The following is a 110487-nucleotide window of genomic DNA, read 5'->3' as shown; positions in this document are numbered from 1 at the left end:
TCGGCCATGCCGCAGCCCATGGCGGCGAGGATGGGGGCGAGGGCCCGCCATTCGGCATCGGTCATGGGTGCCCAGGGCCGGGGCGGGGTGAGGCGGGTCAGCGGGTCGAGGTAGAGCCTGCGGAAGAGGTCATGCCGCGCCACGAGGTCGGCGGGGAAGATGCCGCCGGGGATGGGGTCGGGCTGGATGCGGCGCCTGCGGCGACGGAGAGGCATGGGGGCGGCTCCGCAAGGGGAGACGCGAACATAGCAAAAACGATATGAGAACGCAATGAGCTATGGGCCAGCCAGCGCATGCCGGATCGGCAACGGCATTCAGGACAGGCTGTTCACCCCATGTCGCGCAAGTGCAGCTTCGGGATGCTGTCGTCGGTCCGTCCTGCGTCCTGGCGGAACCCGGAATTCGCATAGGAGACCTGGTGGAGACCGGTACTGAGGATGTTCAGCAACTCGGCGGTCGTGTGTGTCTCCCTTGGGGAGGCACCGCGGCTGCCGTTCCTGGCCATCCAGTCGCACAGGACTTCAATGACGGGCCGGAAACGAACCGCGTCGCGCAGGATCGACCCGCTGTGGCCAAGCTCGAACCGGGCGCTCAGGCCCAGCCAGGTAATCATCAGGGTGTCGTTGTTTTTGGTCAGTATCAGATCATTCATGGCATAGCTGCCGCCCGAGGCCTTGATGGCCAGGATTACTACGCCCGTGCGATCACGCCGTTTGTTGCAGGCGCGGTGGAAGCGGAACATGAACAATCATAAGGCGGCGATCTCGATGCCGATCCGGGTTTGCGGGTCGTGCTGGCTTAAGGAGGGCTGCACTGGCAGGCCTCAACCCTCCACCAGGCCCAGCCCGTTCAGCCCCGGCAACATCTCCGGCCAGCGCCGCGCCTCGGCGGATTGCAGGAGGATGCGGGCCCAGGCGACCCAGCCGGACCAGGCGATGCGCTTGTCCCAGGCGGTGCCCCAGTCCGACAGCAGGGCAAGGCCGGCAGCGGCGTGGCGGGCAGCTTCCTCCCACTGCCCGGCGCCCAGCGCCAGCTGGGCCAGCATCAACCGAGGCTCGGCGACATAGGGGTTATGCGTGGCGGCGGCCTCGAGGGCGCGGCGGCTCGCATCGGGGCTGGCGACGGGCAGGGCGCGCGTCACCACCTGCCAGTAGAGCGACACGGCGGCGAGCTCATCGGCCGGCTCCAGCAGGGCGGTGCAGCGGGCGAAGATGGGCGGCACCGGGATGCCCCAGTCCGGCGGCATGTCGCCCAGCGGCAGGGCGAGGCGGGAGAGGGTGGAGAGCGCCTGGCTGGTCGGCTTGAGCGGGCCGGGCCAGAGGGCGGCGGCCCAGTGGTCCTGCACGCGGCGGGGCTTCGAGGGGCCCGGGAAGCCGGGGAAGATCTCGTCCTGCCAGGAATGCCATTGCTCAGCGAGGTCGGCGATGGTGGCGATGGCGAAGACGGCCACGTCGCGCATGGAGAGCAGGATGGCCGGGGCGCCCTCGCGCTCCAGCGCCATGCCCCTCTCCGGCAGCTCGCCCGCCTCGAGCAGGCGGCGGGTGAAGAGGGTGCGGGGCATGGTGCAGAAGAGGTGGACCAGCCGCTCCGCCTCCTCGCCAAGGGCCTGGCGCAGCGGGTCCCGCTCGGCGAAGAGCTTCAGGTCCACGTATTCGTTGGAATAGACGCTGTGGAAGAGGCCGAGCAGGCGGATCTCGCGCGGCATGTCCCAGAGCGCGAGGGTGCGGTAGAGGCCGAGCAGGTGGTCCTTGAAGGTGCCGGCCTTGTGCCAGTCCTCGCCGGCGGCGCGGGCGAAGAGCATCTCCAGCAGGCGGGGCAGCTCCGGGTCGACGGCGGCCCAGTCATCGGCCAGCAGCGGGCGGACGAGGGGGTGCATCATGGCTCGACCTCGTAGCGGAAGTCGCAATGGGTGGCGCCGCCCATGAGGGTCTGGGTGCGGGTGAGCTTCAGCCTGGGGTCGTAGCCCTCGCAGAAGGCGCCGTCGCGGTTGCAGGACAGCACGGCGCCGAGCTCGGCGAGGCCCATCTGCCGGTACATCTCGGAATACCTGCAGCGGGTGACGTTGAAGCCGTAGCTGGTCTCGGTCCGGTCCACGACCTCGATCCGCAGGGCGTCGTCGCGGGTCCAGCGTTCCTGCAGGGCGATGAAGTGGTCGAGGCTCGGGCCCTCGGGCGATTCGGCGGCCATGGCGGCGGCGCTCTCCTTCGCCAGCCTGACGATGGCGCGGGAGAGGATGGCGCGGGCCCGTTCGGCGCCCAGCTCGGCCGCCATCTCCTCGTAGAGGCCCCGGGCGAAGGCCGCCTCGATGCGGCGCTGTTCGAGGATACCGATGCTCATCGCGGGGGCGCTCCGTTGCGGTCGGCGGGAGGGTAGAGGCTGAAGGGGCTGGACCGGAAGGCCGGGCGGGGCCAGATGAGCCCGGACTGGAGCGGGAACGCCATGGGGCTCGAGACCGACCTGCTGATCGATCGCCGCCGGCTGAAGCGGCGGCTGGCGCTGTGGCGCGGCTTCGCCGTGCTGCTGGTGCTGGGGGCGGTGCTGGCCTGGATCGGGCGGGAGGGCGCGATCCCTGGGCTCGGCGCCGGGCATGTGACGCGGCTGACCGTCGAGGGCTTCATCAGCGACGACCGCAAGCTGCATGAGGCGCTCGACAAGCTCGGCAAGGATGCCGGCGTGCGGGCGGTGATCGTCGCCATCGACAGCCCGGGCGGGACGGTCGGCGGCGGGGAGGCGCTGCATGCGGCGCTGGTGCGGCTGCGGGCGGCGAAGCCGGTGGTCGCGGTGATGCGCGGCACGGCGGCCTCGGCCGGCTACATGACGGCGGTGGCCGCGGAGCGCATCTTCGCCCGCGAATCGACGCTGACCGGCTCGATCGGCGTGATCCTGCAGACCTTCGACACCTCGGAGCTGCTGGCGCGGCTCGGCGTGCGGGGGGAGGCGCTGGTCTCCGGCCCGCTGAAGGACCAGCCGAACCCCTTCCACCCGCTCTCGCCCGAGGGGCGGGCGGCGTTGCAGGGGGTGGTCGGCGACATGTATGCGCAATTCGTCGACAAGGTGGCGGCGGGGCGGCGGATGCCGGTGGAGCAGGTGCGGGCGCTGGCGGATGGCCGGGTCTTCACCGGGCGGCAGGCGCTGGGGGCCGGCCTGGTTGATGCGATCGGCGGCGAGGCGGAGGCGCGGGCCTGGCTGGCGGCCGAGAAGGGCGTTCCGGAGGCGTTGCCGGTGGAGGACCTCGACCTGCGCAGCGCTGCCGAGAGGCTGGTCGGCGCCACCTTCCGTGGCCTGGTAAAAACCGTGGTTTCAGAATGGCTTGGCGTTGACGGCCTGGGGCTGGTCTGGCAGCCTGCCCGGTGACGGCGGCAGGATGGGGCGGCGATGACGAAGAGCGAGCTGATCGCGCATCTGGCGGCGGAGAACCCGCATCTGCGGCAGCCGGATATCGAGCTGATCGTGGCCACCATCTTCGAGGAGATCACCACCGCGCTGACCCGGGGCGACCGGGTGGAGCTGCGCGGCTTCGGCGCCTTCTCGGCCAAGAAGCGGGACCCGCGGACGGGGCGCAACCCGCGCACCGGGGCCGCCGTTCCGGTCGAGGGCAAGGCCGTGCCCTATTTCAAGCCGGGCAAGGAGCTCCGGGAGCGGGTGAATGGCGGGCAGGTGCCCGCAGCGCCGCGCCCGGCCCGGGCCACGGCCACCTCGTGAAGGTTTCCATTCCATGCTGCGCTTGATCCTGCTGCTGCCCGTCCTCGTTCTGCTCGTGCTGTTCGGGCTGTCGAACCGGGAAGAGGTGCTGCTGCATCTCTGGCCCTTCGACCTGGCCTGGGCGGTGCCGCTCTCGGTTGCGATGCTGGTCTTCGGCGCGGTGCTCTTCCTCTGTGGCGCGCTGGTCGCCTCCACGGCGGGGCTGCGGCACCGGGCGCGGGCGCGGCGGGCGGAGCGGGCGGCGCAGGTGCTGGAGGCGGAGCTGCACGAGTACCGCGCCGCCGCCGCGCGGCAGGTCGGCCCGGTGCCCCAGCCGGCGGGCACCAGCCTGGCACGCATCCACCGCCCGGCGGCCTGAGCATGCTGGCGCGTCCCCGCAGGGGGGCCGAGCGGGTCATTCCGGCGATCGATACCGCCGAGCTGGGCCGGGCCGAGGCGCTGGCGGCGGCGCTGGCGCCGGGCTGCGGGGCGCTGAAGCTCGGGCTCGAGCTGTTCACCGCCGCCGGGCCGGAGGCGGTGCGGCGGATCACCCCGCTGGCGCCGGTCTTCCTCGACCTCAAGCTGCATGACATCCCGAATACGGTGGCGGGTGCCGTGCGCTCGCTGCTGCCGCTGCGGCCGGCGATGCTCACGCTGCATGGCGCGGGCGGGGCGGCGATGATCGCGGCGGCGCGCGAGGCGGCCGAAGGCGCCGGGGAGGCGCGGCCGGTCCTCCTTGCCGTGACGGTGCTGACGAGCCTTGATGCCGGGGCGTTGTCGGAGACGGGCGTGTCGGGCGGGCCGGTGCAGCAGGTGCTGCGGCTGGCGCGGCTGGCGCTCGGCGCCGGGGCGGATGGGCTGGTCTGCTCGCCGCGCGAGGTCGGGCCGATCCGCGATGCCTTCGGCGAGACGCCGCTGCTGGTGGTGCCGGGGGTGCGGCCGGCCGGCAGCGCCGCGGGCGACCAGGCGCGGACGGCGACGCCCGAGGAGGCGGTGGCGGCGGGGGCCGACTGGATCGTCGTCGGGCGGCCGATCACCGGCGCGGCGGACCCGGTGGCGGCGCTCAGGGCGATCGGCGCGGGGCTGCCCGCATGACCGCGGTGAAGATCTGCGGCATCCGCGACGCGGCGGGGTTCGACGCGGCGGCGGAGGCGGGGGCCGAGATGGTCGGCTTCGTCTTCTACCCGCCCTCGCCCCGGGCGGTGACGCCGGCGGAGGCCGCGGCGCTCTCGGCGCGGCTGGAGGGTGGGCCGCTGCGGGTCGGGCTGTTCGTCGACCCGACGGATGCGGAGCTGGAGGCGGTGCTGGCGGTGGTGCCGCTCGGGCTGATCCAGCTGCATGGGGCGGAGAGCGTGGCGCGCTGCGCCGAGATCCGCGCCCGCTTCGGGGTGCCGGTGATGAAGGCGGTGGGCATCGCCGCGCCGGAGGACCTGGAGGCGCTCGCGGCCTATGCGCCGGTGGTGGACCGCTTCCTGCTGGATGCCAAGCCGCCGGCGGGGGCGAGCCTGCCGGGGGGCAATGCCGCGGCCTTCGACTGGCGGCTGACGGCGGGGCGGGTGATCCCGCGCCCCTGGCTGCTGGCCGGCGGCCTGACGCCGGAGACGGTGGCGGAGGCGATCCGCCAGAGCGGGGCGGCGGGGGTGGATGTCTCCTCCGGCGTCGAGCGGGCACGGGGGGTGAAGGACCCGGGGCGGATCAGGGAATTCGTGGGCGCGGCGCGTCATATAATATGTAGACAGTAAAAGCATATTGGGACGTTAGTTCGCTGCGTTCCTTTATTCTGTAATTTCAGGCAAAAATACGTTATCAATTAAAAACATTTTCTTGAGTTGCCTGTGGAATTCTAGTACAAGTCTGCACTTCGTAGTGGAGCTTGCAAATGTGCTTTGATGACCCCAGTAGTTTGAAGTATTTCGAAGTTCGCCGCATCAAAAATGATGGTAATCGGCACAATGACGTGAGGTCTCCTTTTCAAAGAGACCGTGCTCGAATCGTTCATTCTTCAGCATTTCGTAGATTGCAAGGAAAAACCCAAGTAATGGGTGTTGGGGAAGGCGATTACCATCGGACAAGGTTAACACACTCGATTGAATGTGCGCAGATTGGTCAGGGCATACTTGATGTTCTGGTGCGGAAGAAGATGGAGTTGATGGGTGAGGATTTTGTGTGGCTGCCAGACAGGGACTTAGTTGAGGCGGCCTGCTTCGCGCACGATTTAGGACACCCCCCTTTTGGTCATGGTGGAGAGCGTGCTTTGCACGCGCAAATGGTAGCGGCTGGTGGATTTGAGGGAAACGGACAAACACTAAGGATCATTTCAAAGCTCGAAAAATACGGAGAAAGAAACTCAGGGATAAACCCAACTCGAAGGCTTATTTTATCGATTCTGAAATATCCTATAATCTACAATGATTTCCCTCTAGATAACGTGCATCCGCCGAAGTGTTATTTTAATGAAGAAAAAGACGTCGTAGATTGGGCGCTTGCTGGTTTTGATAAGGAAGAAGTAAAAAGATTTGTTGAGAAGGACGAGCAAGGAAAGGCGAAGCACAAGACCCTTGATTGCTCTATTATGGACTGCGCAGATGACATTGCTTACGGTATTCACGACATTGAAGATATAATTGCACGTAATTTAGTGCAGAGAAATGAAATATCGCAAGCACTCTACAATGCGTTTAAAGAAGTAAATTATTCTCTTGAAGTGGGTGCCGAAAAAATCACTGCGGATTCAATAGAAAGTGGCTTATACAAAGATAGTTATTCTCGCAAGCAAACTATATCTAAGCTTGTCAATATAATGATAACAAGTGCAAGAATTGAACCCGTTAAAGGTTTTCAGCATCCTTTATTGAAATACAAAGTAAAGTTAGGTGATTGTGAAACCAAGCTTCTTAAAAAGCTGAAAAAGATTTCTTTTGAGCTTGTCGTAGAGAAAGCTAAAGTCCAACAACTTGAGAGGCGCGGACAGAAAATTGTACAAGACGTTTATTGTACTTTGCTCAGTGATCCAGAAAAGCTAATTCCATCAAGTTCGTGGGCAAATGGAGAGATTGATTGCTCAGTTAGCCGCAGGGTTTGCGATTATGTTGCGGGAATGACCGATGGATATGCTGAGAAAGTTTATAGAAGGCTATTTCTTCCAGGATTTGGTAGCAGCAGCGACGAACTCTGACTTCTTGGGAAGGTGACGCAACTCGCTTCAGTGTGTCTTGCTGCATCGAACCTGAGACCAGGGGCGGGGGCCGCCTTCCCCCCCTCGCCACCCTGCTCTATGACGGCGGCCAGAAAAGGGGAAAGCCTGTGAACAAGCCGCTGCCCAACACCTATCGCCAGGGCCCGGACAGCCAGGGCCGCTTCGGCCAATTCGGCGGGCGCTTCGTCGCCGAGACGCTGATGCCGCTCATCCTCGAGGTCGAGCAGGCCTATGAGGCGGCGAAGCGGGACCCGGCCTTCGATGCCGAATGGCGCAGGCTCCTCACCCACTATGTCGGGCGGCCGAGCCCGCTCTGGTTCGCGGAGCGGCTGACGGCCCATCTCGGCGGCGCCAAGGTCTACTTCAAGCGCGACGAGCTGAACCATACCGGCGCGCACAAGATCAACGCGGTGCTCGGGCAGATCCTGCTCGCCAAGCGCATGGGCAAGACGCGCATCATCGCCGAGACGGGGGCGGGGCAGCATGGCGTGGCGACGGCCACCGTCTGCGCGCTGTTCGACCTGCCCTGCACCGTCTTCATGGGCGCGACCGATGTGGAGCGGCAGCAGCCCAACGTCTTCCGCATGAAGCTGCTCGGCGCCGAGGTGGTGCCGGTGACCTCCGGCGCGGCGACGCTGAAGGATGCGATGAACGAGGCGCTGCGCTACTGGGTCGCCAATGTGCAGGACACCTACTACTGCATCGGCACCGTCGCCGGCCCGCACCCCTACCCCGTGATGGTGCGCGACTTCCAGAGCGTGATCGGCGAGGAGGCCAAGCAGCAGATGCAGGCCGCCGAGGGCCGGCTGCCGGATGCGCTGGTCGCGGCCATCGGCGGCGGCTCCAACGCCATGGGGCTGTTCTATCCCTTCCTCGATGATTCCTCCGTCCGCATGTACGGCGTCGAGGCGGCAGGGCATGGCGTGGAGACGGAGCAGCATGCGGCCTCGTTGACCAAGGGGCGGCCGGGCGTGCTGCACGGCAACCGCACCTACCTGCTGCAGGATGCGCATGGGCAGATCACCGAGGCGCATTCGATCAGCGCCGGGCTCGACTATCCGGGCGTCGGGCCGGAGCATTCCTGGCTGCATGAGCTTGGGCGCGTGCAGTATGTGAGTGCTACGGATGACGAGGCGCTGGCCGCCTTCCAGCTCTGCTCGAAGCTCGAGGGCATCATCCCGGCGCTGGAGCCGGCGCATGCGCTGGCCCATGTCATCCGCATGGCGCCGACCCTGCCGAAGGAGGAGATCATCCTGATGAATCTCTGCGGGCGCGGGGACAAGGACATCTTCACCGTGGCGCGGCATCTGGGAGTCGAGATGTGACTGGGTCCGATCGCGAAGCACCGCAGCGCAGCGTGGATCGGCCCCATCCGGCATCGCGCATCGCTGCCAAATTCGCCGCGCTGAAGGCGGAGGGGCGCGGGGCGCTCGTCACCTACCTGCAAGGCTACGACCCGGACCGGGAGACCTCGCTGGCGCTGCTGCGCGGGCTGCCGGGGGCGGGGGCGGACCTGATCGAGGTGGGCGTGCCCTTCACCGACCCGATGGCCGATGGGCCGGCGATCCAGCGGGCGGCGCAGCGGGCGCTGAAGGTGGGCGCGACGCTGGAGGGCGTGCTCGGGCTGGTGCGGGACTTCCGCCAGGGCGATGACGGCACGCCGATCATCCTGATGGGCTACTACAACCCGATCCTCGCCTATGGCGTCGACCGCTTCTGCGTCGATGCGGCCGCGGCGGGCGTCGATGGGCTCATCGTCGTCGATGTGCCGCCGGAGGAGGCGGGGGAGATCGAGCCGCAGGCGCGGGCGGCGGGGCTCGACCTGATCCGCCTCGTGGCGCCGACGACGGATGACGCCCGGCTGCCGCGCGTGCTCGCGGCGACCAGCGGCTTCGTCTACTACGTCTCGATCACCGGCATCACCGGCACGCGCAGCGCCACGGCGGCCTCGCTGGAGGAGGCGATCCCGCGCATCCGCAAGCATACCAGCCTGCCGATCGCCATCGGCTTCGGCATCCGCACGCCGCAGCAGGCGGGCGAGGCGGCCAGGCTGGCGGATGGCGCGGTGGTCGGCACGGCGCTGGTGGATACTCTGGCGGCCTCGCTGGAGGAGGATGGCACGGCGCGGCCGGAGACGGTGGGGCTGGTGCTGGACCAGGTCGGGGCGCTGGCGGCGGCGGTGCGGGGGCGATGAACTGGATCAGCGAATGGGCGCTGCCCAAGATCAAGACGCTGTTCGGCGCGCCGCGGGAGGTGCCGGAGAATCTCTGGCACAAATGCCCGGCCTGCGAGCAGATGATCTTCCACCGCGACCTCGAGCGGAACCTGCATGTCTGCACCCATTGCGGGCACCATATGCGGGTCGGGGCACGGCAGCGGCTGGACTATACGCTGGATGAGGGGTGGCAGCGGATCGAGCTGCCGAAGGCGCCGCAGGACCCGCTGCGCTTCCGTGACCAGCGGCGCTATGTCGAGCGGCTGCGCGAGGCGCAGGCCAAGGTCGGGCAGGAGGATGCCGTCGTCGTCGCCCATGGGGCGATCGAGGGCAACCGGGTGGTCGCGGCGGCCTTCGAATTCAGCTTTCTCGGCGGCTCGATGGGCGCGGGGGTGGGCGAGGCGCTGGTGACGGCGGCGCGGCTCGCCGTGCTGCAGGATGCGCCGCTGATCGTCTTCACCGCCTCGGGCGGGGCGCGCATGCAGGAGGGCGCGATCAGCCTGATGCAGATGCCGCGCACCGTCATCGCCACGCGGATGGTGAAGGAGGCGGGGCTGCCCTTCATCGTCGTGCTCTGCGATCCGACGACGGGCGGCGTGACGGCGAGCTTCGCCATGCTGGGCGACATCCAGATCGCCGAGCCCGGGGCGATGATCGGCTTTGCCGGTGCCCGTGTCATCGAGCAGACGGTGCGGGAGAAGCTGCCGGAGGGGTTCCAGCGGGCGGAATACCTGCTGGAGCATGGCATCCTCGACATGGTGGTGCCGCGGCCGGAGATGCGCGCGACGCTGGCGCGGCTGATCGGCCTGCTGCGGCTGCCCGAGCGCGTGGCGCCGCCGCCCCCAATGGATGAGGTGGCCGAGCCGGTGCCGGCCCTGGCCGCGCCGGAAGGGCCCGCCGTCCCGGCATGAGCCGCCCCAGGTGAGCCGCAGCGAGGCCATCCTGGAGCGGTTGCATGCGCTCCACCCGGTGGTGATCGACCTGAGCCTCGGTCGGCTGCAGGCGCTGCTCGGGAAGCTCGGGCATCCCGAGCGGCACCTGCCGCCCGTCATCCATGTGGCGGGGACCAACGGCAAGGGCTCGACCTGCGCCTTCCTCCGCGCCATCGGCGAGGCGGCGCGGCAGCGGGTGCATGTCTTCACCTCGCCGCATCTGGTGCGCTTCCACGAGCGCATCCGTCTGGCCGGGCGGCTGGTGGAGGAGGCGGCGCTCGGCGCCGCGCTGGAGGAGGTGGAGGCGGTGAATGCCGGGGCGGCGATCACCGTCTTCGAGGTCATCACCGCGGTTGCCCTGCTGCTGTTCAGCCGGGTACCGGCGGACCTGCTGGTGCTGGAGGTCGGGCTCGGCGGGCGGTTCGACGCGACCAATGTGGTGGACCGGCCGGTGGCGACCGCCATCACCTCCATCTCCATGGACCATATGGAATTCCTCGGCGACCGGCTGGAGCGGATCGCCTTCGAGAAGGCGGGGATCATCAAGCCGGGCGTGCCCTGCGCGACGGGGGTGCAGGACCCGGTGGCGCTCGGCGTGCTGGAGCGCGTCGCGGCCGAGATGGGGGCGCCCTTGCTGGCGCGGGGGAATGCCTGGCGCATCGCGCCGCGCGCGGGCGGGCTGCGCTACGAGGACGCGGCCGGCGCCATCGACCTGCCGCCGCCAGGGCTGCTGGGGGCGCACCAGGCGGATAATGCCGGGATCGCGGTCGCGGCGCTGCGGGCCTGGGGGCCGGGCTGGCTGACGGATGCGGCGATCGCCGAGGGTGTTGCGCGGGCGGAGTGGCCGGGCCGGATGCAGCGCCTCACCGGGCGGCTGGCGGCGATGCTGCCGGATGGCTGGGAGCTATGGCTGGATGGCGGGCACAATGCCGGCGGCGGGCTGGCGATCGCGGCCCAGGCACGGGATTGGGGCGACCGGCCGCTGCACCTTCTCGTCGGAATGAAGGGGACGAAGGTCGTCGAGGATTTCCTCCGGCCGCTGCTGCCGCTGGCCGACAGCCTCTGGGCGGTGGCGGAGCCGGGGCAGCACCTGGCGACGCCGGTGGAGCGCATCATCGCCGCGAGCGGCGGCCTCGCGCGGCCGGGGCCGACGGTGGAGGCGGCGCTGGCCGCCCTGCCGCGCGGGGGCGGGTCGGCGCGGGTGCTGGTCTGCGGCAGCCTCTATTTGGCGGGTGAGGTGCTCAAGCTGGATGGCAGCCCGTAGGTCCGGGTGGCGGTGCCGCTGAACAGCGCCGTCCGTTCCTCCGCGCTCGCTCCGGCGGCGAGGCGCTTGAAGGCGTTCCAGAGCACGGCGTAGCTGCACATGCCCTTGTCGACGGGGAAGTTGCTCTCGAACATGCAGCGGCCGGGGCCGAAGGCCTCGATGCAGGTCTCGATATAGGGCCGCCAGGCCTCGGCCAGCGCTTCGGAGCCGGGTGGCCGGTCCTGCAGGTGGAAGTCGAAGCCGTTCACCTGCATGGCGAGGCCGCCGAGCTTCACCACCGTATTGGGCAGGGCGGCGATGGCCCGGACCGATTGCCGCCAGACGGGGAAGACCTCCGCCCGGCGGCCGGCGAAGGGGCCGGTGCCGAGCGGGCCGCCGACATGGTCGAGGATGATGGTGAGGTCCGGCAGGGCGCGCGCCACCTCAAGCACGCGCGGCAGCTGGGTGTGGTAGGACCAGATATCGAGGGTGAGGCCGCGCTGCGCCAGTTGCCGCGCGCCCTCGATGAAGCCCGGATGCTCCAGCGGGCCGGGCGGCGGCGTGGTGAGGTTGGAGCGGATCTCGGGCGAGGGGTGCCAGGCGGTGCGGTTGCGCACGCCGCGGAACCGCGCGCCGGCGATGGCGCGATGCGCGTCGAGCAGGGCGCCGGCACGCTCGCCGAGGGTCAGGTCCACCATGCCGATGATGCCGGCGCAGGCGCGGGTCGGGCCATACTGGCCCGTGGCGCTCTGGGCGGCGGCGCCGGTGACGAATTCGGTCTCGCCGAGCGGGCGCTCCTCCTCCAGCCCCTCGGCACGGTACATGGCGCCGCACTGGACGAAGATGGTGGCGCGGATGTCGTGGCCGCTGGCGGTGTCGCGCAGCAGGTCGTCGAGGAAGTAGCGCTCCCCGGGATGGTCCCAGAGATGGTGGTGCGGGTCGATGATCGGCAGGGCGGGGTCGAGGATCTCCTCCCGCGTCAAGGCCAGCCAGTCCTCCCGCACCGCCACCTGGCGGGAGGGGGTGAGGAGCGCGGCGCTCATTCCACCTCGTCCGCCAGCCGGTCGAGATGGTAGGCGGTGTCGCCGAACAGGTGCTCGATCACCATGACGCGGCGGAAGAAGTGGCCGATGGCGTATTCCTCCGTCATGCCGATGCCGCCATGCAGCTGCACCGCGTTCTGCGAGACGAAGCGGCCGGCCTGGCCGACGCCGACCTTGGCGCGGGCGATGTTGCGGGCGCGCTCCCCGGCATCCGGCTCCTCCACCATCATCGCGGCCAGCATGGCCATGGAGCGGCCCTGCTCCATGGCCACCAGCATCTCGGCGGCGCGGTGCTGGAGGGCCTGGTTGTCGCCGATCGGCCGGCCGAATTGCTGGCGCGTCTTCAGGTAGTCGAGCGTCATCGCCTGCATGGCCTCCATCGCGCCGATCACCTCGGCGGCGGTGGCGGCGATGCCGGCCTCGACCACGCGCTCGATCACCGGCAGGGCGGCGTCGCGCTCGCCGAGCAGCGTCGCCGGGACGTTGGAGAGGGAGAGCTCGGCGGCGCGCGTGCCGTCGCGCAGCGCGTAGCCGCGGCGGGCGAGGCCGGGCGCTTCGGCATCGACGAGGAAGAGCGAGATGCCCTCGGCCTCGTCGCGGCCGCCGGCGGTGCGGGCGCTGACCACCAGCCGGTCGGCGCAATCGCCATGCAGCACGACGCTCTTGGCGCCTTCCAGGCGGTAGGCGCCGCCATCCGGGGTGGCGGTGGTCAGCACATCGGTGAGGTCGTAGCGGGATTGCCGCTCGCCATGGGCGAAGGCGAGCTTCGTCTCACCGGCGGCGAGGCCGGAGAGGATCTCCTCGCGCTGGGCATCGTCGCCGGCCAGCCGCACCGCGGTGCCGCCGAGCACCACGCTCGCCAGATAGGGCTCCAGCACCAGGTGGCGGCCGAAGGCCTGCATCAGCAGCATGACATCGACGGGGCCGCCGCCGAAGCCGCCATACTCCTCCGGGACGGGCAGGCCGAGCAGGCCGAGCTCGGCATATTGCGACCAGAGCCGCTCGCTCCAGCCCATCGGCGTCTTCAGCAGGGACTTGCGCTGCTCGAAGCCGTACTGGTCCGCCAGCAGCCGGGTGACGCTGTCGGTCAGCAGGCGCTGGTCGTCGGTGAGATCGAAATCCATCAGAGCCCCAGCACCGCTTTGTTCAGGATGTTCTTCTGGATCTCGTTGGTGCCGCCATAGATCGAGGCGGCGCGCAGCATGAGATAGGCGGGCGCCATGGCCGGGGCCCAGTCGGGGACGGGGGCCGGCTCGTTGGCGAGCGCCGCCAGCTCCTGCTGCCAGGCCGGCATGGCGAGCGGGCCGCCGACATCCATCACCAGCTCGGAGCTGGCCTGCAGCAGCTCCGTCCCCTTGATCTTGAGGACGGAGGAGAGCGGGTCGGGCTTCTTGCCGCCCGACTTGGCGAAGGCGGAGACGACGCGGAGCTGGGTGATCTCCAGCGCCTTCATGTCCACCTCCAGCTGGGCGACGCGGGTGCGGAAGCCGCGATCCTCGATCAACGGGCGGCCGCGCGTGCGGACCTCGCGTGCCACCTCCTTGGCGCGGCGCACCGCGGCCTTGCTGGTGCCGAGGCGGGCGATGCCGGTGCGCTCGTTGCCGAGCAGGTATTTGGCGACCGACCAGCCCCGGTTCTCCTCGCCGACCAGGTTCTCGGCCGGCACCCGCACATCGGTGAAGAAGACCTCGTTCAGGTGGTGGCTGCCGTCGATGGAGATGATCGGCCGCACCTCGATCCCCGGCGTGCGGAGGTCGATCAGCAGGAAGGAGATGCCCTCCTGGCGCTTGGCGGCCCTGGGGTCGGTGCGGACCAGGCAGAAGCACCAGTCGGCGTTATGCGCGGTCGAGGTCCAGATCTTCTGGCCGTTGACGACGTAGTGGTCGCCCTCGCGGACCGCCGCCGTGCGCAGGCTGGCGAGGTCGGAGCCGGCGCCGGGCTCGGAGAAGCCCTGGCACCACCAGTCGTCGAGATTGGCGGCGCGGGGGAGGAAGTGGCGCTTCTGCGCCTCGGTGCCGAACTCCACCAGCACCGGGCCGAGCATGGTGATGTTGAAGGAGAGCAGCTCCGGCGCCGGGGCCATGAGGTTCTCCTCGAGGAAGATCATGCGCTGGATCGCGCTCCAGCCCGGGCCGCCATGCTCCTTCGGCCAGGAATAGGCGGCCCAGCCCTTGGCATTCAGGATGCGCTGCCAGGTGATGGTGTCCTGCTTGGTCGGCTTGTGGCCGAGGCGCATCCGCTCGCGCGTGTCGGCGGGCAGCTTGTCGCGGATGAAGGCGCGGACCTCCTCGCGGAAGGCGACCTCCTCGGGTGTGAATCGCAGCTCCATGGCCCGTCTCTCCCCTTATCGTTGGGGAGAGACTGGCGCCTGCCGGGGCGGCAGGCAAGCGGGGCCGGCCAGAGCAAACTCCGGTCAGGTGGAATCACCGGAGGGGAGGTATTTGCCCGATCAAGCAACAGGCTAGGGCGGGTTCCGTGAGCTAAGGCGAACGGAAGCCGCTCAGCGATGGCTGCTTCCGACCCGGAGCGGACCTTCGCATTGGTAATGCAAACGGCTGTGCTTGGCAGGCTTCTGACTGACGGGATCGAGGCGACCTGTTCCAGATAGCTGCCGTGCCCAGGGGAAGGTTCGCTCACAAAATAATCAACCGTGGGTCACAGCTCGTAGGGATCAAGTCCCATTGCTGTGCCAATCGGGTACCAGACATCTTGCCAGAGGACCCTCGCAAGATCCGTTCCAACAAATGCGGTCTCGTCATTTCCCCTTCGCAGGAGTTTGCCCCCCGCCAGAAACTCGAAGTTCTGCCCGCCGAGAACACGATCGCTGAGCTTAGCGGGCAGCACCGACCGCAAAGGAAGAACGTAGATGGGATCGTCCGCCACCAGAAAAAACTCGTCAAACAGGTGCGCGTAGCTCTCCATGTGGACCCCAAGTTCGGCAGAATAAAGGTCATGCGCCATGACATTGATCCGCACCTCGCCCTTTTCATACTCAGTCGTCTGCCCGTCCAATGGCTTAATATAGTATTCTTCCTCCGGCGGCACGAATATAAACGCCGTTATGAAGGACTTTTCGTGCAGCCAGCCTACGGCATGGGTAATAAATTTATCCAGGCTAGGGTTCTGTAGACTTTTACTAGGATGAAGATTCTGATAAAATCGCTTCGCCTTCGTCATCTGACGGAACAGAAATCGGTAGTCGATGTACAGGACGCGATACTTTGCCGGCGCACGTTGCATGCGCTCCTTGTACATCTCCCGAACCTCACGCACGCAAGCAGCGGGGTCGCGATTGATCTCCGATCCAGCAAATCGGATGACCGAATAGCCAGCCCGCGTTAGATATCTCTGTCGAATCGCGTCTTTCTTGAGCTGCTCTTTGGTTGAATGATGTTCGTGACCATCGAGCTCGATGATTAACCGGGCATCCTTCAGGATGAAATCGACCAGGATGAAATCGACGCGGTAGCGCGCGTGCTTTTCAGCGTCTCCGAACCAATGCTCGCTCTCGATCATGTCAGCCAAGTCGCCGAGCGCAGCTGAAAACTGATGCTCGATGTAGGATGGACCTCGGGCTCGATACCAAGCTGGTGCTGATTTGGGTTGTCCGGGATGGCGCATAGATATCCTGAAGATGACTGGCTGGTCGGATTGAGCCTAGAGCGCAGATTGAGGCGGTTTCAGGCGTCTGTCTTCGGGCAATCGGCGGCGGGACTTCAAAAGCCGAAACAGGCGCGGAGCAGTCCTCAACGGGTTGCGTTAGCCATGTCCGCTTCCCGCCCATCTCTGCCATTCCTGAATGAGTTTGAAGCCTACCCGCCCCCCATGGGGTCGAGGCCGGTGCGGCGCAGCGTGTCGCGGGCCTCGGGCGAGGCGAGGAAGCGGATGAGGGCGTGGGCGGCCTCCGGCTCCCGCGCCCCGGCGGCAAGGCCGGCGGAGAAGACCGTCACCTGCTGCAACTCGGCGGGGATGGGGCCGAGGAAGTCGATGCCCTGGATCGGCAGCAGCTCGCTGATCTGCTGGAAGCCGATCTCCGCCTCGCCGCGGGCGACGACGCTGCCGACGCGCTCGCTGAGGATCTTGCGGCTCTTGGGCATGAGCTCGTCGGCGAGGCCCATGCGGCGGTACATCTCGGTCTCGATATAGACGCCGCTGGCGCTGGCCGAATAGGCGATCGACCTCGCCGCCAGCAGGGCGCGGCGGAAGCCCTCCATGCTGGCGATGTCCGGGCGGGGCGCCCCGGCACGAACGGCCATGCCGATGCGGGACTCGGCGATGTCGGTGCGGCTGCCGGGCATGGCGCGGCCCTCGGCGATCAGGCGGTCGAGCGCGCTGCCGGCGAGCAGCAGCACATCGGCCGGCTCGCCGCGGGCGAGGCGCTGGGGGATGGCATCCGGCGCGCTGCCCATGGAGGCGCCCTGGGCGGTGACCAGCCGGTGGCCGGTCGCACGCTCGAATTCCGGGGCGAGGGCGCGATAGGCGGCGGTGAGGCCGCCGGAGGTGAGCACATGGATCTCGGCCGCCGCCGCGGTGCCGGCGAGGGCCAGCAGGGCCACCGCGCCGAGCAGCAGGCGGCGGCCCATGGATGGCATGCGCATGGCGATGTGTCCTCCCCTGGTCGGGGAGGGAGCCTAGCCCTTGGCCGGGGCGGCCGACACCAGCGCCAGGGCCTTGGCCGGGTCGATGCGGCCGTCATAGAGGGCACGGCCGATGATGACGCCCTCGATGCCCTCGCCGGTGACGGCGGTGAGCGAGGCGAGGTCGTTCAGCGAGGCGACGCCGCCCGAGGCGATGACCGGCACCCGGACCGAGCGGGCCAGGGCCAGCGTCGCCTCCAGGTTGACGCCGCCCAGCATCCCGTCGCGGTCGATATCGGTGTAGATGATGGCGGCCGCGCCGGCATCCTCGAAGCGGCGGGCAAGGTCGCCGGCCGTCATGGTGCTGATATCGGCCCAGCCCTCGGTCGCCACCATGCCGCCGCGGGCATCGATGCCGACGGCGATCTGGCCCGGCCAGGCGCGGCAGGCGGCGAGGGCGAATTGCGGGTCCTTCAGCGCGGCGGAGCCGAGGATGACGCGCTTCACCCCCTGGTCAAGCCAGCCCTCGACCGCGCCCATGCTGCGGATCCCGCCGCCGAGCTGCACCGGCAGGCCGGGCGTGGCGGCGAGGATGGCCTGCACCGCCGAGGCATTGGCCGGGCGGCCGGCGAAGGCGCCGTCGAGATCGACCACATGCAGCCAGCGGAAGCCGGCACCGGCGAAGAGCCGGGCCTGGGCCGCGGGGTCGGCGGAATAGACCGTCGCCTCGCGCATGTCGCCGCGCTTGAGGCGGACCACCTGGCCGGCCTTGAGGTCGATGGCGGGGTAGAGGGTGAGACCCATCGGTTATGGCACCATCTGTCCTGTGCGGCGGCCGCGCCCCGGCTCCAGCAGCTTGTAGTAGTATTGCCCTGCGACCGTCTGGCCACGCACCCGGGCATAGACCGGATGGGTACCCCAGCGCACATAACCGAGCGCCTGGAACAACGAGATGGCGGTGAGCTGAGTTTCCCGCACATCGAGGTTCAGCACGCGATGGCCGAGCGAGGCGGCATACTCCTCGACCCGCTGGATCATCAGCCGCGCCAGCCCATGGCCACGGCCATAGGGCGCGATATAGGCATGGGTGAGCTGGGCGGCGAAGGCCTGGGCCTCGTTGTTGCGGTGCGGGCGGACGAGCTGGGCGCTGCCGACCACCATGCCATCGAGGCGCGCCACGAACAGCTCCCGCTCCGGCACCAGGAGGACGCCGCGGAAGTGGCGCTCCAGCGCGGCGCGGCCCTGCGGCTCGATCCAGCCGAAGCCGCCGCCCTCGATGATGGCGGCATCGGTCGCCTCGCAGAGCTCGGCGATGTCGTGGTCATCGAGCTCGGTGACGCGGTCCACCCAGAGATGCGGGGTGGTGCTGCCCGCGGCCGCGATCTCGCTCATGGTTCCCACCGGAGGAAATTGGCCAGGATGCGCAGGCCCACGGTCGCGCTCTTCTCGACATGGAATTGGGTGCCGGCGACATTGCCGCGGGCAACGATGGCGACGACCTCGCCGCCATAGTCGGTGGTGGCCGCCACCTCCTCCCCCCGCGCGCCGCTGAGCGCATAGGAATGGACGAAATAGGCGTGCTCGCCGGGGCGGATGCCGTCCAGCAGCGGGTGCCCATCCTCCGGGAAGTCGAGGGTGTTCCAGCCCATCTGCGGCAGGGGCAGGGATGTGCCGTCCGGCGCCCGCGGCGTCATCGGCGCCATCTCGCCGGCAATCCAGCCGAGGCCCGGCGTCACGCCATGCTCGAGCCCGCGCTCGGCCATGATCTGCATGCCGACGCAGATGCCGAGCAGGGGCACGCCCTGGCCGCGCACCCGGCGCTCCAGCACCTCCACCATGCCGGGGAGGGATTGCAGCCCGCGCATGCAGGCGGCGAAGGCGCCCTGGCCGGGCAGGATGAGGCGGTCGGCGGCCTCGGCCTCGGCCGCATCGCGGGTGATGGCGGCCTCGACGGGCCGGCCGGCCAACTCCGAGGCGCGGTCGAGGGCGCGGAGGACGGAGGCGAGGTTGCCCGAGCCGGGATCGATGACGGCGATCCTCATGCGGCGCGTGCCCCCCGCACATGGGCGTCAGGGCGCACTTCCAGCACGCGGGCAAGGGCCAGGTCGGCATCCCGTTCGGCGACGAGATGGGCCTCCCGCCAGCCGCGCCGGGCCAGTGCCCCGCGCAGCAGGTCGCGGGCCTGGAAGCCGAGCAGCAGATGGAGGGCGAGTCCGGCGGGCGGCACGGCCCAGGCCGGGGCGAGGGCGAGCAGCAGGGCCACCAGCCCGGCATAGATCACCGATTCGAGCCATAGCCGGTGCGCCAGCAGCCAGGGCAGGCCGAGGAGGAAGGCGAGCCAGGCGAAGCCTTCCGGCAGGAGGCGTGGCAGCCCGCCCTCTGGGCCCGGTCTGGGGGAGGGGGGGAGGTGGACGGTCCAGACGCGCATCAGGCCTCCAGGACCCCCTTGGTGGAGGGGATGGCATCGGGCGAACGCGGGTCGGTCTCGACGGCCATCCGTAGCGACCGGGCCAGCGCCTTGAAGCAGGCCTCGGCGACATGGTGCGCATTGGTGCCGGCCTTCAAGGTGACATGCAGGGTGATGCCCGCATTGAAGGCGAAGGCCCGGAAGAATTCCTCGAACAATTCGGTGTCCATCTCTCCGATCTTGTCACGAGCGAAGGAGACGCCCCAGGCGAGGAAGGGGCGGCCGGAGATATCCACCGCCGCCTCGGCCAGCGCCTCGTCCATCGGCAGCAGGGCATGGCCGTAGCGGCGGATGCCACGCTTGTCGCCCAGCGCCGCGCGCAGCGCCTGGCCCAGCACGATGCCGACATCCTCCGTCGTGTGGTGGAAATCGATATGCAGGTCGCCCTTGGCCTCCACCTCGAGGTCGAACAGCGCATGCCGGCCGAGGGCGGTCAGCATGTGGTCGAGGAAGCCGATGCCGGTCTCGGCGCGGACCTGGCCGGTGCCGTCCAGCGCGAGGCGGGCGGTGATGGCGGTCTCGGCCGTTGTCCGGCTGATGGTGGCGGTGCGGACGCTCATGGGGCGGGGGCATAGCGGATGCGCGGCCGGGGGGAAATGGGGTTGCGCCGGCCGGGCGGGTTTCGCTGCAGCGCAGCACCGAATGGCCGTGGCGGCCGCATCCGCCATTCGGCCAGCGCTTGCCTCGGCGCCCCCGGCGGGCCATGTGCGACCATCATGACCACGCAACACGACCCACTCGGCTGGCACGGCACCACCATCCTCTCGGTCCGCAAGGGCGGCCTCGTCGCCATGGCGGGCGACGGGCAGGTCTCGCTCGGCCAGACCGTCGTCAAGGGCAATGCCAGGAAGGTCCGCCGCATCGCCGGCGGCCGGGTGCTGGCGGGCTTCGCCGGCGCCACGGCGGATGCCTTCACCCTGCTCGAGCGGCTGGAGGCCAAGCTCGAGCGCTTCCCCGACCAGCTGGAGCGCGCCTGCGTCGAGCTGGCCAAGGACTGGCGGAGCGACCGCTACCTGCGACGGCTGGAGGCGCTGCTCTCGGTCGCGGACGCCAAGCGCAGCCTGCTGCTGACCGGCCAGGGCGATGTGCTGGAGCCGGAGGATGCGGTGATCGGCATCGGCTCGGGCGGCAATTTCGCGCTGGCCGCGGCGCGGGCGCTGCTGCCGGTGGAGGGCCTCTCGGCCGAGGAGATCGTCCGCCGGGCGATGAAGATCGCGGGCGATATCTGCGTCTACACCAACGGCAACATCGTCGTCGAAACCCTGGAAGCGGCCTGACCATGGAAGCTGTCAACCTCTCGCCGCGCGAGATCGTCTCCGAGCTCGACCGCTATATCGTCGGGCAGAACGACGCCAAGCGCGCGGTCGCCATCGCGCTCCGCAACCGCTGGCGCCGGCAGCAGCTGCCCGATGCCATGCGGGAGGAGGTGGTGCCGAAGAACATCCTGATGATCGGCCCGACCGGCTGCGGCAAGACCGAGATCGCGCGGCGGCTGGCCAAGCTCGCCAACGCACCCTTCCTCAAGGTCGAGGCGACGAAATTCACCGAGGTCGGCTATGTCGGCCGCGACGTGGACAGCATCATCCGCGACCTCGTCGAGGTGAGCATCACCCAGACCCGCGAGGCGTCCCGGAAGGGCGTGCAGGCCAAGGCCGAGCTGGCGGCGGAGGAGCGGCTGGTGACGGCCCTCGTCGGCGAGGGCGCCTCGGGCGAGACGCGGATGAAATTCCGCCGGATGCTGCGCGAGGGCGCGCTCGAGACGCGCGAGGTCGAGGTGCAGGTCGCCGACCAGGGCGGCGGCATGCCGATCGGCATGATGGACCTGCCGGGCGCGCAGGGCATCCAGATGCAGAACATGCAGGACATGCTCGGCAAGATGTTCGGCGGCAGGACCAAGCCGCGCAAGATGACGGTGGCCGAGGCGCGCGCCGCGCTGATCAAGGACGAGGCGGACAAGCTGGTCGACCAGGAGGTGCTGACCCGCGAGGCCATCGCCAATGCCGAGAACAACGGCATCGTCTTCCTCGACGAGATCGACAAGGTGGCCCGCGCCAGCGAGGGCGGGGTGCGCGGCGGCGATGTCTCGCGCGAGGGCGTGCAGCGCGACCTGCTGCCGCTGATCGAGGGCACCACCGTCACGACGAAGCATGGGCCGGTGAAGACCGACCACATCCTCTTCATCGCCTCGGGCGCCTTCCACCTGGCGAAGCCCTCCGACCTGCTGCCGGAGCTGCAGGGGCGGCTGCCGATCCGCGTCGAGCTGGGCGCGCTGACGCGGGACGACATGCGGCGCATCCTGACCGAGCCGGAGCACTCGCTCATCAAGCAGTACACCGCGCTGCTCGGGACGGAGGGGCTGACGCTCGGCATCACGCCGGATGCGGTGGAGGCGATCGCCGACCTCGCCACCGACATCAATGCCAAGGTTGAGAATATCGGCGCGCGGCGGCTGGCGACGGTGATGGAGCGGCTGCTGGAGGAGATCTCCTTCACTGCCAGCGACCGGCCTGGCGAGCAGGTGCCGGTGGATGCGGCCTATGTGCGGGAGAAGGTGGCGCCGCTGGCCGGCAGCACCGATCTCAGCCGCTACATCCTTTGACCGCCGCGGCCGGGCGGGCGGGCGGCGCCCCGGCGGCGAAGCCGGCCCGCGCCAGGCTCGCCTCGCTCGGCCTGCTGCTGCCCTATCTGCGGCCCTATCGGGGGCGGGTGGCGCTGGCCGGGCTGGCGCTGGTGCTGGCGGCGGGGATGCTGCTCGGCCTCGGCCAAGGGCTGCGGCACCTCGTCGATGAGGGATTCGCGGCCGGCAGCGGGGCGGCGCTCGACCGCACGGCGCTGGCGCTGTTCGGCCTGGTCGCGGCGCTGGCGGCGGCCACCTGCGGGCGCTTCTTCCTCATGTCCTGGCTCGGCGAGCGTGTCGCGGCGGACCTGCGGCGCGAGGTCTTCGACCATCTGCTGACGCTCTCGCCGGCCTATTACGAGCGGGCGCGGACGGGCGACATCCTCTCCCGCCTCACCGCCGACATCGCGCTGCTGCAGGCGCTGACCGGCTCGGCCATCTCGCAGGGCATCCGCAATATCCTGACCGGGGCGGGCGCCTTCGTCATGCTGCTGGTGACGAGCCCGAAGCTGGCCGGCATCGTCGCCATCGTCGTGCCGCTGGTGGTGGTGCCGATGATCGGCTTCGGGCGGCGGGAGCGGCGGCTCTCCCGCGCGGCGCAGGAGCGCATCGCCGATCTCGGCGACACGGCGGAGGAGGTGCTGAACGGGCTGCGCACGGTGCAGGCCTTCACCCATGAGCCGCTGGACCGCGCGCGCTATGCGGCGCAGGTCGAGCAATCGGTCGGCGCGGCGCTCAGGCGGATCGGGACGCGGGCGCTGCTCATCCTGCTGGTCATCCTGCTCGGCTTCGGCGCCGTCACCTTCGCGCTCTGGGTCGGCGGGCAGGATGTGATCGCGGGGCGGATGACGGGGGGCGAGCTTTCGGCCTTCGTCCTCTACGCGGTGATGCTGGCGAGTTCCGGGGCGAGCCTCAGCGAGGTCTGGGGCGAGATCCAGCGCGCGGCGGGCGCGGCGGAGCGGCTGCTGGAATTGCTGGCGGAGCGGCCGGCGGTGGCGCCGCCGGCCTCGCCCCTGCCGCTGCCGGCGCCCGGCGGCGGACCCTTGGGGCGCATCGCCTTCGAGGAGGTGGTCTTCCACTACCCGACGCGGCCGGAGCGGCCGGCGCTCGACCGCTTCTCCCTCGCCGTGGAGCCGGGGGAGACGGTGGCGCTGGTCGGGCCCTCCGGCGCCGGCAAGACGACCGTGCTGCAATTGCTGCTGCGCTTCTACGACCCGCAATCGGGGCGCATCCGGCTGGACGGCGTCGACATCGCCCGCGCCGAGCCGGCGGCGCTGCGCGGGCGGCTCGGCCTGGTGCCGCAGGACCCGGTGATCTTCAGCACCACGGCGCGGGAGAATATCCGCTTCGGACGGCCCGATGCGAGCGATGCGGAGATCGCGGCGGCGATGCGGGCCGCGGCGGCGGACTTCCTCGAGGACCTGCCGGAGGGGCTCGACACCCATCTCGGCACGCGCGGCGTGACGCTCTCGGGCGGGCAGCGGCAGCGGGTGGCGATCGCGCGCGCCATCCTGCGCGACCCGGCGGTGCTGCTGCTGGACGAGGCGACGAGCGCGCTCGACGCGGAGTCCGAGCGGGCGGTGCAGCAGGCGCTCGAGAGGCTGGCGCGGGGGCGGACGACGCTGGTCGTCGCGCACCGGCTGGCGACGGTGCGGCGGGCGGACCGGATCATCGTTCTGGAGGCGGGGCGGATCGTCGCCAGCGGGACGCATGAGGCGCTGGTGCGCGAGGGCGGGCTGTACGGGCGGCTGGCGGCGCTGCAATTCGGGTGAGAGCCTCTTCGGCCGCGAAGGCTTCGAGGACCTCCCCGAGGATTCCCACGCCTCGTCGGATGGCCGACTCCTCGAGGCTCGCATACCCCATCACCAGCCCCGCCGCGTCGGGGCGGAGTGTTGCTGCGGCGGGCGCATAGAGGGGGGTGACGGGGTAGAGGCCGAGGCCCGCCGCATGCGCCCGGTTTATGAACGCCTCCTCCCGTGCCCTCGGCACCCCGTTCAGCCAGGCGACGACATGCAGCCCGGCATCGGCCCCGACCACCGTCACCGCATCGCCCAATCTGGCCGACAGGGCAGCCAGCAGGGCGGCGCGCCGCTCGCCATTCCGGCGGCGGACGCGCCGCACATGCCGCTCATAGGCGCCGCTCTCGATCAGGTCGGCCAGGGCTTCCTGTTCCAGCAGGGGCGCATGCCTGTCCGTCAGCCTCTTCGCCCTGGCGAAGGCGGCAGCCAGCGGCGGCGGGACGACGAGATAGCCGAGGCGCAGGGTCGGCGAGAGCGTCTTGGAGATCGTCCCGAGGTAGATGACCCTTCCGGCCTCGTCCATGGCCTGGAGGGGCGGGATCGGGGCGATGTCGAAGCGGTACTCGCTGTCGTAGTCGTCCTCGACGACATGGGCGCCGCAGCGCTGCGCCCAGGCGAGCAGCTCCCGCCGTCGTCCGGCCGACATGACGCCGCCGAGCGGAAACTGGTGGGACGGCGTGGCATAGGCCAGCCGTGCCGCGGGCAGGCCTTCCGTCCGCATGCCCTCGCGATCGACCGCGACGGGGACCACCTCCGCGCCGGCCGCGAGGAAGACCTGGCGGGCGAGGTTGTAGCCGGGATCCTCCATCACGGCCCGGTCGCCCGGATCGAGCAGCAGCCGCGCGCAGAGATCGAGGCCCTGCTGTGAGCCGTTGACCACGATGATCTGCTCCGGTTCGCAGCGCAGGCCGCGGGCCCGCCACAGATAGCCCTGCATGGCCGCCCGGAGGCCAGGCAGGCCGCAGGGATCGCCGTACCGGAGGCGTGGCTGCCGGCGCAGGAGCGCGCCGGTGACAGCCTTTCTCCAGGCGGGCATGGGGAAGTCGGCGGCGGCCAGGTCGCCGTAGCGGAAGTCCGCCACCAGCCGCTGCGTGCCGGCGACGGGGGGAAGCGGGAAGCCCGCCAGCCGCTGCCCGAAGGCCGACAGCCGGCCAGGGCTCGCCGGGGGGGCGGGCTGCCCCGGCTGAGGGGGCGATTGGCCAAGGCCCTGTGCCACCTGCGCCCGGGTGCCTTGCCGGGTCTCCAGATATCCCTCCGCGATCAGCTGCTCATAGGCAGCCGTCACCGTCGTCCGCGAGACGCCCCATTCCGCCGCGAGCGACCGGGTGGAGGGCAGCCGGGAGCCGGGGCCGAGCAGGCCCAAGGCGATCTGGTCCTTGATCGCCTCGCAGATCCTCCGGGTGATCCGCTCAGGCTCGCGTGCTGCCGGTGGCATGGCCATGGACTGGACCAGTGGTTTTTAAGGAAACTGGACGTTCTTTGTGGGCCAATCCTGGGGCAGGGTCCAGGTCGCGGTGGGCGACAGGGCCTCCGACCACGCCATGGCGGCCTTGATCCAGGCTGACGGGGCAGGTTCGCCCGGATCTCCTTCCAACCGCCCAGAGGACCCAAGCCATGTCCGTGGCGCCCGCGATGTTCCGTGGCCTCTCCGCCTTTCCCATCACGCCCGCTGATCCGCATGGCCGGGTGGACACCGGGGCCCTCGTGCCGCTCGTGCAGCGTCTTGCCGCGGCGGAGGTGGATTCGGTCGGTCTGCTCGGAAGCACCGGCACCTATGCCTATCTGGCCCGGGCCGAGCGGCGACGCGCGGTCGAGGCCGCGGCGGGCTGCCTGGGCGGGCGGGTGCCACTCATCGTGGGTATCGGCGCGCTCAGGACCGGCGACGCGCAGGATCTGGCCCGCGATGCGGAGGCCGCGGGGGCGGACGGCCTCCTCCTTGCCCCGGTCTCCTACACCCCGCTGACCGAGGAGGAGGTCTTCGAGCATTTCGCCGCGGTCGCGGGAGCGACAGGCCTGCCTCTCTGCATCTACAACAACCCCGGCACGACCCACTTCACCTTCAGCGATGCCCTGCTGGAGCGGCTGGCGCGGGTCCCCGGCATCGCCGCCGTGAAGAACCCGGCGCCCCCGCCCGCGGAGGCGCGGGCCCGGCATGGGGCGCTGCGCGCGAGGGTCCCCGGCACTTTCGCCATCGGCTATAGCGGCGACTGGAACGCCGCGGATGCCGTGCTGGCGGGTGGGGACGCCTGGTACAGCGTCGTCGGCGGGTTGTTGCCCGTGCCGGCGTTGCAGCTCCTGCGCGCCGCCCAGGCGGGGCGGGAGGACGAGGTGGCGCGCTGGAACGCCCGGTTCCAGCCGCTATGGGACCTCTTCCAGGAGCTGGGCAGCCTGCGCGTGGTCTACGCCGCCGCCGGCATCCTGGGCCTCTGCCATGCGGAGCCGCCACGGCCGATCCTCCCGCTGCCTCCGGCCGCCCGCCAGCGCGTGGCCGCCGCGCTGGAGATGCTCGATGCCGGTGACCGGTAGCCGGGCCCGGCGCCGCAGGGCCGAAACCTCGCACGTCCACGGAGAGCCATTGCCATGCCTGACCTGACCCAACTTGCCCTGTATCTCGCCGCGGCCCTCCTGCTCGCCGTGACACCCGGTCCTGGCATCTTCTATGTCGCGGCACGCACGCTTGCTGGCGGCCGTGCGGAAGGCGTGGCCTCCAGCTTCGGCACCGGGCTGGGGGGCATGGTCCATGTCCTCGCGGGCAGCCTCGGCGTGTCCGCCATCGTGCTCGCCAGCGCGGAGCTGTTCACCGCGCTGAAGATGGTCGGGGCCGCCTATCTGATCTGGCTCGGCGTCCGCACCTTCCTGTCGGCCCGCCGGGATGCGTCGGCAGGTCCGGGTGGCGGGCCCGCGGCACCATCGATCGGCCCAGGGCGGGCGTTCCGCGAGGGCGTGCTGGTCGAGGCGCTGAACCCGAAGACGGCGGCCTTCTTCCTGGCCTTCGTCCCGCAATTCGTGGATCCGGGCGCCGGCCATGTCGCCCTGCAATTCGTGGTGCTCGGCTTCCTGTCGGTGGCGCTGAACACCCTCGCCGACATCGTGGTCGCCTTCGCGGCGAGCGGCATCCGGGACGGCGCGGCGACACGTCCCGCCCTGGTCTGCCGCCTGCGGCAGGCCTCGGGGGGCGCGATGATCGCGCTAGGCCTCGGCCTCGCTCTGGCGAGGCGCCCGGCCAGCTGATGGCCGGGCCATGGGGCTCTCGCGGCCGGGCGGGGGCGGCACCAGCCTCTCGCGCTCCAGCACCACCTGCGGCACGTCATAGGCCAGCAGGTCCTCGTAGAGCCGTGGCAGGTCGGCCTCGAACAGCCCCCGCGTCACCCCCGCCGCGACGCGTGGCGCGGCGATGCTCATGGCGTTGATCGAGCTGCCGGCGGGGCCGAAGGAGAGGCTGGTGCCGATGGCGAAGAGGTGGATGTCGCGCAGCCAGGGCGTCTCGCCCGGCTGCGCCTCGAGGAAGCTGCTGTCGGTGGCGAGGTAGGGGAAGCCGCCGAGGCGCTCGGCGAGCTCCGGCGGCGTCTCGCCGGGCGGCGGGGTGTAGCGGTCGCGCCAGCGGGCGATGTTGTGGGCGCAGGCGGCGAGCTCCGGCGCGAGGCCCGGGTCCATCCGCGCGCCGGTGCCGCAGATGAGGAAGTCGGCGGCGAAGTCGCCCTGCCCGGTCGAGACCACGGCGCGGCCGGCCTCGGCGCGGGCATCGTGCCAGCTCCGGCCGACATGCATGGTGAAATTCGGGAAGGCAAGGACGCGGCTGTAGGTATCCTGCGGGAAGCCTTCGCGCAGGCCGAGGATGTAGCTCATGAAGCGCCAGCGCCACTCGTCCGGCATCTGGTGCATGTGGCGGAGGAAGCCGGCGAAGGTGAGCCAGCGATAGGGCTGGATGATCATCGGCTCCACCCGCCGGCAGAACAGGTGGACCTCGGCGGCGCCCGCCTCCAGTGCCGTGGCGGCGTTGTCGAAGGCGGAGGCGCCGGCGCCGAGCACGGCGACGACCTTGCCGCGGAGGGCGGCGAAGTCGATCGCCTCGCTGGCATGGGCGCGCAGCGCGCGCGGCAGGGCCGTGACGAATTCCGGCATCCACCAGGCGCCGACGCCCTCCTGCCCGGTGGCGATGACGACCTTGCGGGCCAGCAGCGGGCCGTCCGAGCTGTCGATGCGGAGGCAGGGCAGGCCGTCATCGGTGCGGGCGGGGGTGATGGCGCCGGCGGTGACGCCGTTGCGGACGGGGATGCCGGTGACGCGGCGGAACCAGAGCAGGTAGTCGTGCCAGGCCTCCTTCGGGATCCAGCCCATCGCCTCGAAATGCGCGGCGCCGAACTGCGCCTCGTGCCAGGCCTGGTAGGTGAGGGAGGGCAGCCGCAGGTCGGGCCCGATCTGGGTTTTCCAGCTCCGCAGCGTCCGCATCCGGGCATAGGTGACCCAGGGGCCCTCGCGGCCTTCCGGTGCCCGGTCCACGACCAAGATGTTCTCCACCTTGTCGCGGCGCAGGGCATGGGCGATGGCGAGGCCGCCCTGGCCGGCGCCGATGATCAGGCAGTCCAGCACCGGGGCGCCGCCACAGGCCTTCGGCACCAGCCAGGGGGCGCGGGGATGGGCGGTCAGCTCGAGGTCGCGGGCGACATCCTGTTCCAATTCGAGAAGATTGCGCGGTGCGGGCATCCGGTGGGCTCCTGATGCAACGAGCCTAGCAAGGGCCGCGCCACGATAGCCTGCTATCATTGACAGGGGCCGCCCACCGGCCAAGGCTGGGGAAAACCTCCGGAGGGAACAGCCCATGGCCACCGAGCCGAGCCTCGTCATCCGTCGCGGCACCATCGTGGACGGCAGCGGCGGGGAACCCTATGAGGCCGATATCGCGCTTGGCGGCGGGCGCATCCTGGCGATCGGGGATGTGCCGCAGCGCGGTGCCGAGGAGATCGACGCCAAGGGCCGGATCGTCACCCCGGGCTTCGTCGACATCCACACCCATTACGATGCGCAGGCGACCTGGAGCAGCCGGCTCGACAGCTCCTCGCTCAATGGCGTGACGACGGCGCTGATCGGCAATTGCGGCGTTGGCTTCGCTCCCTGCCGGCCGGCGGCGCGCGAGGCGCTGGTGAAGCTGATGGAGGGCGTCGAGGACCTGCCGGAGGTGGTGCTGACCGAGGGCCTGCCGTGGAACTGGGAAAGCTTCCCGCAATTCCTCGATGTGCTCGGGGCGCGGCGCTACGACATGGATGTGGCGACACAGGTGTGCCATGCGCCGCTCAGGGTGCATGTGATGGGCGACCGCGCCGCGGCCTATGCCGAGGCGACGCCGGACGACATCGCCGAGATGGCGCGGCTGGCCGCCGAGGGCATCCGCGCCGGGGCACTCGGCTTCTCCACCTCGCGGGCCATCGCCCACAAGACGCTGGACGGGACCCACACGCCGACCCTCGGCACGCCCGAGCCGGAGCTGGAGGCGATCGCCCGCGCGGTCGGCCAGGCGGGGGCGAGCTGGCTGCAGGTGATCTCCGATTTCGACGAGCCGGAGGACGAGTTCGCCCGGCTGCAGCGGATCGCCGCCGCCTCCGGCCGGCCGATGACCTTCTCGCTGCTGCAGCGCGAGAGCCGGCCCTGGCTCTGGCGCTTCCTGCTCGAGAAGATCGAGGCGGCGAATGCGGCGGGCGTGCCGATGACCGGGCAGGTGATGGCGCGGCCGGTCGGGCTGATGTTCGGCTTCGAGCTGTCGCAGCACCCCTTCATGGCGCGCCCCTCCTGGCAGGCGGTGGCGGCGCTGCCCTTCGCCGAGAAGATGAAGATCCTGCGCGACCCGGCCTTCAAGGCGCGCATCCTGGCCGAGGAGGTGCCGGACCCGGCGCTGCGGGACCGGCTGAATGTCTGGGACATGATCTTCAAGCTGGGCGACCCGCCCGACTACGAGCCGCGGCCGGAGACCAGCGTCGGCGCCATCGCGGCGCAGCGGGGCATGGACCCGGCCGAGCTGTGCTGGGACTGGATGATGGAGCGGGACGGCAAGGCGATCCTCAACCGGCCCATCATCAACTACGCCGACCGCGACCTGGAGGCGGTGCGGGCGATGGTCGAGCATCCGCAGACGCTGATGGGGCTCGGCGATGGCGGGGCGCATGTCAGCATCATCTGCGACAGCTCCTCCACCACCCATATGCTGGCCTACTGGACGCGGGACCGGGTGCGCGGGCCGAAGCTGCCGCTGCCCTTCGCGGTGCGGCGGCTGACGCGGGACAATGCGCTGGCGCTCGGGCTGGCCGATCGCGGGCTGCTCGCCGTCGGCAAGCGGGCGGACCTCAACGTCATCGACTATGACCGCCTGCAGATCCGCGTGCCGGAGCTGCGCTACGACCTGCCGGCGGGCGGCAAGCGGCTGGTGCAGGAGGCCGTGGGCTATGTGGCGACCATCGTGAACGGCGAGGTGGTCTACCGCGATGGCCAGGCGACCGGGGCGCTGCCCGGCCGGTTGATACGCGGGGCGCAGGCTTGACGAATCCGACTTCGGGCAGGGTCACGAGATAGGCGGCTTTCGGGGGTTCGTTCGGCCCTGCTGACGAACCCCCGCCGGGCCGGCCCGTTGGCGCGGCAGAGGCGGCGCGTCGCGCGCCGGCCACAGCCAAACGGAGCCGATGCCATGAACCGACGCCATGCGATCCTGGGTCTTGCCGCCGCCGGAGCGGCCGTGCCGATGCTGCGCGGGACCGCCATCGCCCAGACCGCCCCGATGGTCACGCCGGGCAAGGTGCGTACCCTCTCCACCGCCGAGCACATGGCGATGACGCTGATGGGCGGCACGCTGGCGAAGCAGACCAGCGAGCTGGCGCTGCAGCGGGCGCAGAATGCCAGGGTGAAGCAGTTCGCCGCCTTCGAGATCGCCGAGCAGACTGCCGTGGCGCAGGTGCTGACCAATACGGCCAACCCGCCGCCGGTGCCGCTCGATGCCGAGCATCAGGCCGTGCTGACGAGCCTGCAATCGCTCTCCGGCCCTGCCTTCGACCGGGGCTATGTGCAGGGGCAGATCCTTGGCCACCAGGAGCTGCTTCTGGTGCAGCAGGGCTACCTCGACAACACCAACCGCAGCGCGGATGGTCAGCACATCGCGGTGCTGGCCCGCATGTCGATCCAGCAGCACCTGACGATGCTGGAAGAGATGCAGATGATGCTGCAGCGCGGCTGAGCCGGCGCGGGGCGGCGGGGCAGCCCGCCGCCCCTTTGCCTCAGCCCGGGATCCGCACCGGCAGGTTGGTGATGCCGTGGACGAAGGCGGAGTAGGTCCGCTCCGGCCGGCCCACCACCTCGATCCTCGGGAAGCGGCGCAGGATCTCCTCCCAGAGGATCTTCAGCTGCAGCTCGGCCAGGCGGTTGCCGACGCAGCGATGGATGCCGAAGCCGAAGGAGAGGTGCCCGCGCGGCCGGGCGCGGTCGATGATGAAGCGGTCGGGCTGCTCGATCGCCGTCTCGTCACGGTTGCCGGAGATGTACCACATCACGACCTTCTCGCCGGCGCGGATGGTCTTGCCGCCGATCTCGAAATCCGCGACCGCCGTGCGCCGCATATGGGCGAGCGGCGTCTGGTAGCGGATGATCTCCGGCACCATGGTCTCGATCAAGGCGGGGTTGGCGCGCAGCTTGTTGTATTCCGCCGGGTTCTCGTTGAGGAAGAGCACGCCGCCGCTGATCGAATTGCGCGTGGTGTCGTTGCCGCCGACGATCAGCAGCACGAGGTTGCCCATGAATTCCCGCGGCGTCATGTTCCGCGTCGCCTCGCCATGGGCGAGCATGGAGATGAGGTCGGGGCGCGGGTCGGCGTTCACCCGCTCGTTCCAGAGCTTCATGAAGGCGCCGAGCATCTCGGCGAAGACGGCCTCGCGCTGCTCCTCGTTCTCGATCAGCCCGCCCGGCATGGGCAGCGCGGTCGCGCAGTCGGACCAGTGGGACAGCTTGCGCCGGTCCTCCTGCGGGAAGTCGAAGAGCGTTGCCAGCATGGAGACCGTGAGCTCGATGGAGACCCGGTCCACCCAGTTGAAGGTCTCGTTGCGCGGCAGGCCCTCGAGGATGCGGATGGCGCGCTCGCGGATGACATGCTCGAGCTTCGCCAGGTTGCCGGGCGCGACGATCGGCTGCACCACCTTCCGCTGCTCATCATGCTGCGGCGGGTCCATGGCGATGAACATGGGCAGGCGCAGGGCCTTGTCGCGGTCGCGGATGGAGATGCCGCCATGGAGGCTGTCGGAGGACAGCACCTTATGCGCCAGCTCGCATTGCATGATGTCCTTGTAGGTCGAGATCGACCAGAAGGGGCCGAACATGCTCTCGGCGCAGTAATGCACCGGCGCCTCGCGCCTGAGGCGGGCGAAATAGGGTTGCCAGACATCGTCGCGGAACAGGGCCGGGTTGCTCGGGTCGAGCCGGTCGAGCGGCGTGGTCGCGGCGATGCGGGCATGGTCGAGGTCGACGGGGGCGTTCATGGCCGGCTCCTCCTTGTTCTTCCCTTGGGGCTTAGTGTTGGGCCTCCGGCATCCGCACGATGAGGCCGTCGAGCGCGGGCGACATGGTGATCTGGCAGGACAGGCGGGAATTCGGCGCGGCGGTCGCGGCGAAGCTCAGCATGCTCGCCTCCTGCTCGCCTGGCGTGCCGCATTGCGCCAGCCACGCCTCATCGACATAGACATGGCAGGTGGCGCAGGCGCATTCGCCGCCGCAATCGGCATCGATGCCGGGGATGGCGTTGTCCACCGCGCCCTGCATCACGGACTTGCCGGCCTCCAGCGCGATCCGGTGCTCGGTGCCGTCATGCTCGATATAGGTGACCTGCGGCATGGTCTTCGTTTCTCCCCTTGGTCTGGCGGCTAGATGGCGAGCTCCTTCAGCGGCACCGCGCTGTCGTGCAACAGGCCCGGCGCAACCTGCCGCGCCTTCGCCACGAGGATGCGCCCCGCCATGAAGTCCGCCGGCGCGTTCACCGCCTCCACCGCCAGGACACGGTGGTCGGCGGCGAGGTGGAAGACGGCGAAGCTGCCATCCTCCGGGCTGCCGCGCAGCACCGCCTCGGCCGGGTCGAAGGCAAGGCCGGCGATCTGCAGGCGAAGGTCGTACTGGTCGGACCAGAACCAGGGCACCTCCGGCACCGGCGGCGGGCGGCCGCAGATATCGGCCGCGGCCTGCTTCGCCTGCTCGATGGCGTTCGGCACGCTTTCCAGCCGCGCCTCGCGCCCATAGAGGGGCAGGGGGCGGCGGGTGCAGTCGCCGATGGCGTAGATCAGCGGGTCCGAGGTGCGGGCGGCGAGGTCGACGGTGATGCCGCCGCCCGCTTCGAGGCCGCACTCCACCGCGAGCGCCTCGTTCGGCATGGCGCCGATGCCGACGAGGACGGCATCGCAGGCAATTCGGCGGCCGTCGCGGAGGCGCACGGCCTGGGCGGCGCCGGCCTCGCCCTCGATCCCCTCGACCGCGGCATCGAGCAGCACCTCCACGCCCTCGGCCCGGTGGCGGGCCTCGATCATGGCGGAAAGGTCGGTGCCGGCGACGCGGGCCAGCACCCGGGCCTCGCGCTCGATCACCACCGCCTCGGCGCCGAGGGCGCGGGCGGAGGCGGCGACCTCGAGGCCGATATAGCCGCCGCCGATGATCGCCAGCCGCCGCCCCGGCTCGAGCACGGCGGCCAGCGCATCGGCATCGGCCGCGCTGCGCAGCGCCAGCACGCCGGACATCTCAGCACCCGGCAGGCCGAGGCGGCGGGGCGAGGCGCCGGTCGCGAGCACCAGCCGGTCATAGGGCAGGGTGCCCCCATCGGCGAGATGGACCTCGCGGGCGGCGCGGTCGATGGCGGTGACGCGGGTGCCGAGGCGGGTTTCGATGCGCTGCTGCTCGTAGAAGCGGGCGGGGCGGAGGGCGAGGTTGTCGGCCGTGGCCTCGCGCTTCAGCCAGGCCTTGGAGAGGGGCGGGCGCTGGTAGGGCAGCAGGGGTTCCTCACCCACCAGGGTGATCCGGCCCTTCCAGCCATATTGGCGCAGGAACGCCACAACCGAACCGCCGGCATGGCCGGCTCCGGCGATGACGATGCCCGCCTGGTCCTGGCCCGCCTGGTTCCTGCCTGGCCCATCCTGGCTCACGCGACGAAGGCCCTCCCTGGCCATGGGGTGGAAGGATGGGCACAGGCTGGCCGATTGCGTCAAGGAAGCCGTCCCGGTGGCGGGGAAGCGCTGGCGACGACGATGCGCCCGTGCCAGACAGGAGCGGCCAGCCAGTACAAGGTCACAACAACGTCATGGTATTGGGCTGGAGCATGGGCGGTGCGTTCCCGAACTGACAGGCGGGGCTGGTGCCGCCCTGCCTGAGCATCGAGGCCTGATATGCATGCGCGTCGTATACTGATCGTGGAGGACGACCCCATGGTCGCGCTCGATCTCGAGGAGATCGTGCTTGGCCTGGCGGAGGGCGAGGCGCAGGTCGCGCTCGCCTCCTCCGTGCGCGAAGCGCAGCGGGCGCTGGCCTCCTCCACCTTCGATGTGGCCCTGCTCGATATCGATGTGCTGGATGGCAAGACCTTCGAATTCGCCCAGGCACTGCATGAGCGGGGGACGCCCTTCGCCTTCGTCTCCGGCTCGCGCCCCGACGAGGTGCCGCCCGCGCTGCAGCAGGTGCCCTTCGTGCCGAAGCCATACGATCCGGCCGATATCGAGCACATGTTGAACGCGAAACTGTCCCTTCGGGCGTGAGCCGGGATGGGTTGTTGCAGTTGGCGAGCGGATCGGAACGCGTGGCGATGAATGCCTTCAGAGGCCCGGTGAACGAGACAGGGGCGGGCGGGTCGCAGGGTCCGGCCTGGAGCGAGGCGCAGCGGCTGTCCGCGCTCGAGAGCTATGGCGTGCTCGACACGCCGCCGGAGCGGGCCTTCGACGAGGTGGTCGAGCTTGCCGCCCAGCTCTGCGCGGCGCCCATCGCGGTGGTGAACCTGATCTCCGAGCACCGGCAATTCTTCAAGGCGGAGATCGGGCTCGGGGTGCGGGAGACGCCGCTCGACGTCTCGATCTGCGCCCATGCCATCCTGCAGCCCGATCTCTTCGTGGTGACGGACACGACGCAGGACCCCCGCTTCGCCGCCAATCCGATGGTGACCGGCGCCCCCCATCTGCGTTTCTATGCCGGCTCCCTGTTGAAGACGGAGGAGGGGCTGCCGCTCGGCACGCTCTGCGTGCTCGATCACAAGCCGCGGCCGGAGGGGCTGACCGAGCAGCAGGCCTTCGCCCTGCATGTGCTGGCCCGGCAGGTGATGGCGCAGCTGGAGCTCCGCCGTGCCCTGGCGGAGCGGGAGGCCAGCGAGCGGCGCTTCCGCGTGCTGGCCGATGCGATGCCGCAGATGGTCTGGTCCACCCTGCCGGATGGGGCGCACGACTACTACAATGCCCGCTGGTACGACTTCACCGGTGTGCCCTTCGGCTCGACCGACGGGGCAGGCTGGAACGGCATGTTCCACCCGGAGGACCAGGGCCGGGCCTGGGAGCGCTGGCGCCATTCCCTCGAGACCGGCGAGCCCTACGAGATCGAGTACCGCCTGCGGCGGGCCGACGGGGTCTATCGCTGGGCGCTCGGCCGGGCGATGCCGGTGCGGGATTCGCAGGGGCGGATCGAGCGCTGGTTCGGCACCTGCACCGATATCGAGGACATCAAGGCCACCGAGGATGCGCTGCGCATCAGCGAGGAGCGGCTGCGGCTGGCCCTTGGCGCGGCGGAGATGATCGGCACCTTCGTCTGGGATGCGGCGCAGGACCGGCTGACCGCCGATCCGGGCTTCGCCCGGCTGTTCGGCCAGGCACCCGAGGCGATGGGATCGGGCGTGCGGCTGGCGGTGCTGGTGCCGAGGATCGACCCGGATGACCTGGCGCGGCTGCGCCGGCAGATCGGCGCGGCGATGGAGACGGGCAGCGCCTTCGAGGCGGAGTTCCGGCTGCGGCACAAGGCGGAGGGGACACGCTGGGTGGTGGCGCGCGGTCGCTGCGCCCATGACGCCGCCGGGCGGCCGGTGCGCTTCTCCGGTGCCGTGGTCGACATCACCGAGCGCAAGCGCGCGGAGGAGGGCCAGGAGCTGCTGGCGCGCGAGCTCTCCCACCGCATCAAGAACATCTTCACCGTCATCGGCGGGATGGTGACGCTATCGGCCTCCGGTACCTCGCCCGAAGTGCGCGGCTTCGCCAACAGCCTGCGGCGGCGGCTGAACGCCCTGGCGGCGGCGCATGAATATGTGCGGCCGCACAGCGCCGAGTCTGGCCCGGCGGCGACGGAGACGACGTTGCGCGGTCTGCTGGCGACCCTGCTCGCGCCTTACGGGGTGGAGGAGGCCGCACGGATCGAGCTGCTCGGCGACGACGTGCCGGTCGGGGTCAAGGCGGCGACCTCGCTCGCCCTGATCCTGCATGAGCTGGCGACGAATGCGGCCAAATACGGGGCGCTGTCGCGGCCGGAGGGAAGCGTCACCATCGAGGGCGCGCGGCTGGGCGAGCGCTTCGGCCTCACCTGGCGGGAGAGCGGCGGGCCGGAGGTGGAGGGGCCGCCCGTGCGGCGCGGCTTCGGCACCATCCTGGCGGAGCGGGGCGCCATCACCCAGCTCGGCGGCAGCATCGCGCAGGACTGGCCGCGCGAGGGGCTGGTGTTGCGGCTCGAGGTACCGCTGGCGCGGCTGGCCTACTGAGCGGGGCCTGGGATATAGCCGGTCTTTCCATAAGAACGGTCCAAGATGAAACGTATCCTCGCATCCGCCGGCATCCTGCTCGCCATGGCGATGGCTCCGCCCCCGGCAGCCGCCCAGACCGCCGTCACCATGATCGTCAATTTCTCGGCCGGCGGCTCGACCGACCTCATGGCCCGCATGCTCCAGCCGGAGCTCTCCGCCGCGCTCGGAACGCAGGTCGTCATCAAGAACAGCTCGGGGGCCAATGGCACGGTCGGCGCGCTGGAGCTCACGCGCTCACCGCGTGATGGCAACACCCTGTTGATGACCCCGGGCGGCTCGCTGGTGCTGACACCGCATACGAGGGGCGCGAATTTCCGCAATGCCGACTTCGCGCCGGTCTGCCAGGTGGTCTCGGCGCCCATCATCATGATGACGCAGAAGGATTCCGGCTTCCGCAGCCTGGAGGATGTGCTGGCGGCGGCCCGGAAGGAACGGGGCGCCCTTGCCTTGGCGAATACCGGCCCGGGCAGCACGCCGCATATCAGCTCGATCTCGCTCGAGCGGCTGACGGGCGTCGAGTTCAACCACATCCCCTTCCGCGGGTCGGGCGATGTGGTGCAGGCCATGGCGTCGCGGCAGATCACCGTCTTCACGGACCAGGCGCCGCTCGTCCGGCAATATGACTACCACCCCATCGCGGTCTATGCGGCGGAGCGCATGGCGGAATTCCCGGAGACGCCCACCTTCCGCGAGCTTGGGTACGACCTCACCTTCTCCATCTGGTCCGGCCTTTACGCCCCCGCGGGCACGCCGGAGGCGGTGCTCGACCGGATCGACGGCGCGTGCCGGCGCATGATGGAGAGCCGGCCCGTGATCGACGGGCTGCGGCAGCTCAACATGCCCATCCAGTACCGCAACCGCGCCGACTTCACCGCCTACCACAATGCCGAATACGAGCGGTACGAGGCGATGGTGAAGCGCTACGACCTGCGGGTGAACTGAGGCGGGCCCGCCTCCGGGCGGGCCTGCCTATCCCGGCAGATGGCGCGGCCGGCGCCGCTGCCGCGTCATCTGCCGCAGCATCGAGGGGCGCGGGCCGACGATGCGGCGGATCACCATGTAGAAGACGGGCGTGAAGAGCAGGCCGAAGGCGGTCACGCCGATCATGCCGAAGAATACCGCCGTGCCGACCGCGCGGCGCATCTCCGCCCCCGCGCCGCTGGCGATGACCAGCGGCAGCACGCCGAGGATGAAGGCGAGCGAGGTCATCAGGATGGCGCGCAGCCGGATCCGGCAGGCCTCCACCACCGCCTCCAGCGGGCTCTGCCCCTCATCCTCGCGCTGCTGGGCGAATTCGACGATGAGGATGGCGTTCTTCGCCGCCAGCCCGACCAGCACGACGAAGCCGATCTGGGTGAGGATGTTCACATCCTGCCCGAGGGCGCGGACGCCGAGGGTCGAGGTGAGGAGGCACATCGGCACGATCAGGATGACGGCGAAGGGCAGGCTCCAGGAGCCATACTGCGCCGCCAGCACCAGATAGACGAAGAGCACGCAGAGCGGGAAGACCAGCAGGCCGGCATTGCCGCTCTGGGTCTGCTCGTAGGAGAGGTCGGTCCAGTCGAAGCCGATGCCGTCGGGCAGGGTGCGGCGGGCGATGCGCCCGATCTCGGCGATCACGGCGGCGGAGCCGTAGCCGGGGCGGATCTCGCCGGCGACCTCGGCGGACGGGTAGAGGTTGTAGCGCGGCACGCGCTGCGGGCCGGTGATGTCGCGCAGCGTCATCACATTGGCCAGCGGCACCATCTGGTCCTGCGCGTTGCGGGTGTGGAGCCGGCTCAGATCCTCCCGCAGCCGGCGGTATTCCGGCGAGGCCTGGGCAACCACGCGCCAATTGCGGCCATAGGCGGTGAAGTCGTTCACATAGGAGGAGCCGAGCAGCGTCTCGATGCTCTGGCTGAGGCGGGCCACGGGCACGCCGAGCATCTCGATCCGGCTGCGGTCGATATCGACGGCGATGAGCGGCGCGTCGATGCGGAAGGGGGTGTAGACGCCGGCAAGGCCCGGCACGCGGCGAAGGGCGGCGACCAGGTCATCGGCCGCGGCGGAGAGGATGGCGGTGCCGCGGCCGGTGCGGTCCTCGAGGCGGAGGGCGAAGCCGGCGCCGCTGCCGAGGCCGGGCACGGCGGGGGGCGGGATGACGAGCACCGTCGCCTCGTCCAGCACCGCGAGGCGCCGGCGGAGCTCGCGCATGATGCCGTCCGAGGTGATGTGCTGCGGCAGGCGCTCGGTCCAGGGCGCGAAGACCGGCGTCAGCATGCCCTGGTTGCCGCCCGCCGTGTTGGTGGCGCCCGAGATGCCGGCGAGGGCCGAGACGCTGGCAATGCCGGGGATCTCGCGCGCGATCGCCGCGGCGCGCTCGACCACGGCGGTGGTGCGGGCGAGGGAGGCGCTGCCCGGCAGCTCGATGGAGACAACGGCGTAGCCGCGGTCCTGCGCCGGCACGAAGCCTTGCGGGGCGGTGACGAGCAGCAGCCCGGCCCCGGCGATCAGCAGGGCGTAGAGGGCGAGCATGGCGAAGGAATGCCCGACCACGCGCCGGGTGAGGTTGCCATATCCATCCGCCAGCCGGTCGAAGCCGGTGTTGAAGCGGTCGAGCAGCCAGCCGACCAGCCGCCGCACTCCGCCGGGCGGCACCGCGGGCTTCGGGGCATGCGGGCGGAGGATCAGCGAGGCCAGGGCCGGGCTCAGGGTGAGCGAGCAGAAGCAGGAGAGCGCGGTCGCCACCGAGATGGTGATGGCGAATTGGCGGAAGAAGCGGCCGGTGATGCCCTCGAGGAAGGTGGTGGGGACGAAGACGGCGCAGAGCACGAGGGCGATCGAGAGCAGCGCCCCGCCGACCTCGAGCATGGTGCGCTCGGCGGCGGCGGCCACCGAGGGCTCCTCGGCCAGGTGGCGCTCGACATTCTCGACCACGACGATCGCGTCATCCACCACGATGCCGACGGCGAGCACCAGGCCGAACAGCGTCAGCACGTTGAGGGTGAAGCCGAGCGCCATCATCACGCCGAAGGTGCCGATCAGCGAGACCGGGATGGCGAGGATGGGGATCATCGCCGCCCGCCAATTCTGCAGGAAGAGCAGCACCACCAGCACGACGAGGACGACCGCCTCGCCGATGGTGACGGCCAGCTCATGCACGCTCTCGGCGACGAAGCGGGTCGGGTCATAGGCGATCTCGGCGCGGATGCCGGCCGGGAAGTCGCGGGTGATGGCATCCAGCCGGTCGCGGATCTGCTGCGCGGTGGCCAGCGCGTTGGAGCCTGGGCGCTGGGTCACGGCCAGCGCCACGGCGGGGCGGCCCTGGAGGGTGCTGGCGGTGGTGTAGGAGGCGGCGCCCAGCTCCACCCGGCCGATATCGCCGAGCCGCAGCAGCCGCCCATCGGCGCCGGCGCGGACGACGATGCGCTCGAACTCCGCCGGGTCGTCGAGCCGGCCGCGGAAGGTGAGGTTGGGCTGGAAGGCCTGGTCGGCGACCGGCGGCTCGGCGATCTGGCCGCCGGCGACCTCGGCATTCTGGGCCTGGATGGCGGCGACCACATCCTCGGCGATGACGCTGTTGGCCGCCATCCGGCCGGGGTCGAGCCAGACGCGCATGGCGTAGTCGCGCGCGCCCTGCATGTCGATATCGCCGATGCCGTCGATGCGCAGCAGCTCGTCCCGTACCTGGCGCAGGGCGAAGTTGGACACGTAGAGCTGGTCGTAGGATGCGTCGGGCGAGGTGACGAAGATCACCATCAGCCGGTCGGTGGCGATCTTGCGGGTGGTGACGCCCCAGCGCCGCACCTCCTCCGGCAGGCGGGGCAGGGCGGTGGAGACGGCGCCCTGGACCAGGATCTGTGCCCGGTCCGGGTCGGTGCCGAGGCGGAAGGTGACGGTCAGCGTCATCCGCCCGTCGGCCGTCGATTGCGAGGACATGTAGAGCATGCCCTCGGTGCCGTTCACCTCCTGCTCGATCGGCGTGGCGACCGTATCCGCCACCACCTGCGCCGAGGCGCCGGGATAATTGGTGGCGACGACGACGGTGGGCGGCGCGACATCCGGATATTCGGAGATCGGCAGCGAGAGCATCGACAGCCCGCCGATGATCAGCAGCACCAGCGAGAGGACGCAGGCGAGGACCGGCTGGCGGACCGAGATGACGCCGATGTTGCTCAGCGTCGTGCCTCCGGCTGGGGGTCGGGCGCGGCGGCGCGTCGCGGGGCGACGACCTGGCCGGCGCGGGCGCGGGTCAGGCCGGTGACGACGATCTCCTCATCGCCCTTGAGGCCGGTGCGGATCACCCGCATGCCGTCATGCAGCGGGCCGAGCTCCACCGGGCGCATCTCCAGCATGTCGCCCGGCGCCAGGACGTAGACGATGCGGCGGGACTGGTCGGTGGCGATGGCGGCTTCGGGCAACAGCAGCGCCTGGTAGGGCGCGCTGGCGACCAGCCGGATGCGGGCGAAGACGCCGGGCAGCAGCAGGTCGCGCGGGTTGGCGAAGCGGGCGCGGAGGCGGATGGTGCCGGTGCCGGCATCCGCCTCGTTGTCGACGAAGACGACGCGGCCCGTATGCGGGAAGCCGGTCTCGTCGGCCAGCGCCAGCTGCACCGGATTGGCCATGTCGCGCGAGGAGGGGCGGCCGCCGCGTTCGGCCAGCCGGGCGTAGCGGAGGGCGGCCGCCTGGTCGATGTCGAAGCTGACATCGATCGGGTCCATGGTGACGATGACGGCGAGCAGCGTGGCGTTGCTCGCCTCGCCGCCGGAGACGAGGTTGCCGGGGCTGACCAGGTGGCGGCCGATGCGGCCGGCCTGGGGGGCGCGGATCTCGGTGAATTCGAGGTCGAGCCTGGCGCGCTGCAGGCTGGCATCGGCCTGGACGACCGCGGCGCGGGCGGCTTCCAGCGCCTGGGTGCGCTGCTCGAGATTGGCCTCCGACCCGGCGCGGTACTGCAGCAGGTTGGTGGCGCGGGCGAATTCCCGCTCCGACAGGGTGACCTGGGAGCGGGCGGCGGTGAGGCGGGCCTCGGCCTCGGTCACCGCGGCCTCGAAGGGGCGGCGGTCGATGCGGAAGAGCAGGTCGCCGCGGCGGACGATCTGGCCATCCGTGAAGGCGATGGTGTCGAGGTAGCCGCTGACGCGCGCGCGCAGCTCGACCCGCTCGGTGGGGACGACGCGGCCGGTGAACTCATCCCAGTCGGTCACCTGCTGCCGGACGGGCGGCTGGACGGTGACGGTCGGGGTCATGTCGGGCGGCAACTCCTCCTCATGGCTGTCACAGCCGGCGAGGAGAAGGGCCATCAGCGCGGCCAGCAGGGATGCGGCCGGACGCAAGGACGACGGGCGGCGGAGGCGCGGCGGCGCCTCGACGTCTCGGGTCTCCATTCTGGTCCTCCGGCGGCGGGACAGGCACGCTACCGGCTCGATGGCATGCGCCTCTTGTCGTGATCACCGATTCTAGAACGGTTCGGTCATCAACCGGCGACCGGGTGCATGACAAGATCGCGACCGAGGCAACTCAGCTGTCGAGCAGCGCCCGGACCTCGGCCTTGATGAAAGCGGCATCCGCCGGGCTGGGCCCCGGATTGCCGGCGCGGTGGCCCCAGATGCTGGGGATGACCGAGAGCCTGCCATGCCTCAGATGCGGCAGCTCCGCCTCATTGTCGGCGACGCGGAAATAGAGATCCGTGGCGGAGGGCAGCAGCAGCACGCGGGCCTGGATGGCGGCGAGCGCGGCGGGCAGGTCGCCGCCATCGGCGATGTCGCCGGCATCCCAGGTGCGGAGCTGGGCGAGCAGGTCGGCGGCGGCGCGGCGGGCGAAGCGCTCCTCCCAATCGGTGCGGAGGAAGGTCTCGAGATCGGGGGCGCCGAGGGCGGTGAGGTGGAGGTTGGCGCGGTAGAAATCCTGGCTCAGCGCCCAGCCGGCATAGACACGGCCGAAGGCGCGGAGGGCCGCGGCGGGCTGGGCGGAGAAGCCGCCCCGCCCGTCATATTCGGGCGCGGCCTCCAGCACCGCCATCTGGCTGCGGAGGAAGACCTGGTTGTGGACCGCGGTGCGGGCGCTGCCGCAATTGACGACGATGCGGGCGACGGCCTCGGGGAAGGCGGCGGCCCAGTGATAGGCCTGCTGCGCGCCCATCGACCAGCCATAGACGGCGTGCAGGCGCTCCACGCCGAAGACCTCGGCCAGCAGGCGCCGCTGGGCGCGCACATTGTCCCAGGCGGTGACGAGGGCCGGCCAGCCGGGGTTGTTCGAGGGCGAGGTGGAGAGCCCGTTGCCGAACATGTTGGGGATTACGATGAACCAGCGCGTCGGGTCGAGGATGCCATCCGGCCCGATCAGCCATTCGAGGTCCGGGTGCTGGGCGCCGTAGCTGGTGGGGTAGAGGACGACATTGTCCCGGGCCGCGTTCAGCGTGCCGTGGGATTTCCAGACGATGCGCGCGCCGGGCAGCGTGCCGCCGCGATGCAGCGGCCAGTCGCCGAGTTCGAAGACCCCGTCCTGCGCCGTCATGCGCGCATCGTCTTCAGGTGCTCGGCATGCCAGCTGGCATAGCCGGGATGCACATGGGCCAGCCGGTCGCGCAGCAGGGCATGCGCCTCGCCCAGGCGGTGGAAGGGGATGAAGGGGTAGAGGTGGTGCTCGGCGTGGAAGGGCATGTTCCACATCAGCAGGCGCATCAGCGGCGTCGTCAGCATGGTGCGGGTGTTGGTCAGCCCGTTGCGGTCCATCGAGCAGCCGGTGTGCTCGGTGAAGAGGTAGAGGCGCAGCAGGGGCTGGCCGACGAGCTGCGGCAGCAGCCAGAAAAGCAGCGGCGCCTGCCAGCCGAAGACGAGGCCGGAGAGGATGGCGAGGCCGAGCACCGTCGCCACCATCGCCCGCATGCTGCGGATGACGCGCGGGGCGGTGGCCGGGTTGATGAAATCATAGGCGCTGAGATCGCCGCGCAGGCCGTCCCAGAGGTTGCGGCCGCGCCCGCGCCAGTAGGGCAGCGCCAGCATCTTCACCAGATAGCCGGGCAGGCGGGTGGGCGGCGGCGGCGTCAGCTCCGGATCCTTCGCGGGGTCCTGGGTGTGGCGGTGATGGGCCAGGTGGAATTGCTGGTAGAAATGCCAGTTGAACAACGAGAAGGCACCCGCCGCCCAGCCGACCACCGCATTCAGCCGGCGATTGGCGAAGGCGGTGAAATGCACCGTCTCATGCAGCGGGGCGAAGAGCGCGGCCTGGGCGATGCCGAGCAGCAGCACCGCCGGCGCCTTCCACCAGCCCTCGGCCAGCGCCACCAGCAGGCCCGAGCCGAGCAGCAGGGCGCAATGGACGGCCAGCTGGCGCAGCCCCTTCGCATCCGAACGTGCCGAGAGATGCATCATCGTCGAAGGGGCAGGCGCCTGCATGGCTAGAATACGACCTCTCGGTTGACGTCCTTGTAGAGGAGATAGGCAGCCCCGCCCCAGCCGGTGCAGTAGAACTGCTGCGGCACGAAGGAGCCCATCCACACGAAATCGCCCTCCCAAATTTCGTGCCAGTCGCGGTCGAGGAGCTGAAGCCCCTGGCCTTCGAGCATGACCAGGCCATGCTCGAAGATATGGGTCTCGACGCAGTGGAAATGCGTGCCGCGGTCGAAGCCCATGATGTTCATCTCGAAGTCCATGGACATGTCGAGCGTGCCGAGCAGGTATTGCCGCCAGCGGCCGCTGTCATCGACGCGGGTGACCGGCGTGGTGTCGCGCGAGCCGAAGCGCGGCTCGGGCGGGGCGACGCCCTCGGCGGGGACATAGGGGCGGGTGATCCAGACGGCCCTGGTCAGCTCCGTTCCGCCATTGCGCAGGCTCCAGGTGGCGCCGGCCGGGATATAGGCGAAGCCGCCTGCCTCCAGCGTGGTGCTGCTGCTGTCGGCGGCAACGTCGAGCGTGCCGGCGAGGATGTAGAGGAAGTGCTCCAGCCCGTCCTGGCGCGGCGCGGTGGTGCCGCCGCCGGGCTCGGCCTCGAGCCTCCCTTGCGCGAAGCGGGCGCCCATCACCGGGCTCGTCTGGTAGAAGACGGCGGCCTTGGTCAGCCAGGGCAGGACGCTCGGGAACATCCCCTCCGGCGGCAGCACGGCGTAGTTCCGGGTGACGAGGCTGCGGTTGTGGCCGATGACGCCCGGTGGCACTGGGGGCGGGACGGGGGCTGGCATGGGTCTCAGATGGCTCCGAAGCGGAAGATGCTCGCCGGCTCCTCGGTGAAGGAACGGGGCCGGCGCAGCCGGCCGGCCATCTGTTCCACATAGGGAGCGGCCGCGCAAAGCAGTTCGAACTGCCGCTCGTTCAGGCTGAGGCCGGCGCGGCGGGCGATCAGCGCGATCCGGTCGCGCTCGGCCTGGCCGATCCCGGCCGGGGTCGGGTCCGGCACCGGGGGCAGGGGCGGCGGGGTGGCGCCGGGGGTGAGCGCGGGGCGGCGGTCGCGCCAGGGTGTCGCCCGCTCATAGGCATGGCCGATCCGCAGCACCTTGGCGTCGTCGAAGGGGCGGCCGACCACCTGCATGGCGAGCGGCAGGCCCTCCGGCGTGAAGCCGATGCATTGCGCGAGCGCCGGGCCGCCGCCGACGTTGAACGGCGTGGTCAGCGAGCCCTTCTGCCAGAAATGGATGGTGCGCCAGCTCTCTAAGCGCGGGGCGGGGCCGGGGCCGGCCGTGACCAGCGCGTCGTAGCGGGCGTAGAGCGGGGCGAATTCCGCGAGTATGACGCGGCGCTCGCGCTGCGCCTGCATGTAATCTTCTGCGCGGATGAGGATGGCGGCGAGGGACCGGCCCAGGAAATCCTCGCCGAACTCGCCCGGCCGCTCGCGCAGCCCCTGCTCGTGGACGGCGTAGAGCTCGCTCTCGGCGGTCAGCACCTTCACTGCGTAGTAGTCGGCGGCGGGGCGGATGGTGACATCCTCCAGCACGGCGCCGAGGCCGCGCAACACCTCGAGCGCCGCCTCCATCGCCTCGCGGGCCGGGGCGGGGATGGGCACGTCGCGCTCATAGAGATCCCGCAGCACGCCGATGCGGAGGCCGCGGATGTCGCCGGTCAGCGCCGCCCGGTAGTCGGGCACGGGGCGGTCGGCGCTGGCGGGGTCGAGCGGGTCATGCCCGGCGAGCGCGCCGAGCATCAGCGCGCAATCCTCGACGGTCCAGGCCATGGGGCCGGCATGGTCGTAGCTGAAGGAGTTGGTCCAGACGCCGCGGCGGCTGAGCAGACCATAGGTCGGCTTCAGGCCGGCGATGCCGCAGAGCGCGGCCGGGTTGCGGATGGAGCCGCCGGTATCCGACCCCATCGCCCCGAGGGCGAGCCCGGCCGCGACCGCGGCGCCGGAGCCGGAGGAGGAGCCGCCGGTGACATGCGCGGTGTTCCACGGGTTGCGCGCCGGCGGCCAGGGCAGGTCGAAGCTCGGCCCGCCATGGGCGAATTCATGCGTCGCCAGCTTGCCGAGCAGCACGCCGCCACCTTCGTGGAGCCTGGCGACGGTATGCGCGTCCTCGGCCGGGACATGGTCGATGGCGCTGCGGGAATGGCCGGTGGTCGGGATGCCGGCGGTGGAGAAGATGTCCTTCAGCGCGAAGGGGATGCCGTGCATCGGCCCGCGATACCGGCCGGCGGCGATCTCCGCCTCCGCCGCGCGGGCCTGGCGCAGGGCGAGCTCGGGCGTCGGGCGGATATAGGCGTTGAGCTGCGGGTCGAGCGCCTCGATCCGCGCGAGCAGCGCCTCGGTCAGCTCGACCGGGGAGAGGTCGCGCGTGGCGATGCGGCGGGCGGCCTCGGCGATGGTCAGCGGCGGCATCGCGCTTACTCCAGGAAGGTGCTGTTGGCCGGCTCGGCGCCGAAGGGCAGGCTGCGCGGCAGGGCGGCGATCATGGCGTCGAGATGCGGCATGGCCTCGGCGAGTTGGGCGAACTGCGCCGCGTCGGGGGCGATGGCGGCATGCCCGGCCAGAGCGGCGATGGTGGCGGCCCAATCCGCCTCGGGCGGCGGGGCGGCCTGGCTGACGGGGTATTCGGGCGGCGCTTCGGCGGGGATGACGGGGCGGCGGGCGCGCCAGGGCGTCGCGGCCTCATAGGCCTGGCCGATGCGGAGCAGCAGCGCCTCGGCGAAGGGGCGCGTCGCGAATTGCAGGGACAGGGGCAACCCGCCCGGCCCGAAGCCGCAGCAGAGGGCGAGGCAGGGCAGCTGGGCGACGTTCCACGGGTTGGTCAGCGGCGGTGCGGCGAAATTGGCCTCCGCCCGCATCTCCGTCATCACCGGCGCCTCGCCCCAGGTGGTGGCGGTGAGCAGGGCATCGACCTCGCCGAGCGCGGCCCGCATCTCCGCGGCAAGCAGGCGCTGGAAGCGCTGGGCCTGAACGTAGTCGGGGCCGGTGATGAGGGCGCCGGGCAGGATGCGGTAGCGGAAGACCTCGCCATAGTCCCCTGGCTGGCTGCGGAGCCAGTCGGCATGGATGGCGAAGCTCTCGGCGGCGCCGGTGACGCGCATGGTGGCCTGGTAGGCGGCGAGGGGGTGGAGCGTCACCTCCCGCACCTCGGCGCCGAGGCTGCGCAGGACCTCCACGGCGGCGTCCATGGCGGTGATAGTGGGGTCGCTGGCGCGGCGGTCCGCCTCGTACCAGTGGCGGACGAGGCCGATCCTCATCCCCTTGATGCCGGCATGCAGATCGGCACGGTAGTCCGGCACCGGGAGATCGGCGCTGGCCGGGTCGCGCGGGTCATGCCCGGCGATGGCCTGGAGCAGGATGGCGCAATCCTCGACCGTCCAGGCCAGCGGGCCGGCATTGTCGAGGGTATAGGAGAGCGGCAGCACGCCGCGCTTGCTGACGCGGCCATAGCTGGGCTTGAGCCCGGCCGTGCCGCAGAAGGCGGCGGGCAGGCGGATGGAGCCGCCGGTATCCGACCCCATGGCCCCCGGCGCGAGGCCCGCCGCCACGGCCACGCCGGAGCCGGAGGAGGAGCCGCCGGGGAAGCGCGTCAGGTCCCAGGGGTTGCGGGCGGGCGGGAAGGGCAGGTCCCAGGAGGGGCCGCCGGTGGCGAATTCATGCGTCGCCAGCTTGCCGAGGGGGACGGCGCCGGCGGCCTTCAGGCGCGCGGTCGCCTCGGCATCCTCGGCGGCGATGTTGCCGACGCAGCGGGCGGAATGGCCGGTGGTCGGCAGGCCCGCGCTGTCGAAGATGTCCTTCAGCGCGAAGGGGATGCCGTGCAGCGGGCCGCGTGGGCCACCCTGCATGATCTCGGCCTCGGCCTGGCGGGCGGCGGCGAGCGCGGCCTCGGGTGTCGCGCGGATGTAGCTGCGGAGTACCCCGTCATGCGCGGCGATGCGGGCGAGATAGGCCTCGGTGAGCTCCACGGGCGAGAGGGCGCGCCTGGCGATGCGGCGGGCGGCCTCGGCGATCGTCAGGAAGCAGGGCTCGTCCGTCATGCGTAGGCCTCCGGCGGCCGGCGCATGTGCCATTCCGTCGCCTGCTCGAAGGCATGGCCGATGCGCAGCACCTCGGCCTCGGCGAAGGCGCGGCCGGTGATCTGCAGCGAGAGCGGCAGGCCGTTGGCGGCGAAGCCGGCGGGCAGGCAGAGCGCCGGGTGGCCGGTGACGTTGAAGGCGGCGGTGATGGGCTGGGCGCGGCGCCAGGGGCCGTCATCGGACTCGGCCGCGAGGGGCGCGGCGCCATGGGCAGGGGCGGAGAGGATGGCATCCACCTCGCCGAAGAGCGCATCCACCTCCCGCGTCAGGGCGTGGCGGAGGCGCTGGGCCTGGACGTAGTGCGGCCCGGTGACGAAGGCGCCGAGCATGATGCGCTCCCGCGTCGTGCGGCCATAGGCCTCGGGACGGGTGCGGAGATCCTGCTGGTGGATGGCGAAGCTCTCGGCATGGATGATGGTCCAGGCCGCGGCCTCGAAGCGGCGGATCGGCGGCAGCGTGACCTCGACCACCTCGGCGCCGAGGCCGCGCAGCACCTCGACCGCCGCATCCGTCGCCGCCTGCATCCCGGCATCGATGCCGCCCTCGATGCCATAGGCGCGGGCATAGCCGAGGCGAAGGCCGCGGACGCCGTCGCGGAGATGGCCGAGGTAGTCATCGACCGGGACATCGGCGGAGCCAGGGTCGGCCGGGTCGTGGCCGGCGAGCACCCCCATCGCCAGGGCGCAATCCTCGACGCTGCGGGTCAGCGGGCCGGTATGGTCCATGCCGAAGGAGAGTGGCACCACGCCACGACGGCTGAGGCGGCCATAGGTCGGCTTCAGCCCGACGCAGCCGGAGAAGGCGGCGGGCAGGCGAATGGAGCCGCCGGTATCGGACCCCATGGCCAGCGCCATCATGCCCGCCGAGACGCCGGCACCGGAGCCGGAGGAGGAGCCGCCGGCGAAATGCGCCGGGTTCCACGGGTTCTTGGCGCGCGGGAAGGGCAGGTCCTCGTCGCGGACGCCGCCGCGGGCGAATTCATGCGTCGCCAGCTTGCCGAGCAGCACCATGCCGGCGGCTTCCAGCCTGGCGGCGGCGTCGCTGTCCTCGACCGGGGCGTTGCGGCCGATCAGCACGCGGGAATGCGCCGTCGTCGGCAGGCCGGCGACGTCGTAGATGTCCTTCAGCGCATAGGGGATGCCGTGCAGCGGGCCGCGCCGGCGGCCGGCCTTGATCTCCGCCTCCGCCGTGGCCGCCGCGGCGCGGGCGCGCTCCGCGGTCAGGGTGATGAAGACGTCGAGCGCCGGGTCGAGCGCGGCGATGCGGGCCAGCGCCTGCTCGCACAGGGCAATGGGCGAGAGGGTGCCGGCGGCGATGCCGGCCGAGGCCTCGGCGAGGCCCGGGACCGGGGGAGGAGCCACGGGCGCGGTCATCGGCGCGGGCTCGGGGCGAGGCGCGGCGCGGCCGCCGGTTCCTCCGCATAGGGCATCGGCTCGTCGAGGATCTCGACGAGGGCGCGGTAGGAGCGGTAGGCGTCGAGCATGACGGGGTAGCGGTCCTCCGGCAGGGTGATGCCGGCGACGCGCAGGGCCGACTGGAAGTCGAGCTCCATCTCTTCGGGCAAGGGCATTCTCCTTGTTCAGGACAGGCTGATCGGCGTCAGGTCCTGCGACCAGTTGCGGGCCTGGACGAAGCCCCTTACGCGACGGCTCATGGCGCGCGGGTTGAGGTCATGGGCGACGAAGAGGAACAGCGCCTCGTCCACCACCCGCGTATGGATGCGGGCGAGGATGCGGTCCTGCTCGGCCGGGTCCATCGCCTCGTAGGCGGCCTTGAACATCGGCTCCAGCACCGGGTCGTTGAGGTTGCCCCAGTTGCCGCCGACGGGCGCGGCCATGTCGGCCTTCATGATCCGCATGAAGCCGCTGAACGGGTCGCCCGCGCCATAGGAGACGTTGATGGCGGCGACGCCGCGCTGGGCCGACTTGGCCGCGCCCTCCCGCCGGGTGACGAGCAGCGAATTCCACTCCACCACCTCGAAATCGACCTCGATGCCGACATCCTTGAGGTTCTGCTGCACCACCTCGTTCATCGCCAGCGGCTGCATCTGGCCGGAGCCGCCGGCGGAGATGGCGACCTTCGTCCGCAGCGGGTTGCGCGGGCCGAAGCCGGCCTCGGCGAGCAGGGCGCGGGCCTTGTCGGGCGCGTAGTCGAGCTTGAAGGAGGGTGTGCCGTACCAGGGGCTGTCCGGCGTGACGATGCCCGCGCCCTCCAGCATGGTGCCGCCGAGCATCGCCTTCATGCCCGCGCGGTCGATGGCGAGGTTGGCCGCCTTCCGCACCCGGACATCGCGCCAGGGCGAGCCCTCCAGCATGGAGAAGTGCCAGGTCCAATTGTGGGGATACTCGTTCACCACCGTCTGGAAGCCGGCGGCGCGCAGCGAGGCGAGGGCATCGGGCGGCGGCGCCTCGATGAAATCGACCTGGCCGCTGCGCAGCGCGGCGACGCGGGTATTCGCATCCGGCAGCGGCAGCAGCACCAGGCGCTCGCAGCGCGGGATGCGCGCCGCCTCCCAATGGTCGGCGTTGCGGACAAGCACGGCGCGCTCGCGGATGGCGAAGCTCTCGAGCTTCCAGGGACCGGTGCCGACGGGGCGGTTGAGATAGGCATCCCAGGACCTGCCCGCCGCTTCCCAGGCGCCCTTGTGGGTGATGCCGATATAGACGGTGCCATAGGGCACGGTGCTGTCGGGGTAGATGGTTTCCAGCCAGAAGCGGTCCGGCCCCTCGGCGCCCCAATCCGCCAGTGTCGGCATGCGGAGCTGCACCTGCGCATTGGCGCGGCTGTCGAACCAGGGCGCGTCGCGGCGGAAGGCGCGGTCGAAGCTGAAGGCCACGTCCTCGGCGGTGAGGGTCTTGCCGTCATGGAAGCGCACGCCCTGGCGGATCTCGAACCACCAGCGCTTCGGGTTCGCCGGATCGACCTGCCAGGCCGTGGCAAGGCCGGGCTTGAGGCCGCTCGGCCGGTCGGCCTGGGTCAGGTCCCATTCGACGAGGAAGTTGTAGAGCGTGATGCCCATGAAGCGCTGGCCTTCGCCGCCCTGGTCCGGGCACCCGTTCGAGAGCGGGATGGCGGCGAGCGTCATGCCGACGCGCAGCGTGCCGCCCTGGGCGGGAGCCTGCGCGCGCGCGGGATCCCAGAGGGGCAACGCGGCGGCGGCGCCGAGCAGGGACCGACGGGTAATGGTGGTGGTGCGCATGCCGAGGCCTCCGATGGGCCGTGCGGCGTCTTCTCTCCCGAGTGGGATGGATCGTGGCAGCCGGTGCGCGGGCGCGTCAACCCATGGGGAGGTGCTGTTGCAGGTGGGAAAGGGCTGGTCCATTCATGCCGGCGGTGGCTGTCCCTCGCCGCACCTCGTCACGAACCGAGACCAATACGGAAAGTTTCCGAATGACCTGGACCCAGGTTTACGATCCCTTGGGCAGCATCGCCCTGTCTACTGTCGTTGCCGCACTGCCCGTCGTCGTCATGCTGGTGGCGCTCGCCTTCCTGCGCATCGCGGCGCATTGGGCGGCGATCATCGCCCTCGTCGTCGCCGTGCTCTGCGCCAGCCTCGTCTTCGGCATGCCGGGCGGGATGGCGCTGCGTGCCGCGGGCCTTGGCATCCTCTCCGGCCTGTTCCCCATCGGCTGGATCGTGCTGAACATCATCTTCCTCTATCGACTGACCGTGGCGAATGGCAGCTTCGCCATCCTGCAGAAAGCCATTGCGGGAGTGACGCCGGACCGGCGGCTGCAATTGCTGCTGATCGCCTTCGCCTTCGGCGCCTTCTTCGAGGGCGCGGCGGGCTTCGGCACACCGGTCGCGGTGACGGCGGCGATCCTGATCGGCCTCGGCTTCTCGCCGCTGGCAGCCTCGGGCCTGTCGCTCATCGCCAATACGGCGCCGGTCGCCTTCGGCGCGCTCGGCTCGCCGATCATCGCGCTTTCGGCCGTCACCGGGCTCGACCTCTATGACCTCTCGGCGATGATCGGGCGGCAGCTGCCCTTCTTCAGCCTGATCGTGCCCTTCTGGCTGATCTGGGCCTTCGCCGGTTTCCGGGCGATGCGGGACGTGTGGCCCGCCATCCTCGTCACCGGCGTCAGCTTCGCCATCCCGCAATTCCTGGTCAGCAATTATGTCGGCCCGATGCTGGTGGACGTGATCTCGGCGCTGGTCTGCATGGGCTGCCTCGTCGGCTTCCTGCGCGTCTGGCAGCCGCGCGAGATCTGGACCAGCCCCGGCCTGCGCGGCCGGGACCCGAGCGCGGGGACGGCGCCGGCCGTGCCGCCGATGGCGGTGGGCGTGCTCGACCGCGCCGCGCTGGTGCGGGCCTGGATGCCCTGGCTGATCCTCACCGTCTTCGTCTTCGCCTGGGGCCTGCCCGGCGTGCGCGCGACGCTGAACGGCATCTTCACCACCAGCTTCCCGATCGAGGGGCTGCACAATGCGGTGGTGAAGGCGCCGCCGGTGGTGGAGCGGGCGACGCCCGAGGCGGCGGTCTGGGCCTTCAACATCCTGTCGATGACGGGCACGGGCATCCTGCTCTCGGCCATCGTCGCCGGGCTGCTGATGCGCTTCTCGCCCTTCGCCCTGATCGCCGAGTATGGGCGGACGATCTGGAAGGTGCGGCTCAGCCTTGTCACCATCGGCGCCATGCTCGGCCTCGGGACGCTGACACGCTATTCGGGACTGGATGCGACGATGGGCCTCGCCTTCGCCTCGACCGGTTTCCTCTTCCCGCTCTTCGGGACGCTGCTGGGCTGGCTCGGGGTGGCGCTGACCGGTTCGGACACCGCCTCCAACGTGCTGTTCGGCGGGCTGCAGAAGATCACCGCGCAGCAGCTCGGCCTCTCGCCGGTGCTGATGGCGGCGGCCAATTCATCGGGCGGCGTGATGGGCAAGATGATCGATGCACAGAGCATCGTCGTCGCCTCCACCGCGACCAACTGGTTCGGGCAGGAGGGGACGATCCTGCGCTTCGTCTTCTTCCACTCCATCGTCCTGGCGGTGCTGGTCGGCCTGCTGGTGATGCTGCAGGCCTATGTCTGGCCCTTCACCGCGATGGTGGTGGGGTAGGGCGGGGCGCCGGGGGCCGGACGGCCCCCGGCGATCGCGCCTCAACCGCCGCGGCGGAGAGGCACCTCGACCTCGCAGATCAGGCCGCTCCTCTCCCAGTGCAGCGTCACGCCGCCGCCGAGCTGGTTGCGGACAGTGCCTTCGAGCACGCGGGAGCCGAAGCCGCGCCTCCTGGGCGTCCCGATGACGGGTGGCCCGCCCGCCTCCGACCAGCGCAGCCGCAGCACGCCGGGGCTGATCCCGGTCAGCGACCAGGCGACGGCGATCCGCCCCTCCGGCACCGAGAGGGCACCGTGCTTCAGCGCGTTGGTCGCCAGCTCATGCACCGCCATGGCCATCGGTTGCGCCATGGCGGCCGGCAGGAACACCTCCGGCCCGCTGAGATCCGCCCGCTGGCCGACGAGGAATGGCGCCAGCTCCCCGAGGAGGACGATGCGCAGATCGGCGCCGTGCCAGCGCTGGTCGGCCAGCAGGGTCTGGGCGCGCGCCAATGCGGCCACGCGGCCCTCGATGGCCCTCACGAGGGACGGCATGTCGTCGGCCCGCGTCAGCCGCAGCACGGTCTGCACCACCGCGAGCGCGTTCTTCGCCCGGTGGTCCACCTCGCGCATCAGCAGCCGCTGACGCTCCTCGGAGGCCCGCCGCTCGGTCACGTCCTGGCCGATCTTGATGAAGCCCTGCAGGGCTCCATCCGGCCCGCGCAACGCCCGCGTGCTTCCCTCGATGACGATGCGGGCGCCGTCCTTGCGCATGTACCAGCGCGCATTGGGCGTCACGCCGTCCCGCCGGGCGACCTCGGCCTCCGTCTCGGGCACGCCCTGCTCCCGGTCTTCGGGGGTGAAGAGGATGGCGCTCGGTTGTCCGATCGCCTCCTCCGCGCTCCAGCCGAAGACGCGGGCCGCGCCGGGGAACCAGGCATCGATCCGGTCCTCGGCATCGGTGGTGAAGATGGCGTAGTCATGCGTGTTCTCGACGATCAGGCGGAACCGCTCCTCGCTCCGGCGCTGCGCCGCCTTGGCCCGGATCTGCGCGGTGACGTCCTCGACCCGGTGGATGATGAAGACGATCTCGCCGTCGTGGCCCAGGACCGGGGAATTGACAGGAGCCCACCAGCGTTCCTCGAAGCCGCCGCCCAGCTCGGCCGGCCGACGGATCGGGTAGCGCTGGACCGGCATCACATCGGTGCCGCGCGTGGCGATCACCCGCTCGAAGGAGGCGCGGAGATTGGCGACGCCGCTCCGGTCGGGATCGACTGGATCGTCCGGAAAGGCGTCGAAGACCATCCGGCCCAGCAGCGTCGCCCGGTCGGTCATGGTGGCGCGGAGATAGGCGTCGTTCGCGGCCACGATCTGCAGGTCGGGCGGGGCGACGACCAGGAAGGGCGCCGGCGCGGCCTCGAACAGGGCGCGGAAATCCGAGGACAGGCCGCTGGCGGCGACCATCCCGCCCAGGCGCCGCTCGCTCTCCTCCCGTGCCGCCCTGGCCTTCATCCGGGCCGTCGTCTCGACGATCGTGACGAGCACGCCGGCGATGGCGCCCGCCTCGTCGCGGAGCGGGCTGTAGATGGGGCGGAACCAGGCCTCCCCGGAGGACCCATGGCGCGCGATCGGGTCGAGCCTGTCCTCGAAGGTCAGGGTCTCGCCGTGCCGCACCCGACGGAAGATCGGCTCGTTGATGTGCCAGATCTCGGGCCAGCAGTCGCGGTTGGGCTGGCCGAGGCCGGCCGGGTGCTTGTCGCCCATCAGGACGCGGTAGCCGTCGTTGTAGATCTGGACCAGATCCTCGCCCCAGAGCGCGACCATGGGGATGCTGTGCGCGAGCAGGATCTCCACCGTCGTCCGAAGGGATTGCGGCCAGGCTTCGGCGGGGCCGAGCGGCGTTGCCGACCAGTCCCGCGCCTGGATGAGGGTGCGCATCTCCCTCGGTGCGGCTGGAAGGCCGATGCGGGGCTCAGCCACGGGACCATTCCTGGCGCATTGTCATGGGGAAGGGGGGCATCGTGGGCCGGGAAGGGTCAGTGGTTCGCCGCGGGGCTACGGCTTGGGGACGAGGGCGGCCTGTTCGCCCATCATGGAGCGCGAGGGCTCGCGTTCCAGCGCCTGCTCGATGGCACCGGCATCCTTGGTTCCCTCCTTCAGCGCCTTCCCGAGATGCTTGGCGTAGGCCTCGGAGACGACGGCCGGGAGGAGCGGCTCGTTCGGGTCGACGATGGCCTGGATGATGACCGGGCCTTCCGCCGCCATCGCCTGGTCCAGCACGGCGCCGAGCTGCGCCGGGTCCTCCACCGTGAAGCCGCGGCCACCCATGGCCTCGGCCGCGCGGGCGAAGTCGATCACCGGCACCTCGCAGCCGAATTCCGGGTGGCCGAGGAAGAGGATCTGCTCCCACTTGATCTGGCCGAGCGAGCCGTTGCGCAGCACCAGGAGCTTGAGCGGCAGCTTCATGGCAACGGCGGTGGCGAACTCGCCGAGCTGCATCGACAGCCCGCCATCGCCGATGACGCCGAAGATCGGCCGGCCGGGGAAGGCGCAGCCGGCGGCCACCGCATAGGGGATGGCGCAGGCCATGGAGGCGAGCAGGCCGGAGACGCCGAAATCATGCCCCGGGCCGAGCCGCATGTGCCGCGCGACAAGGCCGGTATGGTGGCCGCTGTCGGAGACCACCACCGCATCCGCCGGCAGCCGCGCGCCGAAGGCGGCGACGGGGGCGGAGGGGTTCATCGGCAGGCGCGGGCTCTCCTCGGCGGCGCGCAGCGTCTCATACCAGCGCCGGGTCTCGGCCTGGGCGCGCTCGAGGAAACCGCGATCCTCCTTGCGGCGGAGCCGGGCGTTCAGCATCTCGAGCGCCGCCCTGGCATCGCCGACGAGGCCGGCCTCGGCTGCCTGGCGGAGGCCGATGCGCTGCGGGTCGCGGTCGATCTGGACGATCCGCGCCTGGCCGGGCTTCGGGTAGTACTCGACATAGGGGAAGGTGGAGCCGACGATCAGCAGCGCGTCGCATTCCGCCATCACGGCATGGGTGCCGAAGGTGCCGTAGTAGCCGATGCCGCCGGTGGTGTAGGGATGGTCGTCCGGCAGCACCGCCTTGCCGAGCAGCGCCTTCGCCACCGGGGCGCCGAGCAGCTGCGCCGTCTGCTCCAGCTCCGCCTTCGCATCGAGGGCGCCGCGGCCGGCGAGGATCGCCACGCGCCGGGCACCGTTCAGGATCTCGGCCGCCTTCTCCACCTCGGCCGGGTCGGGCAGGCGGAGGCCGTCCTGCCACCGCGTGCCGGCGGTCTGGGCGGAGCCGCGGGGCGAGGCCTCGTCCTCCGACTCCTCCTGCGTGTCGGTCGCCAGCGCCAGATGGGCGACGCCGCGGCGGGCCAGCGCGGTGCGGCAGGCGAGGCTCGTCACCGCCTCCGCCTGGGCGGCGCCCATAATGCGGGTGTTGTAGACCGCGACATCGGCGAAGACGCGGTCGAGCGGGACGTCCTGTTGGGTGAAGGTATCGGCCAGGTCGTGATAGGGCAGGCCGGTCAGCGCCACCACCGGCGCGAGGTCGAGCTTCGCGTCATAGAGGCCGTTCAGCAAATGGAGGCCGCCGGGGCCGGTGGTAGCGAAGCAGCAGCCGATCCTGCCGGTCCACTTGGCATAGGCGGCGGCCATGAAGGCGGCGCTCTCCTCGTGCCGGACGGCGACGAAGCGGATGCGGTCCTGGCGGGTGCGGAGCGCCTCCACCACGCCGTTGATGCCGTCCCCGGCCAGGCCGAAGATGGTATCGACGCCCCAGGCGTGCAGCGTATCGATGACGATCTCGCTGGCGTTGCGTGGCATTGGCGGCCCTTTCCTTGCTCCGCGCCGAACGTGGGCGGGCGGGGCCGGGTTGCCGAGTATCCGGCCCGGGCCTAGTCTCGGCCACCGGCCGGAGAGCCGGCACCAGGGAACCGCGCAGCGCAGGCCAGGCCCATTCGTGCAGAGGTTCGGCATGCATCCCTTCACCATCCCGGAGGCCGTCGCGGCCCGCGTCGCCGGACGCTGCGGCACGCCCCATCCCTTCGCCCGGCTCGATGCGCGCCGCACCGCCCTGGTGGTGATCGACATGCAGAACGGCTTCATGCGGGCCGATCTCGCTCATGCGCTCTGCCCGATGGCGGAGCATGTGGTGCCGGCGATCAACCGCCTGGCCGGGGCGCTGCGCCGGGCCGGCGGCGCGGTCTACTGGATCCAGAACACCTTCGACGAGCGCTGCGAGACGGAATGGTCCGTCATGCAGGAGATGGCGACGTCCGAGGCGCGTGCCCGCCGCGCCGCCTCGATGAGCGAGGGGATGCCGGGCCATGCGCTCTGGCCCGCGCTCGATGTGCGGATCTGCGACGAGGTGGTGCGGAAATACCGCTACAGCGCCTTCATCCAGGGCGGCTCCGACCTGCCGGAGCGGCTGCGCGCGCGCGGGCTCGACACGGTGCTGATCGCCGGCACCGTCACCAATTGCTGCTGCGAGAGCAGCGCGCGGGACGCGATGATGCTGAATTTCCGCACCGTGATGGTGAGCGACGGCTGCGCCGCCGTGACGGATGCGGAGCACAGCGCCTCCCTGCTCGGTTTCTACCTGCAATTCGGCGATGTGCTGACGGTCGATGAGTGCATCGCCGGCCTCGCCACGGAGGAGCGTGCGGCTGCATGAGCAAGAAGAAGATCGCCTTCATCGGCACGGGCGGAACGATCTCCTCGCTCGGCAACGGGCCGCTGGATACCGTCAACTACGGCGCCATGGGCAACATGCTCCAGGCGGATGGCATCCTCGACAAATTCCCCGATGTGCAGCGGGTGGCCGAGGTCTTCGCGGTGCCCTACCGCAACGTGCCCTCGCCGCAGATCGCCTGGACGGAGTGGCGGCAGCTCGTCCTGCTCTGCGACAAGGTGGTGAAGGAGGACCCCCAGGTCGCCGGCATCGTCATCGGCCATGGCACCGCCTCGCTGGAGGAGACGGCCTATTTCCTGTCGCTGACGCTGAAGGTGCCGGTTCCCGTGGTGGTGGTCGGCTCGCAGCGGCCGGCCTCGGCGCTCTCGACCGATGCCGGGCTGAACCTCGTCAATGCGGTGCGCGTCGCGGCCGACGAGGGCGCGCGCGGCCTCGGCGCGCTGGTGCTGCTGAATGACGAGATCCAGGCGGCGCGCGAGGTGACCAAGACCTCCACCGGGCGGATGCAGACCTTCCGCAGCCCGGATTTCGGCGTGCTCGGCCAGGCGGATGGCGACAAGGTGGTGTGGTACCGCCGGCCGCTGCGCCGGCTGGCGCCGGAGACCGAGTTCGACATCCGCGGGCTCGATGCGCTGCCGCGGGTCGATATCGCCTACAGCTATGCCGGCGCCGACGGCACGGCGGTGCGCGCCTTCACCGACGCCGGGGCGAAGGGGATCGTCGCCGCCGGCTTCGCGCCGGGCTTCGTCACGCCGGGCGATGCGGCGGCGCTGAAGGAGGCACGGGCGGCCGGCGTCGTCGTGCTGCAATCGACGCGGGCCGGCAGCGGCCGGGTCTTCCCGACGACGAAGCTGGCCGAGGCCGGCTTCATCCCGGCGGACAACCTCAACCCGCAGAAGGCGCGCATCCTGCTCGCGCTGGCGCTGACGGTCAGCAGCGAGCCGGCCGAGATCGAGCGGATCTTCGCCACCTACTAGCCGAGCCTGAAGGCCGCCATGGTGCCGCGGCGGCCGGGCGTCACTTCCAGCCGGGCGGGGATGCGTTCGCGCAGCTCCGCCACATGGCTGATGACGCCGACCAGCCGGTCGCCGGCCTGCAGCCCCTCCAGCACGCGGATGGCGGTGTCCAGCGTCTCGGCATCCAGCGTGCCGAAGCCCTCATCGATGAAGAGCGCATCCAGCTGGTGCCCGCCGGCATGGGCGGCCACCGTATCGGCGAGGCCGAGCGCCATGGCCAGGGAGGCGCAGAACCCCTCGCCGCCGGAGAGGGTGGCGGCCGGCCGCGCCTCGGCGTTCCAGCCATCCACTACCTCGATATCGAGGCCGGCGCGGGCGCGCAGCCGCTCCGGCTCCTCCCGCCGGCGCAGGCGGTAGCGGCCATCGAGCATGCCGGCGAGCCGGGCATTGGCGGCCGCCAAGGCCTCGTCCAGCAGGCCGGACAGCACAAAGCCCTCGAAGTCGAGGCCGGTGCCGCGGCCCTCGGCCAGGTCGGCGAGGTCCTGGCGCAGCGCTGCCTCGGCCTCGGCCTCGGCAAGGGCGGCATCGGCGGCCTCGATCTCGGCGAGCAGGCGGTCATGCTCCTCGACCGCGCGCTGGGCGAGGGTGGCTTGCTGCAGGGCCATGGTGGCGGCGGCCTCGGCCGCCTCCCGCGCGGCGGCGAGGCCGGCAAGGTCGGGCGGGGCGAGTCCGGCGGCGGCCTGGGCGGTGGCCTCGGCCCGGCTCGTGGCGGCGGCCTGGGCGCGGTCGAAACCGGCGATGGCAGCGGCCAGTGCCTCCTGCGCGGCGGCGTCCAGGCGGGCGGCGCGGGCGGCCTCGGCATCGGCGAAGCCGGCGGCGGCGCAGGCACTGGCGAGCCGGGCGGTGGCATCCGCCGCTGCCGCCTCGGCAAGGCGGGCGGCGCGCTCCGCCTCGGCATGGCGCTCGGCCTGGGCGCGGGCAGCCTCGGCGGCGGCGGCGCCTTCCTCGCGGGCGGCCCGCAGCGCGTTGGCGAGGCTCGTGGCGCGGGCAGCGGCCGCGGCGGCCTGGGTGCGCAGGCTGGCGGCGTCCGGGGCCTCGGCGGGCAGCCGGCGCTGGCGCTCCTCTTGGAGGGCATCGGCGGCGGCCAGGGCACCGGCGGCGGCGATGGCGCCCTCCCTTGCCGTGACGAGGCGGGCCTCGGCGGCGGTGACGGCGGCCATGGCCTCGGTGGCGGCGCGGGCAAGGGCGGGCAGGCGGGTGGCGGCGGCCTCGGCCGCGGCAAGGGCGGATTGCTCGGCCTGCAGCGCGGCGGCCAGGCCCTCGCGCGGCGCGGTGCCGAGGCGGGCGAGCGCGGCGGATTGCTGCTCGGTGGCGATGGCCAGCGCGGTGGCGGCGCGGGCGGCGGCACGGCGGGCTTCCTCCAGCCGGGCCTCGGCGGCGCGGGCGGCGGTGTCGAGGGCATCGAGGTCGGGCAGGGCCTCGCCGGCAGGCGGATGGGCGGGGGCGGGATGATGCGGGCTGCCGCAGACCGGGCAGGGCGCGCCATCCGCGAGCAGCAGGGCGAAGCGGGCGGCATGGTCGGCGGCGATGCGGGCGGCGGCGGCCTCGCGCTCCGCCCGGGCGCCGCGGAACTCAGCGAGGGCGCGGACCTCGGCGGCGGTGGCGGCCTCGCCGGTGGCGCGGGCGCGGTGCAGGGACGCCTCGGCCGCTTCCAGCGCGCGGGCGGCGTCGAGCCGGACGGCGGCGGCGTCGCGGGCAAGGCGGTGGCGCTCCGCCTGGTCGGCACCCGCCTGGGCGGTGGCGCGAGCAGCCTCGGTGGCGGCTGCGCCCCCGCGCGCGGCCTCCAGCGCCGTGGTGGCGGTGGCGAGGGCGGCCGTGGCCCGCCCCGCGGCGGCTCGGGCGGTGGCGGCGTCGCGGGCAGCGGCCTCGGCCTCGGCGACGAGGGCGACGAGGCCCTGCAACCGCTCCGCCTCGGTCGCGGCAGCGCGGGCGGCGGCCTCCTGGGCGGGAGCCTCGGCCAGGGCGGCCTCGGCGCGGGCAAGGCGGTCGCGGGCCTGCTCCGCGCGGATGGCGGCGGCGGCGGCCCCGCTGCGCTGGGTGGTGGCGGAGCCGGCGGCGGCCTCGGCCTCGGCGAGCGGCAGGCCGAGCCGGTCGGCGCGGCGGGCAGCGTCCAGCCGGGTGCGGTCGGCCTGGATGGCGGGCGCGCGGGCGGCGAGCCCGGCCAGCGCCTCGGCCGCCCTCTGCGCTTCGGCGAGGCGGCGGGCGGCGTCCTGGCCGGCGGCCTCGGCGGCGCGGGCGGCGATGGCCCGGGCGGCGGCGGCCTCGCGCGCCGCCTCGGCCGCCCCCTGGGCCTCGCGCAGCGCGGCGCGGGCGGCCAGCGCGGCCTCCGGGGTGTCCGCCCCGGCGCGGCGCAGCAGGCCGGCGCGGGCGCCGACCGCTTCGCGCAGCGCGCCCTTCGCCGCATTGGCCGCCTGGGACAATTCCTTCTGGATCCGCGCATAGAGGGCGGTGCGGAACAGGGTCTGCAGGATGGATTGCCGGTCGGCGGGCTTCGCCACCAGCAGCTCGCGGAAGCGGCCCTGGGGCAGCAGCACCGTCTGGCGGAACTCGGCCGCGCTGAGGCCGAGCAACTCGCGGATGCGCGCCTCGACCTCGCTCTCGCGCTCGACCGGCGGGGCGTCGGTGTCGAGGGCCTGGAGCGAGACCTTCATCCGCTCCTTCGTCGTGCCCTCGCCGCGGCGCTTGGGCCGCTCCCATTCCGGGCTGCGGGCGATGCGCCAGCGGCGGCCGGCCTGGAGGAATTCCAGCGCCACCTCGGTCGGCGCATCGGGCGGGGCGTGGCGGCTGCGGAGATGGCCGGGCAGCCGCTCCTCCCCGCTGCTCTCGCCGAACAGGGCGAAGCAGAGGGCGTCCAGCAGGCTGGTCTTCCCCGCCCCGGTCGGCCCGGCGATGAGGAAGAGGCGATGCGGCCCGAGCGCGGCGAAGTCGATCTCCTGCCGCGCGGCATAGGGGCCGAAATGAGTGACGGTCAGGCGGAGCGGGCGCATGGCGTCAGTGGCCGGCGATCTCGGCGGCCTCGATGGCGGCGACGAGGACGGGCCGCGCCGCCTCCGGCAGCGGGGTGCCGCGCAGCTCGGCATGGAAGCGGCCGAAGAGGTCGAGCGGCCGCGCCACGCGCTCCGCCGCGCTGGCGCCGCCGAGGCTGCCCGTGCCGGTGCGCTCGGCGGCATAGCGGAGGCCGACGATGCGGGGGAAGATCTCGGCGAGGCGGCGCTGGGCCTCGGGCACCGGCGTCGGGTCGGTCAGCACCAGGGCAACATAGTCCTCGCGCGCCGGGCCTTCGGTCTCGCGCAGCGTGGCGAAGCGGCCGGTCAGCACGCGGAGGCCGCGGCGCGGGGTGAGCGGGATCTCCTCGATGCGCAGCGCGCCCTGGGGCCCGAGTTCGACGAGGGTGACCGACTTGGCGTGGTCGGCCTCCTCCACGCTGTAGGGAAAGGGGGAGCCGCTGTAGCGCAGCCTGCCGCCGAGCAGGTTCTGCGGCCGGTGGAGATGGCCGAGCGCGACATAGTCGAAGCCGGCGAAGCGGTCGGCGCCGATGGCGCCGCTGCCGCCGACCGAGAGGGCGCGCTCGCTGAGCGGGCTCTCGGCGCCGCCGGCGACGAAGGCATGGGCCACCAGCACGCGCGGCCCCTCGGCCGGGCACAGCGCATGCAGGCAGGGGGCGAGGGCGGCGAAGGCGCCGTCATGGTCGGCGAAGCTGGCATGGGCGAGGCTCGGCTCCCGCGCCAGGGCCAGCGGCGTCGCGTAGCCGCAGGCGACGATGGTGGCGCCGTCGCCGGCCCGGCCCGCGACCGGGATGGCCTCGCCGCAGGGCGATTGCACAATGTGCAGGCGCGAGGCGGCCAGCAGCCGGGCGCCGAAGCCGACGCGGCGCGCCTCGTCATGGTTGCCCGGGATCATCACCACGGGGACGCCGAGGCCGAGCACCAGCCCGCTCAGCACCTCGTCCAGCAGTCGCACCGCCTCGGCCGGCGGCACGGCACGGTCGAAGATGTCGCCGGCCAGCAGGACCGCATCGGGGGCGGTGTCGCGCACGATGGCGGGGAGCTGCTCCGCCAGCAGGACGGCCTGGTCATCCTGCAGGGAATAGCCGCCGAGGCTGCGCCCGAGATGCCAGTCGGCCGTATGGAGGAATCGCATGCGACCGCACCATGCGCAGGCCGCGCGGCCGGGTGCAAGATCGCTCATCGGGGCGCCGGCAGGCCCCCGATGCGGCCATCAGCGGGTGCCAGGAGCTACCAGGCGCTGCCGTCGTTCGATGGTGCGGCCCGGGTCCGCCGCAGCTGCCGGCAGGCGCGGCTATGCGGATCGGCGAGCACCTCGGCGAGGCCGGCCAGGAGAGCCTCGGGAGCCACCGGCTTCTCGAGCCGTGTCGTCGGGCCACCGATGCCACGGAGATCGGCCTCCCGCGCGCTGGGGTGAAAGCCGGTGACGACCACGACGGGGAGGCCCGGCATAGTCTGGCGCAGGCTGCGGATCACGGCCTGTCCAGTCATGCCGCCGGACAGGTCGATGCCGGTGACGACCGCGGTCAGGCGGCTCACCGACTGCGCCAGCCTGAGCGCGGTCTCCCCGTTATTCGCCGTGAGGACCTCGTAGCCCGCCTCAAGGAGGGTGTCCTCCATGAGCATGGCGATGAAGGCCTCATCCTCGATGACGAGGATCCGGCGCGGCATGGTGAGGCCGGAGGCAGGGGAGGGAGGTGGCGATGCAACTGGGCCCGGCATCTCGTTCAGCCTTTCGGGGATGCGTACCCCGGCCTCTGCATGTCATTTTATGTATTAGTGGATGCTTAATGTTTCGGCGGTTTCGTCAACCACAGGGTGTTTTTAGGTTATGATTGCCGCCACCATGGGGACCCGGATGGCGGCGCGGCGCTGGGCATCGGGGCCTCCGGGGGCGAGTCCGGCACCAGGACGGAAACCGGGCCGCTATCCCGCCCACCGGCATAGCGGACCAGGGCGGCAATGCGCTCGTCGAGTGGTGGATGGGTGGCCAGCCAGGAGCGGCCGAGTGTCTCGCCGGAGCTTTCCAGCAGCATGGCCTGCACCTGGGAGGGCAGGCGCGGCAGCTCCGCCCGGGCGGCGACCTTGCGCAGCGCGGCGATCAGCGCATCAGGGTCCTGGGTGAGCTCCACGGCTCCGGCATCGGCGAGGAATTCGCGGTTGCGCGAGAGGGCGAAGCGCAGCGCCAGCGCCAGCGCCCAGGTCAGCAGCATGATGGCGAGCGCCAGCAGCACCAGCAGGATGGCGCCGCCGCCCTTGCCGTCGCCCTTCGAGGAGGAGCGGGAGGAGCCGCGGCTGCCCGTCGTGGTGGTGGCCTGGCCGAAGAGGCGGCCGGCGCGCACCATCAGCTCGCCGGGCAGGGAGATGACGCCGGCGAAGACGGCGGCGACCACCGCCAGCCTGGCATCGCCATTGCGGATATGGGTCAGCTCATGGGCCAGCACGGCCGTGAGCTCGCGGTCATCGAGCGCCTCGAGCAGGCCGCGCGTCACGGTGATGGCGCCGGTGGTGCGCGAGAGGCCGGAGGCGAAGGCATTGCGTGCCGGCTGCTCGATCACGGCGAGGCGCGGCATCCCGAGGCCGCGGCTGATGCAGAGCGTCTCGACCGCGTTCCACAGCCGCGGCTCCTCCGCCCGGGTCACCGGATGGGCGCCGCTCAGCAGGTCGAGGATGCGCTGGTTCCAGACCCAGGCGATGGCGAACCAGATCGCCGTCACCGCCAGGACCACGGGCAGGACGGCGGGGATGATATGCGCCGCGTCGCGCAGGCCCTGGCGGAAGGAGGGGGCCCCATCGGCCACGATCAGCAGGCCGAAGGCGAAGCAGATCAGCAGCAGCAGGAAGGGGAAGCCGGCCAGCAGCAGTGCCGTCTTCCAGCCATTGTTCCAGATCCAGGTCTTCAGCCCGAAGGCGCGCATGGCATGGGGGCCGCGCTAGAATTTCACCTGGGGAGGGGCGGCGATGGCGGCGCGCTCGCCCTCCGCCACCTCGAAGAAGCCGCGCGGCAGGAAGCCGAGCGCGCCGGCGAAGAGCACCGCCGGGATCTGCTGGATGGCGCTGTTGTACTCGGCGACGGCGTTGTTGAAGAAGCGCCGGGCGGCGGCGATCTTGTTCTCGACATCGCCCAGCTCCGACTGGAGCTGGAGGAAATTCTGGTTGGCCTTGAGGTCGGGATAGGCCTCCGACAGCGCCAGCAGCCGGCCGAGCGCGGCGCCCAGCGCGCCTTCCGCGGCGGCGGCCTGTTCCGGCCCCTGGGCGCCGAGCGCGGCGTTGCGGGCCTGCACCACGCCCTCGAGGGTGCCGCGCTCATGCCCGGCATAGCCCTTCACCGTCTCGACCAGGTTGGGGATGAGGTCGTGCCGCTGCTTCAGCTGCACATCGACATCCGACCAGGCCTGTCCGGTGGTCTGCCGCAGCGCGACCAGCCGGTTGTAGGTGACGACGAGCCAGAGCAGCAGGAGGACAACGACGCCGAGGAGGATCCAACCCGTCATGCTGCCTGCTCTCCCGCATCACCCGGCGTAGCGGGCGAAGTCGCGGGCGAGGATATCATAGATCTCGCGCTTGAACGAAACGGCGAGCGAAGGAAGTTCGGCCAGCGGCACCCAGCGCCAGGCATCGAATTCCGGGTGCGGGTCGAGGTCGAGGCGGATCTCCGCATCCTCGCCGAGGAAGCGCAGGGCATACCATTTCTGCCGCTGGCCGCGATACTTGCCGCCCAGCGCCCGGCCGAGCAGATGCGGCGGCAGGTCGTAGCTCAGCCAATCCGGATGCTCGGCGATGATCGCGGCGTTGCGGGTGCCGATCTCCTCCTCCATCTCGCGGAAGACGGCGATGGCGGGGTCCTCGCCGGGGTCCATCCCGCCCTGGGGCAGCTGCCAGCCGCCGGGCGCGCCCTCGGCATTCGGCAGGTCGGCGCGGCGGGCGACGAGCACGAGCCCGGCGCGGTTGAACAGCACCGCGCCGACATTGTCGCGGTAGGGCAGGTCCATGGTGCTTCCTCTCAATGCGCGCGGGCGCGGGCGGGCTCGCTGGCCGGGCGGCGCATCAGTGCGGTGACGGGGGCGAGCGCCAGGCCCTGCGCCTCGACGCTGCCAGCCCAGGCGGCCACGCGGTCGATCAGCACCGGGGAGGCCTCGCCGGCATAGCCAAGGGCCGAGCCGCGTTCCCGCGCCAGGGCCACGAGCTGGGCGAGCTTGAGCTCGATCTCGCCGCGCGTCGCCGGCTCGTCCACCACGAGGTCGATGCCCCGGCCCCAGGCGCGGTCCGGCCCGGCGGCGCCGGGGCGTGGGTCGATATAGAGCAGGCCGCGGCTGGCGAGCCGGGCCTGGAGGTCGCCGAGCGGGCCGGGCAGGGCGGCGAAGCGCTCGCCCCGCATGGGCCCGAGCGCGCCGATCGCCCCGACATAGCCGGTGAAGCGGGAGAGCAGCCAGGCCAGCCGGTCCTCCGCCTCCGCCTCGTGCAGGGTGGTGAGCAGGGCGCGGTTGCCGGGGTTGTTGAGCGGGTAGCCGGTGGGCTCGAGCGGCAGGGCGAGCAGGACCTCCATGCCGCGGGTGCGGGCCTGGTCCAGCAACCGGCCGGGCTGCGGGGCATAGGGGCTGAAGGCGAGGGTGACGGGGCCGGGCAGGCGACGGATTGCCTCCTCGGTCAGTGCGGCATTCATGCCGAGCCCGCCGATGACGAGGCCGATGCGCGGGCGGCTGTCCTGCCGGTCGAAGGGGCGGCCGAAGACGCGGATCGGGCTGCGGCCATCGGGGCTGATGCGCGGTATCGGGCCATGCGGCCCGGCCTCCAGCAGGGTAGGGTCGGCGGCGGGGATGGCGCGGTCGGGTGCCAGGGCAGGGCGGCTGGCGGCCTCGATCAGGGGCGGCGGCTCGGGCGCGGCGGGCAGCGGGGCAGTGGCTGGGGTGGGGGCCGGGCTGGGGGCGGGTGGCGGCTCGCTTGTGGCAGGTGGCTCGACAGCGGCCGTGGCTGGCGCCGCGGCCGAGGGGATAGCCGGGGTGGCGGCGGGTGGCGGCGCCTCCGCGACCGGGGCAGGTTCCGGCAGCGGGCCGAGCCAGGCCAACACCCCGGCCCCGCTGCCGAGCAGCAGCAGCACCGCGGCCCAGCAGAGGATCAGCGCGCGCCAACCGGCCGGTAGGCGCCCCAGCGCGGCCATCGGCGCGGCCATCCCGGGGAGGTCAGCGCGCCGAGGCGCGCCGGCCCGGGGATTGCACCGCCGCCAGGTTGCGGAGGAGCTGCATCGCCTGCTGGAGCTGGAAATCGGTTTCCGGCTTGGTGGCATCGAAGGCGGGCGTGCCCTCGGGCGGCAACCGCGTCACCTTCTCGGCAAGGCCGGCCGGCAGTTGCAGCGGCGGGATGGAGGCGCCGGTCGGCTGCTGCACGCCACCCTCGTTGCGGAGCGCGCGGCGCAGATCGGCCTCGCGCTCGCGCGGGATGGTGGCAGTTGCCTCCTGGCGCTGGGCCAGCACCTCGATATCGGGCTCGATGCCGGTGCCCTGGATGGAGCGGCCGGAGGGCGTGTAGTAGCGCGCGGTGGTGAGGCGGATGGCACCCTGGCCGGGGATCGGCATCACCGTCTGCACGCTGCCCTTGCCGAAGGACTTGGTGCCGAGGACGATGGCCCGCCTGTGGTCCTGCAAGGCGCCGGCGACGATCTCGCTGGCCGAGGCGCTGCCGCCGTTGATCAGCACCACGACCGGCAGGCCGCCGGCGATGTCGCCGCCCTTGGCGTTCCAGCGCTGGGCGTCTTCCTGCCGGCGGGCGCGGGTCGAGACGATCTCGCCCTGCTCGAGGAAGTCGTCCGAGACCTGCACCGCCTGGTCGAGCAGCCCGCCCGGATTGTTGCGCAGGTCGAGCACGATGCCCTTCAGGCTGTTGCCGGCCTGCCCGCGCATGGTCTGGATGGCGCGGCGCAGGCCGACATCCGTCTGCTCGTTGAAGGAGGTGAGCCGCACATAGGCGACGTCGTTGCCCTCGATGCGGAAGCGCACCACCTGCGGGCGGATGACCTCCCGCGTGAGGGAGAGCTCGATCGGCCGGTCGGCGCCCTCGCGGCGGATGGTGATCTTGATGGCCGTGCCGCGCTCGCCGCGCATCTGCTCGACCGCTTCCTGCAGGGTGAGGCCCTGGACGGAATTGCCGTTCAGATGGGTGATCAGGTCGCCTGCCTTGACGCCGGCGCGGGCCGCGGGCGTCTCGTCGATCGGGCTGATGACCTTGATGTAGCCGTTCTCCTGGGTGACCTCGATGCCGAGGCCACCGAACTCGCCCCGCGTCTGCACCTGCATGTCGCGGTAGGAGCGCTGGTTCAGGTAGCTGCTATGCGGGTCGAGGCCGGTCAGCATGCCGTTGATCGCGTTCTCGACCGCGTCGCGGTCGTTGATCGGCTCGACATATTCGGCGCGGACGCGTTCGAAGACGTCGCCGAACAGGTTCAGCAGGCGGTAGGTCTCGGCCCGGCCACCGTCCTGCGCCCAGGCCTTGACCATGGGGGAGGTGACCATGGGGCCGAGAATGATGCCGGCGGCGAATGCCGCGCCGACCGTCGTCACCGTCCGAACCCTGCCCTTCATGCGGCACCCGTATCCCTGTTCCGGTGCGGCCCGGGCGGGCCGCGATCCGGCATGTTAGCGTGAAGCCCCGCCGCATGGCAGGGCCAGTAACCTTAACGTCCGGTATCCCTGGACCATGCTCCAGGTATTGACCGCAGTCCCGTGAGGCACGCCCTAGCCCGACCCGGAGAGCCATCCGCGCGGGTTGACCGGCTGTCCGTTGCGCCGCAACTCGAGATACAGCGCGCCGTCGCCCAACTGCCCGACCGGCTCGCCGGCCAGCAGGCGCTGCCCTGGCGAGGCATCCAGCCGATCGAGCCCCGCCAGCACGAAATGGTAGCCATCGCCGCAATCCACAATCAACAACTGGCCAAAACTGCGGAAAGGCGCGGCGAAGACCGCCTTGCCACCGCAGGGGCTGACCACCCGGGCGCCGGCGGCGGCCTGCACGGTGAGACCACGGGCCGGGCCGCCCTCGCCGGCGCCGCCGAATTCGCGGATGACGCGGCCGGGGACGGGCATGGTGCGGCCGCCGCCGGCGCGGGGAGCCGGATCGGGCGTGCGGGAGGCAGCCATCTCGGCCTCGGCGCGGCGGCTGCGGGCCTCGGCCGCCTCGCGTGCCGTCTCCCGGGCGCGGGCGGCAGCCTCGGCACGATTCCGGGCGGCCGCGCGGTCACTGGCCTCGGCGGCGGCACGCGCCCGCGCCTCGGCGGCCGCGAGGGCGCGTGCCTCCGCCGCCTCGCGGGCTCTCGCCTCGGCGGCCTCGCGCGCCTGTTCCTGGCGGAGCCTGGTGAGGGCGGCCTCCAGGCTGCCGGCCCGGGCGGCGGCGGCGGCGGCGCGGCGGGCGGTGGCCTCCTCGGCATCCTCGGCGCCGGCCCGGCGCTCGCGCGCCGTCTTCAGCTCGGCCTCGAGGGCGGCGGAGGCGGAGCGGGCCTGGGCCTCCGCCTCGCGCAGCGCCGCGGCCCGCTCCGCGGCGGCGGCGGCCAGATGGGCCGCCTCGCGCTCGGCTGCCCGGAGTGCCCTGGCCTCGGTGGCAAGCTGGCGGGAGAGGCCCTGCAGCACCAGCAGGCCGCGCAGCCGGTCCTCCGGCGGGCCGGGCACGGCGAGCAGGGATTCCGCCGGCCAGAGGCCGAGGCGGAGCATCAGCGGCAGCAGCGGAGCCAGTGCCTCGGCGCGGGCGCGGCCCTGGGCGCGGGCCTCCTCGGTGGCGGCGCGGGCGGCGGCCAGGCTTTCCTCGGCCTCCGCCTTGCGCTGGTCGGCGGCCTGGGCACGGCGGGCGGCCTCGACGCGGCGTTCCGCAAGGCGGTGCTCCTCCGCCGCGGCGGCCTGGGCGGCGCGGGCGGCGGCCTCGGCGGCGGCGCGCTCGGCCTGGGCGGCGCGATGGGCGTCCTGCACCGCCTGGGGCGTGGGTTGCTGGGCGGGGGCGGCCCATGGCACGGCGAGGGCCAGCGCCAGCAGCAGGGGCTGGACGCCGGACCGGGCCGGAAGGGCGGCGATGCGCTTCAAAACGCCGGCAGCGGTAGCATGGCGGCCGTGGCCGGCGCCATCAGCGCCTGAGCAGCGACACCCCGGTCATCGCCGCCGGCTGGGGCTGGCCCATCAGCTCCAGCAGCGTCGGGGCCACATCGGCGAGGCGGCCATCGGCCAGCCTCGCCCCGGCCGGGCCGTTGACGAGGAAGACCGGCACCGGGTTGGTGGTGTGGGCGGTGTGCGGGCCGCCCGTCACCGGGTCCTTCATCAGCTCGCAATTGCCGTGGTCGGCGGTGACCAGCAGGGCGCCGCCCTGGGCCTTCACCGCCTCGGCGATGCGGCCGAGCGCCGCGTCCACCGTCTCCACCGCCTTGATCGCGGCCGGCAGGCTGCCGGTATGGCCGACCATGTCCGGGTTGGCGAAGTTCAGCACCACCAGGTCATAGGTCCCGGAGTTGATCGCCGCGACCACCCGCTCGCACAGCTCCGGCGCCGACATCTCCGGCTGCAGGTCGTAGGTGGCGACCTTGGGGGAGGGGACCATGATGCGGTCCTCGCCGGGATAGGGCGGCTCCAGGCCCCCGTTCAGGAAGAAGGTGACATGCGGGTACTTCTCCGTCTCCGCCGCATGGAGCTGGCGGAGCCCGGCGCGGGAGACCACCTCGGCCAGCAGGTCCTGCATCGGCTGCGGCGGGAAGAGGGTGGCGAGGAAGCGGTTCAACTCGGTCGAGTATTCGGTCAGGCCGAGCGCGGCGGCGAAGCGCGGGCTGCGCGGGCGCTCGAAGCCCTGGAAGTCCGGGTCGAGCAGCGCCTCGAGGATCTCCCGCACCCGGTCGGCGCGGAAGTTGAAGCAGAGGATCCCGTCGCCGTCCCGCATGCCGGCATAGTCGCCGATGACGGTCGCCGGGATGAACTCGTCCGTCACCTTCCTCGCATGGGCGGCGGCGATGGCGGCGGCGGCGTCCGGCGCGTGCTCGCCCTCGGCCAGCACCAGGGCGCGCCAGGCCTGGCCAACGCGCTCCCAGCGGTGGTCGCGGTCCATGGCGAAGTAGCGGCCGGTGATGGTGGCGATCCGCACGCCGGGGAGGCCGCCGATCGCCGCCTGCAGCGTGGCGAGGTAGCCGGGCGAGGCCTCCGGCGGCGTGTCGCGGCCATCGGTGAAGCCGTGGAAGGCGACCTTCACCCCAGCCTCGGACAGCACGCGGGCGAGCGCCGCGGCATGGGCCTGGTGGCTGTGGACGCCGCCCGGGGAGAGCAGGCCGAGCAGGTGGCAGGTGCCCCCCGTTTCCTTCAGCCTGGCGATGAGCTCGACCAGCGCGGGCATCCTGGCCAGCGAGCCATCGGCGACGGCGGCGTCGATCCGCGGCAGGTCCTGCATCACCACGCGCCCGGCGCCGAGATTGAGGTGGCCGACCTCCGAATTGCCCATCTGCCCGTCCGGCAGGCCGACATCGCGACCCGAGGTGCGGAGGAAGGCATGCGGCCCGGCAGCCCAGAACGCATCGAAGACGGGCGTGTTGGCCAGGCGCACGGCATTGTCCGCACTCTCCTCGCGCCAGCCCCAGCCATCGAGGATGGTGAGCATCACGGGGCGGGGTGCGGGCATGGGCTGGCTCCTCTCCGGGGTCGTGCCGGCCTTAGACCCGGCGCCATGCGGGCGCAACAGGCGGGGGGCGGGACGGGGCGTTCACGTCCATATGCGCGGGGCGAGGAGGGCGGCGATGCAGGGGATCGACTGGGCGGCGGCGGAAGCGGAGCTGGATGCGGCGGGCGTGGCGCGGCTCGGCCCGCTGCTGACGCCCGAGGAGTGCGGCGCGCTTGCCGCCCTCTACGACGAGCCGGGGCGCTTCCGCAGCCGGGTGGTGATGGCGCGGCATGGCTATGGGCGGGGCGAGTACCAGTATTTCGCCCATCCCCTGCCGGATCGCGTGGCGGCGCTGCGCGGTGCGCTCTACGCCCGGCTGGCGCCGGTGGCGAACCGCTGGGCCGAGCGGATGGGGCTGCCGGTGCGCTACCCGGCCGGGCATGGCGAATTCCTGGCCCGCTGCCATGCGGCCGGCCAGGCGCGGCCGACGCCGCTGCTGCTGCGCTACGGGCCGGGCGACTTCAACTGCCTGCACCAGGACCTCTATGGGGAGCATGTGTTCCCGTTGCAGGTCGTGCTGCTGCTGTCGCGGCCGGAGGACTTCACCGGCGGGGAATTCGTCCTGACCGAGCAGCGGCCGCGCCAGCAATCCCGCGTCGAGGTGGTGCCGCTCGGACAGGGCGAGGCGGCAGCCTTCGCCGTGGCGCAGCGGCCGGTGCGCGGCAGCCGCGGGGACCATCGGGTGACGATGCGCCATGGGGTGAGCCGGCTGCGCAGCGGCCAGCGGCACACGCTCGGCATCATCTTCCACGATGCGCGCTGACGCCGCAGCGTGACGCGCGCATCCCTCAGCCGCCCCCGCCCTCCTGCGGCAGCCCGGCGATGGCGGTGGCGCCGGCATCCACCGGGATGATCGCCCCGGTCATCCAGCGGGACCGGCCGCCGCAGAGGAAGGCGACGGCGGCGCCGACATCCCATCCGCTGCCCTCGGTCTGCAGGATGCTGCGCCGCCGGCGGGCGTCGCGCTTGGCCGCCGTCATGCCGCCGGCCTGGACCATCGGCGTATAGACCATGCCGGGGCAGATGCAGTTCACCCGGATGCCGTCAGGCGCATGATGCACCGCCATCGCCCGCGTCATGTTCACCACGGCGCCCTTGCTGGTCGGGTAGAGCAGATGCGGGTGCCCGCCGCGCAGCCCGGCGACCGAACCGATATTGACGATGGAGCCGCCGCCCGCGGCGCGCATGGCCGGCACCGCGTATTTCGCCATCAGCATCATCGAGGTGACGTTCACCAGCAGGCCCTGCGCCCAGGCCTCCGGGTCCACCTCCTCCGCCGTGCCCTTGGGGCCGCCGATGCCGACATTGTTCACCAGCACGTCGAGCCGGCCCCAGCGGCCGGTCGCGGCCTCGACGATGCGGCGGCAGTCCTCGGGCCTGGTCACGTCGGCGGCGATGGTGAGGGCCTCGCCGCCCTCGGCCTCGATCATCCGCCGCGTCTCCTCGGCCCAGGCCTCGACGGCATCGGCCAGCACCAGCCGGGCCCCCGCGCGGGCCAGCAGGATGGCGGTGGCGCGGCCATTGCCGACGCCTTCGCCGGGGCGGGAGCCGGCGCCGGTGACGATGGCGACCTTGCCCGCGAGGTTCTCGGCGATCTCGTCCATTCTTGTCTCCTCCCTCCGGATCGTTGAAGCCTAGGCCGTATCGAGGAAGGCGAGCGCCCGCCGGGCAACCTCCTCCGGCACCTCATGACCGCCGCTGAATTCCAGATAGGTCAGCGGATAGCCGGACTGCCGGAGCTTCGGTGCCAGGCGGCGGCTGCACAGGTCGATATTGAGCACGCGGTCGGCGGTGCCATGGCTGAGGAAGCAGCGCGGCTTGCCCTCGATCCGCACCGGCGCGGCGAAGCCGGGGGAGAAGGCCAGCGCATGGGTGAAGAGCGCGCCGTTCATCATGGCGAGCGACAGGGCGTAGGAGGCGCCGTCGGAGAAGCCCGCGGCCGCGACGCGCGCCGGGTCCACCGGCCAGGCCGCCAGGATGCGGGCCAGCGCGGCGTCGATGCGGGCGACATCCGGCCCGTAGCCGCCCTCGAGCACGTCCCAGGTGGCGCCGAGGCTCTCCGGCAGCAGGATCAGCGCGGCATCAGCGATCGGCTCGATGCGTTGCAGCGCCCGCGCCGCGTCGCCGCCATGGCCGTGCAGCATGAGGATCAGCGGCAGCGGGCCGGGGAGGGGCGCCTTCGGCACGCGCAGCAGCCCATCCCGCGCCCCGCCGAGGCCGAGCGGATGCAGCCCGGGCGGCAGCGGCCAGGCCTCCCCGGCGGGCAGGCGGGGGCGGGCGAGAAGCTGGCCTTCCTCCATGGTGCTCATCCCAGGATCAGCGGCGAGACGCCGAAGAGGCGCCCGTGCAGATGCAGCATCGCCGCCCAGGCCAGCAGGCCGATCACCGGCGGCAGCCATCCTATCTCGCGGAGCACCAGCCGGTTCCGCCCGGCGAGGATGGCGCCGAAGGGCAGGATGGAGGTGCGGGCGGCGAGGCCCGCCCAGGCGGCCGGCGCGCGACGGGCCAGCTTGGCGTCGATGCTCGGCATTCCCGCCAGGGCGGTGACGAGGAAGGCGCCGAAGAAGACCAGCGCCGCGCTGTCGCCATTGCCGAGCATGTGGATCGCCGCCCAGAGGGCGAAGGACCAGAGCATCGGGTGGCGGGTGATGCGCTGGATGCCGCGCGGCTCGGCCGCCAGCCGCGCCTCGCCGCCCACCGCGGTGGGGTTCGCCCGCGCCACCGAGGCGACGAAGAGGATGAAGGCAGGCAGCATCAGCAGGGCCAGCACCCAGCGCAGCCAGGCGGGCGCGAACCAGAGCGGTACCGTCTCCGCCGCCTGCCAGGCGCGAATCAGGAAGGCGATGGCCGCGACGGAGGCAAGGGAGAAGCCGATGCGGAAGCCGGCCTCCCCGGTTCGGGCGACAATGGCATCCCGCAGCCGCGTGCCGGCGATGCCGACATGGACGCCGATCCAGACCAGTGCCGCCAGCATGAGCATCCCGTGTTCCCCCTCAAGGCCGCCAGGGACGATGATAGGGATGTCCGGAACGGATTGCCTGCACCCGATACCACTGCTCGGCCAATAACCCGCGCACCAGGAAATGCGGCCAGGTGAGCGGGCCGAGGGAGAGGCGATGATCGGCCCTCGCCAGCACGGCCGGGTCGAGCCCCTCCGCCCCGCCGATGAGGAAGCAGAGCGGCCGCCCCGTCGCCTCCCAGCGCGCCGCCAGCGCCGCGAGCGCCTCGCTGGTCGGGGCCTCGCCGCCGAGGTCGAGGGCGACGGCGAGCGCCGCCTCGGGCAGGGCGGCGAGCAGGGCGGCGCCCTCCCGCCGGCGGATCTCGGCCGGGCTGCCGCGCGCCTCGGCCAGCTCCGTCACCGCGAAGGGCGGGCGGAGGCGGGCATTGTGCTGGTCGAACAACGCCGCCTCCGGCCCGCCCTTCAGCCGGCCGATGGCGACCAGCCGGGGCGCGCGGCTCACGCTTCGGCCGGGTCGTCCGGCGGGCTGGCCTCGCTATCGCCCTCACCCTCAGCTGCGGGCGTGCCGGGCGGGCTCTCCGGCCCCCACATCCGCTCGAGCGCGTAGGTCGTCCGCGCCTCGGGCTTGAAGAGGTGGATGACGAGGTCGCCGCAATCGATCAGCACCCAGTCGTCCGAGCCTTGGATCGAATCCCGCCGCAGCTTGAGGCCGACCTTCTCCAGCGCATCCTCCAGATGGTTGGCCATGGCCTGCATCTGCCGGTCGGCGAGGCCGGTGGCGATGATCATCCGGTCGGTGAAGCTGGCGCGGTCGGTGACGTCGAGCACGAGGATGTCCTCGGCCTTGTCGTCCTCGAGGCTGGCGCAGGCGGCAGTGACGAGCTGTTCCAGCCGGTCTGGCGTGGCCTTCTCCTTGGCGCGCAGGCGGCCGGCAGGCTTCGCCTCGGGCCCGGCGATGACCTGGCGCTTGCGCGGGCTCGCATCCTCCTGCGGGACGGGCTTGGGTGGCACGCCGACGGGGCGGCGGATGACCTTCGCCTCGGGCACCGAGGTGCCACGGCGCGCGGGCGCCTTCGCCGCGGGCCTGGCGGCGGCGCGGGGTTTCGGCCGGGCGCGGGGGGCCTCCGCCGCCGCGACGGCGCGGGTGCGGGGCGCGGGCTTGCGGGCGGCCGTGCGCGGTGCCTCGTCGCGGGCGGGGGCTCGCTGAGCCGGGGTGCGCTTGGCAGGGGCGGCCTTCCGGGCGGCGCGTGGCGGCTCGTCCCGCTCGGCGGTGCGGCTGCGGGGTGCGGGCTTGCGCGCGGTGCCGCGCGGCGGCGCCTCGTCCCGCTCGGCCGTGCGGCTGCGCGCGGCAGGCTTCCGCGCGGGGCGCGGGGCCTCCTCCCGCTCGGCCATGCGGCTGCGAGGCGCAGGCCCGCGGGCGGCGCGTGGGGCCTCGTCCCGTTCGGCCGTGCGGCCGCGTGGGGCGGCGGGCTTGCGGGTGGGGCGCGATGCCTCATCCCGCTCCGCGGCGCGGCCGCGGGGGGCTGGCCCGCGGGCGGCGCGTGGGGCCTCGTCCCGTTCGGCCGTGCGGCCGCGCGGGGCGGCGGGCTTGCGGGTGGGGCGCGATGCCTCATCCCGCTCCGCGGCGCGGCCGCGGGGGGCTGGCTTGCGGGCGGCGCGTGGCGCCTCGTCGCGCTCGGCCGCGCGGGTCCGGGCTGGTGCCGGCTTCGCACCGCCGCGCGCTGCAGGTTTTACGCTGCTGCGCGGCGCAGGCTTCGCGCTGCCGCGTGGCGCGGGCTTTGCGCTGCCGCGTGGCGCGGGCTTTGCGCTGCCGCGCGGGGCCTGCTTGCCGGGGATCCGGGGCTTCGCCGGCGCGGCCGGCTTGGCCGAGCGCGGAGATTTCGCCTCCGGGCTGGCCGGACGACGCCGGGTGGTGGATGTGCTCTCGCCCCCGCTGGGGGACCGTGGCGTGCGCGCGATGGCCGCCTCCTCTGTTCCTGGAGCAGACCCCGATCAGGCGACTCGCCCGACCGAAGGGATCTGCTGGACTAAACGATGTGCTGGAGCAGGCTCCGTAGGCCAATGCGACCCGGAAACCCGCCCCATGGGTTGGCTCTATAGCATGTTGCCGGCGGCGCGGCGGATGGCCGTCGCGGACGCCGGATGTTCGCGGGCCGGCACCAGGCTCCAGCCTGCATGCCCGCCGGTGCGGCAGTCCTCCAGCAACGCGCCGGGCCGCCGCCGGTGCCGCGCGAGCGCGCGCGACGCCTGGCCGGACAGCGCCCGCCGCGTCTCGCCCGGCCGCGGCAGCACGGCGAGCGGCGTCCGCCGTGCCAGATCGCGCCATCGCTTCCAGCGCGGCAGCTGGGAGAGGTTGTCGGCGCCGATCAGCAGCACGAAGCAGGCGCGCGGGAAGCGTCGCTGCAACAGGGCGAGCGTCACCACCGTGTAGCGGCTGCCGAGCCGCGCCTCCAGGTCGGTGGCGAGGACGCGCCGGCCGTCGCCGATGGCACGGGCGGAGGCCAGGCGCTCGGCGAAGGGCGCCATGCCGCGGCGCGGCTTCAGCGGGTTGCCGGGCGAGACCAGCAGCCAGACCTGGTCGAGCCCGAGGGCGCGCAGCGCCCGCTCCGCCACATGCCGGTGCCCGGCATGGGCCGGGTTGAAGCTGCCGCCGAGCAGGCCGATGCGCGCCCGGCGGCCATCCCCCCAGCGGCCTGTCACCTGACCTGGAGGCCGACCGATACCGGCTGCGCCAGCAGGCCTTCATAGCGCAGGGTATAGCTGCGGCCCGCCACGGCCGGGACCGAGGGGGCGAAGCCGCCGAGCGAGACGATGTCACCCGCCTTCAGCGTCAGCCCGTTGCGGGCGAGGTCGCCGACCAGCCAGGGGATGACGTTCAGCGGATGGCCGAGCAGCGCGCTGCCCGAGGCGCGGGCCAGTTCCTTCGTGTCGTCCGACAGCACCACCGTCATGGAGCCAAGACGGGCGGCGAATTCCTCCGTCGCCTGCACCGGGATGGGCGTGCCGGTGACGCCGAGCCGCGCCGCGACATTGACCGAGACCAGCAGCGGCCCGTTCACCGGCCCACCGAGGCCGACGCGCGGCAATTCGATATAGGGGATAACCTGGTCGAGATGGCGGAGGATGGCGACATGGTCCTTGCCCGCCGTGTTGATCCCCTCGTCCCGCACCCGCACCAGCAGGTCCGCCTCGACGCTGACGCCCGCGATCTGCGGCGTGAGCTGCAGCGTGGCGCCGTCCCGCAGGCTGGTGGTGCTCTCGAACATCACGCCATAGACGGGGCCCGAAAGGCCGAAGGCGCGCTGGGTCGCCGCGCCGGTGGCGCCGGCCTTGTAGCCGATCGGCCGGCCCAGCTCGGCCGCCAGCAGCGGCACCAGCTTGGCGCGGGCGCATTCGGCATCGGCCATGGAGAGGTCGGGATAGGGCTCCGCCGGGCGGCCGGCGAGCAGCGCGCCGGCAGTGGCGGCCACCGCCGGGTCGGGCGGGCAGGCCGCCTCTGCGGCCAGGGCAGGCAGCAGGGCGGCGGTGGCGAGAAGCAGGCGGCGCATGGATGGTCCCTCCGGTTGGGGAGGGATCAGGGCCTGACCTGTCCGCTCCCGATCACATGGTAGCGGTAGGTGCAGAGCTGCTCCAAGCCGACCGGGCCGCGGGCATGCAGCCGGCCGGTGGCGATGCCGATCTCGGCGCCGAAGCCGAACTCGCCGCCGTCGCAGAACTGGGTGGAGGCATTCCACAGCCCGACCGAGGAATCGAGGCCGTTGAGGAAGGCGGCCGCGGCCTCGGCATCCTCGGTCACGATCGCCTCGGTATGCTCCGATCCGTAGCGGCGGATATGGGCGAGGGCCGAATCAACGCCGTCCACCACCGCGACCGAAAGGATGGCATCCAGCCATTCGGTGGCAAAGTCCTCCGGGCCGGCGGCCGGCAGATCGGGGCAGATGGCGCGGGCGCGCTCATCGGCGCGGAAGCCGCAGCCCTCGGCGCGCAGGTCGGCGACCAGCAGGGGCAGCAGGCCCGGCGCGATGGCAGCGTCGATCAGCAGCGTCTCGGTCGCGCCGCAGACGCCGGTGCGGCGCAGCTTGGCGTTGCGCAGGATGGCGCGCGCCATGGCCGGGTCCGCCGCAGCATGGACGTAGGTGTGGCAGAGCCCCTCGGCATGGGCGAGGACGGGGACGCGCGCCTCCTCCATCACCCGGGTGACGAGGCCCTTGCCGCCACGCGGGATGATGAGGTCGATGAGGCCGGCGGCGCGCAGCATGGCGCCGACGAAGCCGCGATCGGCGGTCTGCGCCACCTGCACGGCGGCCTCGGGCAGGCCGGCGGCACGGAGGCCGGTGGCCATGGCGGCATGGATGGCGCCGACGCTGCGCAGGCTCTCCCGCCCGCCGCGCAGGATGACGGCATTGCCGGATTTGAGGCAGAGCGCCGCGGCATCGGCGGCGACATTGGGCCGGCTCTCGAAGACCATGCCGATGACGCCAAGGGGCTGGGCGATGCGGCGGATGGTGAGGCCGTTGGGCCGTATCCATTCGGCGAGGGTGCGGCCGACGGGGTCGGGCAGTTCCGCCACCTCCTCGAGGCCGCGCGCCATGGCCTCGACGCGGCCTTGCGTCAGCAGCAGGCGGTCCTTGAAGGCGGCGGAGAGATCGGGTGCGCCGGCGATATCGGCCTCGTTCGCGGCGAGGATGGCGGGCGCCGAGGCCCGCAATGCCCGGGCGGCTTCCCGCAGGGCCTGGTCCTTCGCCGGTCGCGGCGCGCGGGCGAGTTCGGCGGCTGCGGCGCGCGCGGCGCGGGCGGCGGCTTCGAGCTGGCGGGCGGCTTCGTCGGCGAGGGCGTTCATGGTCGAGACCTAGCGTTTCACCCTGCCGGGGCCAAGGGGGCGCGACGGAGGGCAGACCGGCAGGCCGGACATGGCGGGGCAGGCGGCTTGTCAGGCTGAATATTATAATATAACACCACGAAACGTCGCCTGACCCTAGTCCCTCGTGCGGCTCGCCCCGCTTCGGCGCGCGGGAGGTGACGGTGGAGCGCGAGACCATCGAGGGCCTGCCGGGCGGCGCCAACGGGTCGCTGAACCAGATCCTGCTGCAGACGCCGGGCGTGGTGCAGGACAGCCTGGGCGATATCCATATCCACGGCGAGCACCGCAACCTGCAATACCGGCTGAACGGCGTGCAGCTGCCGGAAGGCGTCGCCGGCTTCGCCCAGGTCTTCGATGCGCGCTCGCTCCGCAGCGTCTCCGTCCCCACCGGGGCGCTGCCGGCGCAACTCGGCTTCCGCACCAATGCCGTCATCGACCTCGAGACCCGCACGGGCGCGCTCGATCGTGGCGGCAGCATCGGCGTCTATGGCGGCGCGCGCGGCACCCTCCAGCCACGGATCACCCCGCGGCTGATGCTGAATTTCGGCGTGCGCTGGGACCAGGTGGCGCAATCCGTCACTGCCGGGCAGGTCTCGCCGCGCGTCAACATCGTCTGGAAGCCGAGCGACACGACGACCTTCCATGCGGGCTATGCGCGCACCTTCACCCCGCCGCAATTCGAGCTGGTGCAGGCCGGCAGCATCGCCCGGTATGAGGGCACGACGGCGGCGCCCTTCAGCCAGCTGGAATGGCAGGGAGGGCGGGCGGCTCTCGGCCACCATGCTCTATGGCAGCGGGCTGCGGCGGGGCTTCGCCGCGACGGAGAAGTTGGCCTCCTACGCCACCGTCAATCTCGGCATCCGGCAGGAATTCACCGGGCCGGATCGCGGACGCTGGATCGCGCGGGCCGATCTCATCAACGTCTTCGACGCGACTACCAGCTGCGCGACGGCACCGGCATCGGCCTCGGCGCGCCGCAATACGGCATGCGGCGCGGCGTCTTCGCCGGCCTCAGCCGGAGCTTCCGAGGCGGGGATTTGTCGGGGCGGCGGGCGGGGGCTAGGCTTCCCGCCGCCGCCTTGAAGGGTTCCTGATGGCAGAGACCACGCCGCAGCCGCCTCCGCCCCTCTGGCTGCTGGCCCTCGTCACCCTCAGCGGCACCCTGGCGATGCACATCTTCGTCCCGGCCCTGCCGGATGCGGGGCGGGATCTCGGCGCCGGGACCGGTGCCATGCAGATGACGATCAGCCTCTACATCCTCGGGCTCGCCGTCGGGCAGCTGGCCTATGGGCCGCTCTCCGATGCGCTGGGGCGTCGGCCGGTGCTGATGGCAGGGCTTGGCCTCTATACGCTCGCAAGCCTGGCGGCAGCCCTGGCGCCGGGGGTGGAGGCGCTGATCGCCGCGCGGCTGCTGCAGTCGCTCGGCGGCTGCGCGGGGCTGGTGCTGGGCCGGGCCATGGTGCGCGACACCGCGGGCCCTGAGGACGCGGTGCGGCGCCTGGCCCTGCTGACGCTGATGATGCTGGTGGGGCCGGGGCTGGCGCCGGTGCTCGGCGGCGCGCTCGCCTCGACGCTCGGCTGGCGTTCCATCTTCCTGCTGCTGGCGGGGCTCGGCGCGGCGGCCATCGCGCTGTCCTGGCGGCTGTTGCCGGAGACGGGCCGGCGTGCCGGCGGAGTCGATCTCGGCGCGCTGGGCCGGGACTACCGGGCCCTGGCCGGCTCCCCGACCTTCATCGGCCTTGCCATCGGCGGCGGCTGCGCCACCACCTCCTTCTACGCCTTCGTCGCCGCCGCGCCCTTCATCCTGACCGACGAGCTGCACCGCCCGGCCCATGAGGTCGGCCTCTGCCTCGGCCTGATCATCCTCGGCATGGCGGCCGGCAACCTGCTGACCGGGCGGTTGGCACCTCGCCTCGGCATCGACCGGATGCTGGTCGGTGCCAATGCGCTGAGCGGCCTCGCGGCGCTCGGCTTCCTCGGCCTGGTGCTGGCAGGGCGGCTGGGCCTCGTGCCGATGCTGGGGCTGATGCTGGTCTTCACCCTCGGCATCGGCATGGCGAGCCCGGCGGCGCTGACGCGGGCGGTGGGGGTGAACCCCCGGGTCGTCGGCTCCGCCTCGGGCCTCTACGGTTTCGCCCAGATGGGCGTGGGCGCGGTCTGCACGGCGCTGGCGGGGCTCGGGGATGACCCGGCCCTGGCCGCGGCCGGGGTGCTGACGGGGGCGAGCCTGCTGGCGCAACTCGCCTTCCGCATCGCGCTGGGGCGGCGGCGGGGCGCCTGAGGCGGTATGCGTCCGCCTGGGCCATGAGGGCCGCCGCGGCCGGTATCCGACCGGGCAGATGCATCTCGCTGCCGCGAGATGTGCGTGCAACCCAAGCGGCGCAGACCGTTTCATCCTGGTGCTGGATCGTGGGCGAGGCCGCCGGAACGAGCCGGTCTTCCGTTCCAGGATAGGGATGACGATGCCAGACGCCGAGTTGCAGCACCGCACCGACGGGGCCTCTCCAGCCCGGACCCACCGCCGGCCGATGCCGCGGCACGGCTGACCATGCCGCTCCGCATCGAGGATTACGCCCTGCTCGGGGATACGCAGTCGGCCGCGCTTGTCGGCCGCAACGGGTCCATCGACTGGCTCTGCTGGCCGCGTTTCGACAGCGGTGCCTGTTTCGCCGCCCTGCTGGGCACGCCCGAGCATGGCTGCTGGCGCATCGCCCCGGTGGATGGGGCGGCCCGCAGCCGCCGCTGCTACCGCGACGGCACGCTGGTGCTCGAGACGGTGTTCGAGACCGCCGAGGGCGAGGTGGTGCTGATCGACTGCATGCCGCCCCGCGATAGTGGCCCCTCCCTGCTCCGCCGGGTGACCGGCCTGCGCGGCCGGGTCACCATGGAGCTCGACCTGGCGCTGCGCTTCGATTACGGCCGCAACATCCCCTGGGTCACCCGCCTGCCCGACGGGCACGGCATCCGTGCCATCGCCGGCCCGGACATGGTGATACTGCACTCCCCCGTGCCGCTCGAAGGGCATGCCCTCCGCACCCAGGCGCGTTTCACGGTGGCCGAGGGGCAGAGCCTCGATTTCCAGATGCATTACGGCCCCTCGCATCTCAGCCTGCCGGCCGTCTGCCCCGATCCGGCGAGCCTGCTGGCCGATACGGACTCCCGCTGGCGCCACTGGTCGGGCCGGGTGCGGGAGGCCGGGCCCTGGACCGAGGCCGTCCGCCGCTCGGCCATCACGCTGAAGGCGCTGACCCATGGGCCGACCGGCGGCATCGTCGCCGCCCCCACCACCTCCCTCCCCGAGGGCATCGGCGGGGTCCGCAACTGGGACTACCGCTTCTGCTGGCTGCGCGACGCCACGCTGACGCTGCTCGCCCTGCTGCAGGCCGGCTATACCGAGGATGCCCAGGCCTGGCGCGACTGGCTGCTGCGGGCCGTCATGGGCAGCCCCTCGCAGATCCAGATCATGTACGGCATCGGCGGCGAGCGGCGGCTGCGGGAATGGCAGCCCGACTGGCTGCCGGGCTATGAGGGCTCCAGCCCCGTGCGCATCGGCAACGGCGCGCATGACCAGCTCCAGCTCGATGTCTATGGCGAGTTGCTGGACGCGCTGCACCAGGCGCATAGCCATGGCCTGCCGATGTCGGAGGCGGCCTGGGACCTGCAGCGCGCCCTCATCGACCACCTGGCGACGATCTGGCGCGAGCCCGACGAGGGAATCTGGGAGACGCGGGATGGCCGGCGCTGCTTCACCTACTCGAAGGTGATGGCCTGGGCCGCGCTCGACCGCGCCGTGCGGGGCATCGAGGCCTTCGGCCTTGACGGGCCGCTCGACCGGTGGCGCGCCCTGCGGCGGGAGATCCACGAGGATATCTGCCGGAAGGGCTATGACAGCAGCATCGGCAGCTTCGTCGGCAGCTACGGCTCGCGGGAGCTGGATGCGAGCCTGCTGCTGCTGCCGGCCGTCGGCTTCCTGCCGGCGGAGGACCCGCGCATCCTCGGCACCATCGCCGCTGTCGAGCGGGACCTTATGCGGGACGGCCTGGTGCGCCGCTACCGGCCGGAGCGGGTGGATGACGGGCTGCCGGGAGACGAGGGCGTCTTCCTCGCCTGCAGCTTCTGGCTGGCGGATGCCTATGCGATGACCGGCCGCCGGTCCGAGGCGCTGGCGCTGTTCGAACGGTTGCTCGCGCTGCGCAACGATGTCGGCCTGCTCTCCGAGGAATACGACCCGCGGGTGGGGCGGATGCTGGGGAATTTCCCCCAGGCCTTCTCCCATGTTGCCTTGATCAACACGGCCTACGCCCTGTCCCGCCCCGATGGCCCGCCGAACCCGGGCCGTCCGGCGGCCGATGCGGTGCCGGCGCCGCGCTGACCTACGTCATGCCGGCGGCCGCGCCCTTCCTGCTGCTCGGCCTGACCTGCATCGCCGGGGCCTCGGCGCTGCCGAGCCGGGCATAGAGCGCCGGCAGCACCACCAGCGTCAGCAGCGTCGCGGTGACGAGGCCGCCGATGACGACCGTGGCGATCGGCTTCTGCACCTCGGCGCCCGGCCCGGTGGCCAGCGCCATCGGCACGAAGCCGAGCGAGGCGACGAGCGCCGTCATCACCACCGGCCGCAGCCGGTCCATCGCGCCCTGGCGGATCGCCGCCTCCCGGCCCAGCCCGGCGAGGCGCAGCTGGCGGACATGGGTCAGCATCACCAGCCCGTTCAGCACCGCGACGCCCGAGAGGGCGATGAAGCCCACCGCCGCCGAAACCGAGAGCGGCATGCCGCGCAGCCAGAGCAGGGCGATGCCGCCGGTCAGCGCCAGCGGCACCGCGCTGAACACCAGCAGCGCGTCGCGCGGCGAGCCGAGCGCCGTATAGAGCAGCAGGAAGATGAGGAAGAAGCAGCCGGGCACGACCACCATCAGCCGCTGCCGCGCCGCCGCCAGGTTCTCGAACTGCCCACCCCAGGTGATGGCATGGCCCGGCGGCAGCCGAACCTCCCGCGCCACCGCCGCCTCCGCCTCGGCGACGACCGAGGTGATGTCGCGGCCGCGGATATTGGCGGTGACGACGACGCGGCGCTGGCCGTTCTCGCGGCTGACCTGGTTCGGCCCCTCGGTCAGGCGGAAGGCGGCGAGGCTGCGCAGCGGCACGCTCGCCGCGCCCGCCCCTGCACCCGCCCCCTGGCTGCCCCCTCCGGGCAGGGCGACCGGCAGGTTGCGCAGCGCCTCGATATCGCTCCGCACCGCCTCCGGCAGGCGGACGACGATGGCGAAGCGGCGGTCGCCCTCGAAGATCCAGCCCGCCTCCCGCCCGCCGATCGCGGTGCCGATGACGTCCTGCACCGCGCTGAGGCTGAGCCCGCGCCGGGCGATCTCCGCCTTGTCGATGGTGATATCGAGGAAGGGCAGCCCGGCCACCTGCTCCACCCGCACGTCCTCGGCGCCGCGGATGCCGCGCAGCACGCTGGCGATCCGGTTGGCGGCCGCGAGCATCGGGCCGAATTCCTCGCCGAAGACCTTCACCGCAAGGTCGCCGCGCGTGCCCGCCAGCAGTTCGTTGAAGCGCATCTGGATGGGCTGGGTGAACTCGTAGTTGTTGCCGGGCAGGCGGGTGACGGCGGCCTCGATGCGCCGGACCAGCTCCGCCTTGGGCAGGGACGGGTCGGGCCACTGGTCGCGCGGCTTCAGGATGATGAAGGCATCGGAGACATTGGGCGGCATCGGGTCCGCCGCCACCTCGGCGGTGCCGGTCTTCGAGAAGATCACCGCCACCTCGGGGAAGCGCGACACCGTGCCCTCGACCTGCAGCTGCATCGCCTGCGACTGGCTGAGTGAGGTGGAGGGGATGCGCAGCGCATGCAGGGCGATATTGCCCTCGTCGAGCTGCGGGATGAATTCCGAGCCGAGCCGCCCGCCCAGCAGCAGGGCACCGAGGAAGAGCAGCGCCGCCGCGCCGATCACCGGCTCCGGCCGCCGCAGGGCGAGGCGGAGCGCCGGGGCATAGGCGCGCTTGAGGCCGCGGATGGGCCCGTTATCCCCCTCCCGCACCGGGCCGGTGACGGCCAGCGCGATCATCGCCGGGACAAAGGTAAGCGAGAGGATGAAGGCCATCGCCAGGGCCAGGATGACGGTGAGCGCCATCGGCGCGAACATCTTGCCTTCGACCCCCTGGAAGGCCAGCAGCGGCACATAGACCAGGATGATGATCGCCTGGCCGAAAACCGAGGGGCGGATCATCTCCCGCGCCGAGGCCGCCACCGTCTCCAGCCGTTCCTCGAGGCGCAGCGCGCGGCCGAGTGCCTGCTGCCGCTCCGCCAGGTGCCGCAGGCTGTTCTCTGCGATGATGACGGCGCCATCGACGATCAGCCCGAAATCGAGCGCACCGAGGCTCATCAGGTTGGCGCTGATGCCGCCCTCCAGCATTCCGGTCGCCGTCAGCAGCATCGTCACCGGGATGACCAGCGCGGTGACCACGGCGGCGCGCAGGTTGCCGAGCAGCAGGAACAGCACCACGACGACCAGCAGAGCGCCCTCGGCGAGGTTCCGCGCCACGGTGCGGATCGTCGCGTCCACCAGCTCCGTCCGGTTGAGCACCGTCCGCAGCTGCACGCCGGGCGGCAGGGTGCGGCCGATCCCGGCCAGACGCGCGGTCACCGCCGTAGCGACGGTGCGGCTGTTCTCGCCGATCAGCATCAGCGCGGTGCCGACCACCGCCTCCCGCCCGCCCGCGCTGGCGCTGCCCGTCCGCAGCTCCCGCCCGGTCTCGACGCGGGCGATGTCGCCGACGCGCACCGGCACGCCCTCGCGCGTCGCCACGACGACGGCGCGGATATCCTCGAGCGTCTCCAGCCGCCCGCCGGAGCGGACGACATAGCCCTCGCCGCCGCGTTCGAGATAGGCGGCGCCGCGGCTGGCATTGTTGCGCTCCAGCGCCTCGGCGATGTCGGCGAAGGAGAGGCCGAGGCCGATCAGCCGCGCCGGGTCGGGCTGCACATGGTACTGCTTGACGATGCCGCCGATGGAATCGACGCCGGCGACGCCCGGCAAGTGGCGCAGCTGCGGCCGGATCACCCAGTCCTGCAGCGTGCGCAGATAGGCGGTGCGCTCCAGCTCGGTCGAGAGGCGCCCACCCTCCGGCGTGAGGTAGCCGCCATCCGCCTGCCAGCCGGGGCGGCCCTCGCGCGCCACGTCGCCCTCGCGCCGGGGCGCCCAGTCCAGCGTCCACATGGTGATCTCGCCGAGCCCGGTGGAGATCGGCCCCATGCGCGGCTCGACCTCGGGCGGCAACAGCTCCCGCGCCTCGGTCAGCCGCTCGAGCACCTGCTGCCGGGCGTAGTAGATGTCCACCTCGTCGCGGAAGATGGCGACGACCTGGCTGAAGCCGTTGCGCGACAGCGAGCGGGTGGATTGCAGGCCACGGATGCCGGCCAGCGCCGTCTCCACCGGGAAGGTCACCTGCTTCTCCACCTCGATGGGCGAGAGGGCCGGCGCCAGCGTGTTGATCTGCACCTGGTTGTTGGTGATGTCCGGCACCGCGTCGACCGGCAGCGACTGCAAGGCGCGCAGGCCGAAGCCCGCGGCGGCGGCGACCAGCAGGACCACCAGCCAGCGCTGGCGGACGGCGAAGTCGAGGATGGGGGCGATCATCGTCCGGCGGTCCTAATGCGCATGCTCGGCTTCGGCCTTGCCGAGCTCGGCCTTGAGGATGAAGCTGTTGGTCGCGGCATAGGGCTCCTGCGCATCGAGGCCGAAGACCAGCTCCACCGCCTCCTGGTCGCCACGGCCCAGCACCACCTCGCGCCGCTCGAATCCCTCCGGCGTGCGGACGAAGACCACGCTCTCGCCCTCGATCTGCTGCACCGCCGTGCGCGGGACCATGATATCGACCGGCTGTTCGGCGGCCGCGACCTCGGCGGTGACGAAGCCACCGGGGCGGAGCTGGCCCGCCGGGTTGGGCACCTCCACCACCGCGCGGGCCGAGCGCGTCTCCGGGTCGAGCACCGGGCTGAGGAAGACGATGCGGCCCTCGCCGCGCGGCTCCGCCCCGTCCCGCAGCCGTACCGCCATCCCGTCCTGGACGAAGGCGAGGTCGGCCGGCGGCACCGCGACCTCGACCCAGACGGTGGACAGGTCGGCCAGGGTATAGACCTCCGCCTCGGCCGAGACCGCGTCGCCCAGCATCTTCGGCCGGGCGGTGATACGGCCGGCGATCGGCGCCCGGACCTCCTGGCGGCGCAGCGCCTCGATGGGCTGGCGTGGCAGGGCCTCCACCTCGGCCTGGCCGAGGCCGATGGCGGCCAGCTTCTGCCGGGCCAGGTCGAGGCGGATCTGCGCCTCCTGCCAGTCGGTCCGCGCCTTGAGGAAATCCTGCTCCGCGGAGACCCGGCGCTGCCACAGCCTCTGCTCGCGCTCGAAGGTCAGGCGGGCCAGCTCGGTGGTACGCAGCGCGGCGAGGTAGTCGCCCTTGAGGGTGGCTATCTCCGCGCTCTCCACCACCGCCAGCACCTCGCCCGCCGCGACGCTCTCGCCGAGCCGCCGGTGGAGCGCGGCGACGATCCCCGCCACCCGGGCGGGGACATGGGCAAGCCGGTCGGCATTCGCCGTGACGGTGCCGGGCAGGGCGATGCGGCGGGCCACCATGCCGGGCCCGGCCTCGGCGATGGCGATGCCGCTGGCGGCGATCTGCGCCTCGGTCATGCGGATGGCACCCTCGGGCACCTCGTCCCCATGGGCCTCGCCTGGGCCATGGTCATGACCGGGTGCGGCGGGGGGCGAGGCGGGGCCGAGCGCGGCGCGCAGGCTCTCCGGCAGGCCGGGCACCAGCACCGCCACGACGATGGCGAGGACGGCTCCGGCGAGGAAGGCGGCGAGGGATCTCATGGCGTCGGCCTCCCGGCGGGCTCGGCTGCGCGGCCGCGCAGCCGGACGATGTCGGCCCGCACCTGCTGCACCTCCAGCAGCGCGGCGTTGTGCTGCTCGCGCGCATCGATCAGCACGCGCTGGGCGTCCAGCACCTCCAGCAGTGAGAATTTGCCGGCGGCATAGCCCTCCCGCGCCGCGCCGGCTGCCTCCCGTGCCGCGGGCAGCACGGTGCGGCGCAGCGAGTCGGCGGCGCGCCAGGCCTGGTCCAGCCGCCGCTCGGATTCCGCCAGCGAGGCGTCCAGGTAGAGCCGTCCGCGCTCGGCCTCGGCCTCGGCCCGGTTCAGTTCGGCGCCGGCGCGCAGGATATTGCCCTGGTTGCGGTCGAAGACCGGCAGCGGCACCCGCAGGCCGAGCAGGAAGGCGGTGTCGCCCCCGGCCTCGCGGAAGCGGCGCATCCCGGCGCCGACCGCGATATCCGGGATGGCGTTGCGCCGCTGCAGGTCCAGCTCGGCCCGCCGCTGCCCGATCAGCGCATCGAGCCGCGCGCGGTCGAGCTGGCCGGGCGGCAGGGCGGCGGCCCGGCCCGGCTCCGGCCGCGGGCCGATCTCGTCGAACCAGGCCGCGCGCGCCGGGGCGACCTCCACTGCCGGCGCTGCCAGCAGCACGGCGAGGCCGCGCGCGGCCGATGCCGCCTCGCGCTCCGCCCGGTCGAGGAATACCGTCGCGGTCTCCCGGTCCACCTCGGCGCGACGCTGCTGCACCGGGGCCTCCCGCCCGGCCTCGACGCGGGCACGGGTGGCGCGCAGCACCTCATCGGCCAGGCGCTGCCGCTCGCGGGCGATGTCGACGGCGCGCGCCCGCGCCACCGCCGCGGCGAGGGCCTGGACAACCTCCCGCGCCAGGTCGAGCCGCACCGCCTCCACATCCAGCCCGGTCAGGGCAACGGCGCGGCCGGCTGCCTCGATCCGCGCCTGGCGCTTGCCGCCGGTCTCGATGCGCTGCGACAGGCCGTAGGTGGTCTCCAGCGAGCGGATGCCGCCATAGCCGCCGCTGCCGCCGATATTTTCCGCCTCGACGGAGAATTCGGGATTGGGCCGCAGCCCGGCGGTTACCCGGTCGCCCTGGGCGGCGCGGCGCCCCGCCTCGGCGCTCCGCAGGATCGGGGCGCGGGCGAGCGCCAGCTCCACCGCCCGTTCCGGGGATGGGACCAGGAGGGCGCCGCCCGATTCGGGCGCCGCTTGCGCCACCCGGCGCCGGGCCGGGCCCTCCGCCTCGGCGGCAGGCATGGTGAGGAGGATAAGGGCCGCCGCGCCCAGCAGCGCGAGCGGAGGGGAGGGACGGAATCGTTCTGGCATGGCACCCGGAGCGGACGGAACGCGAGACAGGCCGCGCCTCCGCGGCCTGGCCGGGAGGGAGCGGCTCGGATGGCTCTGGTTCGGTCAGCCCCTTGGCGGGCGCGCCGGCGGTTCCGCCCCGAGCGAGGCAGGAGGGGGCGGACCATGGGCCGGGCCCAGGGCGAGGCGCCGCATCGCCGGGACAGGTTCAGCCGGGCCGGCCAGCCGGTCCGCCGATTGGCAGGCGCAATGCGCCCCGGCATGGGCGAGGGCATGCGGGCGGGCCGCCGCGCCATCCTCGGCGAGGCCGGCGGCGACGATGGAGCCAGACCCCGCCGGGCCGGCCCCAGCGCCCTCGGCGAAGGGCGGGACGAGCAGGCTGGCCAGCAGCAGGGCAAGGGCGAGCAGGCGGTGCATCGCCGCCCGTACTCCCCTCCTGCTGCCCCGCCGCATCGCCATGCCCGGCCTCAGCGCGCCGGGTCGATGGCGAAGCGCCCGGTGCCGAGCTCGCCGGCCGGGCCGCGCAGGGCGACCGTCGCGCGAAACTTGCCGTCCACCGGGAAATCGACCGGCGCGACGAGGCGGTTGGCGCCGGCGGGACGGAATTCGAGGCTGCGGCGCTCATTGCCGCGGGCGAGGACGGTGGCGGTCGCGCCGAAGCCGGTGGTGTCCACCGGCTGGTCCTTCTCGTCACGGATGGTCAGGGTCGCCTGGGTGCCACGGACCACCAGCTCGACCTCGTGGCGGCCGATCTTCACCTCGTTGCCGCTATGGGCATGGCCGTGGTTCTGCGCCCGGAGGGTGGCGGGCGCCAGGATGGCGGTCAGCGCCGATGCGGTCAGGACCCGTCGCCGCACGTGGCCTCTCCTTCCTGCGTCATCCCAGCCCCGGACTGCCCGGTGGCCTCGGTCCATGGTGTAGAACCTTCCGGCGGCGGCAAGGCAAGCGGAAGTATCATGTCCGATTGCATCATGTCATGACGGACCCGCCTCCGTTGGGCTCCGCCGTGGCTTCGGCTAGACTGGCCGGGGACGAAGGGGACCCAGCATGGACGAGGATTTCCGCAAGGCCGCGCTCGACTACCACCGCCATCCGCGGCCCGGAAAGCTGGCGATCGAGCCGACCAAGCGCATGGCGACGCAGCGCGACCTGGGCCTTGCCTATTCCCCCGGCGTCGCCGCGGCCTGCGAGGAGATCGCCGCCAACCCCGACGCGGCCTGGGACTACACGACGCGCGGCAACATGGTCGCCGTCATCTCGAACGGCACGGCCGTGCTCGGGCTGGGTGCCATCGGCGCCCTCGCCTCGAAGCCGGTGATGGAGGGCAAGGCCGTGCTCTTCAAGAAATTCGCCGGCATCGACTCCATCGACATCGAGGTGGAGGAGCGGGACCCCAAGAAGCTGATCGAGGTCATCGCCGCCCTCGAGCCCTCCTTCGGCGCCATCAACCTCGAGGACATCAAGGCCCCCGAATGCTTCGAGGTGGAGAGCCGGCTGCGCGAGCGCATGCGCATCCCCGTCTTCCATGACGACCAGCACGGCACGGCCATCATCGTCGCCGCCGCCATCCGCAACGGCCTGCTGCTGCAGGGCAAGCGGATCGAGGAGGTGAAGCTCGTCAACACCGGCGGCGGCGCGGCGGCGCTCGCCTGCCTCGACCTGCTCGTCGCCATGGGCCTCCGGCGCGAGAACATCACGGTCTGCGACATCGCCGGCGTCGTCTACGAAGGCCGTGCCGAGCAGATGGACCCCTTCAAGGCCCGCTACGCCCGCCGCACCGATGCCCGCAGGCTGGAGGAGGTGCTGGAGGGTGCCGACATCTTCCTCGGCCTCTCCGCCCCGCGTGTGCTGAAGGCGGAATGGCTGTCGAAGCTTGGCCCGAAGCCCCTGGTGCTGGCGCTCGCCAACCCGGAGCCGGAGATCCTGCCCGAGGCCGTCCGCGCCGCCCGGCCGGACGCCATCGTGGCCACGGGGCGGACGGACTACCCGAACCAGGTCAACAACGTCCTCTGCTTCCCCTTCATCTTCCGTGGCGCCCTCGATGTCGGTGCCACCACCATCAACGAGGCGATGAAGGTCGCGGCAGCGGATGCCATCGCCGCGCTCGCCCGCGTCGAGGCGAGCGAGGTGGTGGCCGCGGCCTATGGCGGCCATGCGCCGGTCTTCGGCCCCGACTACATCATCCCGAAACCCTTCGACCCGCGCCTCATCCTCGAGGTCGCCCCCGCCGTCGCCCGCGCCGCCATGGAGAGCGGCGTCGCCCGCCGCCCCATCACCGATTTCGCCCATTACCGGCGCGATCTGGAGCGCTTTGTCTTCCGCTCCGGCAACCTGATGCGGCCGATGTTCGAGGCGGCCAAGGGCAACCCGCGCCGCGTCGCCTATGCCGAGGGCGAGGATGAGCGGGTGCTGCGCGCGGTGCAGACCGTCCTCGATGACGGCATCGCCGAGCCGGTGCTGATCGGCCGCCGCGCGATAATCGAGGAGAAGGCCCGCGCCATGGGCCTCCGGATGGATTTCTCGGAATCCGTCCGCGTCCTCGATCCCGATGCGGATGAGGCGGTCTTTGCCCCGCTGCTGCCGCGCTACCAGGCCAAGGTCGGCCGGCGCGGGGTGCCGCCCGAGGCCGCCACCCGTCGCCTCCGCACCGATCCGAATGTCGCGGCCGCCATGCTGCTGGAGGCCGGCCTCGTCGATGCGGCGCTGATCGGCGGCAGCGGCAACTGGATGGACCAGTGGCACGATGCCTATTCGATTATCGGCAAGCGGCCGGACGTGGCGCGGGTCTATGCCCTCTCGGCCGTCATCGTCTCCGGCGTCACGTTGTTCTTCGTCGACACGCATCTGCTGGTCGAGCCGACGCCGGAGCAGGTGGCGGAGATGACGCTGCTCGCCGCCGATCAGGTGGAGGCCTTCGGCATCACGCCCAAGGTGGCGCTGCTCAGCCACTCCTCCTTCGGCGCCTCCAACGCCCCTTCGGCGCGGGTGATGCGCCAGGCCCTGCCGCTGATCCGCACCCGCTCGCCCGGCCTCGAGGTGGATGGCGAGATGCATGCCGACGCGGCGCTGGTGCCGGCCATCCGGGCCCGCGCCGTGCCCGATTCGCCGCTGACCGACACCGCCAACCTGCTGGTCTTCCCGAACCTCGATTCGGCCAATATCAGCTTCAACCTGGTGAAGGCGGCGGCCGATGGGCTGCAACTCGGCCCGATGCTGCTGGGGATGAAGCGGCCGGTGCATGTGCTGGTCGCCAGCGTCACCGCCCGCGGCATCCTCAACATGACGGCGCTGGCGGTGCACCAGGCGAACGGGCTGCGCGCGGAGGCCTGACAGCGCGGGTCGGCGGCCGCGCGCCGCCGCCTAATCCGCCGTCGCGCCGCTATCGGCGACGACCTTGGTCCAGAGGCCGATCTCGGATTGGAGATAGGCGGCATAATCCGCCGCGCTGCCGCCGGTCGGCTTCGCGCCCTGGGCGGCGAGGCGGGCGCGCACATCCGGGTCGGCCAGCGCCGCGGCCACCGCGGCGTTCAGCCGGGCGATGGCGGCGGGCGGCGCCTTCGCCGGGGCGAGGATGCCCTGCCAGGCGCCGAGGTCGAAGCCCGCCGGGGTCAGCCCGGCCTCCGCCATGGCCGGCACCTCGGGCAGCAGGGGCGAGCGTTCGGCGCTGGAGACGGCGATGGCGCGGACGCGGCCCTCCTGGATCAGGGGCAGGGCCGTCACCACCGTGTCGGAGGTGAATTGCACATTGCCCGCCGCCGCATCGGTCAGCGCCGCCGCCGTGCCGCGATAGGGCACATGCACCGCATCGCCACCAATGTGGCGCAGCACCAGGAAGGTGACGAGGTGCGAGATATTGCCGACCCCGCCCGAGGAGTAGCTGAGCTTGCCGGGGTTGGCGCGCAGCCAGTCGATGAACTCGCGCGGGCTGCGCGGCGGCGCGGCCGGGTTCACCACCAGCGCCAAGGGTGAGGCGGCGGTGAGCGAGACCGGCGTGAGGTCCTTCAGCAGATCGTAGCTCAGCTTGCGGTAGAGCGCCCGGCTGATGACGATGGAGGAGGTGTTGTAGAGCACGGTGTAGCCATCCGGCTCGGCCTTCGCCACGGCCTCGGCGGCGATGTTGCCGTTGGCACCGCCACGGTTCTCCACCACCATGGGCTGGCCGAGCTCGCGGCCCATGCGCTCGGCGAGGATGCGCGCCACCACATCGGTCGGGCCGCCGGGCGGGAAGGCCACCACCATCCGTACCGGCCGGTCGGGGAAATTGCCCTGGGCCAGCGCCGGCGCGGCAAGGCCGGTGGCGCCGAGCGCCAGGAGGTAGCGGCGTGCGATCATGGTGTGCTTTCTCCCCGGAGCAGCCTGGTCACGTCGTAGTCCATCACCGCCTCGTCCCGCTGGTTCCGCACGCGGACCGCGCAGGCGACGACGGCCCGGCCGCCCGTGCTGGTCGGACGGATGGCGGTGACCTCGACCTCGGCATGGATGGTGTCGCCGACGCGCACCGGCGCCAGCGGGCGGATATGGGTCTCGAGCAGGGCGAGGCCGGTGCCATGCACCATGCCCCGCAGCAGCAGGCCCTCGATCAACGCATGGGTCAGCGCCCCCGGCACCGGCCGCGGCCCGAGCGCCCCGGTATGGGTCGCATCGACGAAGAGCGGCTCCTGCATGCCGGTCAGCGCCACGAAGCCCATCAGGTCGTGTTCGGTGACGGTGCGGCCGAAGCTGCGGAAGCGCTGGCCGACCGCCAATTGCTGCCAGACCAGCCCGAGCCCGAGCAGCGGCGCCTTGTCCCGTGCATCCGGCATGGTTCGTTTCTCCCGAGGCTGCAGGCTCGGCGGCAAAGCCGCCGCTGTCAACGGAACCCGGAACCCCGGCCGCCGGTTAGGACGCGATGCCTGCAGCCGGAGGGATTGCTCCATGGATGCCGCCCACCTCATTGGCGGATTGGCCACCCTTGCCTCGACCACGAGCTTCCTGCCGCAGGCCTGGAAGGTGATCCGCACCCGTGACACGCAGGCCATCTCCACCCGCATGTACAGCGTCACCGTCGTCGGCTTCGCGCTGTGGCTGACCTATGGCTGGCTGCTCGGGCAGTGGCCGCTGATTCTGACGAACAGCATCTGCCTCGCACTCTCGGCCTTCATCCTGGTGATGAAGCTGCTGCCGCGGCACCGGAAGGAAGCCGTGGCGGCAGCGCTCGACCCGACCGGCTAGCCCGGCTGGCTTGACGCGGCGCGGCCGGCGGCCCCCTATCGCCGGACCCATGCCGCCCGCCATCCCGATCACCCTCCTTGCCCTTGCGGGCTTCACCACCGGCGCGGGCATGCGGATGCTCGATCCGCTGCTGCCGGCCATCGCCGCGGCCTTCGGCGTGACCGTCGCGCATGCGGCGGCCGTGGTCGCCGCCTTCGTGTTGCCCTATGGGCTGGTGCAGCTCGTCGCCGGGCCGCTCGGCGACCGGCTTGGCAAGGTGCGGATCGCCTGCGGGGCGGTGCTGCTCTTCGGCCTGGGCCTGGTAGCCAGCGCCTTCGCCACCGGCCTGCCGGGACTGATCGCGCTGCGCGCCTGGAGCGGCTGCTTCGCCGGCGCCGTCATCCCGCTGCTGATGGCGCATATCGCCGACAGCGTCCCCTATGCCGAACGCCAGGTGGCGATCAGCCGCTTCCTCACCGGCATGGTGATGGCGCAGCTCCTCGCCGGCCCCGTCTCCGGCATGGTGGCGGAGGCGGTGGACTGGCGGCTGCCCTTCCTGTTGCTCGGCGCGCTGGCGCTGACGGTGAGCGGCGTGCTCGCCTGGCGGCTCGGCGCCAGCCTCTGGCGCCGGCCGGAGGGCGCGACGGGCGGCCGGGGCATGGGCGCCTATCTCGACCTGCTGCGGAAGCCCTCCGGCCGCTGGCTCATGGGCCTCGCCTTCTTCGACGGCTTCTGGCTCTTCGGCGGCGCCTTCCCCTTCGTCGGCTCCTTCCTCATCGAGGGCTTCGGCCGCAACGCGGCGGAGGCGGGGCTGATCGTCGCCGGCTTCGGCCTCGGCGCCTTCGCCTATACCCGCATGGCGCGGCCGCTGCTGGCGCGGTTCGGCGAACGCGGCCTGCTGATTGTCGGCGGCGGCAGCATCGCCGTGGCGCTCGGCCTGCTGGCGGTGGCGCCGGCCTGGCCGGTGGTGGCTGCCCTGCAGGTGGTGATGGGCCTCGCCTTCTACATGTTCCATGGCGTTCTGCAGACCCGGGCGACCGAAGCCCTGCCGGAGGCGCGGGGCACCGCGGTCGGCGCCTTCGCCCTTGCCCTTTTCCTCGGGCAGAGCGCCGGGTCGCTGGCCTTCGGCCTGGCACTGGTGGCCATCGATTATCGTGGTGCCTTCGCCCTGGCGGGCTGCGGCGTGGTGGCGCTGGCGCTGGCGGCGAGGGCAAACTCGCCCCGCGGCTGAAGTGGGCAGGGAGTGGGACGGATGCAGGAGCGGTATCTCGAGGACTTCACGCCGGGCGAGGTCTTCCACTCCCCCACCCTGACGGTGACCGCCGAGGCGATCATCGCCTATGCGCGCGAGTACGATCCGCAGCCCTTCCACCTGGATGACGCGGCGGCGCGCAGCACCTTCTTCGGCGGGCTGGCCGCCAGCGGCTGGCACACCGCGGCGATGACGATGAAGTTGCTGGTCGCCAGCGAATTCCGCCCCGTGGGCGGGATCATCGGCGGCGGGATGGAGGAGATGCGCTGGCCGCGCCCGGTGCGGCCGGGCGACGTGCTGCGCGTCGAGGCCGAGGTGCTGGAGGTGCGGCCGAGCCGTTCCAGGCCGCAGCAGGGGCTGCTCCGGGCGCGCTGCACCACCTTCAACCAGGATGGCGAGGCGGTGCAGGTGATCCTGCCGAATCTGGTGGTGCCGCGCCGCCCCTGATCCATCGCAGCTGCGAGAAGAATTGTTGATTCCGCCGCGCCTCCCATGTTTCCATCACATTCATGGGATATCACACATTCTTGTGGCTAGCCCTGACGCTGGCCCTTGCCGCCCCGGCTGCCGCCGAGCCCGCCTCCGTCCTGGATGTGGCCGCGGTGCCGCATCTGGGCGCCGAGGGCCGCGCCGATTACGGCCGTTTCCTGCAACAGGGGACGCCTCGCGTCTTCGCTCTCAGCCCGACCGGCGCCTGGGGCTGGGCTGCCGCACAGCCTGACCTTCCCACCACCGAGGCTCGCGCCGTTGCTCTCTGTGCGCAATGGGTCGGCCAGGCCGGCGCCGATGGCGGCTGCCAGGTCTATGCGCGGGACCTCGCCGTGGTCTGGCCGGGACAGGAAGGCGCGCCGCCGGTGGCGCCGGCACGGCCGGTGCAGGGCGGGCCCGGCTGGTCGCTGGTGCCGGATGGCCGCTTCCTCTGGAAGGGACCGGAGACGGCGCGCGGCGCCTATGTCTGGGCGCATGGCCGTGCCGCCGGCGGGCAGGACAGCCGCGGCAGCCAGCCCCAGCCGCATGTCCGCCTGTTCAACAATGCCGGTTGGGACGTGCTGCGCTTCGACCGCGACCCGGCACTGGACGAGACCGAGACCGCCGCCGCCTGGCTGCATGGCGCATTGCGGGTATTGCGCGCGAAGGGCTACCAGCGCGTGGTCGTCGGCGGGCAGTCGCGCGGTGCCTGGAACGCGCTGCAGGCGCTGGACGAGCCGGGGCTGGTCGATGGCGTGGTGGCCGTCGCCCCGGCCGCGCATGGCCCGCGCGGCAGCCCGGCCTGGGGCTGGGCGGTGGCGGAGCTGCGCGAGGTGCTGGAGCGCGCCCGCAACCCGGCCGCCCGGGTCGCCGTCGCCACCTTCGAGAGCGATGAGTACGACCCGGACCCGGAGGCCCGCGCCCGCCTCTTCCGGGCCTTCGGCCAGCGGGTGAAGGAGCTGCTCTTCCTCGACCGCCCGACCGGCCTCGCCGGCCATGGTGGCGGCTCCGACCCCGCCTTCACCGATCGCTATGCTCCCTGCCTGCTTGATTTCATCGAGGGCCGGCCGGGGCAATGCGGCTAGACCCTCATCCGCGATCCGGTAACCGCGGATCAGGGTCCAGCTTGATATCAGGCCGCGTGGTTCACGCCTCCGACCGTTCCAGCCTGCGGCGATCGCGCTCTCAGTCCAGCTTGATCCCCGCGCTGCGCACCACCTCGCCCCAGCGCTGATACTCGGCCTCGAGGTGGCGGGCGAAGTCGGCGGTGCCCTGGGGCGCCGGCTCGATGCTGAAGCTCCGCAGGCGCTCGCGGATCTCGGGCGTGGCGAAACCTTCAAGGACCGCCGCCGCCACCCGCTCGATGATCGGGGCCGGGGTGCCGGCCGGCGCCTGGACGCCCCACCAGATCATGGCGGAGAAGCCGGGCAGGTCGGCCGCCTCCGCCACCGTCGGCACCTCCGGCGCGGAATACCAGCGCTCCGGGCTGGTGATGGCGAGCAGCTTCAGCTTGCCCTCGCGCGCCTGCTGCACATAGGCGGGCAGGTTGTCGCAGGCGAGGTCGAGCCGCCCGGCCAGCAGATCGGTCATCAGCGGTCCTGTGCCGCGATAGGGCACGTGCTGCATGCTGATGCCCGCGGTGCGGTTCAGCGATTCGGCGATGAGATGGCCCGAGGTCCCGTTGCCTGGGCTGCCATAGACGAGGCCGCCGGGGCGCGAGCGCGCCAGGTCCAGCGCCTCCTTCAAGGTCGCCACCGGCAGGTCGGCGCGGGCGACGACGCAGTTCGGCGTGTGGCAGGTCCGCGCCACCGGCACCAGGTCCTTCAGCGGGTCGTAGCCCAGCCGGGGATAGAGATGCGGCCCCATGGTGGTGGCGCTGATCGTGGCGATCAGCAGCGTGTAGCCATCCGGATCGGACCGCGCCGCGGCCTCGGCGCCGATATTGCCGCCGGCGCCGCCCCGGTTCTCCGCCACCACCGGCTGGCCGATGCGTGCGCCGATGACCGCCGCCGTGGTGCGGCCCACGGCATCGGTCGAGGCGCCGGGCGGGAAGGGGATGATCATCCGCACCGGCCGGTTCGGCCAGGGGCCGGACTGGGCGCGAAGCAATCGGGGCGTGGCGAGCAGCGGCAAGGCGCCCAGCCAGGCGCGGCGTGCAATGGTCATGCGATCCTCAGCAACCGGTTGATGGTTGCAAGGATTGCTGCAATCGGCATGCCGCTGCCAGGGCCGGCGCGAGGGGCGGCGCCGGCGCATGCTTGATGCCGTCCGTCGTTCCGGCCCTCGGCGAGCCTGCGCTAGCCCGGCAGCGGGGCGGCGTCGCGGCGGGCGAGGAAGGCGTCGTATTCCGCCGGCACTCCGCAGAACACCACCGCCTCGGCCGGGATCAGGTCGTAGCGGATATCGGCGCCCTCAACGATCAGCAGGTTGTACATGGGTGCGACATAGAGCTCCTTCAGCCCGAGCCGCGCCGCGCCGCCACCGGCGAAATCGGCATAGGCGCCGAGATACTGCCCCGCGCTGCGGAAGTGGTAGAGGCCGGTGCAGCAGAGGTCGGAGATCGGCACCTTCTCCGTTGTCTCCGCGACGCGGTCGGAGCCGGGGGCAGCCGGCCGCACATAGGACCAGTTGGCGCCGCTGCCGCGGAACACCTCGAGATAGCCATCCACCGCCGCCGGGTCGAAGCCGGTGGGGAAATGGAAGCCGGGGCGGAAGGTGTCGATGTTGAAGATCGTCACCGGTGCGGCGGCATCGACCATGCCGCGCTGCAGGCCGAGCGCCACCGTCTCCGCCTGGCCGCCAGTCGGCGCATCGAGCACGACGCCCCGCATGTCACGGATGCCGAGGCGGTGGCATTCGGCGGCGACGAAGTCGGGCGTGCCGGCGACGTCGCGGTAGATGAAGAGGAAGGGCAGGCTCTCGAAACAGGCGGCGAAGCTGGCGACGGCATGGGCGAACAGGCTCCGTCCATGGGCCTCCAGCATGTATTTCGGCCGGTCATACCCGGCTTCGGTGAAGCGCCGGCTGAGGCCGGCCATCGGGATGACGATCATGCCGCGAGCGTCCAGCCGCGCCGCCCGGCGTCGAGCCGGAGGAAGAGCCGCATCGCATTGGCGAGGAAGGCGTCCTGACGGTCCGGGTCATCGGCATGCAGCGGCAGCATCGAAAGGAAGAGCAGCACGCAGATCGCAGGCGCCGCGCCCTCCTCCAGCGTCAACCCGGCGAAGCGGCGCGGCAGGAACTCCTCCTCGACGGCGCGCAGCGCGGGCTCCTCCGGCAGGTCGAGCGAGAGGTCGAGCGCGCCATGCCGGGCCAGCCGGTAATAGCCCGCGACGATATGGTCGTACCGCCCCACCACCGAGTGGTGCAGCTTGCCGAGATCGTAGCGGAGATCGCCGAAGGGCGTCAGCGCGCCCTGGCTGTCGAGCCCGCGCGGGTCGATGACGCGCACCAGCTCGGCACGCGAATCATAGAGGATGTTGCTGAAGCAGAAATCGCCATGCACCAGGGTAAGGTGCCGCGCTTCCGCCACCGGCACGGCCGAGGCCGCCATCGCCGCCATGCGCTCGAGCGAGGGCAGCCAGGCGCCGCCCAGGCGGCAGGGCGCGGTGAGGTCGAGGCCGCGCGCGCGGGCGAAGCCCTCGAGCCGCTCCATCGTCTTCTCGGCATAGAGCGCGCGCGTCGTCCCGGCCGTCTCCGCCGGGGCAGGCTCGGCGGCGCAGGCGGCCAGGAACTCGTCGCAGGCCTCGAAGATGCGGCCCCAGCGCCGCCGCGGCAGCCGGCCGAAGACGAAGAGGTCGGTCAGCGTCGGCAGGTGCAGGTACTCGAGGGCGTAGCGCGTCGCCCCCTCCGTCACGGAGAGGCCGAGGAAGGCCGGCATGTGGATGCGCATCGGTGGCGGCAGCGCCTCGAACCAGCGGCCCTCGGCCTCGATCTTGCGGGGGTTGTTGCCCGACTTGACCATGGTGCGGCGCGTCGGGTCGAGGCGATTGAACTCCCGCTCCGTCGTCATCCGCCGGCGGGACTGGTGGTAGGTGGCGGCATGGCCGAAATCGAGCCACTCCGCCGCCCGCACCGTCCGCAGCGGCCGTTGCGCGGCATACTCCCCGAGACCGGCCAGGAAATCGCCGCCACGCCGCGTCACCGATTGCACGAGGAGGGCGGTGTCGGCGAAGGAGAAATAGCCGGAGAGCACCGGGCCCGCGGCCTCCTCGTCACCCTTGGTGCTGCCCTGCCTCGCCTCGATCAGCCGGCCACCCTCCTCCCGCACCCAGCCCCAGCGATAGCCCGGCGGCGCATCGTCCACGCTGATGGTGTCGCCTGCCGACCAGTCGAGGCCGCGCAGCAGCGTATCGCCGTGCAGGACGGCCACCTCGCCAACCGAGCTGGCGGTGACGTTGATGACATAGACGATCGACTGGCCGAGCGAGAGGCCGGCGGGCACGTTCACCAGCTCGATCCCGAGGCGGGAGAGCAGGGCGAGGTCCACCGCATCGGGCACGAAGCCATCGGGCAGCGAGAGGATGATGCGCTCCGCCGTGCCGGCCAGCTCCGCCTGCTGGCGGACGAAGAGGCGCCGGTTGCCGATGGGCAGGAAGGAGGGCGGGATGCGCCCGAATTCGGCCTCGAGCTCCGGGTCGGGATAGGCGCCCGAGGCGATGATGCAGGTCCGGCTCATGCGCCACCGTCGGACTGGCCCTCGCGGGCGAGCAGGGCAAGGACGCCTTCGTAGCCGAGGGCCAGGAATTCGGAGGGCCGCACCGCCTTGTCGTCGATGTAGAAACCCTCGGTGCCGCACCACGGCTTGCCGACATGCACCTCGTCGAAGGGGATGTCGTGGCGGGTCAGCCAGTCGAGGATCACCGGCAGGGTCCGGGCATTGATGCGGCCTATGTTGTTGGCATGGGTCCGCATGTTCCGCGCCGTGGCGACCACGATCTCGAACCCGGCCGCGCGGTAGTCGCGCAACCGGGCGACCAGCGCCTCGTTCGGGCGCTTCGCCTCATAGGGGACGCCCGGCTCATCGATGGTGAGCGTTCCGTCCAGGTCGACGACCAGTCTCTTCATGCCGGCAGGATACATGCCGGGGGCGGGTCTCAACCACTGCCACGGCAGCGGGGACGGCATTTCTTCGCGGTCAGCGATAGAGGCTCTCGGCCTGTTCCCGCTGCGACCAGTGCTGCCCGGGGCGGTTGTAGGAGGCCTGGCGCAGGTCGAACCGCTCCTCCCAGGCGGTTTCGGGCAGCAGGTGCGAATCGGCCCCCGCCAGACCCGCCGCCGAATCGAAGAGGCCGGAGCCGGTGAGGGCGATGACCGAGCCCTGCCGGCGCGCGATGACATTCCCGACCGCCTCGGCCAGTAGCCGCCCGATGACGGGGTGGCGTGGTGCGGCGCCGAAGAGGCGATTGGTGAGCCGCGCCCGCCGGTCGCCGGGATGGTCGGCGACGAGTACCAGATCGGCCTCGGCCAGGTCGCCGAGGCAGGGCCCGCGCGGCACCACCCGCAGATCCGCCCACCAGCCGCCCTCGAGGAAGACGATGGCAAGGCGCGCCAGGTCGGCCTGCATGGCCGGCAGCCGGCAGGCATGGATCGCATCCACCGCCGCGGCCTGCCCCTCGGCTGCCAGCAGCGCCAGGGCAGCGGGCAGGTTCCAGATCCGATGCGCGATGCCGGGGTGGTGGCGGGCCCAGAGCCCGCAGCCTTCCAGGATATCGGGCGGCGGGGCTCCGCCCGCGCCGGCCGGATCGATGAACAGCTGATGCACCCTGTTGGGGATCATCGGAACCCTCCGCCCGGCCCTGCATGGGCGAGGCTAGCGCGCGGGCCGGACCGGCGAAACCACTGGCCGGCATTGACCTCGGCCGGGGTGGGGGTGAGGCTCACGGCAATCACGGAGGAAACGGCCCATGCGCCAGATGCATCTCGTTGGCTTCCTGCAGGCGCAGAACTGCACCAACCTCGCCTCGTCCTGGCGGCATCCCGAGAGCCGGACGGATTTCCTGCGCGCCGACTACTACCAGGAGATCGGGCGCATCCTCGAGGCCGGCAAATTCGACCTGGCCTTCTTCGACGACCGCCTCTCCATGCCGGACCGCTTCGGCTCCGACCACCACCACACGATCGAGCACGGCATCCGCTGCGTGAAGCTCGACCCGGTGGTGGTGCTGACGATGATGGCGGCCGCGACCCGGCGCCTCGGCCTCGGCTCCACCGCCTCCACCACCTATTTCGAGCCCTATCACGTCGCCCGCTGCTTCCAGACGCTCGACCTGATGAGCGACGGCCGCGCCGCCTGGAACATCGTCACCTCGCTGAATGACGGCGAGGCGGCGAATATGGGCCATGCCGAGATGATGGCGCATGACGCGCGCTACGACCGTGCCGACGAATTCGTCGAGGTCGTGCTCGGCCATTGGGATGCGTGGGAGGATGACGCGCTGATCGTCGACAAGGCGAGCGGCCGCTTCGGCGACGGCAACAAGGTGCACCGGCTGGACTACAAGGGCCGCTTCCTGCAATCCCGCGGCCCCTTCACCGTGCCGCGCTCGCCGCAGGGGCGGCCGGTGATGATCCAGGCCGGCAGCAGCGGCCGCGGCAAGAAATTCTCCGCACGCTGGGCGGAACTGGTCTTCGTCGCCTACCACGACATCGCCTCCGGCCGGCGCGACTACGACGCCTTCAAGGCCATGATCGCCGCCACCGGCCGCGACCCCGCCTCGGTGAAGGTGGCGACGCTCTGCAACCCGATCTGTGCCGCGACGCGGGCCGAGGCGGAGGACCGGGCGGCGCTGATCGAGAAGCTGCCGCTCGAGATCGACGCGCTGTCCCTGCTCTCCGAGGCGCTGAATTTCGACTTCGCCAGCAAGGGCATGGACGAGCCCTTCTCCGACGAGGAGATGGCCAGCATCCAGGGCCTGCAGGCGATCCGCGACCGCGTGGTGGAGGCGACAGGGAAGAAGAACCCGACGGTACGCGACTTCATCACCGGCAGCGGGCGCGGCCGGCCGAAGATGGACATGGTCGGCGGCCCGAAGGAGGTGGCCGACAAGCTGGAGGCCTGGTTCGAGGGAGGCGCCTGCGACGGCTTCGTCATCTCCGCAACCCACGTCCCCGGCACCTATGCCGAGTTTGTTCAGTTCATCGTCCCGGAGCTGCAGCGCCGCGGCTTGTTCCGCAAGGACTATACGGGCCCGACCCTGCGCGACCATCTCGGCCTGCAGCGCGCGGTGCGGGGCGACTGGCAGATGCAACACGCCGCGCAGTAGCCCTGGAGGATCGGCACGCTGGCCGCCGGTCTGCCGACTGGAGGGCTGCCACGCGGCCTGGCCCGCCAGCCCGCTCGGGGCCGGTGCGCCGCGCCATCGGCCGGCCGCGGCCTGCGACGGGGCGGTCCGGGCGCCGGGTGCGCGGTCAGCCGCTCCTGATCGCGCGGTAGAGCCGCGGCCCGACCAGCGCCGTCGCCGCCAGCAGCAGGATGACCAGCGAGACCGGGCGGGTGGCGAAGGTCGTCCAGTCGCCCTCGCTGATGGTCAGCGCCTGGCGCATCGCCTGCTCCGCCATCGGCCCGAGGATCATGCCGATGACCACCGGCGCCGTCGGGAAGTCGAAGCGCCGCATGAACATGCCGATGATGCCGATGACATAGAGCAGCACGAGATCGGTCACGCTGTTGCTGATGCCGTAGGTGCCGATGGTGGCGAAGACCAGGATGCCGGCATAGAGCTGCGGCTGGGGCACCTTCAGGATGCGGGCCCAGAGCCCGACCAGCGGCAGGTTCAGCACCACCAGCATGATGTTGGCGATGTAGAGGCTGGCGATCAGCGTCCAGACCAGCACGCCCTGCTGCTCGAACAGCAGGGGCCCCGGGTTGATGCCGTAGCTCTGGAAGGCGCTCAGCATGATCGCTGCGGTCGCCGAGGTCGGCAGGCCGAGGGTGAGCATCGGCACCAGGATGCCGGCGGCGGCGGCGTTGTTGGCTGCTTCCGGGCCGGCGACGCCCTCGATGGCGCCGGTGGTGCCGAATTCCTTGGCATGCTCCGGCTTCACCAGCTTCCGCTCGGCATAGTAGCTGAGCATGGTCGGCATCTCGGTGCCGCCCGCCGGCATGACGCCGAAGGGGAAGCCGAGCAGCGAGCCGCGGAACCAGGGGCCGATGCTGCGCCGCCAGTCCTCGCGCGACATCATGATGCTGCCGACCTGGCGCACCTGCGGCGCCTCGTTCGTGTGCCGCCAGGCCATGTAGAGCGTCTCGCCGACGGCGAACAGCGCGACGGCGACGAGGACCACGTTCACGCCGTCCAGCAGTTCCGGCACGCCGAGCGTCATGCGCGGCTGGCCGGTCTGCAGGTCGATGCCGACGAGGCCGAGCAGCAGGCCGAAGAAGAGGCTGGTGAGGCCCCGCAGCGCCGAGCCGCCGAGCACCGCCGAGACGGTGACGAAGCAGAGCACCATCAGCGAGAAATACTCGGCCGGGCCGAGCCTCAGCGCGAGGTCGACGACGACAGGGCCGAGGAAGCTGATGCCGAGCGTGCCGATGGTGCCGGCGATGAAGCTGCCGATGGCGGCGGTCGCCAGCGCCGGGCCGGCACGGCCGTTCCGCGCCATCTTCGCCCCTTCGAGCGCGGTGATGATGGAGCCCGACTCGCCTGGCGTGTTCAGCAGGATCGAGGTGGTGGAGCCGCCATACATCGCGCCGTAGAAGACGCCGCAGAACAGGATGAAGGCGCCCGTCGCCTCGACCTTGAAGGTGATCGGCAGCAGCAGCGCGATGGTCAGCGCCGGGCCGATGCCGGGCAGCACGCCGATCGCGGTGCCGAGGAAGCAGCCGAGCAGCGCCCAGCCGAGATTGCCGAGCGTCAGCGCGTTGGCGAAGCCGAGTTGCAGGCCGGCGATGCTGTCCATCATCGGCGTCCTGCCCGTGAAACGGCGAAGCCGTGGAACGGATAAGCAGGCCGCATGATCAGATTACCTCCTGGCCGAGGGCACGCAGCACCAGCCCTTCGAGTATGCCCGCGCCGATGTTGACGCCGAGCAGCTCGACAAAGAGGAACCAGACCAGCAGGGTCAGCACCAGCGCCAGCACCAGGTCGCGCAGCAGGCGGCGCGAGCCGAAGGCCGCCGCCACCAGCACAAATTGCGCGCTGGCGGCGATGGAGAAGCCGAGCGGGCCGATCAGCACGAGGTTGGCCGCGAGCCCCGCCAGCAGCAGGCCGAGCGAGCGCCAGTTGGTCGGCGGCGCCTCGCGCACCTCATCCAATGCATGCGACCAACCGCCGCGCAGCGCCGTCGCCATCAGCCCGGCGCCGAGCGCGAAGAGCCCGGCCGAGACCACATAGGGCACCGCCTTCGGCCCGACCTGGGCGTAGATCGGCGAGGCCGGGATGACGCTCGTCTGCCAGAGCGCGAGCGCACCGAGCAACAGGACGAAGCCGCCGACCGCGAGGTCGGGGCCGGCGCCGCGCCGGGTCACGCGAGCCCGATCTCCTTCAGCACCGCCTCGGTCTGCGTCACGTCCTGAGCGAGGAAGGCGCTGAAGGCCTCGCCGGTGAGGAAGGCATCCGCCCATTCCCGCGTCTTCAGCATCTCCGTCCAGGCCGGCAGCGCGTGGATCTCCGTCATCAGCGCGACCAGCTTGTCGCGGGCATCGGGGCGGATGCCGGGCGGGGCGAAGACGCCGCGCCAATTGGTCATCACCACGTCGACGCCGCTCTCCTTCAGCGTCGGGATGGACGGGTCGAGGCGCTGCCCGCCCGTGGTGGCGAGCGCACGCATGCGGCCGGACTTGATCTGCTCGGCGAACTCCGAATAGCCGGAGATGCCGGCCTTCACCTGCGCGCCGAGGATCGCGGCCTGGGCCGGGCCGCCGCCGGCGAAGGCGACGTAGGAGCCTTCCTTCGCCGAGCGGCCGAGCGCCTTCAGGATGAGGCCGAGGGTGATGTGGTCCGTCCCGCCCGCCGAGCCGCCGGCGACGGAGGTGCCGCCGGGATTGGCCTTCAAGGCGTCGAACAGGCCCTTGATGTCCTTGATCTCGGAACTTGCGGGCACGACGACGACGCCGGCCTCCTCGGTCATCCGCGCGACGGGCGTGAGGTCCTTCATGCCGACCGGCGTCTTGTTGGTCAGCGTCGCGCCGACCATGATGGAGCCGGTGACCATCAGCGCATCCGGCCGGCCGCGCCGCTGGCCGACGAAGCGCGGCAGCCCGACCGAGCCGCCGGCGCCGCCGACATTCTCGAACTGGAAGCTGCCGACGAGGCCCGCCTGCCGCGCGACCTGCTCGATGGCCCGGCCGAGCCCGTCCCAGCCCCCGCCCGGCCCGGCGGGGATGAACATGTAGAGGCTGGCGAGGCGCTGCTGCGCCCCTGCATCGCCGGCGATGGCGGCGGCGAGGAGGCCGGCAGTGGCGGCCAGCAGGTGACGGCGTCCGGACATGGCTTCTCCCTTGGGTTTCCCCTTGGTCCCTGCCGTGTCTCTACTCCCGCCCCCGGATGGCCGTCCATCTACCCCCTGATGTCGCGCGCCAGCTCCGGGATGCCGCCGATCGAGAGGAGGTGGGCATAGATCACCTCGAGCCAGCCGCGGTCGCGCAGCTCGGCCAGCTGCTCGGGTGGCAGGGCGGCGAGACTCGGCCGGTCCACGGCGAAGAACCCGTCGATGCGGAGCGGCTTGCCATGCTGCTCGAACTGCACGACCGAGGATTTCAGCAGGCCGAGCTCCGCCAGGTGTTGCGTCATCGTCCGCGTGCGCAGCATCGCCTCCTCGACCGCCCTGGTGAAGGCGAAGGCGCGCTCGAGCTGCGGCGCCGGCTTGCCTTCGGGGGTGAAGAGCGGCTCGCCGGCCGTCTCGCTCACCTGCGGTGCGGCCGGGTCGATGCAGAGCGCGAGCTCCTCCGAATCAGGAGCGGTGCGCAGCAGGAAGAAGGGATAGCGGCGCAGATAGGCCGGCACATAGGCGCCGATCTTCCAGGCCCCGCCGCCGTCGACGAAGAGGTTGGTCCCGGCGGCGAGGCCGGTCAGCACGACCGGCATATGCGGCGCCTGGGCGGCGAAGACGATGGGCAGGCTGCGTGCTGCGATGGTGAATTCCTCGGCCGCCAGCGGCACCGCGCTGGCGCCGGAGGCGAAGCCATAGCCGGCGTCGCGCAGGCGGAGCGCGGCATGCCGGTCCGCGGTCAGCCCCTCGAGCGAGCGGTAGAGCGGCGGCAGTTGCGGCGCGCCCTCGGCGGCGCCGTTCGCAACGGCGAGGTCAGCTGGGCTGTCGGACATGGGGTAGGCTCCTTCGACGGGGCCGTGCCCCGTACCATAACGGTTCTGCGGGCGGCCCGCAGGGCCCGGGCCTGGCGGGGGAGCCCCGGCGGTGGCTGCCAGCCTCGCCGGCCTTGGCAAGGGTGGCCCGGATTTCCGACCGCATCCCGAGGCGGCCCGGCCGGGGAGGCTTGCTGGCCCCCTCAGGCCGCGGCTTCCGACCGCTCGCCGAAGAACTCGGCGAAGTCCTGCTGCTGCCGGCGCAGCTCCCGCGCCAGCGGGGCATGGACCGGGCGGCGGCCATTTCGGGGCTCCATCTCGAGGAGGCCGTTCGGGCAGTAGCGGTCATTGTCCCAGCCCGGATGGCTGAGGACGGGGTAGAGGCAGATGCCCTCCACCGGCACGCCGGCGCGGATGGCCTCGCGCACCTCCTCGGCGACGTAGCGCAGCCAGAGGGCGCGGCGGTCGCCCTCGATGCTGGTCTCGGCGACGAAGATGGGCCGCTGGAAATGCGCGTACACCTTGGCCAGCAGCTCGCGCAGCGGCACCCAGCGCTCGTCGAAGACCGAGAGCGGGGCGGCGTCGCGGCCCTCATGCAGCCACCACTGGTTGTTCCAGTAGAAATTCACCCCGATGGCGTCGAGCACATCCTCGCTGCCGCCGAGCTCCGGGGCCTGCCGGCCGAGCAGCATGTCCCAGGCTTCCCACATGCCGGCGTTGCGCGCCTCGGAGGGGGCGATGTCCTCCACCACATGGGGACGGCCGACGGTGTTGATCAGCGGCTCCACCGCGAAGACGCGGGTGCCGGGCACGGCCTGGCGCATGGCGCGCGTCGCGGCCAGGGTCGCGGCCACGGCCTGGCGCTTCACCTCCGGCCCGCGGCCGCGGGTGCAGGGGTTGAAATGCCCGGTCTCGCCGCCGGCCCAGGCGAGGAAGGAGATCTCGTTCAGCGGGCAGAGGGTCGGCGCCTGGCCGGTCTCGGCGCGGGCCAGCTCGGCGAAGCGCACCGCGTATTCGGCGAAGCGCGAGACGAAGTCGGGCGAGAAGAAGTCCAGCCAGTCCGGCCAGCCGTAATGGCACAGGTCCCAGACCACCTGGGTGCCGGTGCGGGATGCCGCCTGCAGCATGGGCTGCACGGGCGACCAGTCATACTGGCCGGGGCCGGCAGCCTGGACGAGGTGCCAGCGCACGCCGTCCCGCACCGCCCGGATGCCGTGCTCGGCGACCTGCCGGTAATCCTCCTCGGCCAGGAGGTCATGTCGTGTCGCGGCGATCAGGTCCAGTCGGCGGCCATCATTGCGGCGATGCGTCGAGCATTCGAAGCCGCCCAGAAAGAAGCTGCGGAAGAGGCTGGGTCGGAAGGTCACGATCGGGTTCGTCCCTTGTGGCGGGGCAGATCGCCGCCGATGGGGCTGCCGGGGCGCGCAAGGTGTCGCATGGACGCCTTGCCCACTCCTTGATGCCCGCCCTGGCGGAACCGATGCCACAAAGCCTGGATGGCGCCTCCGTTCCCCCGGCCATGCGCCTGCCGGATCATCCCAGCAGCCGACCGATCACCCTCGCTGTATAGTCCACCACGGGAATCACCCGCCCGTAATTGATGCGCGTCGGGCCGATGACGCCGATGGCGCCCACGATCCGCTCCTGCCCGTTGCGGAAGGGGGCGACGACCATGGAAAGCCCGGCACTGTCGAAGAGGCCGCTCTCGGCGCCGATGAAGATCTGCACCCCCTGGCCGCGCTGGGCTAGGTCGAGCAGGCGCAGCACCGTCTCCTGCGCCTCCAGCCGCTCGAACAGCGCCTGGATCTCGCCGAGGCGCGCCGCCTGGTCGAGATTCTGCAGCAGCTTCGCCTGGCCACGGATGATCAGGCTGCCGCCGCCGCCGCCGGTCCAGGTGGCGAGGCCGGATTCGACAACCTGGTTGGTCAGCGCGTCGAGCGCGGTGCGGTTGGCGGAGATCTCGTCGGAGACCTGCAGCCGTGCCTCGTCGAGCGAGCGTCCGGCAAGGCGCGCATTCAGGTAGTTGCTCGCCTGGGTGAGCGCCGAGGGGGGCAGGCCCGGGGGCACGTCGATCACCCGGTTCTCGACCCGGCCATCGGCGGTGACCAGCACCACCAGGGCGCGGCCGGGGCCGAGGCCGACGAATTCGATGTGGCGGACCGTGCCCTCCGATTTGGGGGCGACCACGAGGCCGGCGGCCCCGGCGAGGCCGGAGAGCATCTGCCCCGCCTCGCCCAGCGTCTCCTGCATGGACCGGCCGGAGGCGGCGCAGCGGGCGGCGATCTCGCCCCGCTCCTCCTCGCTGAGGTCGCCGAATTCCAGCAGCCCGTCGACGAAGAGGCGCAGCCCGCGCTCGGTCGGCAGGCGGCCGGCCGAGGTATGCGGCGCATAGAGCAGCCCGGCCTCCTCCAGATCCGCCATGACGTTGCGGATGGAGGCGGGTGAGAGGCCGAGGGGCAGGCGGCGTGAGAGGGTGCGCGAGCCTACCGGCTCCCCGGTCGTCACATAGATCTCGACCAGTTCACGCAGGATGGTGGCGGCACGGTTGTCGAGGCCGGCCAGGGTGCTGCCGACGGCCGCCCCGAGCGGCATCTTCGGCGGATACATCAATGGTTTGAGCCCTTGTACATCCCATGATCAAGGTAGGGAGGGGGGATGGCCTGCGTCAATGTGGCCCTCATGCCGGCTCCATCCAACGTGTGATGCGGGCGCGGCCGCCGGCCATGCGGTGCATCGAGTGCAAGGTTCGCCAGACGATGCGGGGCGGGTACCAGGGGCGGGCGAGGAAGCTCTCGGCGAAGCGGCGGAAGATGGGGCGGTAGATTTCGGACAAATCCGGGTCGGGGAGGAGTTGGGAGGGCGCGGGCAGGGCGGAGAACAGGCCGAGGCGGCGGGCGAGGACGATGGCGTGCAG

General features: G+C 71.7%; 100 protein-coding genes and 1 pseudogene. 33 read left to right on the top strand and 68 right to left on the bottom strand.

What is annotated here, in order from left to right:
- The 4 genes from BLR02_RS21060 to BLR02_RS21045 form a co-directional block, all read right to left on the bottom strand.
- Positions 1-215: hypothetical protein (locus BLR02_RS21060; protein WP_143018225.1), on the bottom strand; the 215-nt coding region annotated here is incomplete at its 3' end.
- Positions 216-328: 113 nt separating this feature from the next.
- Entirely contained in the window at positions 329-742 is a 414-nt protein-coding gene (locus BLR02_RS21055) for a hypothetical protein (protein WP_090664545.1), read from the bottom strand.
- An 81-nt stretch (positions 743-823) separates the two neighbouring features.
- The gene (locus BLR02_RS21050) at positions 824-1879 is read right to left on the bottom strand and encodes a DUF6817 domain-containing protein (RefSeq protein WP_090561344.1); all 1056 of its coding nucleotides are present in this window, start codon (positions 1877-1879) and stop codon (positions 824-826) included.
- Entirely contained in the window at positions 1876-2337 is a 462-nt protein-coding gene (locus tag BLR02_RS21045) for an L-2-amino-thiazoline-4-carboxylic acid hydrolase (protein WP_090561346.1), read from the bottom strand. Before BLR02_RS21045 ends, BLR02_RS21050 begins: the two co-directional genes overlap by 4 nt.
- A 75-nt stretch (positions 2338-2412) precedes the next feature.
- Here BLR02_RS21045 and sppA point away from each other — a divergent pair, with 75 nt between their 5' ends.
- From sppA to BLR02_RS20995, 10 genes are all read left to right on the top strand, one after another.
- The gene (gene sppA, locus BLR02_RS21040; RefSeq protein WP_245704884.1) at positions 2413-3354 is read left to right on the top strand and encodes a signal peptide peptidase SppA; all 942 of its coding nucleotides are present in this window, start codon (positions 2413-2415) and stop codon (positions 3352-3354) included.
- Between the two features lie 21 nt (positions 3355-3375).
- Positions 3376-3702, top strand: coding sequence for an integration host factor subunit beta (gene ihfB, locus BLR02_RS21035; RefSeq protein ID WP_090561349.1), 327 nt, complete (start codon positions 3376-3378; stop codon positions 3700-3702).
- A 13-nt stretch (positions 3703-3715) separates the two neighbouring features.
- Positions 3716-4060: a lipopolysaccharide assembly protein LapA domain-containing protein gene (locus BLR02_RS21030; RefSeq protein WP_090561351.1), complete on the top strand. Its 345-nt coding sequence runs from the start codon at positions 3716-3718 to the stop codon at positions 4058-4060.
- Between the two features lie 2 nt (positions 4061-4062).
- On the top strand, positions 4063-4776 hold the full coding sequence (pyrF, locus tag BLR02_RS21025) for an orotidine-5'-phosphate decarboxylase (RefSeq protein WP_176849719.1): 714 nt from the start codon (positions 4063-4065) through the stop codon (positions 4774-4776).
- The gene (locus BLR02_RS21020) at positions 4773-5423 is read left to right on the top strand and encodes a phosphoribosylanthranilate isomerase (RefSeq protein ID WP_090664543.1); all 651 of its coding nucleotides are present in this window, start codon (positions 4773-4775) and stop codon (positions 5421-5423) included. Before pyrF ends, BLR02_RS21020 begins: the two co-directional genes overlap by 4 nt.
- Positions 5424-5560: 137 nt before the next feature.
- Positions 5561-6856, top strand: a complete 1296-nt coding sequence (locus BLR02_RS21015; protein ID WP_090561844.1) for an anti-phage deoxyguanosine triphosphatase — start codon at positions 5561-5563, stop codon at positions 6854-6856.
- Positions 6857-6984: 128 nt separating this feature from the next.
- Positions 6985-8202, top strand: a complete 1218-nt coding sequence (gene trpB, locus BLR02_RS21010; protein ID WP_090664542.1) for a tryptophan synthase subunit beta — start codon at positions 6985-6987, stop codon at positions 8200-8202.
- Between the two features lie 32 nt (positions 8203-8234).
- Positions 8235-9071 carry a tryptophan synthase subunit alpha gene (gene trpA, locus BLR02_RS21005; protein WP_090664549.1) on the top strand — a complete coding sequence of 279 codons (837 nt, stop codon included), beginning with the start codon at positions 8235-8237 and terminating at the stop codon, positions 9069-9071.
- Positions 9068-10003, top strand: a complete 936-nt coding sequence (accD, locus tag BLR02_RS21000) for an acetyl-CoA carboxylase, carboxyltransferase subunit beta (RefSeq protein WP_090561357.1) — start codon at positions 9068-9070, stop codon at positions 10001-10003. Before trpA ends, accD begins: the two co-directional genes overlap by 4 nt.
- 10 nt (positions 10004-10013) lie before the next feature.
- The gene (locus tag BLR02_RS20995) at positions 10014-11288 is read left to right on the top strand and encodes a bifunctional folylpolyglutamate synthase/dihydrofolate synthase (protein ID WP_245704883.1); all 1275 of its coding nucleotides are present in this window, start codon (positions 10014-10016) and stop codon (positions 11286-11288) included.
- On the opposite strand, the gene BLR02_RS20990 is transcribed toward BLR02_RS20995, so the two are convergent.
- The 10 genes from BLR02_RS20990 to hisB form a co-directional block, all read right to left on the bottom strand.
- Positions 11246-12310 (bottom strand): amidohydrolase family protein, encoded by a 1065-nt coding sequence (locus BLR02_RS20990; RefSeq protein ID WP_090664540.1) that lies wholly within the window; start codon positions 12308-12310, stop codon positions 11246-11248. The two genes, BLR02_RS20995 and BLR02_RS20990, sit on opposite strands and share 43 nt — an antisense overlap.
- Positions 12307-13434 (bottom strand): acyl-CoA dehydrogenase family protein, encoded by a 1128-nt coding sequence (locus BLR02_RS20985; protein ID WP_090664539.1) that lies wholly within the window; start codon positions 13432-13434, stop codon positions 12307-12309. The genes BLR02_RS20990 and BLR02_RS20985 overlap by 4 nt, the downstream gene beginning before the upstream one ends.
- Positions 13434-14639, bottom strand: a complete 1206-nt coding sequence (locus BLR02_RS20980) for an acyl-CoA dehydrogenase family protein (protein ID WP_090664538.1) — start codon at positions 14637-14639, stop codon at positions 13434-13436. The genes BLR02_RS20985 and BLR02_RS20980 overlap by 1 nt, the downstream gene beginning before the upstream one ends.
- Before the next feature lie 326 nt (positions 14640-14965).
- On the bottom strand, positions 14966-15826 hold the full coding sequence (locus BLR02_RS20975) for an endonuclease domain-containing protein (protein WP_245704882.1): 861 nt from the start codon (positions 15824-15826) through the stop codon (positions 14966-14968).
- Positions 15827-16122: 296 nt separating this feature from the next.
- On the bottom strand, positions 16123-16908 hold the full coding sequence (locus BLR02_RS20970; protein ID WP_090664536.1) for a substrate-binding domain-containing protein: 786 nt from the start codon (positions 16906-16908) through the stop codon (positions 16123-16125).
- A 33-nt stretch (positions 16909-16941) separates the two neighbouring features.
- Positions 16942-17691, bottom strand: a complete 750-nt coding sequence (gene hisA / locus BLR02_RS20965) for a 1-(5-phosphoribosyl)-5-[(5-phosphoribosylamino)methylideneamino]imidazole-4-carboxamide isomerase (RefSeq protein ID WP_090664535.1) — start codon at positions 17689-17691, stop codon at positions 16942-16944.
- Positions 17692-17694: 3 nt separating this feature from the next.
- The gene (locus BLR02_RS20960) at positions 17695-18279 is read right to left on the bottom strand and encodes a GNAT family N-acetyltransferase (RefSeq protein ID WP_090561372.1); all 585 of its coding nucleotides are present in this window, start codon (positions 18277-18279) and stop codon (positions 17695-17697) included.
- Positions 18276-18929, bottom strand: a complete 654-nt coding sequence (gene hisH / locus BLR02_RS20955; RefSeq protein ID WP_090664534.1) for an imidazole glycerol phosphate synthase subunit HisH — start codon at positions 18927-18929, stop codon at positions 18276-18278. Before hisH ends, BLR02_RS20960 begins: the two co-directional genes overlap by 4 nt.
- Positions 18926-19315, bottom strand: a complete 390-nt coding sequence (locus BLR02_RS20950) for a DUF2628 domain-containing protein (protein ID WP_090561376.1) — start codon at positions 19313-19315, stop codon at positions 18926-18928. The genes hisH and BLR02_RS20950 overlap by 4 nt, the downstream gene beginning before the upstream one ends.
- Positions 19315-19914 carry an imidazoleglycerol-phosphate dehydratase HisB gene (hisB, locus tag BLR02_RS20945; RefSeq protein ID WP_090664533.1) on the bottom strand — a complete coding sequence of 200 codons (600 nt, stop codon included), beginning with the start codon at positions 19912-19914 and terminating at the stop codon, positions 19315-19317. Before hisB ends, BLR02_RS20950 begins: the two co-directional genes overlap by 1 nt.
- Before the next feature lie 156 nt (positions 19915-20070).
- Between hisB and hslV the strand changes: the two genes are divergently transcribed.
- The 3 genes from hslV to BLR02_RS20930 are packed head-to-tail and all read left to right on the top strand — an operon-like array spanning position 20071 to position 23743.
- A complete protein-coding gene (gene hslV, locus BLR02_RS20940) occupies positions 20071-20631 on the top strand; it encodes an ATP-dependent protease subunit HslV (RefSeq protein WP_090561847.1) in 561 nt (186 codons plus the stop codon).
- 2 nt (positions 20632-20633) lie between these two features.
- A complete protein-coding gene (gene hslU / locus BLR02_RS20935) occupies positions 20634-21953 on the top strand; it encodes an ATP-dependent protease ATPase subunit HslU (RefSeq protein ID WP_090664532.1) in 1320 nt (439 codons plus the stop codon).
- A complete protein-coding gene (locus BLR02_RS20930; protein ID WP_090561382.1) occupies positions 21950-23743 on the top strand; it encodes an ABC transporter transmembrane domain-containing protein in 1794 nt (597 codons plus the stop codon). Before hslU ends, BLR02_RS20930 begins: the two co-directional genes overlap by 4 nt.
- Here the strand turns inward: BLR02_RS20930 and pdxR are convergent.
- Complete coding sequence (pdxR, locus tag BLR02_RS20925; protein WP_090664531.1) at positions 23640-25211, bottom strand: MocR-like pyridoxine biosynthesis transcription factor PdxR; 1572 nt, start codon at positions 25209-25211, stop codon at positions 23640-23642. The two genes, BLR02_RS20930 and pdxR, sit on opposite strands and share 104 nt — an antisense overlap.
- Positions 25212-25384: 173 nt before the next feature.
- Between pdxR and BLR02_RS20920 the strand changes: the two genes are divergently transcribed.
- Both BLR02_RS20920 and BLR02_RS20915 read left to right on the top strand, forming a co-directional pair.
- Positions 25385-26296 carry a dihydrodipicolinate synthase family protein gene (locus tag BLR02_RS20920; RefSeq protein ID WP_090664530.1) on the top strand — a complete coding sequence of 304 codons (912 nt, stop codon included), beginning with the start codon at positions 25385-25387 and terminating at the stop codon, positions 26294-26296.
- A 54-nt stretch (positions 26297-26350) separates the two neighbouring features.
- Positions 26351-27001: a LysE family translocator gene (locus BLR02_RS20915; RefSeq protein WP_090561386.1), complete on the top strand. Its 651-nt coding sequence runs from the start codon at positions 26351-26353 to the stop codon at positions 26999-27001.
- On the opposite strand, the gene BLR02_RS20910 is transcribed toward BLR02_RS20915, so the two are convergent.
- Complete coding sequence (locus BLR02_RS20910; RefSeq protein WP_090664529.1) at positions 26960-28474, bottom strand: flavin-containing monooxygenase; 1515 nt, start codon at positions 28472-28474, stop codon at positions 26960-26962. The two genes, BLR02_RS20915 and BLR02_RS20910, sit on opposite strands and share 42 nt — an antisense overlap.
- 115 nt (positions 28475-28589) lie before the next feature.
- On the opposite strand from BLR02_RS20910, the gene BLR02_RS20905 reads away from it, so the two are divergent.
- Together BLR02_RS20905 and BLR02_RS20900 are read left to right on the top strand one after the other, a co-directional pair.
- Positions 28590-30299 (top strand): N-acyl-D-amino-acid deacylase family protein, encoded by a 1710-nt coding sequence (locus tag BLR02_RS20905; RefSeq protein ID WP_090664528.1) that lies wholly within the window; start codon positions 28590-28592, stop codon positions 30297-30299.
- Between the two features lie 144 nt (positions 30300-30443).
- Positions 30444-30986, top strand: coding sequence for a DUF4142 domain-containing protein (locus BLR02_RS20900; RefSeq protein ID WP_090561392.1), 543 nt, complete (start codon positions 30444-30446; stop codon positions 30984-30986).
- 40 nt (positions 30987-31026) lie between these two features.
- Here the strand turns inward: BLR02_RS20900 and BLR02_RS20895 are convergent, their stop codons facing one another.
- The 3 genes from BLR02_RS20895 to BLR02_RS20885 are packed head-to-tail and all read right to left on the bottom strand — an operon-like array spanning position 31027 to position 33945.
- Entirely contained in the window at positions 31027-32277 is a 1251-nt protein-coding gene (locus BLR02_RS20895) for a cytochrome P450 (protein ID WP_090664527.1), read from the bottom strand.
- Positions 32278-32308: 31 nt separating this feature from the next.
- Positions 32309-32629: a 2Fe-2S iron-sulfur cluster-binding protein gene (locus BLR02_RS20890; RefSeq protein ID WP_090561395.1), complete on the bottom strand. Its 321-nt coding sequence runs from the start codon at positions 32627-32629 to the stop codon at positions 32309-32311.
- A 29-nt stretch (positions 32630-32658) separates the two neighbouring features.
- On the bottom strand, positions 32659-33945 hold the full coding sequence (locus BLR02_RS20885; RefSeq protein WP_090664526.1) for an NAD(P)/FAD-dependent oxidoreductase: 1287 nt from the start codon (positions 33943-33945) through the stop codon (positions 32659-32661).
- A gap of 240 nt (positions 33946-34185) precedes the next feature.
- Here BLR02_RS20885 and BLR02_RS20880 point away from each other — a divergent pair, with 240 nt between their 5' ends.
- From BLR02_RS20880 to BLR02_RS20870, 3 genes are read left to right on the top strand one after another with little or no spacing between them, the layout of a single operon-like run.
- Entirely contained in the window at positions 34186-34527 is a 342-nt protein-coding gene (locus BLR02_RS20880) for a response regulator (RefSeq protein WP_176849718.1), read from the top strand.
- A 47-nt stretch (positions 34528-34574) separates the two neighbouring features.
- Positions 34575-36497: a PAS domain-containing protein gene (locus tag BLR02_RS20875; RefSeq protein ID WP_090664525.1), complete on the top strand. Its 1923-nt coding sequence runs from the start codon at positions 34575-34577 to the stop codon at positions 36495-36497.
- 45 nt (positions 36498-36542) lie between these two features.
- On the top strand, positions 36543-37481 hold the full coding sequence (locus tag BLR02_RS20870; protein ID WP_090664524.1) for a tripartite tricarboxylate transporter substrate binding protein: 939 nt from the start codon (positions 36543-36545) through the stop codon (positions 37479-37481).
- Between the two features lie 27 nt (positions 37482-37508).
- On the opposite strand, the gene BLR02_RS20865 is transcribed toward BLR02_RS20870, so the two are convergent.
- The 10 genes from BLR02_RS20865 to BLR02_RS20820 all read right to left on the bottom strand — a co-directional run bounded on the left by BLR02_RS20865 (position 37509) and on the right by BLR02_RS20820 (position 51185).
- A complete protein-coding gene (locus tag BLR02_RS20865; RefSeq protein WP_281201102.1) occupies positions 37509-40679 on the bottom strand; it encodes an efflux RND transporter permease subunit in 3171 nt (1056 codons plus the stop codon).
- 14 nt (positions 40680-40693) lie between these two features.
- Positions 40694-41905 (bottom strand): efflux RND transporter periplasmic adaptor subunit, encoded by a 1212-nt coding sequence (locus tag BLR02_RS20860; RefSeq protein ID WP_176849717.1) that lies wholly within the window; start codon positions 41903-41905, stop codon positions 40694-40696.
- Between the two features lie 133 nt (positions 41906-42038).
- Positions 42039-43034, bottom strand: coding sequence for an alpha/beta fold hydrolase (locus tag BLR02_RS20855; protein ID WP_090561407.1), 996 nt, complete (start codon positions 43032-43034; stop codon positions 42039-42041).
- Positions 43031-43915: a fatty acid desaturase gene (locus BLR02_RS20850; RefSeq protein WP_090664522.1), complete on the bottom strand. Its 885-nt coding sequence runs from the start codon at positions 43913-43915 to the stop codon at positions 43031-43033. The genes BLR02_RS20855 and BLR02_RS20850 overlap by 4 nt, the downstream gene beginning before the upstream one ends.
- Before the next feature lie 2 nt (positions 43916-43917).
- Positions 43918-44697, bottom strand: coding sequence for a (S)-ureidoglycine aminohydrolase (allE, locus tag BLR02_RS20845; protein WP_090561411.1), 780 nt, complete (start codon positions 44695-44697; stop codon positions 43918-43920).
- Positions 44698-44702: 5 nt separating this feature from the next.
- The gene (locus BLR02_RS20840) at positions 44703-46322 is read right to left on the bottom strand and encodes an amidase (protein WP_090664521.1); all 1620 of its coding nucleotides are present in this window, start codon (positions 46320-46322) and stop codon (positions 44703-44705) included.
- 5 nt (positions 46323-46327) lie between these two features.
- On the bottom strand, positions 46328-47947 hold the full coding sequence (locus BLR02_RS20835; RefSeq protein WP_090664548.1) for an amidase: 1620 nt from the start codon (positions 47945-47947) through the stop codon (positions 46328-46330).
- Positions 47944-49359: an amidase gene (locus BLR02_RS20830; protein ID WP_090664520.1), complete on the bottom strand. Its 1416-nt coding sequence runs from the start codon at positions 49357-49359 to the stop codon at positions 47944-47946. The genes BLR02_RS20835 and BLR02_RS20830 overlap by 4 nt, the downstream gene beginning before the upstream one ends.
- The gene (locus BLR02_RS20825; RefSeq protein WP_143018224.1) at positions 49356-49550 is read right to left on the bottom strand and encodes a hypothetical protein; all 195 of its coding nucleotides are present in this window, start codon (positions 49548-49550) and stop codon (positions 49356-49358) included. The genes BLR02_RS20830 and BLR02_RS20825 overlap by 4 nt, the downstream gene beginning before the upstream one ends.
- A 15-nt stretch (positions 49551-49565) precedes the next feature.
- Positions 49566-51185: an ABC transporter substrate-binding protein gene (locus BLR02_RS20820; protein ID WP_090561421.1), complete on the bottom strand. Its 1620-nt coding sequence runs from the start codon at positions 51183-51185 to the stop codon at positions 49566-49568.
- Between the two features lie 191 nt (positions 51186-51376).
- On the opposite strand from BLR02_RS20820, the gene BLR02_RS20815 reads away from it, so the two are divergent.
- The gene (locus tag BLR02_RS20815; RefSeq protein WP_090664518.1) at positions 51377-53044 is read left to right on the top strand and encodes an L-lactate permease; all 1668 of its coding nucleotides are present in this window, start codon (positions 51377-51379) and stop codon (positions 53042-53044) included.
- A gap of 41 nt (positions 53045-53085) precedes the next feature.
- On the opposite strand, the gene BLR02_RS20810 is transcribed toward BLR02_RS20815, so the two are convergent.
- Together BLR02_RS20810 and BLR02_RS20805 are read right to left on the bottom strand one after the other, a co-directional pair.
- Positions 53086-54960 (bottom strand): PAS domain S-box protein, encoded by a 1875-nt coding sequence (locus BLR02_RS20810; protein WP_090561424.1) that lies wholly within the window; start codon positions 54958-54960, stop codon positions 53086-53088.
- Positions 54961-55077: 117 nt separating this feature from the next.
- Positions 55078-56856, bottom strand: coding sequence for a thiamine pyrophosphate-binding protein (locus BLR02_RS20805; RefSeq protein WP_090561425.1), 1779 nt, complete (start codon positions 56854-56856; stop codon positions 55078-55080).
- 151 nt (positions 56857-57007) lie between these two features.
- On the opposite strand from BLR02_RS20805, the gene BLR02_RS20800 reads away from it, so the two are divergent.
- Both BLR02_RS20800 and BLR02_RS20795 read left to right on the top strand, forming a co-directional pair.
- Entirely contained in the window at positions 57008-57706 is a 699-nt protein-coding gene (locus BLR02_RS20800; RefSeq protein ID WP_090664517.1) for an isochorismatase family protein, read from the top strand.
- On the top strand, positions 57703-58701 hold the full coding sequence (locus tag BLR02_RS20795; RefSeq protein WP_090664516.1) for an asparaginase: 999 nt from the start codon (positions 57703-57705) through the stop codon (positions 58699-58701). Before BLR02_RS20800 ends, BLR02_RS20795 begins: the two co-directional genes overlap by 4 nt.
- Here the strand turns inward: BLR02_RS20795 and BLR02_RS30915 are convergent.
- From BLR02_RS30915 to gpmI, 10 genes are all read right to left on the bottom strand, one after another.
- On the bottom strand, positions 58698-61727 hold the full coding sequence (locus BLR02_RS30915; RefSeq protein WP_176849716.1) for an AAA family ATPase: 3030 nt from the start codon (positions 61725-61727) through the stop codon (positions 58698-58700). The two genes, BLR02_RS20795 and BLR02_RS30915, sit on opposite strands and share 4 nt — an antisense overlap.
- 4 nt (positions 61728-61731) lie before the next feature.
- Complete coding sequence (locus BLR02_RS20785) at positions 61732-62880, bottom strand: exonuclease SbcCD subunit D (protein WP_090664514.1); 1149 nt, start codon at positions 62878-62880, stop codon at positions 61732-61734.
- Between the two features lie 95 nt (positions 62881-62975).
- Positions 62976-63416, bottom strand: coding sequence for a response regulator (locus BLR02_RS20780; protein WP_176849715.1), 441 nt, complete (start codon positions 63414-63416; stop codon positions 62976-62978).
- Positions 63417-63574: 158 nt separating this feature from the next.
- On the bottom strand, positions 63575-64663 hold the full coding sequence (locus BLR02_RS20775) for a M48 family metalloprotease (protein WP_090664512.1): 1089 nt from the start codon (positions 64661-64663) through the stop codon (positions 63575-63577).
- A gap of 15 nt (positions 64664-64678) precedes the next feature.
- Positions 64679-65239: a LemA family protein gene (locus BLR02_RS20770; protein ID WP_090561437.1), complete on the bottom strand. Its 561-nt coding sequence runs from the start codon at positions 65237-65239 to the stop codon at positions 64679-64681.
- A gap of 18 nt (positions 65240-65257) precedes the next feature.
- Positions 65258-65737, bottom strand: a complete 480-nt coding sequence (locus BLR02_RS20765) for an RNA pyrophosphohydrolase (protein WP_090561439.1) — start codon at positions 65735-65737, stop codon at positions 65258-65260.
- Between the two features lie 11 nt (positions 65738-65748).
- Positions 65749-66903 (bottom strand): divergent polysaccharide deacetylase family protein, encoded by a 1155-nt coding sequence (locus BLR02_RS20760; RefSeq protein WP_090664511.1) that lies wholly within the window; start codon positions 66901-66903, stop codon positions 65749-65751.
- Between the two features lie 22 nt (positions 66904-66925).
- The gene (locus tag BLR02_RS20755) at positions 66926-68320 is read right to left on the bottom strand and encodes a S41 family peptidase (RefSeq protein WP_090664510.1); all 1395 of its coding nucleotides are present in this window, start codon (positions 68318-68320) and stop codon (positions 66926-66928) included.
- Between the two features lie 153 nt (positions 68321-68473).
- Complete coding sequence (locus tag BLR02_RS20750; RefSeq protein ID WP_090664509.1) at positions 68474-69805, bottom strand: murein hydrolase activator EnvC family protein; 1332 nt, start codon at positions 69803-69805, stop codon at positions 68474-68476.
- 40 nt (positions 69806-69845) lie between these two features.
- Positions 69846-71375: a 2,3-bisphosphoglycerate-independent phosphoglycerate mutase gene (gpmI, locus tag BLR02_RS20745; protein ID WP_090664508.1), complete on the bottom strand. Its 1530-nt coding sequence runs from the start codon at positions 71373-71375 to the stop codon at positions 69846-69848.
- 115 nt (positions 71376-71490) lie between these two features.
- Here gpmI and BLR02_RS20740 point away from each other — a divergent pair, with 115 nt between their 5' ends.
- Entirely contained in the window at positions 71491-72177 is a 687-nt protein-coding gene (locus BLR02_RS20740) for a 2OG-Fe(II) oxygenase (protein ID WP_245704881.1), read from the top strand.
- A gap of 25 nt (positions 72178-72202) precedes the next feature.
- Here BLR02_RS20740 and BLR02_RS20735 read toward each other — a convergent pair whose 3' ends face one another.
- From BLR02_RS20735 to BLR02_RS20700, 8 genes are all read right to left on the bottom strand, one after another.
- Entirely contained in the window at positions 72203-73018 is an 816-nt protein-coding gene (locus tag BLR02_RS20735) for an SDR family NAD(P)-dependent oxidoreductase (RefSeq protein WP_090664507.1), read from the bottom strand.
- Positions 73019-73048: 30 nt separating this feature from the next.
- A complete protein-coding gene (locus BLR02_RS20730) occupies positions 73049-73723 on the bottom strand; it encodes an alpha/beta hydrolase (protein WP_090664506.1) in 675 nt (224 codons plus the stop codon).
- Positions 73720-74394, bottom strand: coding sequence for an NnrU family protein (locus tag BLR02_RS20725; protein WP_090561458.1), 675 nt, complete (start codon positions 74392-74394; stop codon positions 73720-73722). The genes BLR02_RS20730 and BLR02_RS20725 overlap by 4 nt, the downstream gene beginning before the upstream one ends.
- A gap of 13 nt (positions 74395-74407) precedes the next feature.
- Positions 74408-74875: a 23S rRNA (pseudouridine(1915)-N(3))-methyltransferase RlmH gene (locus BLR02_RS20720; protein ID WP_245704880.1), complete on the bottom strand. Its 468-nt coding sequence runs from the start codon at positions 74873-74875 to the stop codon at positions 74408-74410.
- Positions 74872-75384, bottom strand: coding sequence for a ribosome silencing factor (gene rsfS, locus BLR02_RS30570; protein ID WP_408735532.1), 513 nt, complete (start codon positions 75382-75384; stop codon positions 74872-74874). The genes BLR02_RS20720 and rsfS overlap by 4 nt, the downstream gene beginning before the upstream one ends.
- 1083 nt (positions 75385-76467) lie before the next feature.
- Positions 76468-77073, bottom strand: coding sequence for a nicotinate-nucleotide adenylyltransferase (locus BLR02_RS20710; RefSeq protein ID WP_090561460.1), 606 nt, complete (start codon positions 77071-77073; stop codon positions 76468-76470).
- Positions 77070-77921 (bottom strand): 2-keto-4-pentenoate hydratase, encoded by an 852-nt coding sequence (locus tag BLR02_RS20705; RefSeq protein WP_090561461.1) that lies wholly within the window; start codon positions 77919-77921, stop codon positions 77070-77072. The genes BLR02_RS20710 and BLR02_RS20705 overlap by 4 nt, the downstream gene beginning before the upstream one ends.
- 26 nt (positions 77922-77947) lie before the next feature.
- The gene (locus BLR02_RS20700) at positions 77948-79213 is read right to left on the bottom strand and encodes a glutamate-5-semialdehyde dehydrogenase (protein WP_090664504.1); all 1266 of its coding nucleotides are present in this window, start codon (positions 79211-79213) and stop codon (positions 77948-77950) included.
- A 182-nt stretch (positions 79214-79395) separates the two neighbouring features.
- On the opposite strand from BLR02_RS20700, the gene BLR02_RS20695 reads away from it, so the two are divergent.
- From BLR02_RS20695 to BLR02_RS20685, 3 genes are all read left to right on the top strand, one after another.
- Positions 79396-80328, top strand: a complete 933-nt coding sequence (locus tag BLR02_RS20695; RefSeq protein ID WP_090664503.1) for a TonB-dependent receptor domain-containing protein — start codon at positions 79396-79398, stop codon at positions 80326-80328.
- A complete protein-coding gene (locus BLR02_RS20690) occupies positions 80328-81515 on the top strand; it encodes a multidrug effflux MFS transporter (protein ID WP_090561467.1) in 1188 nt (395 codons plus the stop codon). Before BLR02_RS20695 ends, BLR02_RS20690 begins: the two co-directional genes overlap by 1 nt.
- Before the next feature lie 267 nt (positions 81516-81782).
- The gene (locus BLR02_RS20685; RefSeq protein ID WP_090664502.1) at positions 81783-83606 is read left to right on the top strand and encodes a glycoside hydrolase family 15 protein; all 1824 of its coding nucleotides are present in this window, start codon (positions 81783-81785) and stop codon (positions 83604-83606) included.
- A gap of 1 nt (position 83607) precedes the next feature.
- On the opposite strand, the gene BLR02_RS20680 is transcribed toward BLR02_RS20685, so the two are convergent.
- The 5 genes from BLR02_RS20680 to BLR02_RS20660 form a co-directional block, all read right to left on the bottom strand.
- Positions 83608-86871: an efflux RND transporter permease subunit gene (locus BLR02_RS20680; protein ID WP_090664501.1), complete on the bottom strand. Its 3264-nt coding sequence runs from the start codon at positions 86869-86871 to the stop codon at positions 83608-83610.
- Positions 86872-86883: 12 nt separating this feature from the next.
- Positions 86884-88104 (bottom strand): efflux RND transporter periplasmic adaptor subunit, encoded by a 1221-nt coding sequence (locus tag BLR02_RS20675; RefSeq protein ID WP_090664500.1) that lies wholly within the window; start codon positions 88102-88104, stop codon positions 86884-86886.
- Positions 88101-89441: a TolC family protein gene (locus BLR02_RS20670; protein ID WP_090664499.1), complete on the bottom strand. Its 1341-nt coding sequence runs from the start codon at positions 89439-89441 to the stop codon at positions 88101-88103. The genes BLR02_RS20675 and BLR02_RS20670 overlap by 4 nt, the downstream gene beginning before the upstream one ends.
- Before the next feature lie 84 nt (positions 89442-89525).
- Complete coding sequence (locus BLR02_RS20665) at positions 89526-89837, bottom strand: hypothetical protein (RefSeq protein ID WP_090664498.1); 312 nt, start codon at positions 89835-89837, stop codon at positions 89526-89528.
- A gap of 50 nt (positions 89838-89887) precedes the next feature.
- On the bottom strand, positions 89888-90277 hold the full coding sequence (locus tag BLR02_RS20660; protein WP_090664497.1) for a hypothetical protein: 390 nt from the start codon (positions 90275-90277) through the stop codon (positions 89888-89890).
- A 190-nt stretch (positions 90278-90467) separates the two neighbouring features.
- On the opposite strand from BLR02_RS20660, the gene BLR02_RS20655 reads away from it, so the two are divergent.
- Positions 90468-92750: an NADP-dependent malic enzyme gene (locus BLR02_RS20655; protein WP_090561480.1), complete on the top strand. Its 2283-nt coding sequence runs from the start codon at positions 90468-90470 to the stop codon at positions 92748-92750.
- Between the two features lie 30 nt (positions 92751-92780).
- On the opposite strand, the gene BLR02_RS20650 is transcribed toward BLR02_RS20655, so the two are convergent.
- Positions 92781-93752, bottom strand: coding sequence for a Bug family tripartite tricarboxylate transporter substrate binding protein (locus BLR02_RS20650; RefSeq protein ID WP_090561482.1), 972 nt, complete (start codon positions 93750-93752; stop codon positions 92781-92783).
- Positions 93749-94222, bottom strand: a complete 474-nt coding sequence (locus BLR02_RS20645; protein WP_090664496.1) for a MaoC family dehydratase — start codon at positions 94220-94222, stop codon at positions 93749-93751. The genes BLR02_RS20650 and BLR02_RS20645 overlap by 4 nt, the downstream gene beginning before the upstream one ends.
- A gap of 112 nt (positions 94223-94334) precedes the next feature.
- Between BLR02_RS20645 and BLR02_RS20640 the strand changes: the two genes are divergently transcribed.
- The 4 genes from BLR02_RS20640 (at position 94335) to BLR02_RS20625 (ending at position 97415) form a co-directional block, all read left to right on the top strand.
- Complete coding sequence (locus tag BLR02_RS20640; RefSeq protein WP_090664495.1) at positions 94335-94631, top strand: SemiSWEET family sugar transporter; 297 nt, start codon at positions 94335-94337, stop codon at positions 94629-94631.
- A 49-nt stretch (positions 94632-94680) separates the two neighbouring features.
- Positions 94681-95841 (top strand): MFS transporter, encoded by a 1161-nt coding sequence (locus BLR02_RS20635; RefSeq protein ID WP_090561487.1) that lies wholly within the window; start codon positions 94681-94683, stop codon positions 95839-95841.
- A gap of 21 nt (positions 95842-95862) precedes the next feature.
- A complete protein-coding gene (locus BLR02_RS20630) occupies positions 95863-96309 on the top strand; it encodes a MaoC family dehydratase (RefSeq protein ID WP_090561489.1) in 447 nt (148 codons plus the stop codon).
- 80 nt (positions 96310-96389) lie between these two features.
- Positions 96390-97415 (top strand): alpha/beta hydrolase, encoded by a 1026-nt coding sequence (locus BLR02_RS20625; protein WP_090664494.1) that lies wholly within the window; start codon positions 96390-96392, stop codon positions 97413-97415.
- Positions 97416-97515: 100 nt separating this feature from the next.
- Here BLR02_RS20625 and BLR02_RS20620 read toward each other — a convergent pair whose 3' ends face one another.
- From BLR02_RS20620 to BLR02_RS20600, 5 genes are all read right to left on the bottom strand, one after another.
- Positions 97516-98496: a Bug family tripartite tricarboxylate transporter substrate binding protein gene (locus BLR02_RS20620; RefSeq protein ID WP_176849714.1), complete on the bottom strand. Its 981-nt coding sequence runs from the start codon at positions 98494-98496 to the stop codon at positions 97516-97518.
- Positions 98497-98627: 131 nt separating this feature from the next.
- On the bottom strand, positions 98628-99383 hold the full coding sequence (locus tag BLR02_RS20615; protein ID WP_090664492.1) for a glycosyltransferase family 2 protein: 756 nt from the start codon (positions 99381-99383) through the stop codon (positions 98628-98630).
- Positions 99380-101008, bottom strand: coding sequence for a hypothetical protein (locus BLR02_RS20610; RefSeq protein WP_090664491.1), 1629 nt, complete (start codon positions 101006-101008; stop codon positions 99380-99382). Before BLR02_RS20610 ends, BLR02_RS20615 begins: the two co-directional genes overlap by 4 nt.
- Complete coding sequence (locus tag BLR02_RS20605; RefSeq protein ID WP_090664547.1) at positions 101005-101397, bottom strand: HAD family hydrolase; 393 nt, start codon at positions 101395-101397, stop codon at positions 101005-101007. The genes BLR02_RS20610 and BLR02_RS20605 overlap by 4 nt, the downstream gene beginning before the upstream one ends.
- A 70-nt stretch (positions 101398-101467) precedes the next feature.
- Complete coding sequence (locus BLR02_RS20600) at positions 101468-102109, bottom strand: glycosyltransferase family 32 protein (RefSeq protein WP_090664490.1); 642 nt, start codon at positions 102107-102109, stop codon at positions 101468-101470.
- Positions 102110-102236: 127 nt separating this feature from the next.
- Between BLR02_RS20600 and BLR02_RS20595 the strand changes: the two genes are divergently transcribed.
- On the top strand, positions 102237-103595 hold the full coding sequence (locus BLR02_RS20595; protein WP_218127354.1) for an LLM class flavin-dependent oxidoreductase: 1359 nt from the start codon (positions 102237-102239) through the stop codon (positions 103593-103595).
- Between the two features lie 145 nt (positions 103596-103740).
- Here the strand turns inward: BLR02_RS20595 and BLR02_RS20590 are convergent, their stop codons facing one another.
- The 7 genes and pseudogenes from BLR02_RS20590 to BLR02_RS29680 all read right to left on the bottom strand — a co-directional run.
- On the bottom strand, positions 103741-105234 hold the full coding sequence (locus BLR02_RS20590) for a tripartite tricarboxylate transporter permease (protein ID WP_342670587.1): 1494 nt from the start codon (positions 105232-105234) through the stop codon (positions 103741-103743).
- A gap of 55 nt (positions 105235-105289) precedes the next feature.
- On the bottom strand, positions 105290-105799 hold the full coding sequence (locus BLR02_RS20585) for a tripartite tricarboxylate transporter TctB family protein (RefSeq protein ID WP_245704879.1): 510 nt from the start codon (positions 105797-105799) through the stop codon (positions 105290-105292).
- A complete protein-coding gene (locus tag BLR02_RS20580; RefSeq protein WP_090664488.1) occupies positions 105796-106761 on the bottom strand; it encodes a Bug family tripartite tricarboxylate transporter substrate binding protein in 966 nt (321 codons plus the stop codon). Before BLR02_RS20580 ends, BLR02_RS20585 begins: the two co-directional genes overlap by 4 nt.
- A gap of 68 nt (positions 106762-106829) precedes the next feature.
- The gene (locus tag BLR02_RS20575; protein WP_090664487.1) at positions 106830-107594 is read right to left on the bottom strand and encodes a SapC family protein; all 765 of its coding nucleotides are present in this window, start codon (positions 107592-107594) and stop codon (positions 106830-106832) included.
- A 182-nt stretch (positions 107595-107776) separates the two neighbouring features.
- Positions 107777-108940, bottom strand: a complete 1164-nt coding sequence (locus tag BLR02_RS20570; RefSeq protein ID WP_090664486.1) for an alpha-amylase family protein — start codon at positions 108938-108940, stop codon at positions 107777-107779.
- 166 nt (positions 108941-109106) lie between these two features.
- Positions 109107-110180 carry a heat-inducible transcriptional repressor HrcA gene (gene hrcA / locus BLR02_RS20565; RefSeq protein WP_090664485.1) on the bottom strand — a complete coding sequence of 358 codons (1074 nt, stop codon included), beginning with the start codon at positions 110178-110180 and terminating at the stop codon, positions 109107-109109.
- Positions 110181-110250: 70 nt separating this feature from the next.
- Positions 110251-110487: pseudogene (locus BLR02_RS29680) on the bottom strand (transposase); the annotation flags it as partial.

The sequence above is a fragment of the Belnapia rosea genome, from assembly GCF_900101615.1.
Lineage (GTDB): Bacteria > Pseudomonadota > Alphaproteobacteria > Acetobacterales > Acetobacteraceae > Belnapia > Belnapia rosea.
The sequence above is the reverse complement of the archived record's forward strand: the minus strand, read 5'-3'. Positions and strand labels throughout refer to the sequence as shown.

Coding starts and splice junctions, on each gene's coding strand:
- BLR02_RS21055 (WP_090664545.1), bottom strand. CDS start 742: ATGTTCCGCTTCCACCGCGCCTGCAACAAACGGCGTGATCGCACGGGC.
- BLR02_RS21050 (WP_090561344.1), bottom strand. CDS start 1,879: ATGATGCACCCCCTCGTCCGCCCGCTGCTGGCCGATGACTGGGCCGCC.
- BLR02_RS21045 (WP_090561346.1), bottom strand. CDS start 2,337: ATGAGCATCGGTATCCTCGAACAGCGCCGCATCGAGGCGGCCTTCGCC.
- sppA (WP_245704884.1), top strand. CDS start 2,413: ATGAGCCCGGACTGGAGCGGGAACGCCATGGGGCTCGAGACCGACCTG.
- ihfB (WP_090561349.1), top strand. CDS start 3,376: ATGACGAAGAGCGAGCTGATCGCGCATCTGGCGGCGGAGAACCCGCAT.
- BLR02_RS21030 (WP_090561351.1), top strand. CDS start 3,716: ATGCTGCGCTTGATCCTGCTGCTGCCCGTCCTCGTTCTGCTCGTGCTG.
- pyrF (WP_176849719.1), top strand. CDS start 4,063: ATGCTGGCGCGTCCCCGCAGGGGGGCCGAGCGGGTCATTCCGGCGATC.
- BLR02_RS21020 (WP_090664543.1), top strand. CDS start 4,773: ATGACCGCGGTGAAGATCTGCGGCATCCGCGACGCGGCGGGGTTCGAC.
- BLR02_RS21015 (WP_090561844.1), top strand. CDS start 5,561: ATGTGCTTTGATGACCCCAGTAGTTTGAAGTATTTCGAAGTTCGCCGC.
- accD (WP_090561357.1), top strand. CDS start 9,068: ATGAACTGGATCAGCGAATGGGCGCTGCCCAAGATCAAGACGCTGTTC.
- BLR02_RS20990 (WP_090664540.1), bottom strand. CDS start 12,310: ATGAGCGCCGCGCTCCTCACCCCCTCCCGCCAGGTGGCGGTGCGGGAG.
- BLR02_RS20985 (WP_090664539.1), bottom strand. CDS start 13,434: ATGGATTTCGATCTCACCGACGACCAGCGCCTGCTGACCGACAGCGTC.
- BLR02_RS20980 (WP_090664538.1), bottom strand. CDS start 14,639: ATGGAGCTGCGATTCACACCCGAGGAGGTCGCCTTCCGCGAGGAGGTC.
- BLR02_RS20975 (WP_245704882.1), bottom strand. CDS start 15,826: ATGATCGAGAGCGAGCATTGGTTCGGAGACGCTGAAAAGCACGCGCGC.
- BLR02_RS20970 (WP_090664536.1), bottom strand. CDS start 16,908: ATGCGCATGCCATCCATGGGCCGCCGCCTGCTGCTCGGCGCGGTGGCC.
- hisA (WP_090664535.1), bottom strand. CDS start 17,691: ATGGGTCTCACCCTCTACCCCGCCATCGACCTCAAGGCCGGCCAGGTG.
- BLR02_RS20960 (WP_090561372.1), bottom strand. CDS start 18,279: ATGAGCGAGATCGCGGCCGCGGGCAGCACCACCCCGCATCTCTGGGTG.
- hisH (WP_090664534.1), bottom strand. CDS start 18,929: ATGAGGATCGCCGTCATCGATCCCGGCTCGGGCAACCTCGCCTCCGTC.
- BLR02_RS20950 (WP_090561376.1), bottom strand. CDS start 19,315: ATGCGCGTCTGGACCGTCCACCTCCCCCCCTCCCCCAGACCGGGCCCA.
- hisB (WP_090664533.1), bottom strand. CDS start 19,914: ATGAGCGTCCGCACCGCCACCATCAGCCGGACAACGGCCGAGACCGCC.
- hslV (WP_090561847.1), top strand. CDS start 20,071: ATGACCACGCAACACGACCCACTCGGCTGGCACGGCACCACCATCCTC.
- hslU (WP_090664532.1), top strand. CDS start 20,634: ATGGAAGCTGTCAACCTCTCGCCGCGCGAGATCGTCTCCGAGCTCGAC.
- pdxR (WP_090664531.1), bottom strand. CDS start 25,211: ATGGCCATGCCACCGGCAGCACGCGAGCCTGAGCGGATCACCCGGAGG.
- BLR02_RS20920 (WP_090664530.1), top strand. CDS start 25,385: ATGTCCGTGGCGCCCGCGATGTTCCGTGGCCTCTCCGCCTTTCCCATC.
- BLR02_RS20915 (WP_090561386.1), top strand. CDS start 26,351: ATGCCTGACCTGACCCAACTTGCCCTGTATCTCGCCGCGGCCCTCCTG.
- BLR02_RS20910 (WP_090664529.1), bottom strand. CDS start 28,474: ATGCCCGCACCGCGCAATCTTCTCGAATTGGAACAGGATGTCGCCCGC.
- BLR02_RS20905 (WP_090664528.1), top strand. CDS start 28,590: ATGGCCACCGAGCCGAGCCTCGTCATCCGTCGCGGCACCATCGTGGAC.
- BLR02_RS20900 (WP_090561392.1), top strand. CDS start 30,444: ATGAACCGACGCCATGCGATCCTGGGTCTTGCCGCCGCCGGAGCGGCC.
- BLR02_RS20895 (WP_090664527.1), bottom strand. CDS start 32,277: ATGAACGCCCCCGTCGACCTCGACCATGCCCGCATCGCCGCGACCACG.
- BLR02_RS20890 (WP_090561395.1), bottom strand. CDS start 32,629: ATGCCGCAGGTCACCTATATCGAGCATGACGGCACCGAGCACCGGATC.
- BLR02_RS20885 (WP_090664526.1), bottom strand. CDS start 33,945: ATGGCCAGGGAGGGCCTTCGTCGCGTGAGCCAGGATGGGCCAGGCAGG.
- BLR02_RS20875 (WP_090664525.1), top strand. CDS start 34,575: ATGAATGCCTTCAGAGGCCCGGTGAACGAGACAGGGGCGGGCGGGTCG.
- BLR02_RS20870 (WP_090664524.1), top strand. CDS start 36,543: ATGAAACGTATCCTCGCATCCGCCGGCATCCTGCTCGCCATGGCGATG.
- BLR02_RS20860 (WP_176849717.1), bottom strand. CDS start 41,905: ATGGAGACCCGAGACGTCGAGGCGCCGCCGCGCCTCCGCCGCCCGTCG.
- BLR02_RS20855 (WP_090561407.1), bottom strand. CDS start 43,034: ATGACGGCGCAGGACGGGGTCTTCGAACTCGGCGACTGGCCGCTGCAT.
- BLR02_RS20850 (WP_090664522.1), bottom strand. CDS start 43,915: ATGCAGGCGCCTGCCCCTTCGACGATGATGCATCTCTCGGCACGTTCG.
- allE (WP_090561411.1), bottom strand. CDS start 44,697: ATGCCAGCCCCCGTCCCGCCCCCAGTGCCACCGGGCGTCATCGGCCAC.
- BLR02_RS20840 (WP_090664521.1), bottom strand. CDS start 46,322: ATGCCGCCGCTGACCATCGCCGAGGCCGCCCGCCGCATCGCCACGCGC.
- BLR02_RS20835 (WP_090664548.1), bottom strand. CDS start 47,947: ATGACGGACGAGCCCTGCTTCCTGACGATCGCCGAGGCCGCCCGCCGC.
- BLR02_RS20830 (WP_090664520.1), bottom strand. CDS start 49,359: ATGACCGCGCCCGTGGCTCCTCCCCCGGTCCCGGGCCTCGCCGAGGCC.
- BLR02_RS20820 (WP_090561421.1), bottom strand. CDS start 51,185: ATGCGCACCACCACCATTACCCGTCGGTCCCTGCTCGGCGCCGCCGCC.
- BLR02_RS20815 (WP_090664518.1), top strand. CDS start 51,377: ATGACCTGGACCCAGGTTTACGATCCCTTGGGCAGCATCGCCCTGTCT.
- BLR02_RS20810 (WP_090561424.1), bottom strand. CDS start 54,960: ATGCGCACCCTCATCCAGGCGCGGGACTGGTCGGCAACGCCGCTCGGC.
- BLR02_RS20805 (WP_090561425.1), bottom strand. CDS start 56,856: ATGCCACGCAACGCCAGCGAGATCGTCATCGATACGCTGCACGCCTGG.
- BLR02_RS20800 (WP_090664517.1), top strand. CDS start 57,008: ATGCATCCCTTCACCATCCCGGAGGCCGTCGCGGCCCGCGTCGCCGGA.
- BLR02_RS20795 (WP_090664516.1), top strand. CDS start 57,703: ATGAGCAAGAAGAAGATCGCCTTCATCGGCACGGGCGGAACGATCTCC.
- BLR02_RS30915 (WP_176849716.1), bottom strand. CDS start 61,727: ATGCGCCCGCTCCGCCTGACCGTCACTCATTTCGGCCCCTATGCCGCG.
- BLR02_RS20785 (WP_090664514.1), bottom strand. CDS start 62,880: ATGCGATTCCTCCATACGGCCGACTGGCATCTCGGGCGCAGCCTCGGC.
- BLR02_RS20780 (WP_176849715.1), bottom strand. CDS start 63,416: ATGCCGCGCCGGATCCTCGTCATCGAGGATGAGGCCTTCATCGCCATG.
- BLR02_RS20775 (WP_090664512.1), bottom strand. CDS start 64,663: ATGCGCGCCTTCGGGCTGAAGACCTGGATCTGGAACAATGGCTGGAAG.
- BLR02_RS20770 (WP_090561437.1), bottom strand. CDS start 65,239: ATGACGGGTTGGATCCTCCTCGGCGTCGTTGTCCTCCTGCTGCTCTGG.
- BLR02_RS20765 (WP_090561439.1), bottom strand. CDS start 65,737: ATGGACCTGCCCTACCGCGACAATGTCGGCGCGGTGCTGTTCAACCGC.
- BLR02_RS20760 (WP_090664511.1), bottom strand. CDS start 66,903: ATGGCCGCGCTGGGGCGCCTACCGGCCGGTTGGCGCGCGCTGATCCTC.
- BLR02_RS20755 (WP_090664510.1), bottom strand. CDS start 68,320: ATGAAGGGCAGGGTTCGGACGGTGACGACGGTCGGCGCGGCATTCGCC.
- gpmI (WP_090664508.1), bottom strand. CDS start 71,375: ATGCCCGCACCCCGCCCCGTGATGCTCACCATCCTCGATGGCTGGGGC.
- BLR02_RS20740 (WP_245704881.1), top strand. CDS start 71,491: ATGCAGGGGATCGACTGGGCGGCGGCGGAAGCGGAGCTGGATGCGGCG.
- BLR02_RS20735 (WP_090664507.1), bottom strand. CDS start 73,018: ATGGACGAGATCGCCGAGAACCTCGCGGGCAAGGTCGCCATCGTCACC.
- BLR02_RS20730 (WP_090664506.1), bottom strand. CDS start 73,723: ATGAGCACCATGGAGGAAGGCCAGCTTCTCGCCCGCCCCCGCCTGCCC.
- BLR02_RS20725 (WP_090561458.1), bottom strand. CDS start 74,394: ATGCTCATGCTGGCGGCACTGGTCTGGATCGGCGTCCATGTCGGCATC.
- BLR02_RS20705 (WP_090561461.1), bottom strand. CDS start 77,921: ATGCGCCGCCTGCTTCTCGCCACCGCCGCCCTGCTGCCTGCCCTGGCC.
- BLR02_RS20700 (WP_090664504.1), bottom strand. CDS start 79,213: ATGAACGCCCTCGCCGACGAAGCCGCCCGCCAGCTCGAAGCCGCCGCC.
- BLR02_RS20690 (WP_090561467.1), top strand. CDS start 80,328: ATGGCAGAGACCACGCCGCAGCCGCCTCCGCCCCTCTGGCTGCTGGCC.
- BLR02_RS20685 (WP_090664502.1), top strand. CDS start 81,783: ATGCCGCTCCGCATCGAGGATTACGCCCTGCTCGGGGATACGCAGTCG.
- BLR02_RS20680 (WP_090664501.1), bottom strand. CDS start 86,871: ATGATCGCCCCCATCCTCGACTTCGCCGTCCGCCAGCGCTGGCTGGTG.
- BLR02_RS20675 (WP_090664500.1), bottom strand. CDS start 88,104: ATGAGATCCCTCGCCGCCTTCCTCGCCGGAGCCGTCCTCGCCATCGTC.
- BLR02_RS20670 (WP_090664499.1), bottom strand. CDS start 89,441: ATGCCAGAACGATTCCGTCCCTCCCCTCCGCTCGCGCTGCTGGGCGCG.
- BLR02_RS20665 (WP_090664498.1), bottom strand. CDS start 89,837: ATGCACCGCCTGCTCGCCCTTGCCCTGCTGCTGGCCAGCCTGCTCGTC.
- BLR02_RS20655 (WP_090561480.1), top strand. CDS start 90,468: ATGGACGAGGATTTCCGCAAGGCCGCGCTCGACTACCACCGCCATCCG.
- BLR02_RS20650 (WP_090561482.1), bottom strand. CDS start 93,752: ATGATCGCACGCCGCTACCTCCTGGCGCTCGGCGCCACCGGCCTTGCC.
- BLR02_RS20645 (WP_090664496.1), bottom strand. CDS start 94,222: ATGCCGGATGCACGGGACAAGGCGCCGCTGCTCGGGCTCGGGCTGGTC.
- BLR02_RS20640 (WP_090664495.1), top strand. CDS start 94,335: ATGGATGCCGCCCACCTCATTGGCGGATTGGCCACCCTTGCCTCGACC.
- BLR02_RS20635 (WP_090561487.1), top strand. CDS start 94,681: ATGCCGCCCGCCATCCCGATCACCCTCCTTGCCCTTGCGGGCTTCACC.
- BLR02_RS20630 (WP_090561489.1), top strand. CDS start 95,863: ATGCAGGAGCGGTATCTCGAGGACTTCACGCCGGGCGAGGTCTTCCAC.
- BLR02_RS20620 (WP_176849714.1), bottom strand. CDS start 98,496: ATGACCATTGCACGCCGCGCCTGGCTGGGCGCCTTGCCGCTGCTCGCC.
- BLR02_RS20615 (WP_090664492.1), bottom strand. CDS start 99,383: ATGATCGTCATCCCGATGGCCGGCCTCAGCCGGCGCTTCACCGAAGCC.
- BLR02_RS20610 (WP_090664491.1), bottom strand. CDS start 101,008: ATGAGCCGGACCTGCATCATCGCCTCGGGCGCCTATCCCGACCCGGAG.
- BLR02_RS20605 (WP_090664547.1), bottom strand. CDS start 101,397: ATGAAGAGACTGGTCGTCGACCTGGACGGAACGCTCACCATCGATGAG.
- BLR02_RS20600 (WP_090664490.1), bottom strand. CDS start 102,109: ATGATCCCCAACAGGGTGCATCAGCTGTTCATCGATCCGGCCGGCGCG.
- BLR02_RS20595 (WP_218127354.1), top strand. CDS start 102,237: ATGCGCCAGATGCATCTCGTTGGCTTCCTGCAGGCGCAGAACTGCACC.
- BLR02_RS20590 (WP_342670587.1), bottom strand. CDS start 105,234: ATGATGGACAGCATCGCCGGCCTGCAACTCGGCTTCGCCAACGCGCTG.
- BLR02_RS20580 (WP_090664488.1), bottom strand. CDS start 106,761: ATGTCCGGACGCCGTCACCTGCTGGCCGCCACTGCCGGCCTCCTCGCC.
- BLR02_RS20575 (WP_090664487.1), bottom strand. CDS start 107,594: ATGTCCGACAGCCCAGCTGACCTCGCCGTTGCGAACGGCGCCGCCGAG.
- hrcA (WP_090664485.1), bottom strand. CDS start 110,180: ATGTATCCGCCGAAGATGCCGCTCGGGGCGGCCGTCGGCAGCACCCTG.